At 57.9% G+C, this 115343-nt stretch carries 102 protein-coding genes (2 of these 102 only partly in view); 49 read left to right on the forward strand and 53 right to left on the reverse strand.

Annotated elements, in window-relative coordinates; genetic code table 11:
• The 3 genes from KIN_RS05955 to KIN_RS05965 form a co-directional block, all read left to right on the forward strand.
• Nucleotides 1-24, forward strand: the end of a protein-coding gene (locus KIN_RS05955) for an MFS transporter (protein ID WP_159805004.1). 1212 nt of this gene lie to the left of the window's left edge; only the last 24 of its 1236 coding nucleotides appear in the window; its start codon lies beyond the left edge, outside the window; its stop codon occupies nt 22-24.
• A 104-nt stretch (nt 25-128) separates the two neighbouring features.
• Nucleotides 129-338 (forward strand): hypothetical protein, encoded by a 210-nt coding sequence (locus KIN_RS05960; RefSeq protein WP_159805005.1) that lies wholly within the window; start codon nt 129-131, stop codon nt 336-338.
• A 154-nt stretch (nt 339-492) separates the two neighbouring features.
• Nucleotides 493-3339: an Rne/Rng family ribonuclease gene (locus KIN_RS05965; protein WP_159805006.1), complete on the forward strand. Its 2847-nt coding sequence runs from the start codon at nt 493-495 to the stop codon at nt 3337-3339.
• Nucleotides 3340-3393: 54 nt separating this feature from the next.
• Here KIN_RS05965 and KIN_RS05970 read toward each other — a convergent pair whose 3' ends face one another.
• Nucleotides 3394-4725 carry a M48 family metalloprotease gene (locus KIN_RS05970; RefSeq protein WP_159805007.1) on the reverse strand — a complete coding sequence of 444 codons (1332 nt, stop codon included), beginning with the start codon at nt 4723-4725 and terminating at the stop codon, nt 3394-3396.
• 92 nt (nt 4726-4817) lie between these two features.
• Between KIN_RS05970 and KIN_RS05975 the strand changes: the two genes are divergently transcribed.
• The 3 genes from KIN_RS05975 to prfB all read left to right on the forward strand — a co-directional run bounded on the left by KIN_RS05975 (nt 4818) and on the right by prfB (nt 9785).
• Nucleotides 4818-5957, forward strand: coding sequence for a pyridoxal phosphate-dependent aminotransferase (locus KIN_RS05975; protein ID WP_159805008.1), 1140 nt, complete (start codon nt 4818-4820; stop codon nt 5955-5957).
• A 90-nt stretch (nt 5958-6047) separates the two neighbouring features.
• Nucleotides 6048-8570, forward strand: coding sequence for a penicillin-binding protein 1A (locus KIN_RS05980; RefSeq protein WP_159805400.1), 2523 nt, complete (start codon nt 6048-6050; stop codon nt 8568-8570).
• A gap of 90 nt (nt 8571-8660) precedes the next feature.
• The gene (gene prfB / locus KIN_RS05985; RefSeq protein WP_159805009.1) at nt 8661-9785 is read left to right on the forward strand and encodes a peptide chain release factor 2; all 1125 of its coding nucleotides are present in this window, start codon (nt 8661-8663) and stop codon (nt 9783-9785) included.
• Here prfB and KIN_RS05990 read toward each other — a convergent pair.
• From KIN_RS05990 to bcp, 4 genes are all read right to left on the reverse strand, one after another.
• The gene (locus KIN_RS05990; protein WP_279285222.1) at nt 9782-11263 is read right to left on the reverse strand and encodes an MFS transporter; all 1482 of its coding nucleotides are present in this window, start codon (nt 11261-11263) and stop codon (nt 9782-9784) included. The two genes, prfB and KIN_RS05990, sit on opposite strands and share 4 nt — an antisense overlap.
• 6 nt (nt 11264-11269) lie before the next feature.
• Complete coding sequence (locus KIN_RS05995) at nt 11270-11773, reverse strand: bactofilin family protein (RefSeq protein WP_159805010.1); 504 nt, start codon at nt 11771-11773, stop codon at nt 11270-11272.
• Entirely contained in the window at nt 11763-13109 is a 1347-nt protein-coding gene (locus KIN_RS06000) for a M23 family metallopeptidase (protein ID WP_159805011.1), read from the reverse strand. The genes KIN_RS05995 and KIN_RS06000 overlap by 11 nt, the downstream gene beginning before the upstream one ends.
• Nucleotides 13110-13277: 168 nt before the next feature.
• Nucleotides 13278-13739 carry a thioredoxin-dependent thiol peroxidase gene (gene bcp, locus KIN_RS06005; protein WP_159805012.1) on the reverse strand — a complete coding sequence of 154 codons (462 nt, stop codon included), beginning with the start codon at nt 13737-13739 and terminating at the stop codon, nt 13278-13280.
• Between the two features lie 123 nt (nt 13740-13862).
• Between bcp and KIN_RS06010 the strand changes: the two genes are divergently transcribed.
• The 11 genes from KIN_RS06010 (at nt 13863) to KIN_RS06060 (ending at nt 28514) form a co-directional block, all read left to right on the forward strand.
• Nucleotides 13863-17243: a YhdP family protein gene (locus KIN_RS06010; protein ID WP_159805013.1), complete on the forward strand. Its 3381-nt coding sequence runs from the start codon at nt 13863-13865 to the stop codon at nt 17241-17243.
• 13 nt (nt 17244-17256) lie between these two features.
• Complete coding sequence (gene queA / locus KIN_RS06015) at nt 17257-18294, forward strand: tRNA preQ1(34) S-adenosylmethionine ribosyltransferase-isomerase QueA (RefSeq protein WP_159805014.1); 1038 nt, start codon at nt 17257-17259, stop codon at nt 18292-18294.
• A gap of 111 nt (nt 18295-18405) precedes the next feature.
• Nucleotides 18406-19704 carry an MFS transporter gene (locus KIN_RS06020; RefSeq protein ID WP_159805015.1) on the forward strand — a complete coding sequence of 433 codons (1299 nt, stop codon included), beginning with the start codon at nt 18406-18408 and terminating at the stop codon, nt 19702-19704.
• Nucleotides 19705-19815: 111 nt separating this feature from the next.
• Nucleotides 19816-20388, forward strand: coding sequence for a DUF924 family protein (locus tag KIN_RS06025; RefSeq protein ID WP_159805016.1), 573 nt, complete (start codon nt 19816-19818; stop codon nt 20386-20388).
• 122 nt (nt 20389-20510) lie between these two features.
• Entirely contained in the window at nt 20511-21908 is a 1398-nt protein-coding gene (gene lpdA / locus KIN_RS06030; RefSeq protein ID WP_159805017.1) for a dihydrolipoyl dehydrogenase, read from the forward strand.
• Between the two features lie 92 nt (nt 21909-22000).
• Nucleotides 22001-22621: a choice-of-anchor C family protein gene (locus KIN_RS06035; protein ID WP_159805018.1), complete on the forward strand. Its 621-nt coding sequence runs from the start codon at nt 22001-22003 to the stop codon at nt 22619-22621.
• Between the two features lie 154 nt (nt 22622-22775).
• Nucleotides 22776-23396, forward strand: coding sequence for a hypothetical protein (locus tag KIN_RS06040; RefSeq protein ID WP_159805019.1), 621 nt, complete (start codon nt 22776-22778; stop codon nt 23394-23396).
• A 52-nt stretch (nt 23397-23448) separates the two neighbouring features.
• Entirely contained in the window at nt 23449-24618 is a 1170-nt protein-coding gene (locus KIN_RS06045; RefSeq protein ID WP_159805020.1) for an MFS transporter, read from the forward strand.
• Nucleotides 24619-24714: 96 nt separating this feature from the next.
• Nucleotides 24715-27576, forward strand: a complete 2862-nt coding sequence (gene uvrA, locus KIN_RS06050) for an excinuclease ABC subunit UvrA (RefSeq protein ID WP_159805021.1) — start codon at nt 24715-24717, stop codon at nt 27574-27576.
• 15 nt (nt 27577-27591) lie between these two features.
• Nucleotides 27592-28077, forward strand: coding sequence for a GNAT family N-acetyltransferase (locus tag KIN_RS06055; protein WP_159805022.1), 486 nt, complete (start codon nt 27592-27594; stop codon nt 28075-28077).
• On the forward strand, nt 28074-28514 hold the full coding sequence (locus tag KIN_RS06060) for a GNAT family N-acetyltransferase (protein WP_159805023.1): 441 nt from the start codon (nt 28074-28076) through the stop codon (nt 28512-28514). The genes KIN_RS06055 and KIN_RS06060 overlap by 4 nt, the downstream gene beginning before the upstream one ends.
• Before the next feature lie 2 nt (nt 28515-28516).
• On the opposite strand, the gene KIN_RS06065 is transcribed toward KIN_RS06060, so the two are convergent.
• Nucleotides 28517-29725, reverse strand: coding sequence for a bifunctional alpha/beta hydrolase/OsmC family protein (locus KIN_RS06065; protein WP_159805024.1), 1209 nt, complete (start codon nt 29723-29725; stop codon nt 28517-28519).
• Between the two features lie 207 nt (nt 29726-29932).
• Between KIN_RS06065 and KIN_RS06070 the strand changes: the two genes are divergently transcribed.
• The gene (locus tag KIN_RS06070) at nt 29933-30817 is read left to right on the forward strand and encodes an MBL fold metallo-hydrolase (RefSeq protein ID WP_159805025.1); all 885 of its coding nucleotides are present in this window, start codon (nt 29933-29935) and stop codon (nt 30815-30817) included.
• On the opposite strand, the gene KIN_RS06075 is transcribed toward KIN_RS06070, so the two are convergent.
• Entirely contained in the window at nt 30818-31690 is an 873-nt protein-coding gene (locus KIN_RS06075) for a MurR/RpiR family transcriptional regulator (RefSeq protein ID WP_159805026.1), read from the reverse strand.
• 121 nt (nt 31691-31811) lie between these two features.
• Here KIN_RS06075 and KIN_RS06080 point away from each other — a divergent pair, with 121 nt between their 5' ends.
• The 8 genes from KIN_RS06080 (at nt 31812) to hemN (ending at nt 40982) form a co-directional block, all read left to right on the forward strand.
• Complete coding sequence (locus KIN_RS06080) at nt 31812-32597, forward strand: N-formylglutamate amidohydrolase (RefSeq protein WP_243144824.1); 786 nt, start codon at nt 31812-31814, stop codon at nt 32595-32597.
• Nucleotides 32591-33160: a TRAP transporter small permease subunit gene (locus tag KIN_RS06085; protein WP_159805027.1), complete on the forward strand. Its 570-nt coding sequence runs from the start codon at nt 32591-32593 to the stop codon at nt 33158-33160. Before KIN_RS06080 ends, KIN_RS06085 begins: the two co-directional genes overlap by 7 nt.
• Complete coding sequence (locus tag KIN_RS06090) at nt 33160-34485, forward strand: TRAP transporter large permease (protein ID WP_159805028.1); 1326 nt, start codon at nt 33160-33162, stop codon at nt 34483-34485. The genes KIN_RS06085 and KIN_RS06090 overlap by 1 nt, the downstream gene beginning before the upstream one ends.
• A gap of 57 nt (nt 34486-34542) precedes the next feature.
• On the forward strand, nt 34543-35574 hold the full coding sequence (locus tag KIN_RS06095; protein ID WP_159805029.1) for a TRAP transporter substrate-binding protein: 1032 nt from the start codon (nt 34543-34545) through the stop codon (nt 35572-35574).
• Between the two features lie 63 nt (nt 35575-35637).
• Nucleotides 35638-37002, forward strand: coding sequence for a glutamine synthetase family protein (locus tag KIN_RS06100; RefSeq protein WP_159805030.1), 1365 nt, complete (start codon nt 35638-35640; stop codon nt 37000-37002).
• A 3-nt stretch (nt 37003-37005) separates the two neighbouring features.
• Entirely contained in the window at nt 37006-38376 is a 1371-nt protein-coding gene (locus KIN_RS06105) for an aldehyde dehydrogenase family protein (protein ID WP_159805031.1), read from the forward strand.
• 4 nt (nt 38377-38380) lie between these two features.
• A complete protein-coding gene (locus KIN_RS06110) occupies nt 38381-39526 on the forward strand; it encodes an iron-containing alcohol dehydrogenase (protein WP_159805032.1) in 1146 nt (381 codons plus the stop codon).
• Nucleotides 39527-39626: 100 nt separating this feature from the next.
• A complete protein-coding gene (gene hemN / locus KIN_RS06115) occupies nt 39627-40982 on the forward strand; it encodes an oxygen-independent coproporphyrinogen III oxidase (protein ID WP_159805033.1) in 1356 nt (451 codons plus the stop codon).
• Here hemN and KIN_RS06120 read toward each other — a convergent pair.
• From KIN_RS06120 to KIN_RS06160, 9 genes are all read right to left on the reverse strand, one after another.
• On the reverse strand, nt 40964-41785 hold the full coding sequence (locus KIN_RS06120) for an ion transporter (RefSeq protein WP_159805034.1): 822 nt from the start codon (nt 41783-41785) through the stop codon (nt 40964-40966). The genes hemN and KIN_RS06120 overlap by 19 nt on opposite strands.
• The gene (gene mnhG, locus KIN_RS06125) at nt 41772-42146 is read right to left on the reverse strand and encodes a monovalent cation/H(+) antiporter subunit G (protein WP_159805035.1); all 375 of its coding nucleotides are present in this window, start codon (nt 42144-42146) and stop codon (nt 41772-41774) included. Before mnhG ends, KIN_RS06120 begins: the two co-directional genes overlap by 14 nt.
• Complete coding sequence (locus KIN_RS06130; RefSeq protein WP_159805036.1) at nt 42143-42448, reverse strand: MrpF/PhaF family protein; 306 nt, start codon at nt 42446-42448, stop codon at nt 42143-42145. Before KIN_RS06130 ends, mnhG begins: the two co-directional genes overlap by 4 nt.
• The gene (locus KIN_RS06135; RefSeq protein ID WP_159805037.1) at nt 42448-42927 is read right to left on the reverse strand and encodes a Na+/H+ antiporter subunit E; all 480 of its coding nucleotides are present in this window, start codon (nt 42925-42927) and stop codon (nt 42448-42450) included. Before KIN_RS06135 ends, KIN_RS06130 begins: the two co-directional genes overlap by 1 nt.
• The gene (locus KIN_RS06140) at nt 42924-44423 is read right to left on the reverse strand and encodes a Na+/H+ antiporter subunit D (protein WP_159805038.1); all 1500 of its coding nucleotides are present in this window, start codon (nt 44421-44423) and stop codon (nt 42924-42926) included. Before KIN_RS06140 ends, KIN_RS06135 begins: the two co-directional genes overlap by 4 nt.
• Complete coding sequence (locus tag KIN_RS06145) at nt 44420-44785, reverse strand: Na+/H+ antiporter subunit C (RefSeq protein ID WP_159805039.1); 366 nt, start codon at nt 44783-44785, stop codon at nt 44420-44422. The genes KIN_RS06140 and KIN_RS06145 overlap by 4 nt, the downstream gene beginning before the upstream one ends.
• Before the next feature lies 1 nt (nt 44786).
• Nucleotides 44787-45206 (reverse strand): Na+/H+ antiporter subunit B, encoded by a 420-nt coding sequence (locus KIN_RS06150; RefSeq protein ID WP_159805040.1) that lies wholly within the window; start codon nt 45204-45206, stop codon nt 44787-44789.
• Nucleotides 45203-47473: a putative monovalent cation/H+ antiporter subunit A gene (locus KIN_RS06155; protein ID WP_159805041.1), complete on the reverse strand. Its 2271-nt coding sequence runs from the start codon at nt 47471-47473 to the stop codon at nt 45203-45205. Before KIN_RS06155 ends, KIN_RS06150 begins: the two co-directional genes overlap by 4 nt.
• Before the next feature lie 178 nt (nt 47474-47651).
• Nucleotides 47652-48596, reverse strand: a complete 945-nt coding sequence (locus KIN_RS06160; protein WP_159805042.1) for a universal stress protein — start codon at nt 48594-48596, stop codon at nt 47652-47654.
• Nucleotides 48597-48706: 110 nt separating this feature from the next.
• Here KIN_RS06160 and KIN_RS06165 point away from each other — a divergent pair, with 110 nt between their 5' ends.
• Nucleotides 48707-49627 (forward strand): LysR substrate-binding domain-containing protein, encoded by a 921-nt coding sequence (locus KIN_RS06165; RefSeq protein ID WP_159805043.1) that lies wholly within the window; start codon nt 48707-48709, stop codon nt 49625-49627.
• Here the strand turns inward: KIN_RS06165 and KIN_RS06170 are convergent.
• A complete protein-coding gene (locus tag KIN_RS06170; RefSeq protein ID WP_243144825.1) occupies nt 49624-49884 on the reverse strand; it encodes a response regulator transcription factor in 261 nt (86 codons plus the stop codon). The genes KIN_RS06165 and KIN_RS06170 overlap by 4 nt on opposite strands.
• Before the next feature lie 211 nt (nt 49885-50095).
• Nucleotides 50096-53080: a PAS domain-containing sensor histidine kinase gene (locus KIN_RS06175; protein ID WP_159805045.1), complete on the reverse strand. Its 2985-nt coding sequence runs from the start codon at nt 53078-53080 to the stop codon at nt 50096-50098.
• A 148-nt stretch (nt 53081-53228) separates the two neighbouring features.
• On the opposite strand from KIN_RS06175, the gene KIN_RS06180 reads away from it, so the two are divergent.
• Together KIN_RS06180 and KIN_RS06185 are read left to right on the forward strand one after the other, a co-directional pair.
• Nucleotides 53229-53666: a MarR family winged helix-turn-helix transcriptional regulator gene (locus KIN_RS06180; protein ID WP_159805046.1), complete on the forward strand. Its 438-nt coding sequence runs from the start codon at nt 53229-53231 to the stop codon at nt 53664-53666.
• Nucleotides 53666-54040 carry a response regulator gene (locus tag KIN_RS06185; protein ID WP_159805047.1) on the forward strand — a complete coding sequence of 125 codons (375 nt, stop codon included), beginning with the start codon at nt 53666-53668 and terminating at the stop codon, nt 54038-54040. Before KIN_RS06180 ends, KIN_RS06185 begins: the two co-directional genes overlap by 1 nt.
• A 6-nt stretch (nt 54041-54046) precedes the next feature.
• Here the strand turns inward: KIN_RS06185 and KIN_RS06190 are convergent, their stop codons facing one another.
• The 10 genes from KIN_RS06190 to KIN_RS22295 all read right to left on the reverse strand — a co-directional run bounded on the left by KIN_RS06190 (nt 54047) and on the right by KIN_RS22295 (nt 61823).
• Nucleotides 54047-54262 (reverse strand): hypothetical protein, encoded by a 216-nt coding sequence (locus tag KIN_RS06190; protein ID WP_159805048.1) that lies wholly within the window; start codon nt 54260-54262, stop codon nt 54047-54049.
• The gene (locus tag KIN_RS06195; RefSeq protein WP_243144826.1) at nt 54262-55014 is read right to left on the reverse strand and encodes a hypothetical protein; all 753 of its coding nucleotides are present in this window, start codon (nt 55012-55014) and stop codon (nt 54262-54264) included. Before KIN_RS06195 ends, KIN_RS06190 begins: the two co-directional genes overlap by 1 nt.
• Nucleotides 55011-56051 (reverse strand): Rieske 2Fe-2S domain-containing protein, encoded by a 1041-nt coding sequence (locus KIN_RS06200; RefSeq protein WP_159805049.1) that lies wholly within the window; start codon nt 56049-56051, stop codon nt 55011-55013. Before KIN_RS06200 ends, KIN_RS06195 begins: the two co-directional genes overlap by 4 nt.
• Nucleotides 56048-56422 carry a hypothetical protein gene (locus KIN_RS22285; RefSeq protein WP_207710115.1) on the reverse strand — a complete coding sequence of 125 codons (375 nt, stop codon included), beginning with the start codon at nt 56420-56422 and terminating at the stop codon, nt 56048-56050. The genes KIN_RS06200 and KIN_RS22285 overlap by 4 nt, the downstream gene beginning before the upstream one ends.
• A 94-nt stretch (nt 56423-56516) precedes the next feature.
• On the reverse strand, nt 56517-57626 hold the full coding sequence (locus KIN_RS06210) for an MFS transporter (protein ID WP_207710116.1): 1110 nt from the start codon (nt 57624-57626) through the stop codon (nt 56517-56519).
• The gene (locus KIN_RS22290) at nt 57619-57771 is read right to left on the reverse strand and encodes a hypothetical protein (protein WP_207710117.1); all 153 of its coding nucleotides are present in this window, start codon (nt 57769-57771) and stop codon (nt 57619-57621) included. Before KIN_RS22290 ends, KIN_RS06210 begins: the two co-directional genes overlap by 8 nt.
• A gap of 37 nt (nt 57772-57808) precedes the next feature.
• Nucleotides 57809-58906: a patatin-like phospholipase family protein gene (locus KIN_RS06215; RefSeq protein WP_159805051.1), complete on the reverse strand. Its 1098-nt coding sequence runs from the start codon at nt 58904-58906 to the stop codon at nt 57809-57811.
• A 224-nt stretch (nt 58907-59130) separates the two neighbouring features.
• Complete coding sequence (locus KIN_RS06220) at nt 59131-60501, reverse strand: ATP-binding protein (RefSeq protein ID WP_159805052.1); 1371 nt, start codon at nt 60499-60501, stop codon at nt 59131-59133.
• A complete protein-coding gene (locus KIN_RS06225; RefSeq protein WP_159805053.1) occupies nt 60498-61157 on the reverse strand; it encodes a response regulator transcription factor in 660 nt (219 codons plus the stop codon). Before KIN_RS06225 ends, KIN_RS06220 begins: the two co-directional genes overlap by 4 nt.
• A 51-nt stretch (nt 61158-61208) precedes the next feature.
• A complete protein-coding gene (locus tag KIN_RS22295; protein ID WP_207710118.1) occupies nt 61209-61823 on the reverse strand; it encodes a hypothetical protein in 615 nt (204 codons plus the stop codon).
• Nucleotides 61824-61994: 171 nt separating this feature from the next.
• On the opposite strand from KIN_RS22295, the gene KIN_RS06235 reads away from it, so the two are divergent.
• The 3 genes from KIN_RS06235 (at nt 61995) to KIN_RS06245 (ending at nt 64030) form a co-directional block, all read left to right on the forward strand.
• Nucleotides 61995-62675 (forward strand): hypothetical protein, encoded by a 681-nt coding sequence (locus tag KIN_RS06235; RefSeq protein ID WP_159805054.1) that lies wholly within the window; start codon nt 61995-61997, stop codon nt 62673-62675.
• A 63-nt stretch (nt 62676-62738) separates the two neighbouring features.
• On the forward strand, nt 62739-62912 hold the full coding sequence (locus KIN_RS06240; protein WP_159805055.1) for a hypothetical protein: 174 nt from the start codon (nt 62739-62741) through the stop codon (nt 62910-62912).
• 188 nt (nt 62913-63100) lie between these two features.
• The gene (locus KIN_RS06245; RefSeq protein ID WP_159805056.1) at nt 63101-64030 is read left to right on the forward strand and encodes a calcium/sodium antiporter; all 930 of its coding nucleotides are present in this window, start codon (nt 63101-63103) and stop codon (nt 64028-64030) included.
• A 12-nt stretch (nt 64031-64042) separates the two neighbouring features.
• Here the strand turns inward: KIN_RS06245 and KIN_RS06250 are convergent, their stop codons facing one another.
• Nucleotides 64043-64810: an IclR family transcriptional regulator gene (locus KIN_RS06250; protein ID WP_159805057.1), complete on the reverse strand. Its 768-nt coding sequence runs from the start codon at nt 64808-64810 to the stop codon at nt 64043-64045.
• Nucleotides 64811-64929: 119 nt separating this feature from the next.
• Between KIN_RS06250 and KIN_RS06255 the strand changes: the two genes are divergently transcribed.
• The 4 genes from KIN_RS06255 to KIN_RS06270 all read left to right on the forward strand — a co-directional run bounded on the left by KIN_RS06255 (nt 64930) and on the right by KIN_RS06270 (nt 69796).
• Entirely contained in the window at nt 64930-66564 is a 1635-nt protein-coding gene (locus KIN_RS06255) for a GMC family oxidoreductase (RefSeq protein ID WP_159805058.1), read from the forward strand.
• An 84-nt stretch (nt 66565-66648) separates the two neighbouring features.
• Complete coding sequence (locus KIN_RS06260) at nt 66649-67761, forward strand: TRAP transporter substrate-binding protein (protein ID WP_159805059.1); 1113 nt, start codon at nt 66649-66651, stop codon at nt 67759-67761.
• Nucleotides 67762-67856: 95 nt separating this feature from the next.
• Complete coding sequence (locus KIN_RS06265; protein ID WP_159805060.1) at nt 67857-68465, forward strand: TRAP transporter small permease subunit; 609 nt, start codon at nt 67857-67859, stop codon at nt 68463-68465.
• Nucleotides 68462-69796 (forward strand): TRAP transporter large permease, encoded by a 1335-nt coding sequence (locus KIN_RS06270; RefSeq protein WP_159805061.1) that lies wholly within the window; start codon nt 68462-68464, stop codon nt 69794-69796. The genes KIN_RS06265 and KIN_RS06270 overlap by 4 nt, the downstream gene beginning before the upstream one ends.
• A 2-nt stretch (nt 69797-69798) precedes the next feature.
• Here KIN_RS06270 and KIN_RS06275 read toward each other — a convergent pair whose 3' ends face one another.
• Both KIN_RS06275 and KIN_RS06280 read right to left on the reverse strand, forming a co-directional pair.
• Nucleotides 69799-72336 carry an ABC transporter permease gene (locus KIN_RS06275; protein ID WP_159805062.1) on the reverse strand — a complete coding sequence of 846 codons (2538 nt, stop codon included), beginning with the start codon at nt 72334-72336 and terminating at the stop codon, nt 69799-69801.
• Nucleotides 72333-73028 (reverse strand): ABC transporter ATP-binding protein, encoded by a 696-nt coding sequence (locus KIN_RS06280; protein ID WP_159805063.1) that lies wholly within the window; start codon nt 73026-73028, stop codon nt 72333-72335. The genes KIN_RS06275 and KIN_RS06280 overlap by 4 nt, the downstream gene beginning before the upstream one ends.
• A gap of 79 nt (nt 73029-73107) precedes the next feature.
• Between KIN_RS06280 and KIN_RS06285 the strand changes: the two genes are divergently transcribed.
• Complete coding sequence (locus KIN_RS06285) at nt 73108-73707, forward strand: arylesterase (protein ID WP_243144827.1); 600 nt, start codon at nt 73108-73110, stop codon at nt 73705-73707.
• 42 nt (nt 73708-73749) lie between these two features.
• On the opposite strand, the gene KIN_RS06290 is transcribed toward KIN_RS06285, so the two are convergent.
• The 6 genes from KIN_RS06290 to putA all read right to left on the reverse strand — a co-directional run bounded on the left by KIN_RS06290 (nt 73750) and on the right by putA (nt 85418).
• A complete protein-coding gene (locus tag KIN_RS06290) occupies nt 73750-74373 on the reverse strand; it encodes an Isoquinoline 1-oxidoreductase subunit (protein WP_159805065.1) in 624 nt (207 codons plus the stop codon).
• A 13-nt stretch (nt 74374-74386) separates the two neighbouring features.
• Nucleotides 74387-76531: a xanthine dehydrogenase family protein molybdopterin-binding subunit gene (locus KIN_RS06295; protein ID WP_159805066.1), complete on the reverse strand. Its 2145-nt coding sequence runs from the start codon at nt 76529-76531 to the stop codon at nt 74387-74389.
• 2 nt (nt 76532-76533) lie between these two features.
• Nucleotides 76534-76995 (reverse strand): (2Fe-2S)-binding protein, encoded by a 462-nt coding sequence (locus KIN_RS06300; protein ID WP_159805067.1) that lies wholly within the window; start codon nt 76993-76995, stop codon nt 76534-76536.
• 250 nt (nt 76996-77245) lie between these two features.
• Nucleotides 77246-80437 (reverse strand): efflux RND transporter permease subunit, encoded by a 3192-nt coding sequence (locus tag KIN_RS06305; protein ID WP_159805068.1) that lies wholly within the window; start codon nt 80435-80437, stop codon nt 77246-77248.
• Between the two features lie 4 nt (nt 80438-80441).
• Nucleotides 80442-81608, reverse strand: a complete 1167-nt coding sequence (locus tag KIN_RS06310; protein ID WP_159805069.1) for an efflux RND transporter periplasmic adaptor subunit — start codon at nt 81606-81608, stop codon at nt 80442-80444.
• A 333-nt stretch (nt 81609-81941) separates the two neighbouring features.
• A complete protein-coding gene (gene putA / locus KIN_RS06315) occupies nt 81942-85418 on the reverse strand; it encodes a bifunctional proline dehydrogenase/L-glutamate gamma-semialdehyde dehydrogenase PutA (RefSeq protein WP_159805070.1) in 3477 nt (1158 codons plus the stop codon).
• Between the two features lie 115 nt (nt 85419-85533).
• Here putA and KIN_RS06320 point away from each other — a divergent pair, with 115 nt between their 5' ends.
• Complete coding sequence (locus KIN_RS06320; protein WP_243144828.1) at nt 85534-86007, forward strand: Lrp/AsnC family transcriptional regulator; 474 nt, start codon at nt 85534-85536, stop codon at nt 86005-86007.
• Nucleotides 86008-86014: 7 nt separating this feature from the next.
• Here KIN_RS06320 and KIN_RS06325 read toward each other — a convergent pair whose 3' ends face one another.
• The 6 genes from KIN_RS06325 to KIN_RS06350 form a co-directional block, all read right to left on the reverse strand.
• A complete protein-coding gene (locus KIN_RS06325; protein ID WP_159805071.1) occupies nt 86015-88591 on the reverse strand; it encodes an HWE histidine kinase domain-containing protein in 2577 nt (858 codons plus the stop codon).
• Complete coding sequence (locus KIN_RS06330) at nt 88578-89150, reverse strand: biliverdin-producing heme oxygenase (RefSeq protein ID WP_159805072.1); 573 nt, start codon at nt 89148-89150, stop codon at nt 88578-88580. The genes KIN_RS06325 and KIN_RS06330 overlap by 14 nt, the downstream gene beginning before the upstream one ends.
• A 167-nt stretch (nt 89151-89317) precedes the next feature.
• A complete protein-coding gene (locus tag KIN_RS06335) occupies nt 89318-91540 on the reverse strand; it encodes a hybrid sensor histidine kinase/response regulator (RefSeq protein WP_159805073.1) in 2223 nt (740 codons plus the stop codon).
• Nucleotides 91537-92724, reverse strand: a complete 1188-nt coding sequence (locus KIN_RS06340; protein WP_243144829.1) for an FIST N-terminal domain-containing protein — start codon at nt 92722-92724, stop codon at nt 91537-91539. Before KIN_RS06340 ends, KIN_RS06335 begins: the two co-directional genes overlap by 4 nt.
• A gap of 46 nt (nt 92725-92770) precedes the next feature.
• Nucleotides 92771-93475 carry a response regulator gene (locus KIN_RS06345; RefSeq protein WP_159805074.1) on the reverse strand — a complete coding sequence of 235 codons (705 nt, stop codon included), beginning with the start codon at nt 93473-93475 and terminating at the stop codon, nt 92771-92773.
• Nucleotides 93476-93642: 167 nt separating this feature from the next.
• Nucleotides 93643-95406, reverse strand: coding sequence for a PQQ-dependent methanol/ethanol family dehydrogenase (locus tag KIN_RS06350; protein WP_159805075.1), 1764 nt, complete (start codon nt 95404-95406; stop codon nt 93643-93645).
• Between the two features lie 321 nt (nt 95407-95727).
• On the opposite strand from KIN_RS06350, the gene KIN_RS06355 reads away from it, so the two are divergent.
• Both KIN_RS06355 and KIN_RS06360 read left to right on the forward strand, forming a co-directional pair.
• Nucleotides 95728-96702 (forward strand): ABC transporter substrate-binding protein, encoded by a 975-nt coding sequence (locus tag KIN_RS06355; protein ID WP_159805076.1) that lies wholly within the window; start codon nt 95728-95730, stop codon nt 96700-96702.
• Between the two features lie 6 nt (nt 96703-96708).
• Entirely contained in the window at nt 96709-97401 is a 693-nt protein-coding gene (locus KIN_RS06360; protein ID WP_243144830.1) for an ABC transporter ATP-binding protein, read from the forward strand.
• Here the strand turns inward: KIN_RS06360 and KIN_RS06365 are convergent.
• The 6 genes from KIN_RS06365 to pedA1 form a co-directional block, all read right to left on the reverse strand.
• Nucleotides 97341-97889 carry a tetratricopeptide repeat protein gene (locus KIN_RS06365; protein WP_373281641.1) on the reverse strand — a complete coding sequence of 183 codons (549 nt, stop codon included), beginning with the start codon at nt 97887-97889 and terminating at the stop codon, nt 97341-97343. The two genes, KIN_RS06360 and KIN_RS06365, sit on opposite strands and share 61 nt — an antisense overlap.
• A 76-nt stretch (nt 97890-97965) precedes the next feature.
• On the reverse strand, nt 97966-98757 hold the full coding sequence (gene pedC / locus KIN_RS06370) for a lanthanide ABC transporter permease protein PedC (protein WP_159805077.1): 792 nt from the start codon (nt 98755-98757) through the stop codon (nt 97966-97968).
• A complete protein-coding gene (gene pedB, locus KIN_RS06375; RefSeq protein ID WP_159805078.1) occupies nt 98754-99470 on the reverse strand; it encodes a lanthanide ABC transporter ATP-binding protein PedB/LutE in 717 nt (238 codons plus the stop codon). The genes pedC and pedB overlap by 4 nt, the downstream gene beginning before the upstream one ends.
• Nucleotides 99470-99901, reverse strand: a complete 432-nt coding sequence (locus KIN_RS06380) for a cupredoxin domain-containing protein (protein ID WP_159805079.1) — start codon at nt 99899-99901, stop codon at nt 99470-99472. Before KIN_RS06380 ends, pedB begins: the two co-directional genes overlap by 1 nt.
• Nucleotides 99902-99927: 26 nt before the next feature.
• On the reverse strand, nt 99928-100911 hold the full coding sequence (locus KIN_RS06385) for a YVTN family beta-propeller repeat protein (RefSeq protein WP_373281642.1): 984 nt from the start codon (nt 100909-100911) through the stop codon (nt 99928-99930).
• Nucleotide 100912: 1 nt separating this feature from the next.
• The gene (pedA1, locus tag KIN_RS06390) at nt 100913-102070 is read right to left on the reverse strand and encodes a lanthanide ABC transporter ABC transporter substrate-binding protein PedA1 (protein WP_306438994.1); all 1158 of its coding nucleotides are present in this window, start codon (nt 102068-102070) and stop codon (nt 100913-100915) included.
• 158 nt (nt 102071-102228) lie between these two features.
• On the opposite strand from pedA1, the gene pedF reads away from it, so the two are divergent.
• The 6 genes from pedF (at nt 102229) to KIN_RS06420 (ending at nt 108240) form a co-directional block, all read left to right on the forward strand.
• Complete coding sequence (pedF, locus tag KIN_RS06395) at nt 102229-102921, forward strand: cytochrome c-550 PedF (RefSeq protein WP_159805080.1); 693 nt, start codon at nt 102229-102231, stop codon at nt 102919-102921.
• Nucleotides 102922-102928: 7 nt separating this feature from the next.
• A complete protein-coding gene (locus KIN_RS06400) occupies nt 102929-103816 on the forward strand; it encodes a substrate-binding periplasmic protein (protein WP_174239093.1) in 888 nt (295 codons plus the stop codon).
• Between the two features lie 81 nt (nt 103817-103897).
• Nucleotides 103898-104428 (forward strand): SRPBCC family protein, encoded by a 531-nt coding sequence (locus tag KIN_RS06405; RefSeq protein WP_159805081.1) that lies wholly within the window; start codon nt 103898-103900, stop codon nt 104426-104428.
• 30 nt (nt 104429-104458) lie between these two features.
• Nucleotides 104459-104944, forward strand: coding sequence for a (2Fe-2S)-binding protein (locus tag KIN_RS06410; RefSeq protein ID WP_159805082.1), 486 nt, complete (start codon nt 104459-104461; stop codon nt 104942-104944).
• Between the two features lie 87 nt (nt 104945-105031).
• On the forward strand, nt 105032-107395 hold the full coding sequence (locus KIN_RS06415; RefSeq protein ID WP_159805083.1) for a xanthine dehydrogenase family protein molybdopterin-binding subunit: 2364 nt from the start codon (nt 105032-105034) through the stop codon (nt 107393-107395).
• A 59-nt stretch (nt 107396-107454) separates the two neighbouring features.
• Complete coding sequence (locus KIN_RS06420; RefSeq protein WP_159805084.1) at nt 107455-108240, forward strand: FAD binding domain-containing protein; 786 nt, start codon at nt 107455-107457, stop codon at nt 108238-108240.
• A 158-nt stretch (nt 108241-108398) separates the two neighbouring features.
• On the opposite strand, the gene KIN_RS06425 is transcribed toward KIN_RS06420, so the two are convergent.
• The 3 genes from KIN_RS06425 to KIN_RS06435 all read right to left on the reverse strand — a co-directional run bounded on the left by KIN_RS06425 (nt 108399) and on the right by KIN_RS06435 (nt 112282).
• Nucleotides 108399-109175, reverse strand: coding sequence for a hypothetical protein (locus KIN_RS06425; protein ID WP_159805085.1), 777 nt, complete (start codon nt 109173-109175; stop codon nt 108399-108401).
• Between the two features lie 120 nt (nt 109176-109295).
• On the reverse strand, nt 109296-110183 hold the full coding sequence (locus tag KIN_RS06430) for an FAD:protein FMN transferase (protein ID WP_159805086.1): 888 nt from the start codon (nt 110181-110183) through the stop codon (nt 109296-109298).
• The gene (locus tag KIN_RS06435) at nt 110180-112282 is read right to left on the reverse strand and encodes a 4Fe-4S binding protein (protein WP_159805087.1); all 2103 of its coding nucleotides are present in this window, start codon (nt 112280-112282) and stop codon (nt 110180-110182) included. Before KIN_RS06435 ends, KIN_RS06430 begins: the two co-directional genes overlap by 4 nt.
• Nucleotides 112283-112379: 97 nt before the next feature.
• Here KIN_RS06435 and KIN_RS06440 point away from each other — a divergent pair, with 97 nt between their 5' ends.
• Nucleotides 112380-113153: an ABC transporter permease gene (locus tag KIN_RS06440; protein ID WP_159805088.1), complete on the forward strand. Its 774-nt coding sequence runs from the start codon at nt 112380-112382 to the stop codon at nt 113151-113153.
• On the opposite strand, the gene KIN_RS06445 is transcribed toward KIN_RS06440, so the two are convergent.
• Nucleotides 113150-114316: a winged helix-turn-helix domain-containing protein gene (locus KIN_RS06445; protein ID WP_159805089.1), complete on the reverse strand. Its 1167-nt coding sequence runs from the start codon at nt 114314-114316 to the stop codon at nt 113150-113152. The two genes, KIN_RS06440 and KIN_RS06445, sit on opposite strands and share 4 nt — an antisense overlap.
• A gap of 78 nt (nt 114317-114394) precedes the next feature.
• On the opposite strand from KIN_RS06445, the gene KIN_RS06450 reads away from it, so the two are divergent.
• Both KIN_RS06450 and KIN_RS06455 read left to right on the forward strand, forming a co-directional pair.
• Nucleotides 114395-115156 carry an SDR family NAD(P)-dependent oxidoreductase gene (locus tag KIN_RS06450; protein ID WP_159805090.1) on the forward strand — a complete coding sequence of 254 codons (762 nt, stop codon included), beginning with the start codon at nt 114395-114397 and terminating at the stop codon, nt 115154-115156.
• Nucleotides 115153-115343 carry the 5' portion of an FAD-dependent monooxygenase gene (locus tag KIN_RS06455; RefSeq protein WP_159805091.1) on the forward strand. It continues 964 nt past the right edge of the window, so 191 of the gene's 1155 nt are visible here — the first part of the coding sequence; the start codon lies at nt 115153-115155; the stop codon falls past the right edge of the window. Before KIN_RS06450 ends, KIN_RS06455 begins: the two co-directional genes overlap by 4 nt.

Below are 115343 nucleotides of genomic sequence, written 5' to 3' on the forward strand. Positions count from 1 at the left end.
ACAAAAATTGACCATTCCCCGTAAGTTAACGCACGATCGGGGTGCGCACGATTGCCGTTGCTGCAGCGCGGCGACCATTGACCTTGTGTTCGCGCGCAAAAGGTCTCATTAAAGCATGACATGCCGTCGTGTTCGACGCGACACGGCATGGTGACAGTTTCACTGCGATCCTGCCCGAAGGACAAAACGGGCCGTTTGATCGCAGGATTATCGGCCAAAGCTATGGGATTATCCCAAGCGGCGGTCACCCGCTCGGCGCATGTCGCGCCGTGACATTTCTGAATTGGTCGGAGCCCTACGGTTTGGGGCATCATCGACCGGAGACAAGAACGCGATGAGACGCGAGGCAGATACAGGCAGTGTGTGGATCGGGGCGAATGTTCCGACACACCTAACGGCCATCTGCGCGTCCGAGCTCGCCCAAACAAGTCACCTTCCACGATCGATTGGCCCCCCTGGGGTCATGAAGCGTGCCCGGTGCAAACGGATTACATGGCTAAGAAAATGCTTATCGACGCCACCCACGCGGAAGAGACCCGCGTTGTTGTGGCAGACGGAAACAAGGTTGAGGAGTTCGACTTTGAGTCCGAGAACAAACGCCAGCTTGCTGGCAACATCTACCTCGCAAAAGTAACACGGGTTGAGCCGTCGCTTCAGGCGGCGTTTGTGGACTATGGCGGAAACCGGCACGGGTTTCTGGCCTATTCCGAAATTCATCCGGACTACTACCAGATTCCCGTCGCGGATCGGGAAGCCCTGATCGCCGAAGAGCTTGAATATGCACGGCAGCAGGATGAGGAAGACGAACAACCGAAAAAACCACGCCGTCGGTCGAGGTCGCGGTCTAAGGCGGCTGAAACCAAGTCAGATGACGCCGTCGTCACCGAGGAACTGTCCGCAGAGGACGCCGACGCAAAGATGCGCACGGCCGCTGTCATCGACGCGATCCCCGGAATGGACGTGGTCGATCTGGAAGTAACAGGCGCCGAAAACGAAGCAGCCTTCGCCGACAGCGCCGCGGCTGTTGTGTCAGCGCCCTCGGCGACGGATGATGAGACATCTGAAGACAAGCCAGAGTCCGAGGCGACTTCAGAGGACGCCGAACAGAATAACCAGCCTGCTGACGATGATGATGCATCAAGCGATGACACGTCTGACGATGATACCTCTGAGGCTGAAGAAGGCTCGCGCGATGATGTGGCGGAGCAGGACAGCGGTATCGAGTCCGTTGCTCAGGAAGACGTCAGCGAGGAGATCCGTACGACCCGGAAGCCGCGTCCAAAGCGGTACAAGATACAAGAAGTCATCAAGGTTCGTCAGATCCTTCTGGTTCAGGTCGTCAAAGAAGAGCGTGGCAACAAGGGTGCGGCTCTCACTACCTATCTGTCGCTGGCCGGACGGTATTGCGTTCTGATGCCCAACACAGCGCGCGGCGGCGGGATTTCCCGCAAGATCACCAACGCGGCGGACCGCAAGAAGCTCAAGGAAATCGCCAACGAGATTGATGTGCCGCAAGGAGCGGGGCTGATTGTGCGCACCGCTGGCGCACGGCGCACCAAATCGGAGATCAAGCGTGATTACGAATATCTCCAGCGCCAGTGGGAACAGGTCCGCGAACTGACCCTGAAATCCATCGCGCCTGCGCCGATCTATGAGGAAGGCGATCTGGTCAAGCGGTCGATCCGGGATCTCTACAATCGCGAGATCGACGAGGTGCTGATCGAGGGCGAAGCTGGCTACCGCGTTGCTAAAGACTTCATGAAAATGATCATGCCGTCCCACGCCAAGAAGGTGAAGCACTACGCTGACCCTATGCCGCTGTTCGCACGCTTTCAGGTCGAAAGCTACCTGTCCGGCATGTTCAATCCGACGGTTCAACTGAAGTCCGGCGGTTATATCGTGATCGGAATTACCGAGGCGCTCGTGGCGGTGGACGTGAACTCGGGCCGGGCCACAAAAGAAGGCTCTATTGAGCAGACAGCACTGAACACGAACCTTGAGGCCGCGGAAGAAGTTGCACGCCAGATGCGTCTGCGCGACTTGGCCGGGCTTATCGTGATCGATTTCATCGACATGGAAGAGCGGCGTAACAACAACGCGGTGGAAAAACGCCTCAAGGACAAGCTGAAAACCGACCGCGCCCGCATTCAGGTGGGCCGCATTTCCGGCTTCGGTCTGCTGGAAATGTCGCGCCAACGTCTGCGTCCCGGCATGTTGGAAGCCAGCACTCAGCCTTGCCCGTCCTGCCATGGCACAGGGCTTATCCGGTCTGATGACAGTCTTGCCCTGACCATTTTGCGTCAGTTGGAAGAAGAAGGCACGCGCAAGCGGTCCAAGGAAGTGCTGCTTAAAGCACCTGTCGCTGTCATCAACTACCTGATGAATTCGAAGCGCGAGCATATTGCGCAAATCGAACAGCGCTACGGTTTGTCCGTCCGGTTGGAGGCGGACCCTCATAAGGTCAGCCCTGACTTCGAAATCGAGAAGTTCAAGACCGCCACCCGTATTCTGCCTGTACCTAGTGCAGAGGTCGTGTCGATGGATAGCATCGATATGTCCGACTTCGAGGACGAGGTTGAAGAGGACGTGGCCGAGGATGAAGCGCCAGCCGAGGAAGCCGAGGCTGACGACCAACCGCGCAAGCGGAAGCGTCGGCGCCGTCGTGGCGGGCGGGGACGGTCCAGAAATGGCGAAGGAAACCCAGACGCCAATCAAAATGCGGATGGTGAGGGCAGCGCAGAGCAGCCCGCTGATGCAGTTGCCCAAGAGGCACCTGATGCGCCCGAGACAGAAGCAACGGATGCTGAAGCAGAGAAGCCCAAGCGCAGCAGATCGCGTACCCGGACGCGGAAGCCAAAAGCCGATGTAGACGTAGCACCGGAAGAGCAGGCGGAGGTCGCTCAAACCGCTGACGCTCAATCTGACGATGCTCAGGAAGTAGTGCCAGAAACGCCTGCCGAGGACGCGCCTGCCAAAGCGCCCCGCAAACGCCGGTCACGCGCCAAACCGAAAGCAGACGCCGCTGTGGACGTGGTTGCGGAGGCCGCCGAAGTGACAGAAGCCGCGCCAGAGGCTGAGGACGCGCCAAAGCCCAAGCGCCGCCGGACACGCGTCTCGAAGAAGGCAGTTGAAGAAGACGCGCCCGAAGCGGATGCCGAACCAACGGAAAAGCCTAAGCGCGCACCTAGAAAGAAGAAGGAAGCGGTCAAAGAGCCTGCCGAGGAAACCGCGGCTGAAGCGCCCGCAAAGGAACCCGAGGCTGTCGGGGCGGAACCTGCAGCGCCCGAAGAGGCTGGAAAGCCGAAACGGCGCGGATGGTGGTCCCTCGGGCGAGGCTGATCTTGTCTATCTCTTAAATAGAAACGCCGGGCAAATTGCCCGGCGTTTGCGTATTCAGCGCCGTCTGGTTTTTGCGGACTTGGCGGCGATCAGAACATCTTGTGCCCTCAACCAACCCGACGACCCACGGGGCAGGGCACCGGACGCCCGCTTGGCATGAAGCTCGGCGTCCTTGTAGCGACCGATGATGGCGTAGCGCTCTGCGGTCGCGACCGATGCCAACCCGTTTTGGCCGACCCGTGCGTGCGCCACGGCAAGGTCGCGCAACATGCCCGGGTCGCCGGAGTCGCGGGTTCGGGCTTTTTCCAACGTTGATAGGGCCGCGCGGTTTGCATCCGCGCTGTCTGCGGCTAGGTATGCACGGCCCAGCCCGCGCATGATCAGCGCTTCATTCGGAGCGAGGGCCAAAGCGTTGCGATAGGACTGGACGGCTGCACCGACGTTCCCGCTTTCCAGCAATACCTGTCCCCGTAACTCATGGTAAAATGGATCCCTAGGCCGCATTGCCAAAAGGCGCTCCAGTTCCGACAACGCCTTTTTGGGCTTCGGCGTTCTGTGATAGGCAATTGCGCGCCGCAGGATCGCGGTCTCGGAGTTACCTTTCGATTCCTTGCGGCGCAGCACATAATTGGCATTGCGCAGAAAACCTTTCAGTTTCGCGTCCATTCGGTTGAACCAGTAAACTGTCTCGGCGCTTGCTTCGCCCCCGGCGCTTCCCTGGCTTGCCGCAAAGCCTTTCACAGCCCGTAACCGATCACGGCTGAGCGGATGAGTTAGAGCATACGGATCCTGCCGTCCGGGCCGCAGTGCTTCCTGCCCTCGAAAAAGGTTCAGAACATCGGACATGGCATCCGGATCTAGACCTGCGCGTGCCATATACCTGAGCGCCGACTGATCCGCTGAGGCCTCCTCTGCACGGGTGTGGGAAAAGAATACCCGCTGCGCCGTGCTTGCTGTGCCTGCAGCAAGTCCACCGGCCGCCTGACCTTCGCCAGCCAAGGCCGCTGCGGCCGCGAGCGCAAGACCAATTGCGCCTTGCGTGCTCGCCGCTCTCAGATTGCTCGCCCGTAACGTCAGGTGACCGTTTGCGATATGGGCAAATTCGTGGGCCAGCACTGCCTGCAGGGCCTCAGGACGGCTCAATTTCATGATTAGACCGGAATGCACGAAGACATGCCTGCTGTCGGCGACAAATGCATTGAGCGACGGATCATTGATTACCAGGATACGGATTCGGTTCGATCCCATTCCAGCAGCCTGAAGGATAGGTTGCGCGATCTTGCGCAGCGCGTATTCAATCTCCGCATCACGGATCAGCGACGCCGCATAGGCGGGCACTGCGCAAAAGAGCATCAGGAAAAGAGAGAGCGTAAGCCGTTTCAGCATCAAGGGTGCCCCGGGGGTCGGGCGCCTGCCGTTGACGCAGCGGACGCGGACTGGTTCAAGCAAGGTCTTGGCACAAGTTTTGCGAGGAAGTCATGCGAAGTTCAACCCGTGGTGCGGTCGATCCCTTCATCGTGATGGACGTGATGGAGGCCGCCCGTAGGGCGGAGGCGGGCGGGCGGAGTATTATCCACATGGAAGTGGGGCAGCCTGGCACCCCCGCGCCGCAGGCCGCCCGCGATGCACTGAGCCGCGCAATGGCGGATGGCGCACTTGGCTATACGGTTGCCCTTGGTCTGCCGGAGTTGCGTGAGGGCATCGCGACGCTTTATCAGGATTGGTACGATGTTGACCTTGATCCCGGGCGTGTCGTTGTGACGGCCGGATCCTCCTCGGCCTTTCTTCTGGCGTTCACCGCGCTGTTTGATGCTGGCGAACGCGTTGGCGTGACGGAGCCGGGATATCCGTCCTATCGCCAGATCCTCCATGCATTGAGCCTTGATCCGATTGGTATTCCGACCCACGCAGATGCGCGTCATGTCCCTGATATATCTTCAGAAAACCTGGATGGATTAATTGTGGCATCGCCAGCAAACCCAACGGGGACGATGCTGTCGCGCGAGGATCTGGGCCAGTTGATAGACATCTGTCACGCCCAAGGGACCGCCTTTATCTCGGATGAGATTTACCACGGTGTACACTACGAGGCGCGCGCGGTCTCGGCCTTGGAATTGACCGATGACGTTTATGTCATCAATTCTTTCTCAAAGTATTTTTCCATGACGGGATGGCGCCTTGGCTGGATGGTTGTGCCCCCCGATCACGTACGACGCATCGAACGACTTGCGCAAAACATGTTTATCTGTGCCCCCCATGCAGCTCAGGTCGCAGGTCTTGGTGCGTTGACTGCGCGAGATGAAACAGAATCCCTGCGCAAAGTTTATGCGGAAAATCGCCGTCTGATGCTCGAAGAGTTGCCGAAGGCAGGCTTTGATCAGATCGCACCGCCGGATGGGGCCTTCTACATCTATGCCGATGTGGCAGCACTCACCGATGACAGCCGCGCCTTCGCCGCTGAAATTCTGGAAAAAGCGGGTGTTGCGGTGACACCTGGGCTGGATTTCGACCCTATACGCGGGCATCAGACCATGCGCTTTTCCTATGCGCGCGGAACTGACGACATTCGCGAAGGGTTGAAGCGACTGACGGCCTTCATGGAAAGCCGCAAAAAGTGATCACACAGCGGCCCTATGACGCGTCAGCCCTTTTGACGTGAGAGCCCGGTGGCCATATAACGACCTTGAGCTGTAAAGAGATATAAAATGATCCTGCGTCCTATACTCTCTCTCTTCGGGTCGATCTTCAGCACGCTGTGTATCGGTGTGTTTGGTGTGGCTGTGCTAATCGGTGCGATTTTCATCATGTACGGGCGAGATCTTCCGAACACTGACCAGCTTGCGCAATACTCTCCGCCGACGATCAGCCGGATCTATTCCGGACAAGGTGATCTGATCGACGAATTCGCTCAGGAACGCCGCTTGTTCGCGCCTGCCGATGACATTCCCGATCTGGTCAAGCAGGCCTTCATTTCTGCCGAAGACAAGAACTTCTACACGCACAAGGGCTATGACCCCGTCGGCATTCTGAAGGCCGGCATCGATGCGGCCCAAGGGGGTCGCGTGCGCGGTGCATCGACAATCACGCAGCAGGTCATGAAGAACTTCCTTCTGTCCGGCGACCGGTCTGCCGAGCGGAAGATCAAGGAGCTGATCCTTGCATCACGTATCGAGACGACGCTTAGCAAAGAAAAGATTCTTGAGCTTTACCTCAACGAGATTTTCTTGGGGCAGAACAGCTACGGTGTCGCGGCTGCTGCGCAGACTTATTTCAACAAGACCTTGGCCGATCTGACTGTCGAAGAAGCGGCTTACCTCGCTGTCCTCCCAAAGGCGCCGTCGAACTATCATCCCGTCCGTCACATGGAACGGGCCATAGATCGCAGGAATTTCGTGCTGCGCGAGATGTACGAGAACGGCTACATCGAAAACGAAGAATACCAGCGCGCTCGGCAGGCCGAATTGCAGACCGTGCAAAGCGGTCACTATGAGCCATTCAAAGGTCAGGTGCCGGACAGAGATTATTTCACAGATGAGATCCGCCGCCAGTTGTCACGCGATTTTGGTCAGGATGAATTCTTCGGCGGCGGTCTTGCGATCCGAGCAACCGTTGACCCTGAACTGCAAGAGGCGGCTGCCGACAGCCTGCGCGAGGCGCTTGAAAGCTACGACCGGGGTCGGGGTGTTTTCCACCGCGTTAGAACAACGGTCGATGCGGAAAAACTCAGCGACGACACGTGGCGCGAGGTACTGGACAACACGGTCTTCCCGCGGGACATCGCCGGGTGGAATGTTGCGGTTGTGCTTGGTTTTGAAGGCGACGATGCGCGGATCGGTGTGGAAGATGTCGACGGCGTCCAAATTCTGCCGGGCAGCGATGTCGCTTGGGCACGTCCCCGACAATCGGACGGCAAGCTCGGAAGCAAAGAAGCCAACGCGGACAATGTTCTGAACGTCGGTGACCTGATCCATGTGGCCAGCACCGATGAGGGCGGGTGGTCTTTGCGTCAGGTGCCGGAAGTTCAGGGCGGGTTTATGGCAATGGACGTGAACACCGGCCGTGTTCTTGCGATGCAAGGCGGGTTCTCGTACCAATCCTCCGTCTTTAATCGTGCGACACAGGCCGACCGTCAGCCGGGGTCTTCATTCAAACCGTTTGTTTACGCCGCAGCGCTGGACAGTGGGTTTTCCCCAAACACAGTAATCGTCGACGCCCCGATTGAGGTGAATACGCCGCAAGGGCTGTGGCGCCCGAAAAACTCGTCCAATAAATTCTATGGCCCGGCTCCTGTGCGCACTGGTATCGTACGGTCGCGGAACCTGATGACGATCCGTCTTGCGCAAGAGATCGGTATGGACACCGTCGCTCAGTATGCCGAGCGCTTCGGTGTCTACGATCGGATGACGCCGTTCCTGTCCAACGCGCTTGGCGCCCAGGAGACGACACTCTTCAAGATGGTGGCCGCCTACGCGATGTTTGCCAATGGCGGCGAGCGCGTGGAGCCGACCCTCGTAGACCGGGTTCAGGACCGCTGGGGGCGCACGATTTATCGTCATGACCAAAGGACCTGTGAAGACTGTCGCACAGCATCGCTTGATCCGAACCTGTCGCCGACCATCGTCGTGAACAGGGAACGTGTGATGGACGCGATCACAGCCTATCAGCTGACGTCTATGATGAAGGGCGTCGTGGAGCGGGGCACTGCGGCGCGTACGGTTAATCTTTCTGTGCCAACGGCTGGCAAAACGGGGACGACGAACGAGGCAAAGGATGTCTGGTTCGTGGGCTTTACCTCCAACATCGTTGCGGGTTGCTATATTGGCTATGACCGCCCCCGCTCCCTCGGGGAGAAGGCTGGTGGCGGAGGAATGTGTGGCCCCGTCTTCGATCGCTTCATGAAAAAAGCCACGGCGAAGTACGGTGGCGGTGAGTTCCGCGTGCCACCCGGCGGCTATTTCGTAAAAATCGACCGCCATACTGGCGCGGTTCTGCCCTATGAGGCATCCGGCGACCACGTAGTGTCCGAATACTTCCGCGAAGGCGAAGAGCCTGCCTATGGGCTTGGGGCAATTCTGGACGGGGGGTTCGCGATGGGATCGAATCTCAACCTCTTCTCACGCGGCGAAAGCGATTTGACGTCCGTGAAAGAGGTCACGACCTCGACGGGAAGACGCGCCTACGTGCCGAAGAATTCCAATTTTGGAACGCTCAGCGCGGGCGGGCTCTACTAGCATCCATATGTATCGTGCGATGCGTGGCTTGCGCCCGATTGGGTGCACCCGTATCTATGGAAAAACACTCCGAAACAGGACGGCATACCGATGCGGGCAGAGGCTCAAAACGCAGTTGACGCTATTGAAAAATCCTTGGCGCTCTTGCGTCAGCGCATGGATTGGGAAACGGCGCCGCATCGCTTGGAGGAGTTTAATGCCCGGGTCGAAGATCCGGACCTTTGGAACGATCCCGAAAAGGCCCAGAAGCTCATGCGCGACCGCCAATCGCTCGTGGACGCGATGGAAAACTACACTTCCATGAAGCAAGAGCTCGACGACAATGTCGAATTGATCGAGCTTGGCGAAATGGAAGATGACACGGATGTGGTGGACGAGGCAGAAGCGGCCTTGAAAGCACTTGTCGAGAAGGCGGCGCAGAAGGAACTTGAGGCGTTGTTGGACGGCGAAGCGGATGCCAACGACACCTTCCTTGAGATCAACTCGGGCGCGGGCGGCACGGAAAGCTGTGACTGGGCGTCGATGCTGGCCCGGATGTACGTCCGCTGGGCTGAGAAGCACGGATACAAGGTCGAGCTTCAGTCAGAGAGCCCCGGGGAAGAGGCTGGCATCAAATCGGCAGCCTATAAGATCAGCGGTCATAATGCTTACGGTTGGTTGAAATCGGAGTCGGGCGTTCATCGTCTGGTGCGGATATCGCCTTTTGATTCCGCTGCAAAACGGCACACCTCCTTCTGCTCTGTCTGGGTCTATCCAGTGGTAGACGATAATATCGAAATCGAGGTGAATCCGGCGGATATCCGGATCGATACCTACCGATCCTCCGGGGCGGGTGGACAGCACGTTAACACTACGGATTCCGCCGTTCGGATTACCCACGCACCGACAGGCATTGTGGTGACGAGTTCAGAGAAGTCACAGCACCAGAACCGCGATATCGCGATGAAGGCCTTGAAGTCCCGGCTCTATCAAATGGAACTGGACAAGCGAAACGCGGCGATTAGTGAAGCTCATGATAACAAGGGCGATGCAGGGTGGGGGAACCAGATCAGGTCCTATGTTCTGCAACCCTATCAGATGGTGAAAGACCTGAGGACGAACCACGAAACCTCGGACACCAAAGGCGTACTAGACGGTGATCTTGACGGGTTCATGGGGGCCACGCTTGCCATGGATGTGTCCGGCAAGAGCCGGGCTGAGGCACAGGCAGACTAGGCCGATCTTGATCTTCTTGGCACCCAAAGTGCCGATGCGATCGCCGACAGGATGCAAAGAACGCAAGCAATCCAAGCCACTTGGCTGAAGGCAGCGTTTGTCGCTATCGCATGCGCGGGATCAGCGACCATGGCCCCGAAGCTGTCTGGTCCATTGGCTGCCGTGTAAGTGATTGCAACAACACTGCCCATAGCGGCGACCGCGATCAGACCCGCCATACGCGTCACCGCATTGTTGATGCCGGAGGCGATCCCTGTTGCCTCACTTTCAACCGCACCCATGATTGCCGTCGAAAGCGGGGCCACCACAAGCCCCATACCGATGCCCTGAAAACACATAGCGGGCATTACCGCGCCCCAGAAATTCTGCGATGGAATGACAAGCGCAAGTGCCCCGTAGCCGATCGAAAGGACAAGTGAGCCACCGGCCAGAAGTGGTCCCGGTCCAAATTTGTCGGCCCACCGACCGGCTGCTCCGGACAGCGCAGCTATGAAAACGGATAATGGGGCGAAGGCGGCAGCGGTTTCTATCTCTGTCACACCCCACCCGCCGATCACGGTCATGGGCAGGTAAAACAGAATGGCAGAGAAGGCAAAGTAGATGAGGAAGCTGACCCCGTTTGCAGCCGAAAACCCTGAGTTTCGGAAAAGCCCTAGTGGCATCATCGGATGAGCGCTGCGCGCCTCGACCAGCAGAAATAGCGCACATGCGGCTATTGCGATCAGACCAAGCGTCAATGCTTGTCCGTCGACCGCCTGGCCGTGCTCGGCCCCCGTCAAAGCAAGGGCGAACAGTCCCAATCCGATTGTGGCAAGCAAGCCGCCAGCAACGTCGATCCCGCGCTGCGATTGCGCCTGATCACGCGCCACGCGGGTCCACAAAAGGTAGAGGGCAATCGCACCAAGGGGTAGGTTGATGCCAAAGATCCAGCGCCACGTTTCCGGGCCGCCGCTCGTCATTGCAAGCCCGCCAATGATGGGCCCAAGGGCAGAAGTCACCGCCGCTGCGGACGCCCAGATACCAATGGCGCGCCCTCGCTCGGCCTTTGGGTAGGCTCGGCTTATCAGGGCCAGCGAGCCAGGGACCATGAATGCGGCACCAACGCCTTGGATGCCCCGCGCGACGATGAGTATTTCGGCGGTTGGCGCCAATGCGCATGCAATAGACGCGATAACGAACAGCATGATGCCGTAGGAAAAAACGCGCGCCAGCCCGAAGCGATCCCCGGCCGCACCCCCAACAAGGATAAGGGCAGAGAGGCCGAGCATATAAGCATTGGAGATCCACTGGGCCTGAACCAAAGAGCCATCGAGTGAGGCACGCATGGCCGGAAGCGCTATCGCCACCATCGAGCCATCAATAAACCCAAGCGAGGATGCTAAAATAGCGGCAGCAAGAATAAATTTGCGCGCCTCAGGCGCGCATAAATTGGATGGTCCCGCCGAAACTGAGTGTGGCGGGACCGAAATAGCTCTCATGTAATATTAGCTTTTTGCTGGTTCCGGTTTATGGGTCGGCGCCGAACCGGCCTTTCCCGAATTCAGCGGATCATCCTGCCGTTGAACCGAACCCTCGAAATGAGCGCCTGACTCAATAGCAATCGTTTTATGTATGATATCACCCTCCACACGGGCGGTCGAGGTAAGGCGAACCTTAAGTCCGCGTACACAACCAACGATCCGGCCGTTGACGACCACATCATCTGCAATGATCTCACCCTTGACCACGGCGGTTTCGCCAACGGTCAGAAGATGCGCCCGAACATCACCTTCAACTGTGCCTTCAATCTGAATATCGCCGGCAGTTTTCAAGTTGCCCGTAATCGTCAGATCAGCTGACAGCTGAGAGGGGGGAGATTTTGGCTTAGGTGCCGAACTGGCGAAATCGTTCTTGGATGGTGTTGAAGATCCTGCGCTGGACTTACCGCCCTTGTCGGCGTCACCGCCTGTTTTTGCGTCGGGATCGTTGATCTTGCTTTTAGAAAACATCGCGTCCTGCCTTGATGTAGGTCATTGGGTTGACGGGATTGCCGTTCACCCGAACCTCGTAGTGAAGATGGGTGCCAGTTACCCGGCCAGTCGCTCCCATATCACCGATCCGGTCTCCGCGCGAGACCCTTTGGCCGACTTTGACACGAATTGCCGAATTGTGCGCGTATCTTGTCTCAACTCCAAAAGCGTGGCGAATTTTGACCAATTTACCGTAACCGGATTGCCACCCTGCGAAAATTACTTCACCGTCTGCGGCTGCATAAATGGGTGTTCCGCGCGCACCAGCGAAATCGACACCAGCATGCATCCGGCGGCCTGCGCCTTTAGGATCATTGCGGTAGCCAAAGGGGCTTGTGAACCGGAACGCGGATTTCACCGGCATGGCGACGGGCATTTTGTCCGCCGCGATCCTGAAAAGATTGATGCGGTCCAACTCCTTTAGCAGGTCGTTGGCGCGTTCGCTTGTTGGATCGACCCTAGCCTGCCCGCCACTTGTCGACATCGTAACCGGCAGAAGCGGTCCACCCTGACCGGAATAACCACGGCGCACCTCTTCAAGGATACGGTCCGTGGGCATCCCCGCAGCTCGGAACATTTTGTCCAGTGGCTCCAGTGAGACTGTGACGGCTTCTTCTAGACGGCTGAAGATCTGCTCGTTGCGATCCTCGTTGATTTCAAGGGTCAGGCGCAGATCGTCTGCCGCTGCTTTCTCTTCTGCGGCAAAGGCTTCCATCTCGTCGCGTTCGGCTGCGGTTTCTTCCAACGCATTGGCAAGGAACTCGACCGATCCGTCCATCGCCTTGGCACGCGCAACGGTTGGGCCGATCTCAGCTTCGGAATTTTCAAGTTCTGCCAACAGTTCGGATTGCTGGCGGCGGGCCCCGTCGCGTTCCTGCATCGTCTTGCGCAATGTGTTCTGAATGACCTCGATGCCTTTTTCGAGTTCAGCGCGTCCGTCCTCAGATGCAAGCAGAGCCGACTGCATCTTCGAGACTTGGGACAGTGCGATATTGAACCGTTCCTGTGCAGCAACGGCTTCGGCTGCACGCTCGTCCCGTTCGCGGCTCAATGCATTGAGGCGGTCTTCGTAGATCGCGCGTTCCCGCTGCGATTGCTCCCGTTGGTTGCCGCTGCCGATCGTGTCCATGAGGAAGATGGCAGTAACGCCAATGGTCCAGCTCATGACCAATGCGGCACCGCCAAGGCCTGCAGCGATCCCACTTGGTTTCAGGCGAATGAAACGCGTGCCAGCATCAGATTTCAGGAAGAGGCGTTGTTCAGGGAACGTTTTCGCCAAAGTCGCGTTGAAATAGTCCAATACCCGTGTCCGCAAAACAGTGCCTCGCTGTCATATGTCCCCAGCGCGTCGAGCCCCCATTAACCTTGACGCGTTAATTTGTGCTAAACAGCATCGCAAGGCACTGCAATGACTTTGAAAAACTGACGTAGCGGCTACGCCAGTTTCTGCTTGTTTCGGCGGGAATCTGCCTATTTTGAAAGACTACGCGTTTTGCGCCGCCTCCAATACGTCTTCGACATGACCGGGCACCCGCACCTTGTGCCAAGCCTTGAGAACCTTGCCTTCACCGTCGATCAGAAAGGTTGACCGTTCGATACCCATGTATGTCTTGCCATACATGCTCTTTTCTTTCCAGACGCCGTAGCGCTCACACACATCATCTTCTTCGTCGGACGCGAGGATGACCCCTAGGTTGTGTTTGTCCCGGAATTTATCGTGCTTTTTCACACTGTCTTTCGAAATTCCGATGATCGTTACGCCAGCCGCTTTGAACGCCTCCAGGTGATCCGTAAAGGCTATTGCCTCCTTGGTGCAGCCCGATGTGTCATCTTTGGGATAGAAGTAAACGACTGCTTTGCCGGGTCTTATCGAGGACAAAGATATCGTATCGCCGCCATCCCGCGGCAGTGAGAAATCGGGCGCCGTATCGCCAATGTCGATCATGTGTTCGTTCCTTTGAAGACGTGAATTGTGTGAAGAAGCCTAGTGCGGTCTAAGTAGAGTTAAAGGCAGCGCTTAACGCGCCGCCGGGCCGACAGTTTGTCGGCAGATGAAGTCAGGGGATCGATGGCCGAACCGGACCAGAAATCAGAGGTCAAAGAGCCGGGCGTGCGTGAGGATGTGCCGCCTGCCAAACCCGCGCGCGTAAGGGGGCGCAAACGGCGTGGCGCGCTGCACTTGGCGAAGGCACTTTGGGCCGGGATCTTTGGCTTTACCGTCGTTCTGCTTGTCTTGGTGGCGGTGGCGATCAGCGGGCGCAGCTATCCGCTTCCATCTTGGGCGGTCACTGATATTGAACGGCAACTGGCTGCACAGCTCGGCGAGGACAGCGTGAGTTTGGAGAGCGTCGCCGTCGGATTTCGCGATCGTGGCTACCGGCCAACAGTGGATATGACCGGCGTGGCGGTTCGTGACATCGACGGGACCACGTTGCTCGAATTGTCAAAGCTCAGGACCCGGTTCGACACGACTGAACTGCTGCAAGGCCGCATTGCACTGGAGACGCTTGATTTGAGTGAGGCCAAGCTGAACTTGTCGCGAGACGAAAATGGCCGCTTGGAACTGGCTTTTGCCGATGGCCTCAAAGGCGCGTCGACCGCTGGGCGATCCATTTCACAGATCATCGAAGGCATTGATGTGCTCTTCGAAGGTCCGCTTTTGCGGGAGCTTGAGACCATTAGTGCCGAGGGGCTGACGCTGGATCTTCGGGATGGTCGAACTGGACAGCAGATTGTCGTGGAGAACGGCGCGTTTGACCTGACAAATACGGAAACAGAGATTGCCGCAAACATTCGTTTCGGTGTCAGTGTTGCTGACGAAGAGATAACGCAAGTCGCGTTGCAAGATCCTGAGGAGGAAGACCGCACCTCGCTTGTCTTTGGTGTGAGCAAGATCAAGGGACGGAATGCCGTCAGTTTCAAAACGCGGTTTGAGCAGGTACCGACGATCGCCATTGCTGGGCAAGTCGCGGCATTGTCTTGGTTGGGCGCGCTGGACGCGCCTGTGTCTGGCGCGTTGACGACAGAGGTGAATGCGGACGGGTTGATCGACGACCTGGCCGGAACACTCGACATCGGGGCGGGGCAGGTGCGCCCCGGCGGGGAAGCGAAGCCGCTGCCGCTCAATGCCGCGCAGGTCTACGTTCGCTACAAGGATGAGGACAAGCGTCTTCAGCTTGATCAGATCACCCTTGATGCGCCGTCGCTTCGCGTCAGTGGTGCGGGCCATGCCGATCTCAAGGATTTCGAGGCTGGGCTGCCGCAGACGTTGCTTACCCAATTGCGTCTGGACAACATCCGTCTTGACCCTGCAGGTATTTTCGAAGCGCCGGTTCGCTTTGACACTGGCGTGGTGGATGTGCGGTACAATCCGACCAATTTCGGGTTGGAAATCGGTCAACTGGTTTTGGAGCAGAGCGATACGCGGATCGTCGCACGCGGTGAAATTTCTGCAGGCGCCGAAGGTTGGGTTGGCGGGCTTGATGCGACTGTAGATCAGATGACAGCCGAAGAACTTGTGCGCCTCTGGCCCAAAACAGCAGCGCCGCGCACCCGGAAGTGGTTGACCGAAAATATCCTGACCGGTGACATCACGGGCGCAGCAGCCGCATTGCGGTTCCAGCCAGGACAAAGGGCTGCGTCAGCGGTGACGCTCGATTTCAACGACGCAACGGTTCGCTATGTGAAAACCATGCCGCCCATCGAGAATGCGACGGGTTACATTTCCATCCTTGGAACAGTTTTTGATCTCAAGGTGCACGATGGACAAGTGCGCGCGGCCAATGGCGAGCTTCTGGATCTGGACGCGTCTCATATGCAAATCGCAAATCTGCGCTCTAAACCCGCCATTGCGGACGTGGATTTACAGATCACCGGCTCCGCTGATGCGGCACTTTCAGTTCTCGATGAAGAGCCGCTGAGAATCCTGTCGAAGGCAGGCTTGCCGCAAGATGTTGCGACAGGCACAGTTTCGGCACAGGCCAAGCTGCGCATCCCGCTGAAGAAACAGGAACCGGGGGACATCACCTATGAAGTGACCGCTGATCTGGGCGCCGTCTCGTCTGACAAGTTGATCCCGGGTCGAACCATACGCTCTGATGCGTTGACGCTGACCGCGCGGCCCAAAGAGTTGGAAATTGGCGGCGCGGGGACGTTGAATGGGGTTCCCATCAATGCGGTCTGGTCCCGCGGCCCGGACAGCTTGAACACATCCGTCGTTGAAGGAACGGTTGAAATCTCGCCGCAAACCTTGTCTGCGCTCCAGATTGACCTGCCGCCCGGGTCCGTGACGGGGCAGGGGACAGGACAGATCCGTGTCGTACTGGAAAAAGACAAGCCCCCCCAGCTGAAGCTGACCTCCACGCTTGAAGGCGTCGGTCTGTCCATTGACGCACTTGGGTGGTCGAAGCCCGTCAGGCAGTCCGGATCGCTGGAGGCCGACGTGACGCTCGGAGCCACACCGAAGGTTGATCGGATCGCAATCAGTGGTGCCGGGCTAGATGCTGTTGGCGAAGTCATCCCGGCGCCGGGCGGTGGGCTGGACCGTGCGGTTTTCAATTCGTTTCGCATTGCCGGACGCCTGAACTCGCGGGTCGAGGTCATCGGTCGCGGGCGGGGTCGGCCTGCGCAGCTTCGTGTGCGCGGCGGAACCGTTGATATCCGCAATTTCGGTGTTGGCGGTCAAGGCGGCGCACGCCGGGCCGGACCACCGCTGGATCTTGCGCTGGACAGGCTGGTCATCACCGACGCCATCGCCCTTGATGACTTTCGGGGGAAGTTCAAAAATGACCGCGGCATAGAGGGCGACTTTACGGCCAAGGTTAATGGAAAGGCCAAGGTCGCGGGCATTCTGGTCCCGACCGCCAATGGGATCGCCGCGCGGATCAACGCGGCTGACGGGGGCGCGGTGCTGGCCTCAAGCGGGATTATTCGCAATGCGCGCGGCGGCGCGATGGAACTGACGCTTAGGCCCAACGGCAAGCCCGGACAGTTTGACGGATCGCTCAAGATAGAAGACACGCGGATCAAGAAGGCACCTGCGCTGGCAGACTTGCTGTCGGCCCTGAGTGTGGTCGGTTTGCTGGAGCAGTTGAGCGGTGACGGTATTCTTTTCTCAAATGTTGAAGCGAATTTCAGACTGTCGCCCCAAGGTGTGACGCTGCGCAGTTCGTCAGCGGTTGGCCCGTCGATGGGCATCTCAATGGATGGGATTTACAACACGCAGACCAGACGCATGGACATGCGCGGCGTGATCTCCCCGATCTATCTGGTGAACGGAATCATCGGTGCTATGTTCTCACCCCGAAAGGGAGAGGGGCTGTTCGGCTTCAACTACACCCTCAAAGGGGGTGCGGACAGCCCGCGGGTCGGCGTCAATCCATTATCGGTGTTTACACCGGGCATCTTTCGCGAGATTTTCCGGCAGCCACCGCCCAAGCTTAGCAACTGACGCAAGACCCTCCATGAAACTTGAAGATTTCGACTTCGATCTGCCGGAGCAGTTGATCGCGACCCGCCCGGTGAGCCCGCGCAGCGCGGCACGTCTGATGGTGGTCGAGCAGGATCAGATCTCAGACCGGATGGTCACGGATCTGCCGGATATTCTGCGACCGGGCGACCTTCTCGTGCTCAACAACACCAAAGTCATTCCGGCGCGACTGTTTGGCACGCGGACCCGGGACGGCAATGTCGCAAAGATGGAAGTGACGCTTCTGTCGCCCACACCGGATGGCGGCTGGACGGCGCTCGTCAAACCATTACGGAAGCTAAAGGATGGGGAGCAGGTGGAGTTCTCCGGCGAATTGAACGCGGTTTGCGAAGGACGCGCCGATGGCCAGGCCCGGCTCAGGTTCAATCTGGAAGGGACCGCCTTTGACGAAGCGCTGCACCTTGCAGGGCAAATGCCGCTGCCCCCCTACATTGCCGCGAAACGAGCGGCGGATGCGCGGGACAAGACAGATTATCAAACTGTCTTCGCGAAAGAGACAGGGGCCGTTGCGGCGCCGACGGCATCTTTGCATTTCGACGACGCGCTCTTGGCGCAATTGGACGCGCGCGGCGTCACGCGGACGGAGGTCACATTGCACGTGGGTGCAGGGACGTTTTTGCCGGTAAAAGTGGATGACGTCAAAACCCACAAGATGCACGCGGAATGGGGGCGCGTTGGCGATGATGCCGTCGACGCGATAGAGCGTACGAAGGCGGCGGGTGGACGGGTCATTCCTGTCGGCACAACCGCGCTCAGGCTGATCGAGACCGCCGCGACCGGCCCCGGCAAGATCGCACCGTGGCAGGGCGACACGGATATATTCATCTACCCCGGCTACACATTTCAGCTGACCGACGCGCTTATGACGAATTTTCATCTGCCAAAATCAACACTGATGATGCTTGTCTCGGCGCTGATGGGGCAGGATCGAATGAGGCGAGCCTATGCGCACGCCATCGCCGAGAGATACCGTTTTTTCTCATACGGAGATGCCTCGCTTCTGGTCCCCTGAAACCTTGGGGCAGCCTTCGCTTCTGAACTTCGTTTTGTCGTTCATGTGCTGGTTTTCTTAATCCCGCTCTGACAAAGCGGGGTCAGGGAATGATTTGCGCAAGGTCGGACAATGTTGAAGGTGTTTCTCAGCTCTTGGGCGCTCTTGCTGGGCATTTTGTTGTTGATGATTGGCAACGGGTTGCAAGGCACCTTGATGGGGGTGCGCGGCAGCATCGAAGGGTTCTCGACGTTTGAGTTGTCTGTCGTGACCTCTGCCTATTTCCTTGGTTTTCTCGGCGGCTCTCAGCTGACGCCGGGCTTTATCCGGCGCGTCGGGCATGTGCGGGTCTTTGCGGCCCTTGCATCATTCATCTCTGCGGCCCTCATCCTGTACCCCGCCTTGACCTATCCATGGGCGTGGATCGCCTTGCGCGTACTTATCGGCTTCTGCTTCTCCGGTGTGTATGTGACCGCGGAAAGCTGGTTGAACAATGCGGCCTCGAACGACACGCGGGGTCAAACGCTGTCGCTTTACATGATCATGCAGATGGCCGGGATCGTGATTTCTCAGATGCTGCTCAACGTTGCGGATCCGGCAGGATTCATTCTGTTCATCATCCCGTCAGTGCTGGTTTCGATCTCCTTCGCGCCAATCCTGCTGTCGGTTGTACCAACGCCGGCCTTCGACAGCACCCGCTCGATGAGTCTGAAGCAACTCTACACACATTCGCCGCTGGGATTTACGGGGATGCTGGTGCTGGGCGGGGTCTTTGCGGCGCAGTTTGGTATGTCGTCAGTCTACGCGACCCAGATCGGGCTCAGCCTCCCGCAAATCTCACTCTTCATTTCTTTGATCTTCGTTGGCGCCATGGTGCTGCAGTATCCGATCGGTTGGTTGTCGGACAGGATGGACCGCCGGGTTCTGATCTTTTGGGTCGCTTCAATTGGCGGCGCCGCCAGTCTTCTGGCCTGGATGTTTGGGCCCAACTTCTATGTGCTTCTCGCCTCGGGGTTCGTCCTTGGGGGCATGACGAACCCGCTCTATTCCCTGTTGATCGCGTACACCAACGATTATCTGGACGTAGAGGATATGGCAGCTGCGTCCGGTGGCCTGATTTTCGTGAACGGCTTGGGTGCCATCGGCGGCCCTGTGATCACCGGGTGGTTGATGACGACGTATGGTGGATCGGGCTTCTGGCTTTTCATCTCCCTTTTGATGCTGATGATGGCGGCCTATGCGGCTTATCGGATGACCCGTCGGCCTTCTGCATATGCGGATGAAGATGATTACGATGCCGTGCCCTATGCTACGATCAGCCCGGCTTCGACGCTTGTCGCGGTCGAGGCAGCGCAGGAATATTATGTCGATGCCGCAGAAGAAATGGCAGAGGAAGAAGACAAGCCGCAAAATATGTCCGGTACATCGTAATCATACGTAACCTTCCGTGAGCGCCGTTAAGGCTGAAAACGCTTGCTTCCCCGGAGAACCGTTGTAACGATTTGATAACACTTGGGGGCATTGCGACAAGGAGGGTAACCCATGTCGACGCCTGAAGATGTGCTGGGGTTCTGGCTGGACGAAATCGGACCATCGGGATGGTATTCCGGTGATGATGATCTGGACGAAAAGATCCGAAAGAGGTTTCTGAAAACATGGGAAAACGCGGCCGAGGGGGCTTACTCCCTCTGGATGACCTATCCAAGCGGTGCTTTGGCTTATCTCATCCTGACCGATCAGTTTCCGCGTAACATGTTTCGCGGAACCGATAAGGCGTTTTCCACAGATAAAATCGCGCTGACCGTGGCGAAAAGTGCGATAAAAAAAGACTGGGATCTGCGTATAGATGAACCGGCGCGGCAATTCTTTTATCTGCCGCTGATGCATTCCGAATGTGTCAGTGACCAAGAGCGCTGCGTACGATTGCTTCTGACGCGAATGCCAGAGACCGGAGACGATAATCTGCTACACGCCAAGGCCCACCGCGAGGTTATCCGAAAGTTCGGCCGGTTCCCGCACCGCAACGAGGCGCTCGCTCGGCGGCACACGGTCCCTGAAGCTGAGTTCCTGAATGAGGGTGGCTACGGCGCCACCGTCGAGGCGTTGCGCGCCTGACCGGAACCTGACCCGCTCTTTCTGCATTCTGTCAGAGGCCGGTTCATTTGCAATGCGGTGGCGTTGCGGCACTTTTGGAATTGGTTTAACGTTAAACCAAATTTGATCTGGAGGGCTGCAGCATGGCGTCGAAATCCTATGATATGATCGTAATCGGGGCCGGACCCGGTGGCTACGTTGCCGCAATTCGCGGTGCTCAGTTGGGTCTCAGCGTCGCGGTGGTCGAGCGGGAGCATTTGGGCGGCATCTGTCTAAACTGGGGCTGCATTCCAACGAAGGCCATGCTGCGCTCGTCCGAAGTGTTCCACCTTATGCACCGCGCGAAGGATTTCGGCCTAAAGGCGACCGGCATCGACTACGATCTGGACGCTGTTGTGAAACGGTCCCGCAACGTGGCGGGCCAGCTGAATTCGGGCGTTGGGCACCTTTTGAAGAAGAACAAGGTAACGACGATCATGGGCGAGGCAACAATTCCCGCCAAGGGCAAGGTGACCGTCAAAACCGACAAAGGTACCGAGGAGCTTGCCGGAAAGAACATCATCCTCGCCACAGGTGCACGTGCGCGTGAGTTGCCGGGGCTCGAGGCGGACGGCGATCTGGTCTGGACCTACAAACATGCCCTGACGCCCAAGAAGATGCCTAAGAAGCTACTAGTGATCGGCTCCGGCGCCATCGGCATCGAATTCGCAAGCTTTTACAACACCTTGGGGTGTGAGACTACAGTGGTCGAGGTAATGGATCGGATCCTGCCTGTTGAAGACGCTGAAATTTCGGGCTTTGCGAAGAAGCAGTTCGAAAAGCAGGGTATGAAGATAATGGAAAAGGCCATGGTCAAGCAGCTTGACCGCGGCAAGGGCAAAGTGACCGCTCATATTGAGGTCGGTGGTAAAGTTGAAAAACAGGAATTTGACACCGTCATCTCTGCTGTTGGAATCGTCGGAAATACGGAGGGTCTTGGCCTCGAAGATTTGGGCGTGAAGATCGACCGAACCCATGTGGTTGTCGATGAATACGCGCGGACGGGCGTGGAAGGCATCTATGCCATCGGTGACATCGCGGGCGCGCCATGGCTCGCGCATAAGGCCAGCCACGAGGGCGTTATGGTGGCGGAACTGATCGCGGGGAAAAACACCGTGCATCCCGTGCGTCCCGAAAGCATTGCAGGCTGCACCTATTGCCACCCTCAGGTGGCAAGTGTCGGTTTCACGGAAGCCAAGGCGAAAGAGGCGGGCTACAAGATCAAGGTCGGTCGCTTCCCGTTTATTGGCAACGGCAAAGCCATTGCTCTGGGCGAACCCGAGGGCTTGGTCAAAACCATCTTCGACGAAAAGACCGGGGAGCTTCTGGGCGCACATATGATTGGCGCAGAAGTAACGGAGCTGATCCAAGGCTACGTCGTGGGTCGCACGCTGGAGACCACTGAAGAAGACCTGATGAACACCGTCTTCCCGCATCCCACACTCAGCGAAATGATGCATGAAAGCGTTCTTGACGCTTACGATCGTGCAATTCACTTCTAATCTGGGCGGAAAGGCGCCTTAGCGCTTTCACATTTTTGTCGAATGCCGTTAGTAATCTCTCATTAATTAAAATTATTTGAGAGAGAAATCTGATGAAGTATGTGATTGCGGCTGCGCTTATGTGTGTCGCTGGCAGCGCAGGCGCCGCGACGATCGCCAATGGTGATTTCGATCAACCCGGCACGTTCAACGGTGGCTTTCAAACACTTGGGGCCGGTTCGACAGGTTTGTCGGGCTGGACGATTGGCGGATCGGGCATTGATCTGATCAACACCTATTGGACACCCCAAGCGGACGACTACAGCATTGACCTGAATGCCGGGAACGCTGGCACGATTTCTCAGACAATCACAGATATGATCGTGGGGACTGCTTACGATCTGACCTTCTGGATGTCCGGCAATCCGGCCGGTGGGCCGGCTGAAAAGCAGATCGACGTCTCCGTTGGGTTCTCGGGGGAAACGTTTACATACGACGTAACAGGGAACTCCCGGTCGAACATGAACTGGGAAGAGATGACGTTCTCTTTCGTTGCGGACAGCACCGAGGCGCTTCTTGTGTTCTCCAGCGGAATAAGCGGTGCATTCGGTGGCGCGCTCGACAGCATTGCGATCTCCGAGACAGGGGTTTCCCCAATTCCTGTACCTGCAAGTTTGCCGCTTTTGGCTGGTGGCTTAGCCCTCTTGGGGCTGGCGCGTCGCCGCAAGGCTTGAAGCTCTGACACGGATTGTCCCGCTTTTTCGCGGGGCAATCGTTGGGCCAACCATATCAGGCGCTGTGCAGAAAATCGCGACAGGCTTTGCCTCGCGATGAATCGTCCTAGTTTTTGAATGTGTAAAAAATACACACTTCATTCAGGAGGACGTTATGAAGAACCTAATTCTAAGAACTGCCTTGGGGGCTGCACTGCTTGGGGCAGGTGCGGTCGCATCTGTCGCTGCGACCGTCGGCATCACTGGGGTAGAGACCTCGATCACAGTTACGGCCCCATTGGGAGACCTTGGCCTGAGTGCGACGAATTTCGGCGCGTCGAGTGTTGAGATCATAGATGAGACCCCGGTTTTCAGCTTTGCCATCACAGGCGGAAGCGTGGACCTTGATAGCAGTGCGGCAATGATTGCCCACAACGGCAGCGGCTTGACCCTGACCGCGGGCGATATCTCCGCGTCTGTTGGGGACTTTCTGATTGATACGGCCGCCGCCCTGGTCAGCGGCACCGTCAATGGTGGCGAAACGTTCGTACCGCTCTTCAATCTCGGCTCGGCAGAGGATGATCGCGGGATCGAGATCTTTGCGACCGAGACCTTGGCCTCCACGCTGACGGCCGTTTTCGACGCGCCAGATTTATCCGGCGCACTGTTCGGCTTTGCCTCACCCGAACTTGAGTTGGCTGACACGCCGGATATGGCCCCAATCCCGCTGCCCGCCGGGTTTCCCTTGCTGGCCGGTGGTCTGGTGCTGCTTGGTTTGATGCGTCGCAAGGCGTAGATTTTTAATGATCACTTGACCCCCGCGCGCTTCCCCTGCACGGGGGTCATTGATGACATCTTCTGCACATTCCCCAAATGGCTCTGGCGGTAGGACCGACTGGCCGCTCATTGCATTGCTTTTTGTCGCCGGATTGTTTGCGGCGGCGCAATTTGGCAAATATTCTCTCACCTTACGCGAATTGGCACTGATCTATCCGGACAGCCCGGCACTGGTGCCGTTCCTTGTGTCTATCGTAGGAACCGTTGGGGTGATTTTCGGGGCTGTGGCAGGCGCTTTGGTCGCAAAACTGGGCATGAGCCGTATGTTGCTTCTTGCGCTGGTTGTGGGTGCGCTGTTGGCTGGCGTTCAGGCGCTTTTGCTGCCGTTGTCCGTCATGCTTGGACTTCGGATCGCAGGGGGGTTCTGTCATCTCGTTATGGTGGTCGCGCTCCCGACGATCATGGCGAGCGAAAGCTCTGATCGGGATCGGCCGGTTGTAATGGCGATCTGGGCGATGTTCTTCGGTGTCAGCTTTGCGCTGACAGGGCTGGCGCTGCCGTTTGTTCTAGGGCTGGGCGGTGTGCCTCTGGTGTTTTTGTTGCATGGCGCCGGGCTCTTTCTTGTCGCGCTCGCCGTGTGGTGGCGGGTGACCCCTGTGCCGCCGACCGAGGGGCAATCAGTCAATTTCATCGAGGAACATCGAACCATCTACACCACACCCAGTCTGCTGATCAGCGGGTTGGGGTTTGTGTGGTACACGATGATGTATATCGCGCTTCTTGCGGTTTTGCCGGGCGTCATTGCTGCCTCTGTTCTACAGCTTGCACTGCTTCCAATCGGCAGTCTCGTCGGAACGTTTGGCGCAGGAATTCTGGCCCGACGGTTTCAGCCGGACAGTATCGCCATCGCAGGTTTTGTCGCGACCATCGTTGCGATGGCGCTGGTCTGGGTCAGTGGCGGTAATATCTGGCTGGCCATCGCAATGATGGTTGTGATGGGGGTCATCCCAGGTGCCAGTTTTGCCTCCATCCCGCATTTCAACGCCGCGTTGAAGGATCGGGCGCGCGCCACGGGCGGTCTTGCGCAGCTCGGAAACGTCGGGACCACACTTGGCACACCGATTTTTGTAATGGTTGCGGCGCAGTTCGGTTTGAACGGGATTTTTGGACTTGTCATAGTTCTGTCCGTCGCCGGGATTGCATGTCTGGTCCACATACGCGCGCGCATCTTGAGCGTTTGAAAAGAAAACTATTAATGTTCGCTTAATGTTCCAGTTTTCGATTGGAACACCGGCCGTGCTGTCTTATGTTGTGAGCATCCGTTTTTGGGGTGGATGATGGCAGAGCTGAAAAAGATCGAAGTGCGCGGCGCGCGCGAACACAATCTGAAGTCGATTGATGTGGATATTCCACGCGACGAGTTGGTTGTGATCACGGGGTTGTCCGGATCGGGCAAGTCGTCGCTTGCCTTTGACACGATCTATGCTGAAGGCCAACGCCGCTATGTCGAGTCGCTCAGCGCCTACGCGCGGCAGTTCCTCGATATGATGGAAAAACCGGACGTGGATCACATCTCCGGCCTCAGCCCTGCCATTTCCATTGAGCAGAAGACGACCTCCAAAAACCCGCGCTCCACGGTCGGCACGGTCACAGAGATCTACGACTATATGCGTCTTCTGTTTGCGCGGGTCGGCACCCCGTTCAGCCCAGCCACTGGCAAGCCCATCGAGGCTCAGCAGGTTCAGGACATGGTCGACCGGATCATGGCGATGGAGGAGGGGACGCGCGGCTACCTTCTGGCCCCGATCATTCGGGACCGGAAGGGCGAGTACCGCAAAGAGTTTGCTGAGCTGGCCAAGCAGGGATTCCAGCGGGTCAAGGTGAACGGGGAATTCTACGAGCTCGAGAGTCCCCCGACGCTGGACAAGAAATTCCGCCACGACATCGATGTGGTCGTCGACAGGATCGTCGTCCGTGAAGGTCTGGAAACCCGTCTCGCAGACAGTTTGCGCACGGCCCTTGATTTGGCCGATGGCATCGCAATTCTGGAAACTGCGCCGTCCGAGGGTGATCCAGAACGGTTCACCTTTTCCGAGAAGTTTGCTTGTCCTGTATCCGGTTTCACGATCCCCGAGATTGAACCGCGGCTCTTCTCGTTCAACGCCCCGTTCGGTGCATGTCCGCAATGTGATGGCCTTGGTGTTGAGCTGTTTTTTGACGAACGATTGGTCGTCCCGGACGCAGCATTGAAGCTATATGACGGCGCGCTGGCGCCATGGCGCAAGGGAAAATCGCCATATTTCCTGCAAACCATTGAGGCCATTGCCAAGCACTACGAGTTCGATAAGAACACGCCTTGGAAGGATCTCGACGCCCATGTAAAGCAAGTGTTCCTCTATGGCTCAGGCGACGATGAAATCCCGTTTCGATATGACGAGGGCGGTCGCGTTTATCAGGTGACGCGCAGCTTTGAAGGCGTCATTCCGAATATGGAGCGGCGGTATCGCGAAACGGACTCAAACTGGATCCGTGAAGAGTTTGAGCGCTACCAGAACAATCGACCATGTGGCGTGTGTGAGGGCTATCGTTTGAAGCCCGAAGCATTGGCGGTGAAAATGGCGGGGCTTCACGTGGGCCAGGTGGTTGAGATGTCGATCCGCGAAGCCTTCGCATGGTGTGAAACGGTGCCGGAGCATCTGACCAAGCAGAAAAACGAGATCGCGCGGGCCATTCTGAAGGAGATACGAGAGCGTCTTGGGTTCCTGAACAATGTCGGGCTTGAATATCTCACCCTTAGCCGTAACGCAGGAACGCTGTCGGGTGGGGAAAGCCAGCGGATTAGGCTGGCGTCCCAGATCGGTTCGGGTCTGACGGGGGTGCTCTACGTGCTTGATGAACCTTCTATCGGTCTTCATCAGCGGGACAATGATCGCCTGCTGACAACGTTGAAAAACCTTCGGGATCAAGGAAACACAGTGATCGTCGTCGAACATGACGAAGAAGCCATTCGCGAAGCAGATTACGTGTTCGACATTGGTCCGGGGGCCGGCGTCCACGGCGGCCAGGTTGTGGCCCACGGAACACCCGCGGAAATTGCCGCCAATGAAAGATCGATCACGGGGCAGTATCTGACCGGGGTGCGCGAAATTGCCGTGCCGACCAGCCGCCGCAAAGGCAACAAGAAGAAAGTCACAGTCAAGAAAGCCACTGGCAATAACCTTCAGAACGTGACGGTGGATTTCCCCTTGGGCAAGTTCGTGTGCGTGACCGGCGTATCGGGCGGAGGTAAGTCGACATTGACCATCGAAACGCTGTTCAAGACAGCTTCCATGCGCTTGAACGGGGCACGACAGACCCCTGCGCCTTGTGAGACGATCAAAGGTCTGGAACATCTCGACAAGGTGATTGATATCGACCAGCGCCCGATCGGGCGGACGCCGCGATCAAACCCCGCCACCTATACCGGGGCTTTCACGCCGATCCGCGACTGGTTTGCGGGGCTGCCGGAATCCAAGGCGCGCGGCTACAAGCCGGGCCGGTTCAGCTTTAACGTGAAGGGCGGTCGGTGCGAGGCGTGCCAAGGTGATGGTGTCATCAAGATCGAGATGCACTTCCTGCCGGATGTCTATGTGACCTGCGAAACCTGCAACGGCGCGCGGTACAATCGCGAAACGCTAGAGATCAAATTCAAGGGCAAAAGCATCGCTGATGTGCTCGACATGACAGTCGAGGATGCGCAGACGTTTTTCAAGGCGGTTCCGAGCATCCGTGAAAAAATGGATGCGCTAGTGCGCGTCGGTTTGGGCTACATCAAGGTGGGTCAGCAGGCGACAACTTTGTCTGGCGGCGAAGCGCAGCGGGTGAAATTATCGAAGGAGCTGGCGAAGCGCTCTACTGGGCGTACACTATATATATTGGACGAGCCGACGACGGGACTTCATTTTGAGGATGTTCGTAAGCTTTTGGAAGTACTGCATGAATTGGTCGATCAGGGCAATTCTGTCGTCGTGATTGAACATAATCTCGACGTCGTCAAAACCGCAGACCACATCATCGACATCGGTCCCGAGGGTGGTGATGGAGGTGGTCAGATTGTCGCCCAAGGCACGCCGGAAAAGGTGGCGACGGTCGAAGCATCGCACACAGGCCATTACCTCAAGGAGATGCTGGTGCCGAAAAAGAAGCTCGCCGCCGAGTGATCTAAGGTGAGCGAAGTGCAGATCAGACCCGCGCGCGACGCGGATCGCGCGGCCATATGGGCCATTCTTGAACCAGTGATCCGGGCGGGCGAAACCTACGCTTTGCCTCGCAATATGGCCGAAGAGGACGCGCTTTCGTATTGGTGCGGCTCGAAGGACCATGTGTTCGTAGCGGAGGACACAAACCGCATTCTTGGCACATATTTTCTTACACGCAATCACATGGGCGGCGGCAGCCATGTCTGCAATTGCGGGTATGTGACGGACCCACAGGCGCGTGGTCGCGGGATTGCCCGGCATATGTGCGAACATTCGCTGAGCGAGGCAACGGACCTCGGATTTCGCGCGATGCAGTTCAATCTTGTGGTCGCTACGAATGAGGGTGCCGTTCGTCTCTGGTACCGTTTGGGGTTTGAGACCGTTGGAACCCTTCCTAAGGCATTTGCGCACCCCAATCAGGGCGATGTCGATGCCTTTGTCATGTACAAATCCTTAACGTGACTTGCACGATCCGACGAGCCCGGGCGAAAGACGCGGCGGATTTCGCGCGGATCATTCACGGCTGGACCTCAGAGACGCCGTGGATGCCGAACCTCCACACGTTGGAAAGTACAGAGAACTTCTGGCGCAATCGCATTAACGAAGCCTACGGCATCGTCGCAGTCCGTGATCACACCATTGGCGTTCTGCTGCTGGATGGTGATGTGATCGCTGCACTGTATGTCGCCCAGAACAATCGACGACAAGGCATCGGTCGGGCGCTTCTCAGCCATGCCAAGTTAGGGCGGGATCTACTGAAGCTCTGGACGTTCGCTGCCAACACCGCCGCACAGGAGTTCTACGCGCGCGAAGGATTCCGCGAATGCGCAAGGACTTCGGGCGATAATGAAGAGGGCCTGCCCGATATCCAGTTTGCCTGGAGCAGACCTGCCAGCTAGACTTAGTCAGCCAGCGTTGTCTTAATTTCCGCCCCGCTTTCCAGCGTCTTGTGGACCGGGCACCTGTCGGCAATCTCCAGCAGTCTGGCCCGCTGCTCTGCGTCCAGATCACCGGTCAAATGAATTTCGCGATGGAACTCGTCGATCTTTGATGGCCCGCCCGCATCTTGCGCGTGCATTGCGTTATGGGTCACGTCCACATGAACGGAGGCCAGTGGCCATTTTTTACGCCGCGCATACATGCGGATCGTCATCGACGTGCACGCGCCGAGACCGGCAGCCAGCAAACCATAGGGCGTCATGCCTTTGTTGGTGCCGCCATAGGCGAGTGGTTCATCGGCGTAGATATGATGTTTTGGCCCTGCATTGACGTCCTGCAGATACCCGTCGGGATCCGCCTCTGAGACACGTACAACACCTTCGGGTGCGCCGATGGGCGGTGCAGGCTGACGCAGGTCCAGATACTTTGAGGCCCACGCACTGATGACATCAGCGGCGTATTCCGCATCTTCGGGGCGTGTCACCAGATGATCGGCGTCGCAAAGTGTCACGAAGCTCTTGGGATGTTTGGCATGCAGAAAAATCTGGGTCGCATTTTCGATGCCGACGGTTTCATCCTTGGGGGCATGGAGCACAAGAAGGGCTCGCTTCAGCCCCGCGATTTCGCCTTCAAGCTGTTCTGCCGCGACGTCCTCGACAAACCCTTTGCCGATCCGCATGGGACGTCCGCCCAGCATCACCTCACCCACGCCTCTCCTGGTGATTTCCGGAAGGGCATCCGCGAAATTATGGGTGACATGACCGGGGTCGAACGGAGCGCCAATCGTTACAACCGCCTTCGCCGATGGGATCTGCCGTGCGGCCTTCAAAATCGCGGCACCCCCAAGGGAGTGACCGATCAAAAGGGTCGGCGCTTTCCCTGCATCCGCCAAATGTTTTGCCGCCAGAACAAGATCCTCGACATTCGAGGTGAAGGTCGTGTTCTCAAACTCTCCGCCGGAATGACCCAATCCCGTAAAATCGAAACGCAGGACCGCAATCCCCATGCCTGCCAGTCTGGCCGAGATGCGCTTGGCTGCCGGGATGTCCTTTGAGCACGTGAAACAATGGGCAAAGAGCGCTGTGGCCAAATGCGGGCCGTCCGGCAGATCAAGCCGGGCCGCCAGTGCTTCGCCCGAATGTCCCGTAAACGTCAGTCGTTCCATGCCCATAGTGCAGGCCTTTCTATAATGTGATGCACACCATGCTCATCTGACGGCGCGCAAACAACCCGTGTGTCACAGCCGTAACGGGATGGTGAAAATTCATGACCGTCAAGCGGCGATATGTTGCAATCGATCAGACTTGAGATCGCGATCATGCTATTGTGTGATGGGCGCACAGAAGTTCGAAAATGCGCGATTGGACGGGAGAAGATGATGACGCAGTATCCGGTTGATATGAGTGTATCGCCCGAGGTGAAGGCCTTCTTCGACGAAGCGACCAACACGATCAGCTATATCGTAGCCGATCCTGAGACGAAGGCCTGCGCCGTCATTGATAGCGTTATGGACATTGACTACGCAGCCGGTCGCATCACTTACGACCACGCGAACGCAATGATCGCGCATATTCAGAACAACAACCTGACGTTGGAATGGCTGATCGAAACCCATGTCCACGCGGATCACCTGTCCGCCGCGCCTTACATTCAGGAAAAGCTGGGCGGCAAGATCGGCATCGGTCGCAAGATCACGGTGATTCAAGATGTGTTCGGCAAGATATTCAACGAGGGCACTGAGTTTCAGCGTGACGGCAGTCAATTCGACGCGCTCTTTGACGACGGCGACACGTATCAGATCGGCAAGATGACGGCATTTGCAATGCACACACCGGGACACACACCGGCCTGCATGGTTCATGTCATCGGGGATGCGGCCTTTGTCGGAGATACGCTGTTTATGCCGGATGGAGGGTCTGCCCGTGCCGATTTCCCGGGCGGCGACGCGGGCGAACTTTACGATTCCATTCAGAAGGTTCTGTCCCTGCCCGACGAGATGCGTCTCTTCATCTGTCACGATTACGGGCCCGGTGGACGTGATATCATGTGGCAAACCACGGTGGCAGAAGAGAAATCTAACAATATCCATGTGGGCGGCGGTAAGACTCGGGAAGAGTTCGTGAAATTCCGCACCGAGCGTGATGCGCAGCTTGCGGTGCCCAAGCTGATCATCCCGTCCTTGCAGGTAAACATGCGGGCGGGCGAGGTGCCGCGCGATGACCAGGGGAACCCTGTTCTGAAGGTTCCGCTTAACGGTCTTTGATCAGGTGAATTTTCGGAACAGCTTTGTCTGATCGAACATATCTTCCAAGCGCTCCATGCGGTCGAGGGTGCTGTCCCAGTTGATATCCTGAACCGCGGCAATCACGGTCTCGATCAACAGCAGCGTGGTCGCGGCAGAGTCCCACGCGGACGGCACGACAATCCGCGTACTAAAGCAAATATCCGCGTAAGCATGAACGGGGGAGCGCCACTGATCGGTGAACAAAATGATTTTCGCGCCTTTCTCGCGGGCCATTTCCGCCAGTTTCAGCGTGTTGCTCTCGTATCGCCGGACGTCGAAGATCACGAAGACATCCTCTGCCTTCACGTCGAGAAGATAGTGGGGCCATGTATTGGTGGTCGACTGAATGTAGCTTACGTCTTGCCGGATGACCTGCATGTGCAGGAACAGGTATTCGGCCATAGTGTGCGTGATCCGTCCGCCCACGATGTGAAGCCGCCTGTCTGTGTCGCCCAGTAATGCACAGGCGGCGTCGAACTCGGCTGGTTCAATTTGAGCAAGAGAGTGCCTTATGTTGTCGATCACAGCCTCGGTGAAGCGGTTCAAGACATGGCCGGACGGCGCGCCTTCGGCCCATGTGTCATGGCGCGCCATGGGCGTTTTGCCCTTCGCCTTTAATTCTTCCCGCAGTGCTGTCTGGAAGTCAGGATAACCCTTGAACCCCAGCTTCTGCACCATCCGTGCGACGGTTGGAGCGGACACATCCGCGTCTTTGGCAAGGACCGAAAGAGAGCCCAATCCGGAGGCCGGGTAGTTCTCAAGGATCGAGTGAGCGAGCTGCCGCTCGGCGCGGGTCAGTTGATCCAACTGGTTCTGAATGCGATCTGCGATGGTCAGCGCGTTATCGGGCACAAGCGTGGTTGCCTTATTTTTGGTTATTTTCTTTCAGATAAAATATGTCTGAATGAAATTTTACAGTATTTTGTTGACAGAATGTATTTCGCGCAAGACGTTTGTTCAGGAAGGGGACCTGATGACGGCGCGGACAACACCAGCGGATCATATGATGGACGGCCTGCCGGGTTTCGTTGTGAACCCATCCGCGTCCGGTCCAATTGTCTTGGTCTGTGAGCATGCCTCCCACTTCATTCCTGATGCTTATGACGGGCTTGGTCTGCCGGAAAACGCCCGCCAAAGCCATATCGCGTGGGATCCCGGCGCGTTCGAGGTCGCGGTTCTGCTGTCCCATCAGTTGGATGCCGTGCTCGTTGCGGGTGGCATCTCTCGGCTTGTCTACGATTGCAACCGCCCGCCGGAAGCGCCCGATGCCATGCCCGCGCGGAGCGAAATGTTTGACGTTCCGGGCAACATTGACCTTCCCGACACAGACAAGGCTGTGCGCGTCGCTGCCATCTACGCGCCATTCCGGACCGTTGTGGCAGAAGCCTTCAAGGCAGCCAGTCGGGATGTCTTGGTCACGATCCACAGCTTTACGCCGATCTACCGCGGGCAGCCGCGCGCAGTCGAGATCGGGGTGTTACATGACGCTGACGCACGTCTTGCGGACGCAATGCTGGACCGATGTACAGCGCATACAAAACTGACGGTGAAGCGCAATGCGCCCTACGGGCCGGAAGACGGCGTAACCCACACATTGCAAGTGGACGCTCTGCCAACCGGACGCCTGAACGTGATGATCGAGATCAGAAGCGATCTTATCGAAACGTCTGATATGCAGGCTTCCGTTGCCGATATGCTTGGGGGCTGGTTGAAGGACGCTGTTGGATCCATCAACGCCCATGCGGAGGCCAAATGCTGAGCATCGTAAGGGGGTTCATCGCCGTCATCGACGCGATCAACTATCGGATCGGACGGATCGTAATGTACGGCATCTTCGTTTTGATGGGCATTCTCTTGTGGTCTTCCGTGTCGAAGACCTTCTTCCTGCCGTCTCTCTGGACGCTCGAAATGGCCCAGTTCGCCATGGTCGCTTATTACATCCTCGGCGGACCATATTCGATCCAGATGGGGTCGAATGTGCGGATGGATCTGCTCTATGGCGGCTGGTCGTTGCTGCGGAAGGCGTGGTTTGACCTGCTGACGGTGCTGTTCCTGATGTTCTATCTGGCGGTTCTCTTGTTCGGCGCGCTCAGTTCCACCGCCTACTCCCTCGGCTATTGGGGCGGCGCACCCTTATCGTTTTTCGCGGGGCTTCTCACCGGCGCTGAAGAGGTCGGCCGAATGGAACAAAGTTCCTCCGCGTGGCGACCCTACCTTTGGCCGATCAAGGCAATCATGATCACAGGCATTTTCTTGATGCTCCTGCAGTGCCTGTCCGAGCTTCTGAAAGATGTGTTGCGATTAAAGGGCGAAACGGTCTGATGCCCTATGAGATGATCGCCACGCTGATGTTCGCATCCATGATGCTGATGCTGCTGACCGGGCAGCGGGTGTTTGGGGCGATTGGCTTTGTCGCTGTGGTTGCGGCACTTCTGCTTTGGGGCGATCGGGGTGGCTACGATCTTGGCTTCGCGGCGGCCATGAAGCTGATGAAATGGTATCCACTGCTGACGCTGCCGATGTTCATTTTCATGGGGTACGTGCTGTCTGAAAGCAAAATTGCCGACGATCTCTATAGGATGTTCCATGTCTGGATGGGCGGCCTGCGTGGCGGTCTGGCCATTGGAACGATCGGGCTGATGGTTCTGATCTCTGCGATGAATGGTTTGAGCGTGGCCGGCATGGCCATTGGTTCGACCATCGCGCTGCCTGAGTTGCTGAAGCGCGGTTATGACAAGCGGATGGTCACCGGCGTCGTGCAAGCGGGGTCTTCGCTGGGCATTCTTGTGCCGCCCTCCGTTGTTCTGGTCCTTTACGCGATGATCGCACGCCAGCCCGTCGGTCAGCTGTGGCTCGCAGGGGTCGTGCCGGGGCTGATGATGGCAGCGATGTTCATTGCCTATATCGTGATCCGATGCCGCGCCAACGCCGCGTTGGGACCGGTTCTGTCAGAGCAAGAGCGTAACATTCCGATGTCAGAAAAATTGCGACTCTTGCGAGCAGGGATCCTGCCCGTGGCGATCTTTGCGACGATGATGGTGCCATTTGTGAACGGCTGGACGTCGCTGGTCGAAAGCTCTGCCATTGGGGCGCTGGCGGCGTTTCTGGCCGCCATCCTGAAGGGACGGATGACGCGGGGCGTCTTTGAGAATTCAGTGCGCAAGACGCTGGGGATCACCTGTATGTTCATGTGGATCATTCTTGCCGCCTTGGCGTTCGGCGCAGTCTTTGACGGTCTCGGCGCCGTTAAGGCCATCGAAAGCCTATTCACCGAGCAACTGAACCTCAGCCCATGGGCCATCCTGATCCTGATGCAACTCAGCTTCATCCTGATGGGGACGTTTCTGGACGACACCGCGATGCTGGTGATCGTCGCACCGCTTTACGTGCCATTGGTGGGTGAGTTGGGGTTTGATCTGATCTGGTACGGGATCCTCTACACGATCACCACGCAGATCGCCTACATGACGCCGCCCTTTGGCTATAACCTTTTTCTCATGCGGGCTATGGCACCGCCCGAGATCACGTTGCGCGACATTTATTCTTCCATCACGCCGTTTGTTCTGGTGATGGTTCTGGCCCTTGCCTTGGTGATGATCTTTCCGGGCATCGCCACATGGCTGCCGGGGTATGTCTATGGAACTTAACAAGAAAGAGAGCCCGAGCAGACGGGCCGAACCTCATCCAACATAAGGAGCGTAAAGATGACCACAAGACGTAAGTTTATTCAGGGGGCGGCCGTTGCGCCCGCCGCGGGACTTGCCGCGCCAGCCCTCGCGCAGGGCACCATCACCTGGCGCCTTCAGACCTATGCCGGTGCGGCGTTGGCCGAACATGTAATCAAGCCTGCGATTGACAGCTTCAACAAGATCGCGGGCGATCAGATGCAGATCGAGCTCTACTTTGCCGACCAGCTTGTCCCCACGGGCGAGTTGTTTCAGGCCATGCAGCGCGGCACGATTGACGCCGTTCAATCCGACGATGACAGCATGGCATCGCCCACGGATGTAACAGTGTTCGGCGGCTACTTTCCGTTCGCTTCCCGCTATTCGCTGGATGTGCCGGTGTTGTTCAACCAATACGGACTGAACGAGATCTGGGACGAGCAGTACTCAGCCCTCGGTGTAAAGCACATCAGCGCGGGCGCTTGGGATCCGTGCCATTTTGCGACAAAAGATCCCATTCGCAGCTTGGCTGATCTGGAAGGCAAACGGGTCTTCACCTTCCCAACGGCGGGTCGCTTCATGAGCCAGTTCGGTGTCGTCCCGGTCAACCTGCCTTGGGAGGATATCGAGGTCGCGGTTCAGACCGGCGAGTTGGACGGCATCGCGTGGTCCGGGATCACCGAGGACTACACCGTCGGCTGGGCAGATGTGACAAACTACTTCCTGACCAACAATATTTCAGGCGCATGGGCCGGGTCGTTCTTTGCGAACATGGAACGCTGGAACGAACTGCCCGAGAACCTGCAGGAACTTCTGCGCATGTGCATGGATCAGTCGCACTACTATCGCCAGTGGTGGTATTGGGGCGGCGAGGCAAGCTTGCGGGTGGAAGGTACGAAGATGGAACTGACCACCATTCCCGATGATGAATGGGCGACCGTCGAGACCGCAGCGCTTGAGTTCTGGGAAGAGATCGCTGCCGAAAGCGATGTGAAACGGCGGGTCGTGGACATCCTGAAGCAGTACAATGCGACAATGGAAAAGGCGGGGCGGCCCTACCGCTACAGCTAAGATACTTTTGATCGGGGGCTGTTTCTGCGGCCCTCGATCCACCCAAAGTGAAAGACCTCTGACATGCCCGGCACTCTGAGCTTTGACGATCTAAAATCCCGTGTCTCTGATGGCAGCATCGACACGGTGCTTGTTTGTCTGGTGGACATGCAGGGGCGGCTGATGGGCAAGCGGTTCCACGCCGCGAATTTCATCGAAATCTCTTACGATGAAACCCATTGCTGCAATTATCTGCTGGCCACGGATCTGGAGATGGCTACGCCGGATGGCTACGCCTCGACCAGCTGGCAATCGGGCTATGGCGACTACGTGATGAAGCCTGATCGGGAAACGATCCGACCCGTGCCGTGGCTTGAAGGCACGGCGATGGTCCTCTGTGATGTCTTGGACCATCACACGCATGACCCGGTGCCGCATGCGCCTCGGGCGGTTCTTAAAAAGCAGATCGCTCGGCTGGAGGCTCTTGGGTTCACCGCCATGATGGCGACTGAGCTGGAGTTTTTCCTGTTTGAGCGCAGCTTTGATGCCTTGCGCAAAGACGGCTACCGAAACCTTGATCCGATCAGCGGATACAACGAAGATTACCACATTCTCCAGACCACTAAGGAAGAGGTCGTGATGCGCCCGTTGCGCAATCACCTCTACGCCGCTGGCCTGCCCGTCGAAAATACGAAGGGCGAGGCCGAAGCCGGGCAGGAAGAGTTGAACATCCGCTACGCCCCGGCGCTGGATTGCGCCGACCATCATACAATTGCGAAACACGCTGTTAAGGAGATCGCTTGGCAGGCTGGGCATGCAGCAACGTTCCTGCCAAAGTGGTCCGCCGACCGGGTCGGCAGTTCCAGCCATGTCCATCAGTCGCTTTGGAAGGACAAAATCGCGCTGTTTCAGGACAGCGAGGATCCTTTGGGGATGTCTGATTTGATGAAGCACTATATGGCAGGGCTGATCGCCTATGCGCCGGAGTACATGGTTTTCCTGGCTCCCTATGTGAACAGCTACAAGCGCTTCGCCAAAGGGACATTTGCACCCACTAAAACCGTCTGGTCCGTGGACAATCGCACCGCGGGGTTCCGGCTGTGCGGTGTGGGAACCAAGGGCGTGCGGGTAGAATGCAGGATCGGTGGATCCGACCTGAATCCCTACCTTGCGCAGGCTGGGATGCTGGCTGCGGGTATAAAAGGCATTGAAGACAAGATGGAATTGGCGCCCGCAACCAAGGGGGACGTGTATGAGGATGCCGACGCACAGGAAATTCCGCGCACCCTGCGTGCGGCAACGGAAACACTGCAAGGCTCTGCGATGTTGCGGGCGGCGATGGGGGATGACGTGATCGACCACTACACCCGTGCAGCAGAGTGGGAACAGGAAGAATACGACCGCGCCGTGACCGATTGGGAAATCGCACGCGGCTTTGAGAGGGCTTGAGCCATGATCCGTTGTATCTCGCCAATTGACGGCTCCGTTTATGCGGAGCGTGAAACGTTGTCTTTCGGTGACGCGCAATCTGCCGTGACCCGCGCGCGCGCGGCGCAATCCGAATGGGCGGCGCAGTCCCTCGCGGACCGTATTGCCCGTGTCCGGGAAGGCGTCGCGAATGTTGGCGCGATGAACGACGAGATCGTGGAGGAACTGGCGTGGCAGATGGGACGTCCGATCCGATACGGCGGCGAGTTTGGCGGCTTCGAGGAGCGCGCCACCCATATGGCCGATATCGCCGCCGAAGCACTGGCGCCTATTCAGATCGAGAACAGCGCTGCGTTTCGCCGGATTATCAAGCGGGTCCCGCATGGGATTGTTCTGGTCGTGGCCCCTTGGAACTATCCCTACATGACGGCCATCAATACGGTGGCCCCCGCGCTGATTGCGGGGAATGCTGTGATGCTCAAGCACGCCTCCCAAACCCCGCTGGTGGGCGAACGGATGGCGCAGGCGTTTCATGACGCGGGTATACCTGAAGAAGTTTTCCAGAACGTTTTTCTGGATCACCAGACCACTTCGGATCTGATCGCGCGCAGATCATTCGACTTTGTCAATTTTACCGGGTCTGTTGAGGGCGGCAAAGCGATGGAACAGGCCGCAGCTGGCACGTTTGCGAGCATGGGGTTGGAGCTCGGCGGAAAAGATCCAGGCTACGTTATGGATGACGCGGATCTGGATGTCGCGGTCGATACGCTCATAGACGGGGCCATGTTCAACTCGGGCCAATGCTGCTGCGGCATCGAGCGCATCTATGTGGTTGAGAGCCTGTTTGATGCGTTCGTTGAGAAGGCCGTCGCGCTGGTCAATACGTATAAGCTGGGCAACCCACTCGACCCCGAAACAACCCTTGGTCCTATGGCACAGGCGCGCTTTGCCGACCATGTTCGCGCACAAACGGCCGAGGCCATTGCGGCGGGGGCGACGGCTCATATCGACACCACGCTGTTCCCGCAGGACGGAGGTGCGTACCTGATGCCGCAGATCCTGACAAATGTGGATCACTCCATGCGTGTTATGCAGGAAGAAAGTTTTGGACCGGTCGTGGGGGTAATGCCCGTCAAGGGCGACGCTGAGGCAGTTCAGCTGATGAACGACAGTAGCTACGGCCTGACCGCATCCCTTTGGACAAAGGACGTCGCGCGGGCGGAGCGGATTGCAGATCAGATCGAGACGGGGACCGTCTTCATGAACCGCGCGGATTACCTTGATCCGGGCCTGTGCTGGACCGGTTGCAAGGACACGGGCCGCGGCGGTGGGTTGTCCATGATCGGTTACCACACCCTGACACGCCCGAAATCCTACCACCTGAAGAAAGCCTGAGCCCATGTCCCTGATTGCTAACTGGTCTTACCCAACCGCCATTCGCTTTGGGGCAGGGCGGATATCGGAGATCGCCGACGCGTGCGCGACTGCCGGGATGAAGAAGCCATTGCTGGTGACCGATAAGGGGTTGGCCGACATGGCAATCACCCGGCAGACTTTGGATCTGATGGAGGCGGCAGGACTGGGCCGCGCGATGTTCTCTGATGTTGATCCCAATCCAACCGAGCTCAACGCTGACGCCGGGATCGGCGCTTTCAAGGATGGCGTCCACGACGGAGTGATAGCATTCGGCGGGGGCTCCGGGCTTGATCTGGGCAAGCTGGTTGCGTTCATGGCGGGCCAAACGCGGCCGATTTGGGATTTTGAGGATATTGGCGATTGGTGGACCCGCGCGGATGCGGACGCCATTGCGCCCATCGTGGCTGTTCCCACTACGGCTGGCACCGGGTCCGAGGTCGGGCGGGCCAGTGTTATCACCAACAGCCAAACTCACGAGAAGAAGATCATCTTCCATCCCAAATTTTTGCCGAGCGTTGTGATTTGCGATCCCGAACTGACCGTCGGAATGCCCAAGATGATTACGGCAGGCACGGGCATGGACGCTTTCGCCCATTGTCTGGAGGCGTATTGCTCGCCGCACTATCATCCCATGTCCCAAGGCATTGCGTTGGAGGGGATGCGGCTCGTGAAAGAAAACCTTCTTGTGGCGTATCACGAGGGCGGCAACCTCGAGGCGCGCGGGCATATGATGTCAGCGGCTGCGATGGGTGCGACCGCGTTTCAAAAGGGTCTGGGCGCGATCCACGCGTTGTCCCATCCTGTTGGCGCTGTCCATCACACGCACCACGGCACGACCAACGCGGTCGTTATGCAAAATGTGTTGTCCTTCAACAGGCCTGCCATTGACGCGCGGATCGAACAGGCTGCGCATTATCTTGGGATCGAGGGCGGGTTTGACGGGTTTTATACCTATGTCGGCGATTTAATTGCGGAACTCGGCATTCCGAAGACGTTGACCGGTCTTGGCGTCCGGGATCCCGACGTTGAAGCGCTGGTGGCCTCAGCCCTGCGGGATCCAAGTTGCGGCGGCAATCCAATTGAGATGACCGAGACAAACACGCGAGAGCTTTTGCTGGCCTGTCTTTAGGACACATAACATCAGCAAAGATCTGCGCGTCAGGAAAAAGAGTTCTGTCAGTTTGTCTTGGCTCAAATCGGATGCCTCCGGGGATCTGTTAAAATGGGGCATGGACACACTCACCCACCTCCGCAAGCTTGGCCTTTTTAGCGCGCGCGTGCCGCGCTACACGAGCTATCCCACCGCACCCGTGTTCTCGACCGCAACAGGTGCCTCTTTCCAAACGAAATGCATGGAACGGCTGGATCCGTCAGAACCCGTTTCCGTCTATGTTCATATCCCGTTTTGCGAAAGGCTCTGCTGGTTTTGCGCATGTCGCACGCAGGGGACGACATCGCTTGCACCGGTTGAGCGGTATGTGGATGCGTCGATCGCCGAACTCGACTTGTGGCGCGATGCGCTGCCGGAGGATCTGCGAATGGGGCGGCTGCATTGGGGGGGTGGCACGCCCACGATTATGACGCCCGCGATGATCCATAAGCTCGGTGCGGCACTCAGGGCGGCGTTGCCAGCGGCGGCGCCGTTCGAGTTTTCTGTCGAGATCGATCCGACCGCTGTGGATGCCGCAAAGATCGCTGCGCTGACGGCGGAGGGAATGACACGTGCGAGCATAGGCATTCAGGATTTCGCGCCAGAAGTCCAAGGAGCCATTGGCAGGGAGCAGTCTTTTGAAGCCACGCAGCGCTGTGTTGATATGCTGCGCGATGCCGGGATTACCTCACTCAACACGGATCTGGTTTACGGCCTTCCGCATCAGACCGAAGAAAGGCTCGCCGAAACCATTGAACAGGTGCTGGCGCTGAATGCTGACCGGATCGCGCTTTTTGGCTATGCGCATGTGCCAACGATGGCAAAACGCCAGACGCTGGTGGATGAAACCGCACTGCCTGACGACGAAGCACGGTTTCATTTGGCGAATTTTGCGGCCCTTCGGTTACGCAAAGTCGGGTTTGAGCAGATCGGCATTGACCATTTTGCACGACCTGACGACAGCTTGTCCGTTGCCAAGCGGGCCAAGAAACTCAAGCGTAATTTCCAAGGCTATACGGACGACACGTGCCCGACGCTTTTGGGTCTTGGGGCCTCTTCGATCTCACGCTTCAGGCAAGGGTATGTCCAGAATGCATCCGCGACAGCTGCGTATCTCAAGCGGATTGACGCAGGGCAACTGGCCGGCCACCGTGGACATTTCCACACCGCCGAGGACCGGTTGCGCGGTCGCGCGATTGAGATGCTGATGTGCGAGTTTCACATTGATCTGGACATCCTCGAAGAGGAGTTTGGCGCAATGGTCTCGATCCTCGGTCCGATCCATGACGCCGTCTTGCGAAAGTTTCCAGGCTTGGTCAGCTTACGCGAACCTGTGTTGGCAATCGCGCCGCAAGGTCGTCCGTTGGTGCGCATGATCGCTCATTGCTATGACGCCTACACGCCCTATGGGGTAAACTATTCCAAAGCGTCCTGACGCTTGGCGGCGCTTGGCTCAGCGCCGTCCCTAGAAAGGCCTGCCAACTGGGTTTCTATGCGGTCCAGCCGGGACAAAAGTTCGGTCCGGTGATGGGCGGTTTCGTCCACCGCCTCACGGCCGCCGACCTCTTGCATCGAATTGACGATCAGACCGACAAGCAAGTTCACGATCGAGAACGTCGTAACCAGGATAAAAGGGACGAAGAACATCCAGGCTTGCGGATGGACCTCCATGACCGGACGTACAATGCCCATGGACCAGCTTTCCAGCGTCATGATCTGAAACAACGAATAGGCCGATGCTCCAAGCGAGCCGAAGAACTCTGGATGGGAGCCCCCGAAGAGCTTCGTTGCGATGACCGAGGCCACGTAGAAAATGATGCTCATCAGGATGACGACTGATCCCATGCCCGGTAAGGCAGAGACGAGACCTTCCACCACTTTCCGCAAGCTCGGAGACACCGAGATAACCCGCAGCAGACGCAAGATGCGCAGCGCTCGTAGCACCGAGAGACCCTGACCGGTTGGCAGCAGCGCAATCGCGACGATCGTAAAATCGAAGAGGTTCCAGCCATTTCTGAAGAACCGTGTGCCACGCGCAAACAGCTTCAGACCGATCTCTGCCACAAAGATCGCGAGGCAGAGATTGTCTAGTAAAATCAGGAGACTGCCGAACTGATCCATCAGGGTTGCAGATGTCTCCATCCCCAAAATGATCGAATTGAACAGGATTACACCCAGAATAAACCGGGTGACAAACGGCGTATCAAGCCACTGGTCTACCTTGTCACGAAATGTCATGACCGTCTTTGCTTGTGGCCTCTTGCGGGGTGGATCTCACCGTTTCAGGCTCTGCCACCATGTCGTCGGGCCGACGCCACATGGGTACGCCAGTGCGCAAGGCTGCACGTCCGATCATATGGCCTGCAATGGGGGCTGTCAGAAGAAGAAAAACGACGATTGCCACGACGCGCAGAATGATGGGACCTTCAGCGAAATGAATCGCGACGCCCAACATGATCAATCCCGTGCTCAACGTACCGACCTTTGTGGAGGCATGCATACGGATCAGGATGTCCGGTAACCGCAAAAGACCGACTGATGCAATGATCGCGAAGAGTCCGCCGAGAAGAAGGAAGAGGCCAACAATGACGTCTATCATGACGCTTCCTCTTTCGCCGACAGCCGCTTCTTGCGGCGCTCAGCAAACCGGGCCAGTGCGGCCGTCGCAAGAAAGCCCACAAGCGCCAGAACCAATGCGACGTCCAGAAAGGCCTTGTCGTTTGATTTGATCGCCGCCAGCCCGCAGAACGCGATAATCGCGACGGTCATCATGTCCAAAGCCACCACGCGGTCTGGCAGACTTGGTCCGCGCGCCAACCGGATAAACGCGAGGGCGACCGCAAGGATCACCATTCCGAAGCTGAGATCGACGGCGAGTGTCAAAAATTCGGTGCCTGTCATCAGTCCTCTATTGCCTCCCGCACCCAGCGTTCCATTCCGTTCTTCAACTGCTGACGGATCTCGTCAGGGTCATCGGCAAACATTGCATGGACAAGCAACGTTTTCTTATCGTCTGACACGTCAATGCTGAGCGTTCCTGGTGTCAGCGAGATCAGGTTGGTGACCAGCAGGATGCCCGCATCGGTCTTCACATCAAGCGGTACGTCGATCAGCATCGGTGTCGCCAGATGGCGGGGCGTTAGCACGTCCCAGATCACCTGAACGCTCGAGACGACAAGTTCGTAATGAAACATTACAACCAGCCGCACCCAATAATAGACCCGTAAGAAATAACGATCTGTTCCGCCGATCAGCGGCTGCAGAACCCATAGGATGACGTAGCCCAACACGAAGCCAGTGAAGAGCGTGAATAGGCTGAGACTACCCGCCAATGCGGCCCAGCAGGCGGCCAAGAGGATATTGGTCGTGAACGTGTTCATTCGGACCCTCCCAAAACGGCGGTGACGTAGGCGGTGGGATCGAGAAGCTGAGCCGCCGAGGCCTCGGCAAGCGCAACGAACGGTTGCGGGAAGAACCCGATGATGATCGTCAGCGTCGCAAGAAATCCAACGGGCAGCAAGAGCGCTGCGCGCGTGGGCCCGTCCAGCTTGTCCGGTGTCGGATCGATGCCCTCTGGATGTTTCTTCCAGAACGCCTCTGCCCAGATTTTCGTCATCGAATAGATCGTAAGCAGGCCCACAGCCAACGCAACGCCAGCAAGGATCCACGCTTCAACCTCAAGCGTCGCTTGCACCAGAACGTATTTCGCCCAGAACCCCGACAGGGGCGGGAAGCCCGCGAGTGAGAAGGCCGGGATCAAAAACAGAACCGCCAGCAGCGGCGCGGATTTATAAAGTCCACCTATGCGGGACAACTCGGTTGACCCCGTGAGCCTTTGGGCGATGCCCGCGATCAGGAAGAGGTTGGCTTTCACGACGATGTGGTGAACCAGATAGAACACAGCACCGACCAGTGCGAGCGGGGTATAGAGCGCGAGGCCAAGGATCATGTAGCCGATTTGGCTCACGATGTGGAACGATAGGATCTTGCGGAAATCACTTTGAGCCGCCGCGCCCAAGACACCTGTGATCATGGTGAGGGCCGCAACCCAAAGCAGGATCTCATGGGTGAAACCGATGTCATGATCAAAGACCAGCGTGAACATGCGGATCAAGGCGTAGACGCCAACTTTTGTCAGCAAACCAGCAAAGACTGCGGATACCGAAAACGCCGGGGTGTGGTAGGCCGCAGGCAGCCAGAAGAACAAGGGGAACAGCGCCGCCTTCACGCCAAATGCGATCATGAACATGACCGCCACAACGGTCAGCAACCCCTTGTTCTCAACCTCTTCGACGGCGAGTGAAAGATCGGCCAGGTTGAGCGTCCCCGTCATCCCGTAAAGCAATCCAATCCCGCTGAGAAACAGGATGGTCGAGACAAGATTGAGGGTGACGTATTTGATGCCCCCGTCGATTTGCTCCTTCCGCCCGCCAAGGATCAACAGACCAAAGGACGAGATCAGCATGACCTCGAACCAGACATAAAGATTGAACAGGTCACCGGTCAGGAACGCGCCGACGACCCCAGCGATCAGGACATTGAACAGCGCGTGATAGCCCAACATCTCCATCCGGCGGTCAATATCTGCGAGCGCATAGACCGATACCGCAAGCGCGGTGATTGCTGTGATAACGACCATGATCGCGCTGAGCAGGTCGGCCACTAATGTGATCCCAAAGGGCGCAGGCCAGTTTCCCATCTGTCCGACGACGACGCCTGCGCGCAATGTCTCCAGCATCAACGAGCCTGCCGCAATCAGCAGGAGCGCTGAGCCGACGACACTGACCCACCGTCCCGCTGGGTTGGCGCGCAACAAAAACGCGGCGACAGCCGTCAGGAAAGGCAGAACAAGTGGAAGCGTTAAGGTCCAGCTCACAGCAGCGGATCCCCTTTCGGTTCTGCGACGCGCATCTCTTCGGAATTTAGGGTGCCGAGAGTTGTGTAGGCGCGGAAGATCAAAACGAGCGCGAATGCAAAAAGACCGAAGCCAATCACAATTGCCGTCAGCACCAGCGCTTGAGGTAGGGCATTTGCCGCGTCGGCTGCTGGTAGGTTGGCGCCTTCTGGGATCAGGGGAGGAACGCCCTCAGTCAAGCGGCCCCCGGTAAAGATGATTAGGTTGGCGGCGTTAGAGATCAGAACCAGCCCAAAGATGAAACGCAGCACGTTTCGCGCCAGCATCAAGTAGACGGCGGCGGCAACAAGCGCGCCGATGGCGATCGCAAGTAGAGCTTCCACCTTAGATTTCCTCTTCCATGGCAAACACGAGGGTCAGGATTGCCCCGAAGACAACCAGGTAGACCCCGATGTCAAAGACCAGCACCGTCGACAGAGGCAGGCCCTTGTCATCGCCTTCAGCACCGATGAAGAGCCATTGGCCCGTGAACAGCGCATCACCGAAGGCCGCCGCGGCAAGGCCCGCAACAAGTGCGATGCCCAGACCGGCCATTGCGATGGTTTGTGGCATGATCCGAAGGGCCGCGCGCGCATCTGCCGTGCCACATCCGATCGCATAAAGCACAAAGCCGGTTGCGCCGATCAGACCGCCGATAAAGCCGCCCCCCGGCTCGTTGTGACCGCGTAGAAGCATATAGATGGAAAATAGCAGCAGGATGCCAACAACATAGCGACTGCCGATCCGCAGGATAATGGAGTTCATTCGGATTTCTCCTTCGCGGTCGTCCGCAGCAGCGCGTAGGCCGAGAGTGAGGCGATGACGACCACCGCGATCTCGCCAAAGGTGTCGAGTGCCCGGAAGTCCACGAGGATAACATTTACAATGTTGCGCCCGAAAGCCTCCGGCCAGCTTGTGACTTCGAAATACTCGGTGAGGCGTAGATCAAGTGGTGTTGCCAGAACAGCAAGCAAAGTCAGCGTCACAACACCACCCACACCTATGGCAAGGACAGCGTCCCATGGCCTGTGGTCGCTTTCTCCTTGGGCATCCAAGAACGGCAGCCGCAGCATGGCAACGGCGACCAGCACAACGATAAGCGTCTCCACAAGCAACTGGGTGATAGCGACATCCGGTGCGCTGAAAATGATGAAGATCAGCGCCACGCCAATTCCAACCACGCCAAGGGCCGCAACAGCCGCGATGCGCGATCTGGTGGTGGCGGCGATCAGGGTGCCAACCGTGATCAGTGCCACAACAGCCCAGTTGCGCAAGGCAATCCCTGTGAGATCAGGCAGGACGTTCCCTATGCCACGGACCAGCATCGTGCCGCCCAGACCAACCAGCACAGTGGCAAAGGTGATGAAGATATACTGACGCAGGACCCCCGATTGCAGATATTTCGTCTGCCACCACGCAAAGGCTTTAAGCCCGGAAAGAAATGCGTCCCACCCCCGGTCGAAATTCGGGGCCGCGTTGTCGGCGCGGATCAGGAGGTTTCTTAACGGGCGGTGAATTACATAGATCAGAAGACCCAAAACGAACGTCGCGATGCTGAGGAAGAGCGGAAGGTTCACGCCTGCCCAAAGTTTTAGCTCCTTGGCATCTGTCGGATCCCCCAGGAAGGTCGCAACCGTCGGATTTACCAGTGGAACCTGTAGCAAATCAGGGTTGATGCCGAAGATCGCCCCGGCAGCGGCCAGAAGAACAGGACCGGCCAGCATTTGCCAGGGCGCTTCGCGTGGTGTGCGTGGCAGCTCGCTGTCGGTTTTGCGCCAGAAGGGACGAAATGCCACGACGCCCGCGACCGCCAGCATCAGAGCGTTGGCAAGAAGGACTGCGCCCGCCACGAAAACCGGCTCTGATGCGACGGCAAGAGCTCCTGCGTATTTCAGTTCTTTGCCGATGAAGCCCAGAAACGGCGGAAAGCCTGCCATCGACAAAGCTGCGATGGCTGCTGCGATGGCTGTGACCGGCATGACCCGCCCCAGACCACCCAGAATCTCGGCCTCTCGCGTGCCGGTTGCATGGTCGATACACCCCACGACAAGGAACAGCGCCGCTTTGTAAAGCGAATGGACGATCAAGAAAGTCACAAATGCGGTGATCGCGTAGCTCGAGGTTTGGCCCAGGAAGAGAGTAAGCGTGCCAAGCGCCATCAGCGTTGTATAGGCCAGCGCTTGTTTCAGATCGGTTTGACGCAAGGCCAGAAAGCTTGCGAAGACGGCGGTCACAGCACCAAAGATTGTCAGCGTCCAAAGCCACACATCTGTGCCGGAAAACGCGGGATGCATACGGGCCAGAAGATAAACGCCCGCTTTGACCATCGTCGCAGAATGAAGGAACGCGCTGACCGGCGTGGGCGCCGCCATCGCATTTGGCAGCCAGAAATGAAACGGAAACTGTGCGGATTTGGTGAATGCACCTGCCAGAAGAAGGATCAGGATTGGTAGGTACATTTCATGGGCCCGGATCTCGTCACCTTTGGCAAGAATCTCGGATATCTCGAAGGTGCCCGCGGATATACCCAGCAAAATGAGCCCGGCCAGAAGGGCCAAGGCACCGGCGCCGGTCACAAAGAGCGCCTGTAGGGCGGAGCGGCGGCCTTTCGTGGTCTCATGCCCAAAACCGATCAGCAGATAGGACGTGATTGTCGTGAGTTCCCAGAACACGAACAGCCCGATCAGGTTGTCGGCAAGCACAAGACCCAACATTGCCAGCATAAAGGATGTCAGGAACAACGCGAACCGCGCGTATTGAACGTGACCGGCCAGATATGTGTTCGAGTAGAGAAGGACCAACGTGCCGATGCCGCTGATCAAAAGTGAGAAGGTCAGGCTGAGACCGTCAACAAGAAAGGACAGCTTGATGCCCAGCGATGGCACCCAGTCATAGGACCACCGCAGCACATCGCCCGCTGAGATTTGAGGCACGAGGGTGAGGAAAAAAACGAAGATCGCGCCCGAGATCAAAACGGGCACCACGCCTGCAAACCCGTTTCCGGAGCGGCGTGATGGTTCGTCGTTGGTCATCTTGTCCCTTTGCCCTGTTGAGGGTCGCATTTTTTACACAACGAGATCCTGAGAGGTCGAAAAGACCTGTCAAATATCATCACACATGTACCTATTGTTTTAGAGCGCTTTTCTGGGTTTCCAGTCTATCGGCAGTGTTTCTGCAATCTCACGTTCCTCAGACCTGCACAATGGCATGTTATTCTACGGGCGAGGTAAAGTTCGGGGGCTTCACCGCAACCACAGAGCAGGCCACTCTGTTCAGAATCGTCTCTGCTGTATTGCCAATGAACACCCCTGCAACGCCTGTTCTGCCAACCGTGCCCATGACGACGGTATCGATGTTTTTGCCGCGCACAAACTCCGGGATTATCTCCCCAGCAATACCTTTCAGGTGGAGGACCCGAATGTCGATGCCCTCATCCGCGAAGCCGGACATAAGCTGCGATAGCTTTTCCGCGCTGTCTTCCTTCTCGCGTTCGATGATTGAGGTGATCTCGCTTTCCTGCATCTTGATCAAACCGTGGCGCAGGGTGCTTTCTTCCTGAACGCGCCATGTGTTTATGACCGTGACCTTTGCGTCATCCTCGCGGGCAAGCGATGTCGCCAGTTCCATCACCATCTGGCTCAGACGATGGCGCTGTGTTTCATCCGGGTTCGGGTCGACGGCCGCGAGGATATGTTTTGACCGGGGCGTCTCCTGTGATTTGACGATCCACACGGGGCAGGGGCATTTGCGCAGAAGATGCATGTCTGCCCCCTTGAATAACAATCCGTCGGCATCGAGCTGGGCACCCTTGATTACCAAATCATGGTTTTCACGCAGCACGCGACGGATAACCTGAACAAAAGGAATGCCTTGCTGCACAGTCTTTCGCACGACAATGCCGTCGGCGCGCAGGGGCTCTGCCAAACGTTCCAAGCGCGCCCGGTGAACTTCAAGAACCTGATCTTCGATCTCATGCACGCGTGCGCCGGGAAGCGCCGCAAACATCCGCGCCAGCGTTCCGGGTTCCGCGTCAACGATATCCATCAACGTGACCATGGCGCCATTTGCTTTCGCCAACCAGCGCACCCGTTCAAACGCGTCCTCAGTTGCACTGAGATCGCCGCATACCATCAGAATATTCTTGAAACGCTTCATTGAGACCCGCTGATTTTTCGATGTGAGACACCCGATATGGGAAGGCTTTCTAATCGCTCAACTCTAAAATAAGGTGATATTTGATAGAATTTAACTATTAGAGCTGGCCAATGCCGACATTGCAGCAACTGAAATATCTCGTGGCCGTCGCCGATCACCTTCATTTTCGGCGGGCCGCGGAAGCGTGCAAAGTGACTCAACCGACCCTGAGTGCGCAGTTAAAAGAGCTTGAGGGCGAGCTGGGTGTCCAACTGGTCGAACGCAGCAGATCCCGGGTCGTCATCACGCCTTTGGGGCGGCGCGTGATCGACAAGGCCCGAGATGTGTTGCGGAACATCGCCGAGATTGAAGCACTGGCAAAGACCAGCGAAGCCATGTTGGAAGACATGATCAAGATCGGTGTAGTGCAATCGCTAGGATCCTACTTTCTGCCGTTGATTGTGCCGGATCTGCACAAAAGCCATCCCAAGCTGAGGCTTTACATGCGTGAAGGGCTGCCCGACATGCTGCTCCGGGGGCTAGAGGAGGGGGCGCTCGACCTTCTTTTCTTCCCATTGCCGCTGGGTCGGGCTGACCTGTCCAGCATTCCGGTCTTTCGCGAACCGCTCTTGGTGGTGGCACCTCACGATCATCCGGTGGCGAAGATGGACAGGTTCGACCCCGCTCTTATGAAAGATGAAAATATCCTGACTTTGGAGCCCGGGCATAAGCTCTACGAGCAGGTTCGCGCGCTGTGTGATGATTTCGGTGCGAGGCTGTCGCGGGATTATGAGGGAACCAGCCTCGATACGCTCCGACAGATGGTTGCAATGGGGATGGGCTTATCCCTCTTGCCAGCGCTTTACGTCAAATCAGAAGTGGCTCATCAGGACATCGTTGTTGCAAGACGGTTCAGAGGCAAAGAGCCGTCTCGCACGATTGGAATGGTCTGGCGCAAAGGAACCGCGCGGGAAGACGAATATATGGCCTTGGCCGCATTGATCCGCGGGATTTTGAGACGACGCGCATCGGAAGTGACCGTGGTCACCTAAACCGCGGGGAGCAGGCCCCATTGTGCCGCGCGTACGGCCGCAGTTGTCCGGCTGGTTGCATCAAATTTCTGCATCAAGCGACGACAGAACGTATCAACAGTGTGGGGAGAGATTGAGAGGATCGTGCTGATGTCCTGATTGCTTTTACCGCGCGCGATCCACAAAAGAACCTCGGTTTCCCGGCGGCTCAGCTTTTGGCGCAATGTTGTCCCTTGTTCTTCATACAAGTGATTTTTCAGCGCGACGACTGTGCCCATTGATATTCTCCTGCCCATAATGTGGACGCTTCCGTGATCCGTTATGCGAAACCAATTTTAAGTTCGACGGCTTATGAATCGTCATCAATTTTTCACATATATTAACGAAGGAAGTTGCTGCTAGCAATAAAATTTAGCATAAACTCCGGTTTCGCCGCAGGTGTCCGGAGATTTCGACATGAGGTCAAAGGCTTACAAATAAGGGCTCGGGCTAGGGTCTCGTGATTTCTCCTAGTGTAGCGAGGGGAATCGCAAACCTGAAACGTGCACCACGTCCTTGGACCTCTGACGACACGAAGTGCAGACGCCCACCCCACCGTTCGACGACACCACGTGCCACAGCTAGGCCAAGACCGGTGCCCTGTTGCTTCGCACGTGTCGTATAAAGCGGGTCGAAGATCTTGTCTTGGATATCCGGTGAAATACCGGGGCCGTCATCGGTCACATCAATCAGAAGTGCCAAGCTTTCCTGTTGGATGCCGATGGTCACCCGGGCGTCCTGACCGCCGGCCTCAAACGCGTTCCGCACAAGATTGAGCAGAACCTGAAGCAACCCGGTCACATCGCAATGAAGAAGCGGGTTGCAGACACTTTCGGCGATGTCCCATTCGATTGCGTTTGGTGTCGCCGCGTCAATGACGTTTCGAACCTGGGCAATCGCTTCGTCAAATGCCACAGGCTTGGCCGCATCGTCAGTTTGCCTGACATACGCCAGCGCGCTGTGGGTGATGTCTCTGGCGCGATTGATGGCCTCTAATGCCTTATCGAGCGTATCATCGGCTTTTTTCGTTTCACCACGTTCGATCATGGTTTTCGCCAAGGCGCCAAAGGACAAAGCTGGCTGCAGCATGTTGGACAATTCATGGGCCATACCGCTCGCGAAGTAATTCAGAGCTTCCGTTCGCTGAGCTTCTTCAAGTGCGCGGGACATCGTGCGCCGGTCCCTCTCGGCGGTTTCCCTATCGGTCACATCCTGTGCGATACCAAAAATCGCGGCGAGACGCCCATCGTCGCCATATTCGATAGACGCATCGATGGAGACGGTGCGGGCAGCACCATCGGTCGGTCGGACGACGTTCAGGACACAAGCAAAGCCTGGCGCGTTGGAGGCAACAGCCGCCCGTGCACTGGTTTCAAACCGTTCCAGATCTGCCGGGGGCAGGGCAGGTGCGGCGCGATCCGTTCCCAGCTTGTCAAGGGAGGGGTCGTCAATGCCAAAGATCTCGTACATTTGATCCGACCAGTCCAGACGGCGCGAGATATAGTCGTTGTAGAAATATCCAAGATTTCCCATGCGCTGCGCTCGATTAAGCTGCAGGTTCCGCGCATCGTCGGCGCGCTGCTGTGCTTGCTGCCGCGTGATGTCCTGAATGATTCCGAATTCAGACATCAATCGCCCGTCAGATCGGTAGTCGAATATATGATGACTGCGAATAGTTCGGCGCGTGCCGTCAGCGCGGCGGATTATCTCAGTGGTGTGAATCAATTCAGCGGCGGTTTCCAAAATCGAGTCGGTCTTCCGCCGTTGGTAGACCGCAAAGTCATCTGCATCATAGCTGTCTTTCCAGTGCTCCATTCCGAACCAGGGCGAGCTTGAGGAAGGTACACCGAAGATCTCGTAGACCTCATCGGACCAGAAGCTTTCCCGCATCAGATAATCGTGGCGAAAGTGCCCGAACTCGCCCACTTGTTGCGCGCGCTGAAAAAGCGCTTCGCGTTCGGCAGCCTCTATACGCGCATTCTCGCTTTCCGTGATGTCCTGCGCGATCCCGTATTCAAGTTTGACGTTACCGTTCTGATCATACTCGAAAATGCGTTCGCTGAAGAGGCCGCGCACCTCATCGTCGGATCTTCGGCGGAGCCAGAAGGTGTCCGTCAGAAGGCGACCCTGACGCGCGATGACCTCTGCACGTTGGATCTCGTAGCGCTCAAATTCCCCTTCGAGAAACAGGTCTGCCCAATGCGCAACGCCAAACCATTTTTTCGTTGGTTTTTCAATGCCCAGGAGTTCATAAATCATGTCGGAATAATCACTTTCCTGATTGACATGATCATGTCTGAAATGGCCCATGCGGCCGATCCGTTCCGCCCGCTTGAATTCCCGCTCGCTGTCGATCACCGCGCGCAGTGCATCCTCATATTCCGTGACATCCTGCGCGACGCCGAAAAGGCGCGTGACGACGCCATGTTCATCCTTATCTGGAATGATCTCGCCCCGAAAACACCGACGCTCGCCCGTATCCAGCCGCTTGGCTGTAATGGTCTGCTTGATCGACTGGCCAGTATTGATCGCTTGGGAAATGCGTTTGAGGGCCGCATCGGCATCGGAGGGCGTGTAGATCTTCTCGAGCAGACTTTCGAGCGGTGCTGTCTGGCCCTTTGGCAATCCGATCAGCCTTGCAAGACCCGTCGACAGCGTGACGTCCTTTGTTTCGACATCCAACGCATAGTAGCCAATGCGTCCCACAAGTTGGGCGCGTTCAAGAAGGCCACGCTCGGTTGTCAGATCGCGTTCCAAGCGGTCTTGTTCGGTGACGTCTGCAATCACGCTGAACATGGCGCCGACCTTTCCATTAGCAGTCCGCTGAGGGTGGTTTTCGAACAGAAACACCCGTCGTTCGCCGGTATCTGCCCTGAGGATGGGAAGGCGGGCGCTATAGCTCTCGCCGGTCTGGATGGCCTCTGCGCGTCTGGCTGTGCTTGCGGCATGTGCGCGGGGGCTGAGCACCTTCGCGGCAATTATGTCGTATGACACCGGTTGCTCCGGCTTTGGCAGGCCAATCATGGTCCATATCATGTCGGAAGCTTCAAAGACGTCATTGATCATATCTTCGATCGCATAACCGATGCGCGCCAGCCTTTGACCTTGGGCAAACAGGTCCATTTCCATCGGGCTGACCGCTGCTTTTTCAGGTGTAAGCTCTGTCCCGATCACAAGGACCCAGTCTGGATAGGCTGCCAAGGGACGGCCGACCCGGAACTCTATCGAGGTTTGTCCGTCAATCAGCTCGTGGGTGAATGCAGATCCTGTGCGCTCTGCAAAATCTTCAACAAACTGCTCTGGAAGTTTGCCGCTGGACACTAAGGTATTTTGAAACTGCTGATTTCCTACGAACTCTCCATGCTCAAGGTGGATAGCCACGGCAAAACCGGGCAGCGCATCAACGATATCACGCAGGTCGGACTTTATCGCCATATGCACCCCAGAGCTTACAGAAAGCCAAAGAATGACCTGAAACCATCTAGCCAACAACAGGCAAGGTTCCTCTGATCCTCAAGGTTGACGCTTGCGTCAACTTGCCTTGGCGGTTTATTGCTCTCAGCATCAAAGTTGTGGGAAATCAATGGCCCGACGTTCAGAGCGACACCTTTTGGGACTCGCAGCGCTGCATGAGCGCGTTGCCCGTGCCATCTATGAAGAGCGGGGGCCGAAGGTTTTGCAGCCGGGCCAATGGTCCGCCCTGAGGTTCTTTGAGCGCGCCGGGGGCGAGGCCCGGACGGTGACTGCGTTGTCAAAATATCTCGGTGTGACGCTAGGGCCCGCAAGCAGGGCTGCCGCCGCGCTGGAGCGGCGCGGCCTGATCTCCCCAAGTCCGAACCCAAAGGACAGGCGCGGTCTTATTTTTGAATTGACGGAGCAGGGTCGTGCGCAACTGGCGAAGGATCCTTTGAAACGTTTCGCCTCAGCCCTTGGCGCGGCGGACGACACGGATCGGGAGGCGTTCTCGAGAGTGCTTTTCCATCTCTTTGATGAGCTGGACACCACAAAGGGGAGGGTGTGATGGCCCATGTTCTTGTCGTCGACGACGATACTCACGTTCGCGCTGCATTGCGCGCAGTTTTGGATGAGAACGGATATACCGTATCCGAGGCCGAGACGACCGGTGTGGCCAAAGATATGCTGTCGGATGAGGCGCACGCGGTGTCCGCGATACTTTTGGACATCTGGTTGCCCGAAGAGGGCGGCGTTGCTTTTCTGAGAGAGCTTCGATCCAATGGATCAGACTTACCCATTGTGATGATGTCGGGTGGCGGACCGGGTCGCTCTCTGGAAGACGCGATCGCTTTGGCGGATGCATCGGGCGCGGACGCGGTCTTGATTAAACCATTTCAGAACAAAGAATTGCTGGACGCACTTGATGGCGCTTTGAACTGATACGGCTTAGTGCGTCTCGGGCTCTTCCGGTTTTGAGATGAGACCCGTTATCTTCGCAAAAATCCACTCGGCGAATGTCAGGAGCAGAAAACCCGCGACCAGCAAGACGACAAAGCGCAACTCCCAAAGCCAAGTTCTTCTTAAAATGCTAATCTGGTCATAGGCGAACCATGCGGCGCCCGAGGCGGCCAGCATGCAGATGATCGATAGAATGCGCGACATCAACGTATCACCTTCACGGTATCTTCCTCGATGAAGAAAATATTCAAATTTCCACGTTTTTCGACGCGGCCTTCCGCTTCGATGAAGATCGCCGTGTAATCCATCATCGTGTCACCAAGGGATTGACCGTCCGCGTTTGCAAGTAGAAAAAATTCCGATCCGTCGACCTTATCTGTTGCGACAAATACCGGGGGAACATCACCCGCGAGGCATAGATTGGCGCAGGCCTTATGGGCCAAGCCGCGCCCGGGACGCATCGCGCCGATCAGGCACTTGCCGTCACAAATCTCGCCGGTCAGACGCCAGCGGCCAAGATCGTCGGTTTCTATCTGGGGTATGGCACCGTCCGCGGGACGCAGACCGTTCATACCGTTCGCAAGTTGCAATCCGCTCAGGTCGCCCCGTTCCAATTTGGTGCCTGCAGCGCGCACATATTGGCCGTCGACTTTGGATGCCCGGTCGCGAACGCCGATCTTGCCGTTGCCCGACAGGATCAGCGGTGTGCCGGGCTCATAACGCTCGCTCTCGACCACATGCAGTACCGGGTAGGGATCCGTTTGCAGCACACCATGGGCGACTGCGCGGCCCATGAACGCGCCATCGCCGGGATCATCCTGCGTGGCAGATACAAGATAAGCGAACACACCTGCCAGCAGCAACAAGCCCAACGCGACACCCGCCAGGAACGGGCGCAGTAAATCGGGCGGGGCGGCCCATCCTATGAAAAACGGCTCGTCTTGGCTCTGGTTCATTGCGACCCCTCCGACAGTCTAAGCGGATCGACATAAGTGCCTGGAAGATTGGCATTCCGGTTCAACTCGACCCGATCACCGTTCCAGCGCAGCGCGTAGGTGGGGATCGTTTCGGTAAACGGCTCGGGCGAACGCCCATCAGCCATACGATACTGGAACCCGTGCCACGGACAAGTGATGCAACCGTCGATGATGCGCCCTTCGCCCAACGGTCCGTTTTGATGCGCACAGGCGTTCGAGACTGCGGACAGCTTGCCATCATATCGAAAGATGGCGGCACGCTCATTACCGCGTAATTGTATGATGCGTGCGCGATTTTCCGGAATTTCCGACGGCGGGCCAAGATCGATCCATTCGCTGTCAGCGGATCGCAATCGATCCTGTCGCCAAGCCGCAACGTGAAGGATTGCAACCAGCAGAGCGCCACTTGCAAACAGAATGGCGAAGGTCGGGTTCTTGGTGTCCTGCAAGTACCCAAGCGCCACATGCAGCACCAAGGCAATGTAGGCGGGATAGATCAGCAAATGAAGGCGCTTCCATACGGGCGCCGTCAGGAACGATAGCCAGAAATCGTGGCTGGTTGCGGCGAGAACGGCAAGAACGAAAAGCGCGAAAATACCGAAAGGTTCAATGGGAAAGCCCAAGATTTGCCCGAAGCTTGTGTTGGACGCGATCATCGCCTCGTAGCGTGCCATTGGCGTGAAATTGTAGTACCAGCCGTAGACATATGTCGCGTGGGTAAAGGCAACAATTGTCGTCAAAACACCGAAATGGCGCCTGTTGTACAGGAGCGGCAGGAACCGGCGATCAAGCCGCGCCAGCGGACCGATGCACAGGATCACTGTCAGCATCAGGAATGCGCAGGATCCAAACGCCCGCATTCGCACAATCTGACCGTCCGTCGGTCGCGTGAAGTCCGCCTGTGGGGCGCCGAGCCTGAGAAAAACGATGATGTATATAACAACGAATGCAATCAGAACAGCATCATACAGCCATTTGTTCATGTTCCATTGAACGGGGACATATTTGACGCTCATAAGCCGTCCTCCAACTGAACGGCCGGACGCTCGAACGGGCCATCTTGCCGAATAACCAGAGCAGCAAAAATCAAAAACGGCAGCAGAACGGCCAGCGTGAGAGTCAGGCGGGGCTGCCATGTCAGCGGCGGTCTGTGACGCGCGGGCTCATCTGCGCGGCCCGTTTCCAGCACGATCCATCGCCACAACACCAGCGGCCAGATCAACAGGACACCGGGGATCAACATTGGTCGAAACACCCATGTGTTCTGCGCGTTCTCGTCAATCCGCCCAAGCCCCACAACGAGAAAAGGCAATGCAACCAACGCACCCACGGCGAGATAGATCTGTCCTGTGAGCAGTATCATTGCCGCCATGCTATTGTCCCTCATTCGTGCGTCCGTTGAGTCAGCAGCATTCTCCATGACCTGGCGTCAAAGCAAGTCTCGATCACTTGTTATGGGGTATAAGAGCGCAAATGCGCGCTCATTCGGGCGCGTCTTCATGGAATTTGAGGCCAAGCAGCGCCGCTATCACGATCAAACCCGAGAGAACGGCGACCGCTGCAGTCCATCCAAACGCGACAAAGATCTGACCCAATATCAAAGCACCGGCAATCCCGCCGATGTAGTAGCTGGCCAAATAGAGCCCGTTCGCCGCTGCGTGATCGTGCTGCGCGCTGCGTCCGACGAACGCCGTCGCGACGGATTGGCCAAAGAAAAGCGCCGCACCGACCAAAGTGAGCCCTAATAGCATCAATGCCAGACTGGATGTGGCCAATAACATCAACCCGACCAATGTCACCGCCATCGTTGCCAGAAAGGTCGGGCGCGCACCATGGCGTCTTGTAACGGCTGACGCCACAGGGGTTGTCAGGATAGCTGGAACAAAGACCAGATAGACCAAGCCTATATACATTTGCGGCAGCGCGAAGGGCGGTTCCGCAATGACGAAGTTGACGTAGCTGAAGACCCCCACAAAGACGAAAAGCATGATGAAACCGATCCCGAATGCGGCACGGAGGCGAGGGTTGCCCAGATGGGTGCGCCACGCAGCAAAGACGGACGAAGCCGCAGGTGTGCTGGAGGACAGCGGCGGGCCATCCTTGAAATACAAAAAAGCGATCAGCGCACCTGCGAGATTCAGCACCGAGAAGGCGTAAAAGCTCTCTGCCAATCCGAAATTGTCCGCCAGTCCTGAGGCCAAGAGCCGTCCAAAGAGGTTCGAGGCGACGTTGCCCGTGATATAGGCGGCCATGGCCCCGCCGATGGCGGTCAATGTGCAGCGCTCGGACAAGTGGGTCAGAGTCAAGGTAAAGGCCGTGGACATAAAGACCCCTTGGAGAACCCGCAGGATCGTGAAGGTGGTCAGGTCCTGCGTGACGCCGAGCAGGGCTGTGGGGATGGACAACAGCGCGAGGCTGATCCAGATGCCCGCCGCCCGCTTGATCCGGTTCGCAAATGCGGCGACCAACAGGCTGGCTGCGGCCATGCCGATGGTGCTGGCGTTGACCGCAAAGCCCATCACTGACGCGCTAACGCTATAGACCTCCGTCAAGGTCGGCAGCAATGCCTGACTGCCGAACAGGTCAACCAAGGTCAGAAATGCAATGATCGCGATGAGGGCGCTGCGCCTGAGAACTGCGGTTTTGCTTTTCCTCCGGCAGACCTGCAAGCTCCGGCCCCATACCGTTGGCATTGAGCGGATCAAGCATATCGATTTGAGTGTCGCTGGCCGTCATCTTGCCGATCCCGGATGCCTGACTGATTTAGGTAAGCTTAGTCGTTCAACATGCTGTTTATGGGGGGGGTTCCGGCCATGTGCTGGACGCCTACATCTCGGAACATATCCTGTAGATCTATCGTTGATCGATTTTCGATGTCATCGAAATGCGTCTTGAGCCATCGGTCCGCAGCGTTCCGGCCGATATCGCGGAGATGGACCAGAAACTCCCACTCGGAGTTCAGCTTGGAAGACGCGCCGAGGTCGCTCATCTCGTTTCCTCCTTCGATCATATGAACGTACATTTTTCGAAAGTCATCGGTTGAAACTTTGCCCTGACATAAGAGGCGATCAATCAGGTCAATGGACCGCAACTCCTTGAGCAAGGAGCTGTTGAAGGTGATCTCGTTGACACGGTTTAGAATATCCTGGGCCGAGCGCGGCGTGCCCTTCCGTTCCATCGGGTTGATCTGCACGATCAGGATATCACTTGCGGGGCTGTGGTCGATGAACGGATAGAGCACCGGATTGCCCATATAGCCGCCATCCCAATAAGGCGTTCCGTCGATTTCAACTGCCTTAAACATAAAAGGCAGGCAGGCGGATGCCATAATAACGTCGATCGTAATTTCGTTGCGGCGAAACACGCGCACGGTCCCGGTTTCCACATTTGTGGCCGACAGAAAAATCTCCATATCGGTTTCGCCAGCAACCTTGTCGAAGTCTATGAAGTCGCACAGCAAATCGCGAAGGGGATTAAATCCGAAAGGGTTGATGTCATAAGGCGACGTCAGGCGGTTCATGATGTCCATCATCATGTAGCCAGGCGAGAAATCGAGTGACCAATTCCCCATCACCTTGTCTAATGGTGTCCGGCGGATCGGGCTCATGCGACCTGCGACGGAAACCTGATGCCAGAACTCGGCCAACGCTTCGCGCGCGCCAGCGGCACCATTGTCATACATGCCTTGCGCCGCGACGACGGCGTTCATCGCGCCGGCGCTTGTTCCGGAAATGGCTTCGACCCACAGAGGATCTTCCTCGAACATCCGGTCGAGAACGCCCCATGTGAACGCGCCGTGTGCGCCGCCGCCTTGCAACGCAAGATTTATGGATTTGGTATGGTGCGCCTGTCGGCCTGTGCCCTTGGCCATCTAGAATGAATTTCCGGTGAACGTCGCGGGTTGTCTGGAATACATTATCTGCCCTCTTGTCATTTAAGGGGGCGGATATCGCCACGCTGTCACCAGCCCCGGCCCACTACTGGCAGATCGTCGACCGGCACCCAAATCAACTTTTCAGAACAAGCCCAATTACAGCAAATTCTCGCGTCGCCGTGTTCGGCGGGGGGTATGTGCCTGTTTTTTGGGCGAATGGCCTATTCCGGGATTTGCGCTTGCCGGAGCGGGGCGGATCGATGCGGCAAAGACACAAGGACTGTAAGTCCGCCTAGCTGGTCCGAGGCGTCGAGCGACAACGAGGCGCCGTAGGCCGCCAAAAGGTCAGTTGCAATCGCCAAGCCAAGTCCGGTTCCCGGTTCCGACGTATCAAGGCGTCCGCCGGATCTCAGCGCGGTGCGGCGGTCTTCCTGAGGAATACCCGGACCGTCATCATCCACGCGAATGAACGTGCCGCCTTCCGCTGACCATGCGTCCACTGTTACGGTCGTCGCGCACCATTTCAAGGCGTTGTCGATGACATTTCCCAGAACCTCTTCAATGTCTTGCGCGTCAATCCTCGCCTGTAGACCGTCCGCAACGTTGATCCGAATTTCCTTGTCGCGTTTGGCGGCCATCGACCGAAAAAGTTTACCCATCCGCTCAATCGTGCGTGTCATATCCGTTGCCGCTGTCGGTGCCGACGCGGCGTTGGATGCACGGATCCGCGCGAGCGACCGGCCCAGTTGGGCATCAATCCGATCAAGCGCGTCCATGGCAGACCCGACATCCATGTCTGCAGCCGCTAAGGAAGACAGTTCGTTCCGGGCGATGGCGGAAGGGGTCTTGAGCGCATGTGCCAGATCAGCAGCTTGCCTGCGTGATCGTTCGATAATGTCGCGGTTTCGCGTCATGAGTGCGTTTATGTCTTCGACCAAAGGCGCCACTTCTTCGGGGTATTCCTGCGGGTCCAGTGCCTTGCCGCTGTCCCACCGATGGGCCACATCATAGCGTAAGGCACTGAGTGGCCGCAGGATCATCGACATCTGAAGAAGCGCACCGATGAACCCGAGAACACCTACAAAGCCGAAAGCGATGAGAACGTTTTGTCTGATCTTCGCACGCTCGATGAGCAGATCAGTCATCGATTCCGCGACAATCACGGTCCAGACACTGTCATCTTCGAATATGATCTTCTGTGTGACCGCCCTGATTCTTTCGTTTTCGGGCCCAAGTCCCGTTCGCAATGCTGGCTCGCTGGGGGCGTCAGCCGTGTGGTCCTTCAGCAAGCTGTCAAAGAGCGATCGCGAGGTCAGTAGGACGCCATCATCTGATTCCGCCTGCCAATACCGCCCGGAATAAGGCCGCTCATATGCGGGATCTGTCAGGTAGGCGCCCAGCAACTCAGGATCCCCACCCGTGTTGTTCAAGGCCACCACGATCTGCAACTGCCGTTCAAGCAGCAATTCGTCGAAGCGGTTCAGCGTGACTGTGTTGATAAAACTTGAAAGTGTGACGATGGCCGTCACGATAGCGGCGCTCAGCCAAAGGCCGCCACCGATCATCGCACGCCGCCGAAGCGATGTTTTCACGCGGTGTCGATCATATATCCGCGTCCGCGTACGGTCTGAATGAAGTCCGGCCGTAACTTCTTGCGCAGGCGGGTGATGAACACAGCGATGGTGTTGGAGTCCCTGTCACCGTCATACTGATAGATATGCTCTGACAATTCGGTGCGCGACACAAGCCGTCCGGAATTGTGAAAGAGGTAGGAAAGCACAGCAATTTCTTGCGATGTAAGATCCACATGATCGCCGTCCAGCGTAACCCGGGCATTTCGTGTGTCGAAGGTAATGCCGTCTTTCTCAAAAACCGGGCTTGCGTGGCCGGATTTCCGGCGCAGCATTGCACGCACACGGGCGGAAAGCTCAGGCATATGGAAGGGTTTGGTGATGTAGTCATCCGCGCCGGCATCAAGGCCATCGACCCGCTCGGACCATCCATCCCGGGCCGTCAGAAGCAGGACGGGGGTTTCAACCTTGTCCGCACGCCATTCCTTGAGAACAGACAGACCGTCCCGCGTGGGCAGGCCGATGTCTAGAATGATAAGATCGTAAGGTTCAGTACTGCCGCGAAAGGCTGCCTCTTCTCCGTCGTGGACAACATCAACGACGCGACCCTCAGCAGCCAGGTTACGGGCGATCTGATTGCTCAGGACAACTTCATCTTCGGCAAGGAGTAATCTCATGGAGAAATGAGCTATTCATGAAATCAGGCTCATTTTGGACCCTTTCAAGGCCTATTTATTCTTTCCGCCTCCGTTGCCACCACCGTTACCGCCGCCATTGCCGCCGCCGTTGCCACCACCGTTACCGCCGCCATTGCCGCCGCCGTTACCGCCGCCATTGCCGCCGCCGTTACCGCCGCCATTGCCGCCGCCGTTACCGCCGCCATTGCCGCCGCCGTTACCGCCGCCATTGCCGCCGCCATTGCCGCCGCCGTTGCCACCACCGTTACCGCCGCCAGTTTCGCGATTTCTACTTTTTTTTCCTGATGTTGACACCGTCTTGACCTTGCCGTCCTTAGCGGCCCGATCAATCTGTTTTGATACGCTGGATCTGCTGGAAACGAGACGTCCGGATCTCGCATCTATGACGACGGCGTCCACTTTGCCATGCGGTTTTGCAACCAGAACCCGGTAATAGAGGCCATCGGCGTCGAACGCCCGGACATCCACAGGATTTGCCTTAAGGTTTTTTCGAACGCCATCGAGAACCCGCTTCACGCTGATCGTTCGGCCCGTCTGCACAAGCTGGCGAAGCTCATCCCGTTCCACCTCACGCACGTCTCCAGCATGGCTGAAATTGGATGTGGCTAACAGAACGAGACTGGCAATGATGGTAAACCGTTTCATACCGCTGCCTAGCAAAAGCCGGATGAACCCAAGATGAACGGGTCATTTCACTGCAGTTCAACACAGATGTGTTTGTCTGATGAGGCGAGGAATCGGTCGCAGGGCTGACGTCGAACGTCAGGAACAGATCGCACCCTCAAGCACGTAGAGTTTAGGGAGAGGGAGGTGAAGATGGGATACGCTGTAGAACGCTTGCTGAAAGCGCACGTCCTGTCCGCCGCTCTGTTTGTCGCAATGACCACAGGTGGCGCACTCGTGATGGCACAGATCGGGTATGCGGACGAGCTTCAACCACAAGACAGCGCGGTTCTCGGTGGGCGAAAATCTGTCAAGGTCGCGCTCCGCGTTCAGCCGGGCTTTGAGGCACGACCCGCAGCATCGCTTTTCGCCAAGGGCGTTGATCGGAGGCTGCATCATCTGACGGCTGCGCGTCCGGCGCATAAAAGCCTGAAGGTTGCGCGATCAATACAAGCATCGCCACCCAAGATTGAGGCGCGCCGCAGCATCCAGGCCATCGATCTTGACCGTGCGCGTGTGTTCACGTCGCAGACCCAAACATCGGCGCGACTGGCAGATCTTGAAGGCACCTTGGCCGCGATGGATGCTGGGTCCGATACCGCCACGCTTACATCCGAGATTGCATCCGAGCGCATACGTCTTGCCGCGTTCAAATCGGAACTTTTGGAACTGCAAATCGAGCGTGACTTGGTCGCTGCGGTGCCGAATGCCATCGGCGAGATCGGTGATTTGAAGATACAGGGAGCGGCTCAGAACAAAACTCATCCGCCGTCTTTAAAATCGAAGGGCGGCGCCAAGGTGATCAACATGATCGAACAACATTCGGTCAACTAGAAGATTAAGAACGCGCACGGGCCTCCCGGCCTGACGCATATAACGACTGGGGAAGGTCTAACTATGTCTACAACTATTCTTGAGGTATTTTTGCCAACACTTCTGGGCATTTACGTAATGTTGTTGTCACTAGGTGTTGATCTGGTGCCGCGGTCTCCGCGCATGGTGAACGTCGTCAGACTGTCTGCGGCTGGCGTATTGATCTACTGTGGCGTCGCCTTCGCCGCGCCATTCTGAAAACGGGCCTGGGCGGGGTCCGATCGGGGGCGTCTCCGGCCCCCGGTCGAAGCTGACATCTACGTAACTTCATTGACGACGCCGCAGTTTGCGACAAGTGTCCGGCACAATGCTATCGGATCAGAAGCAATCAGCAGGGCGTCCCAAATGACAAAATCCGACAAATTTCCTGCTGGCGGATTTGCCCGATGATCCTTGATCTGATCTATGTCGCAGGTGGTCTGATTGCGCTGACACTTGGGGCTGATTATCTGGTGCAATCCGTGGTCACGGTTGCGCAAAAGTTCAACGTTTCGACCCTATTCATCGGCCTGACTGTTGTTGCACTCGGCACCTCACTGCCGGAGTTTTTCGTCGTCGTGGAATCGGTGATTGAAGACGCGCCCGGAATTGGGATGGGCAACATCGTTGGATCGAATATAGCAAATCTTTTGCTGATTCTCGGTATTGCTGCCGTCTGCCGACCGATTGACACGCCCAAGGGCATGTTGGGCCGCGACGGTCTCGCGATGCTGCTGGGCACTGCGGTTTTTGTCACGGCGGCCAGCACGGGCTTGATCGGGTTCTGGACCGGGCTGCTTTTTGTCGGACTGCTCGCCGGATATCTAATCTATTGCAGCATGGATGACGGCGAGGATGACGAAGACATAGACGCGCTTGAGGCAAGCGGGCTCAAATTAACACTTGTTCTGCTGGTGAGTGCTGCCGCTCTCATTGGCGGCAGTGAGTTATTGGTACTCGGGTCAATTTCTTTGGCGCGCGAATGGGGCGTTTCCGAAAGCGTAATTGGCCTGACCCTTGTCGCGGTGGGGACATCGCTGCCGGAACTCGCGGCAACCTTGGCCGCCGTGCGCCGCAAGCAATCCGCGATCATTCTCGGCAATGTTTTGGGATCGAACCTGTTCAATATCCTTGGCGTTATCGGCGGCGTCGCGTTGTTCACGCCGGTGCTCGTGCCGCCAGCAATCCGTGAGATGGACCTCTGGCTGATGGCGTTGGCAACTCTCGTCACGCTGGTTTTGTTGCGGACCGGTTGGCGGCTGGACCGTCGTGAGGGATCCGCCATGCTTTTGTGCTACGGGGTCTACGTCGTGTTCCAATTTGGATTTGCAGGCTAATCGGCGACCAGATCAGCCACTGTCGAACAGCGTTCCCGTGAGCCGTTCCGAAGCAGCGCGCAGTTTTGGTGCCATCGCCAGCGCGTCTTCTGCACTTACCCTCTGCAGAGGCCCGTGAAAGGCCAGTGAGGCGCAATAGCGACCGTTTCGATCCAGTACAGGGACGGCCAGCGCAATCATACCGTCCACAAACTCTTCATTGTCGAGCGCATGGCCCTGTTTGCTGATTCTCTGAAGTTCCGACATCAGCGCATCAGGGTCGGTGATCGTGTTCTGTGTCACTTGCTCCAGCGCCATCACTTGTACCAGACGGCGCCGTTCGGCTTTGGGCAGGGAAGCGAGAAATGTCTTACCGCTGGCTGTGCAATGGAACGGCACATGCGATCCCACGGGCAACTGGATCCGGAAAGCCCAGTTTGTCTCAACCCGGTCGTGATAGGCCATGCCGCGGTCCTCGGGCACGACAAAATTGATCGTCTCGCCGATATCCTCGGCCAATTGCATCAGAACCTGACGGCGCGCGATGTAGGACGTCGATGCATGCAAGACGCCCGATGACATCATGCGGGCGCGGCGCCCGGGCCGCAGACCAGTGTTGCGTTCGTCTCGAACCAGAAAGCCCTCTGCCACAAGCGTATTACACAACCGATGAACGGTCTGCTTTGGCAATCCGATAAGCCGACCAATGTCAGAGGGGGACATGGGGTCGCTCTGCTGGCCAAGGGCTTCAAGGATCAGAAGCGTTCTGAGATTTGTCGGGATGCGGTCTTCGGTGGCCATGGGCTCGGGATCATCAAATTGAAAATACTGCTTGTACGACTCGGAGTTCCATGTTGCGCTATAAAAACGAGACCACAAGTCTCATTTTTTATTATTTCCGCGCTTTTGGGAGGAAGTGAGTGGAATTTGATTTCGTCATTGTTGGTGCCGGGTCTGCGGGATGTGTGTTGGCAAACCGCCTGTCGGCGAATGGCAAACACTCTGTTGCTGTGCTGGAGGCGGGGGGCAAGGACACCTATCCGTGGATTCACATCCCTGTCGGGTACTTCAAGACCATGGGAAATCCGAAGACCGACTGGAGCTATGAGACGGCCCCCGATCCTGGCTTGAACGGACGGTCGATCAAATGGCCCCGAGGCAAGGTGCTGGGGGGATCAAGCTCGATCAACGGGCTGCTCTACGTTCGGGGACAGGCGCAGGATTACGACGGCTGGCGGCAATTGGGAAATACCGGCTGGTCGTGGGAAGATATTCTTCCCTTGTTCAAACGCTCCGAAAGCTACGACGCCGGCGAGGATGAGGTCAGGGGACGCAATGGGCCCCTGTCTGTCTCAGACTCGACAGTGACGCGGACGATCGTTGATGAGTGGCTAGAGGCAGCCGTCAACGCAGGCTACCGCGCAAACCCCGACTACAACGGCGCGGTTCAGGAAGGGGTCGGCTTGTTCCAGCTGACCACGCGAAACGGACGGCGGTGTTCGGCGGCCGTGGCCTATCTGAACCCGGCGAAATCCCGTCAAAACCTGACTGTCCTGACCCATTGCCCGGTGAAGAAACTGACCATTGAAGGCAAGCGCGTCACCGGGCTGATTGCACAGTACGAGGGCAAACAGGTGACCATCACCGCACGGCGGGAGGTGATCTTGTCAGCGGGTGCTTTGGCCTCGCCGCAGATTTTGATGGTGTCAGGCATCGGGGAGGCGGATGCCTTGCAACCGCATGGGATCGAGGTTCGTCACGAACTCAAGGGCGTCGGTCGCAATCTTCAGGATCACCTGCAAGCCCGACCGGTCTTCAAATGCACGCGGTCCACGATCAATACCGAAGTGTCAAACCTGTTCAAGCAAGCGCTGATCGGCCTGCAATATATCACAACACGGGGCGGTCCGATGGCGATGGCCGCGAGCCTGGGAACGGGTTTTCTCAAGACGCGCGAGGATCTGGCTGTGCCGGACATTCAATTCCACATACAGCCGTTCAGCACCGACAAGATGGGGACGGAGCCGCATACTTTCGACGCATTCACCGCCAGCGTCTTGCAGCTCAGACCCGAAAGCGCGGGGCATCTTGAACTGACCTCTTCTGACATGCGGGATTATCCGATCATCCACCCGAATTATCTCTCGACGAAAACTGACTGCGATACGCTTGTAGAGGGCATTCGCATCGCCCGGCGCATCGCGCGCCATGAACCCGTGGCCGACGCGATCACCGAAGAATACCAGCCCGGTGCACAGATCGCGAATGACGATTACGACGGGTTGCTCAACTGGGCCCGCGAAACATCGACGACGATCTATCACCCGACAGGAACATGCAAGATGGGTGTCGATCCGATGGCCGTGGTTGATCCACGTCTCAAGGTACACGGAATAGATGGGCTGCGCGTCGCCGACGCTTCGATCATGCCGATCATCGTTTCAGGAAACACCAATGCGCCGTCTATCATGATCGGTGAAAAAGCATCTGATCTCATCCTCGAGGATGCAGAGCAGGCATCGCAGACGCGTCAAAGGGAAGTGGAGGCCGTTTAGCGCGTTGATCTGAAAAGGGTGCAGCGGTTGCCTTCATCGCAGCACTCGAAACAAACAGAAGGCAAGGACCTTAGGGAGGACCATATGTTTGACTTGAAAACCATCGCGGCTGGTGTCGCGTCCACGGCCGTTGGCCTTGCCATGTGCGCCCAGGCGGCCATGGCAGAAACAACGATACGCGTGCAATCCGTGATCCCGGCTACAGCCGATGAGATTGTCATGCTGAAAGACTTCGCCAACGATGTGCGCGAACTGACGGATGGCGAAGTGAACATCGAAGTGCTGCCGGCCGGCAGCGTTGTCGGCGTCCAGGAAACGCTGGATGCGGTTGATGCAGGCCTGATCGAAGGTGGTTTTGCCTGGACGCATTACTGGTCCGGCAAACATCCGGCCGCGATGCTCTTTGGTTCGCCAGTAGCCGGTGGCGGTGTTGGCATGGACAATATTGCCTTCATGTCGTGGTTCCTGTCGGCTGGCGGCAAAGAGCTTTATGAGCAGCTCTGGGACGAGATGGACATGAACGTCGTGGGCTTCATGCTTCAGCCCGTGGGTCCAGAGGCACTTGGGTGGTTCAAAGAACCAATCGAAAGCATGGCCGATTTCCGCAAATACCGCTTCCGGACACCTCCGGGCATTCCGGGCCAGACCTACAAGGACATCGGAGTGGCCTCCGTTGCGATGGGCGGCGGTGATATCCTGCCCGCGTTGGAAAAGGGTACGATTGACGCGGCTGAATGGTGCTGCCCGAAGCCTGACAGCGTCTTTGGGTTTCAGAAGGTGCTCAAGCACTACTACCTGCAGGGTCTGCATCAGGTTGTCGTTAACGCGGATCTTTATCTGAACAAAGACGTGTTCAACGGCCTGACACCGTTGCAGCAAAAAGCGATTGAGGTCGCGGCCAACGCATCCCTGATGAAATCCATGGCCTACCGCATTCATGAAAACGGCAAGGCGCTGGACAAGCTGGTCAACGAGGACGGCGTTATCCTGCACGACACGCCTGCCGATTATTTCACCGAGTACATGAATGCAGCCAACAAGGCGCTTGAGAAGAACGCGGAAGAAAACGAGTTCTTCGCCAAGGTCTGGCAGTCGCAAAAAGACTTCGCGAAAACCGCGGTTCCGTTCTGGGCAGGGGCGCAGACCTCGAATGCCAATCTCGGCCGCGCCTATGCGGATCAGCTGAAGAACGAATGAGCCAAGGTCAAAACGAAAAGAGCCGCCTGCAGGGGACTGCAGGCGGCTCTGCACTCTGATCACGAACTCAGATGCAGCAGGCACAGGGGACGGCCGTGAGCAACGAAGACGACTATCTGGACATCGGTGATGAGCTTCTCGCGGGCGCCCATGGCGGCCCGAACGCGCCGCTGCCCGATGACATGCATCCACTGGCGAAGCGCACAATCCGCGCCATCGACACATTCTCGGACTGGCAGGGCAAGGTCGTGTGTCTGATGGTCGTGCCGATCATCTTCGCGATGGTCTACGAGGTGATCGCGCGAAAGTTTTTCATCGCTCCGACGCTCTGGTCCTTCGACATTTCCCGCATGCTCTACGGCATGTCGTTTATGCTGGGGGCCGCCTACGTCCTGATGCGCGGGTTGCATATTCGCGCGGACTTCATCTATCGCAGCTTTCCGGTTCGCCTGCAGGGCTGGGTCGACCTTCTGCTTTACATCTTCCTCTTTATGCCCGGCATGTTGTTCCTGCTTTGGGCCGGATACGAGTTCGCGCTCAAGTCCTACCTTCAGAACGAGACAGCGGGCGACAGCACATGGGCCCCGATCGTCTGGCCCGTAAAAATCGCTTTGGCCTTGGGCGTGTTTTTTCTTGTCCTGCAAGGCATCTCTGAAATCTTGAAGTCGTGGTACGCCGCCACACGGGGGCGGTGGCCGAAATGATGTTTGAGTTTTCTAACGAGATCATCGGTCTTCTGATGATTGGCGCGATGTTATTCGCGATCTTCATCGGTTTCCCGATTTCCTTCACCCTGATTTTTCTGGGCATCATCTTTGGTGCGTGGGGCTTTGGCATCAAGCTGACCATCTTCCTGATGACCCTGCAATTCTACGGATCCATGATGGAGCAGACCCTTGCGGCTGTCCCGTTATTCGTCTTCATGGGCTTCATGATGGAGCAAGCAGGCCTGATGGAGCGCCTGTTCAGCGCGGTGCAATTGATGCTGGCACGCATGAAGGGCTCGCTGTTTGTTGCGGTCCTCTTCGTCTCGGTGATCTTCGGCGCGGCCACGGGCATCGTTGGGGCGTCGGTGACGATCTTGGGCATTATGGCCGCCAAGACGATGAACAAGTCGGGCTACGATGTGCGGCTGGCCAGCGGAACGATAACGGCTGGCGGAACTCTGGGTATCCTGATCCCGCCGTCGATCATGCTGGTGGTTATGGGGCCTGTGCTGGAGATCCCGGTCACGGACCTGTTTGCCGCGGCAATCATTCCCGGCGTGATGATGGCGGTCCTGTATCTGGTCTACTCGGTCGGACGTTGCTGGATAAATCCAAGCCTCGGTCCGCCCCTGCCAGAAGATATGATCCCCACTGATCGCTCCGTCATCTGGCGAGAGTTCTTCTTGGGTCTCGTACCACCCACAATCCTGATTGCGTTTGCGTTGGGCTCGATCCTTTCCGGTTGGGCGACACCGACCGAAGGGGCGGGTATGGGGGCATTCGGGTCGATCATTCTGACGCTCATGTACGGCAAATTCTCGACGAAGAAGACCTATGATGCGCTGATCAAGACGCTGGAGATCTCGGTCCTGATCCTGTTCCTTGTTGCCGCCTCGAACTTTTTCGGTGCTGTCTTCTCGCGTTTGGGTACGCCCACCATGATCACGGAAATCCTGTTGAGCATGGATTTGTCCGCGGGGGCCGTCGTCCTTTTGATCCTTGCGCTGATCTTCCTGCTGGGGTGGCCTTTGGAGTGGGTGCCGATTGTCCTGATCATCCTGCCGATCCTTCAGCCGGTTCTCATCGAGTTGCAGGTCGATATGGTATGGTTCGCCATTCTGGTGGCCGTATGCTTACAGACCGCGTGGCTCAGTCCGCCGGTGGCGCTGTCTGCATATTTCCTAAAGGGCGTCGTACCGGAATGGGACCTCAAGGATATCTACCTGGGCATGATGCAATTCATGGTGATCCAGCTCATCGGCCTTGGCCTTGTCTTCATGATCCCCGCGCTTGCCACGTGGCTGCCGCGCTACATCTACGGCAATTGAGGTCACTCACGCGCACGCAAGACCTGTGCCGGCCGTGCTGACAGCGGCCGCCATGCAAACAACAATCCGGTCAGCACCGTCACCAGTATCCCGCCTGCCACAATACCAAAGGCCGAGACGGGCTCGACCCGGAAATCAGTGTCCATAACGAACGTCGTGACGGCCCAGCCCGCCAGAACACCTGCAAAGATCGCGATGATACCCGCAGTCAGCCCCAGAAATGCAGAACGCAGCGCGAAATTAATCAGAATGGCGCGACGTGGGGCCCCAAGTGTTTTCAAGATGGCGCCTTCATAAATTCGGGCACGCTCCCCCGCGGCGGCGGTACCGATCAGAACGATGCCGCCGGTTATCAAAGTTGCCAGTGCGCCGTAGGTTACCGCCGCTGCGATCCCGGCCAGAACCTCCGATACCCGCGCGATGGCGTCCCGCACGCGAATGGCTGTGATGTTCGGATAGGCTGACGCGATGTCGCGCAGGATCTGACCCTCTGCCGCTTCGTCGGCGTAAATCGTAGCGATATGGGTGTGGGGGGCGCCCTGCAATGCGGCGGGGTTCATGGACAGGATGAAGCCAATGCCCGCCGTGGAGAAGTCAACTTCGCGGAAGCTGGTAATCTCGGCGGTGATGTCGCGACCCAAAACGTTGATGGTCAACGTATCGCCGAGCGCCAGCCCCATTTCCATCGCCTCTTCGGTTGCGAAACTGATCTGCGGCGGGCCTGTGTAATCGGCCTCCCACCATGCCCCTGATGTGATCTTCGTATTCTCGTTGGGCAACGCGGAATAGGTGATCCCGCGGTCACCCTGCAAAACCCAGTGATCGCCTGCGACCTCTTCTGCCGGGGTGTCGTTGATCATCGTAATGACCCCGCGCAGCATCGGTGCACTTTGGACATCGGTCACAGCGGGGTTCGCGGCCAGAAGTCCCCTAATGCCATCAAGCTGATCGTTCTGGATGTCGACAACGAAGTAAGACGGCGCGACCTCGGGAAGATCCTGCGCAATCGCGTTTCGCAGGTTCCAGTCGATCTGACCCACAGCTGCGAGAACCGAAAGGCCGAGACCCAGCGAGATAATGACAGATTTAGTCTCACCCGCCTGACCGCCAATGGCACCAACAGCGGACCGGACAGTCGGTGCGCCGCGCAATGTCTTTGTTTGTGACAGCCGTTTCGACAGACGCCGGATCAGATCCGCCGCAACGAGTAAAACGATGAACGCGCCAAGGATTGCCCCAGCCGCCCAGAGCGTGAGCGTAATCAAACCTGACAAGATTGCGGCCAGCCCAACGAGCGCGATCAGCAAAGCACCAGTCGTCAAAATCCAAATCGGTCTGATACTTCCGTCAGCGCCGCCAGTTGTGTCACGGAAAAGTGCAGAGGGTCGGACATTTTCTGTGCGCGCCAGCGGCCAGATCGTAAAGATCGCAGCGGCCAGAAGGCCGTAGAGACCGGCCTCTAACAGCGGGCCTGGGCGGATGGCAATGGCGGCGGGAACGGGCAGGCGGGCTTCGATGGTGGGCGTCAAAAGGATCGGAATAAGCGCGCCCAAAACCAGACCGATAGCGATCCCAAAAAGGGCAAGCGCGCCAATCTGTAGAATGTAGGTCAGAAAAATTGTGCGCGCGTCGGCGCCAAGACTGCGCAGGGTGGCAATTACGGTTGTTTTTTCGTCCAGATAGGACCGAACGGCTGCGGCAACGCCGACCCCGCCGACGGCCAGACCCGTCAAGCCGACAAGCACCAGAAAAGCAGAGAGCCGGTCAACGAACTCACTAACCCCGGGTGCGCCATTGCGCCGGTCGCGCCACCGAATACCAGCATCCGAGAACCGCTCCTCAACGGCGGTGCGCAGCGCAGTTAAATCCTGATCCTCCGAAACCTTCAGGCGGTACTCCGTTTCGAACAATGTTCCCGCGCCAAGCAGTCCCGAAGCCTCCAGCGCCTCCGTTGCAACAATCGTGCGGGGTCCAAGACCGAAACCCCCAGCGGCCTCATCCGGAGCGCTGTCGATCAAGGCCGTTAAGACAAATTCCTGCAATCCCAATCTGACCGCATCGCCGATGGACAATCCCAGTCTGTCGACCAGCACCGGGTCGATCACAACACCCGGTATCCCATCTTGGTTGGCCAACGCGTCCTGAAGCGTCATGTCAGGGGTCAGGCGCACGGTCCCATAGATGGGGTAGGCATCATCGACGGCTTTCACCTGTGTCAATCCACGTTCCGTCTGCCCGTCGCGATCCACAACCAGCATTGACCGGAAGTCAGCGATTTCGCTGACCTGAACCGCAGTATCTTCCAGCCATTGACGCTCGTCGGGTTCCGCGAAGCGATAAGTCAGCTGAACCGCAGCGTCGCCCCCTAAAATAGCCGCGCCTTCGCGCTCTAGTCCGGCCTCGATCCCGGCCCTGACGATCCCGATTGCCGCGATTGCCGCCACGCCCAAAGCCAGACAGGCCAGAAAGACCCGAAAGCCTTTCAAGCCCCCGGTTAGCTCTCGCCGCGCGATCTTCGCGGCCATACGCAGCGTGCTCATTCGGCAGCCTCTGCCGCAGCCTCTGGTGCGATCATGCCATCCCGCAGTCGAATAACCCGGTCACAGCGCTCTGCCAGATTGCGCGCGTGCGTCACCAGTACCAGTGTTGCCCCGTGCCGATCCCGGAGATCGAACAGGAGATCCATGATCAAAGCACCTGTTGTCTCATCAAGATTGCCGGTCGGTTCATCGGCCAGAAGCAAGGCAGGGCGAACAACTGCAGCACGGGCCAACGCAACACGCTGCTGTTCCCCACCTGACATTTGTGATGGGTAATGACCGGTTCGGTGGTCAAGCCCAACAGCGGCCAATTCGGCCTCGGCGCGCTCAAAGGCGTCTGACTGTCCCGACAGTTCCAAAGGCAGGGCCACATTTTCCAGCGCGCTCATCGTCGGAATGAGGTGGAAGGATTGGAAAACGATGCCCATATACTGTCTTCGAAAGCGGGCGAGCGCGTCCTCATCCATCTTTGTCAGGTCGTGGTCCAAAACGCGGACCTGACCGGCGGTGGCGCGCTCCAAACCGCCCAAAAGCATCAGGAGAGATGATTTGCCCGACCCCGATGGCCCGATCAGCCCGACCGTTTCGCCCGCGGTCACATCCAGCGCGATGTGCTTGAGAATGTCGATCCGACCGGCGTTCCCATCCAGCGACAGGTTTACATCTGTCAGGGACACTATGGGTGCGGTCATAATCGGGCTCCTTAGGCGAACTGTTCGGTTTAGAAATAGGCTGACACTGGCATCCTGCAATCTTGCAGCCGTATTCTTTTTGAGTACGCCTAGCATTGCCCAAGAGATCACTATTGCTGCCCTCGGTGACAGCCTGACCCAAGGTTACGGTCTCAAGGCGGAAGATGGCTTCGTCCCTCAACTAGATGCATGGCTCAACGCACAAGGGCGTGATGTTGATCTTTTGAACGCAGGTGTGTCTGGCGACACCACCGCGGGCGGCAAATCCCGGATCGACTGGACACTGACCGAGGATGTTGATGCGCTGATCGTAGCGCTTGGGGGCAATGATCTTTTGCGGGGAATCGACCCCGACGTATCGAGGGATAACCTGACTGCGATCTTGGAGGCTGCGGAAAGCAAGGGTGTCCCGGTCCTGCTGGCCGGGATCGAAGCGCCGGGCAACTATGGTCCGGAATACAAGGCCGCGTTCGACGGTATCTTCGTCGAATTGGCGGCGCGCTATAACGCGGTGTTTTACGAGAATTTTCTGGCTGGACTTACGATTAACGAAGACCGCGTCACTGCCGTGCGGAAATATATGCAGGCGGACGGGATACATCCCAACCCTGACGGCGTTTCTCAAATCGTCGCCGATATCGGACCGAAGGTGCTGGAGCTTCTGGATCGCGTCGAATAACTGAAACAGCCGCCCCGCTCGTGGGGGCGGCCGCTCGAATGGTCAGGACGTCGGGCAGGCTGCGCCGTTGTCGATCCAAGCCTGTGTAAGCTCGCCGAACAAAGCCTGACTGCCCGGTGCGGGCTCACGACCTTCGCCCGGCTCCCACGCCCAGCCAACCAGACCGTCCTCGGCATTGTGCTCATGCAGTTCCGCCAAGGTCCGGTTGCCGTTGCGGTCCGGGTCTTTGACCTGCTCGCAAATCTCTCCACTGGTTTTGCCGATCCAACCCATCGACACGGGCGCCAGATGCCAGGGCTCGTGCCCGGGAACAGACCCCGCTTCACCTGAGTAGGAGACATTTTCAGCACCATGGCAGGTAGAGCATCGCATGCCCACTGCGCCGAAATCATCCTCGCCCCGCACGACAGGTGGTTGATGCATTGCAAGCTGTTCTCCCTGTCGGGGTGAATTGTCGACCGGGTGGCAATTCAGACAGCGAGGGTGAACGAAAACCTTCGTCATCTCCTCAAAGATCGCAGCCGCCCGCTCGTCGCCCTCGGCATAGCTGTCGAATGCGGAGACGGGTTGCAGATCGGAATGGCCGTCCGATTGCACCATGGACGCTGTCGCGAAGAAGCTGCCTGCCACTACGAGAGTGGCAAGCTTGAATTTAGTGAACGTCATTGGGTGTGTCTCCTTAGGACAGCGCAACAGTGAAAGGCTGGCGACGGGGCGTGCTGCCCGTCAAACTGCGCCACGCATTTGCAATGGCAGGTGCAACCGGCGGCACACCGGGTTCACCAACGCCTGTCGGCTCATTGCCGGTGTTGAGAATGGACACCTCGATCTCCGGCATCTCGTTGAGGCGCAGCATCCGATACGTATCATAGTTGGACTGCTGGACCCGGCCGCCTTCACCAAGTGTGATTTCGTTGAACATGGCCGTACCGATACCAAATCCAATGCCGCCCTCCATCTGAGCGATCACAACGTCCGGATTGACTGCGTAACCGCAATCTACCGCGCACCAGATTTTTGATACGTGGGGCATGCCACCTTGATTCGAGACTTCAGCGACCATTGCAACATAGCTGTTGAAGCTTTCATGCAGGGCGACGCCGTAGCGCTTGTCACCTGTGCCGGCGCCAGACCATGCAGCCATATCGGCGACGCGCTCCAGCACACCGCGATCGCGTGGCGCGTCCTTTATCAGCTCAAGGCGACCTGCGACAGGATCCTTTCCACCGGCTTCCAACAGCTCATCGAGGAAGGTTTCCGTCGCATAGGCTGTATGAGTGTGTCCGACGGACCGCCACCACAGCACGGAGACCGGGCTTTCCATCCGCGCCCACGACACGCGGTGGTTCGGCCACGCATAAGGCATCCGGGTGGAGCCTTCATAAGCGGTCGCATCGAGTCCGTTTTGCATCAAAGCCTCTTCGAAGGGCGATCCTGCAATAATTGACTGGTTTGCAATCGTATCATCCCAAGCGATGATATTGCCGTCGGCATCAAGGCCGCCGCGCAGGCGATGCACCGTCAGCGGGCGATAATAACCACCATGGATATCATCTTCGCGGGTCCAGAGCAGTTTGTATGCCCCGTTGCCCGCCGCTTTGCCGACCTCTGCAAGTTGGGCCATAAATTCTGACCCGGGCTGTGCGCGCCGTCCAAAGCTGCCACCGGCAAGCGTTGTGTTCAGCTTGATATTGCCCTGATCCATACCAAGGGTCTGAGCTGCAACGCCGTGATCGACGGTCTGCAATTGAGAGCCCATCCAGATCTCGGCCTCACCATCGCGCAGCTCGATTACACCGTCGAGCGGTTCCAGTGGCGCATGGGCGAGAAATGGGAACACATATTCGGCTTCGAGGGTCGTCGCGGCTTCGCTGAGCGCTGTGTCCAGATCACCGCTTTCCTCTGCCACTGCGGCGGGTTTTCGGGCGGCTTCTGTCCAAACGCGAACCATTTCCTCGCTGGAGCGGGTTTCGGCCCCGCGGTCGTCCCATTCAATTTCGACCGCTTCTCGACCTTTGAGCGCAGCAAAGGTGTTTTGGCCATAAATTGCTATGCCCGATGAGATTTGCTCGACCCGCTCGACGCCGGGAATGGCCAAGGCGGGTTCAGGGTTAAAGCTGGCAACCTTACCGCCAAATTTCGGCGAGTGGCGCATGGCCACCGTCAGCATACCATCGCGGTAGATATCAATGGTAAAGTCGCTGGCCCCTGTCGACTTTGCCATCGAGTCAAGGCGCTCGACCTTCTGGCCGATCAGCGTGAACTCTTCTTCATTTTTCAAAGGAGGTTCGACTGGCACAGCGCTTTCGGTGGCCGCTTCTGCCAAATCGCCAAAACTGGCAGAGTTGCCGCTGGCATCGTGACGCACGACGCCTTTTTCAACGGTGATTTCGCTTTCCGGAACATCCCAGTTTCGCGCGGCGGCGGAAACAAGCATGCCACGCGCGGCGGCTCCGGCTTGGCGCATCTGGATATAGCTGCTGGCCAATCCGGTAGAGCCGCCCACGCCCTGAAGCCCGAAGGCTGCGTTGGTATAAAGCGACGCATCGGCAGGTGCGTTTTCAGCCCGGACCTGAGACCAGTCGGCGTCCATTTCTTCGGCAACGCAGCTTGCAAGACCAGTGTAGGCGCCTTGGCCCATCTCAAGGTGCTTGATGATGACGGTAATCGTGTTGTCGGTTCCGACGCGCACGAATGCATTTGGTGTAAAGCTACCGGTTGCCGCAGCGGATTGTGCGCGGGCCGCAAGGGGCAGTTGAGTTGCAATCACAAGGCCCGCTGCACCGGTCAGGAAGCCACGACGTGTTGGGGTAAGCTGTGTCATGATCAGGCCTCCAGCGTGTCTGACGCTTGGCGGATCGCCTTGCGTATGCGGGTATACGTGGCGCAGCGGCATAAGTTGCCAGCCATCGCGTTGTCGATATCTTCATCGGTGGGTTTCGGCATTTCGCGCAGCAGCGCAGTTGCGGCGACGACCTGGCCCGACTGGCAGTAGCCGCACTGCGGGACGTTCAGATCAACCCATGCGGCCTGCACTGCTTCCGCTTCGGGCCCTTCGACGGCCTCGATTGTTTCGACATCATAGCCGTCGATTGCGCCGATGGGCGTCACGCAGGATCTCCGGGTCTGGCCGTTCAGAAGAACGGTGCATGCGCCGCATTGCGCAATCCCACAGCCAAATTTCGTTCCGGTCAGGCGCAATTCGTCGCGCAGGACCCACAAAAGCGGCGTGTCCGGATCGACATCAAGCGTTCGGTCTTCGCCGTTGATTTTCAATGAAATGGTCATTTTCGTATCCCTTATCGCATAGCCACCTTCGCCAACGCAGGATGCGCAGCAAGGTTCAGAGAAATTTTTCAGGAAAGCGCACCGATCTGAAATCGGGATGAGGGTGCTGGGTATCTGCGAGCGGACGCCTTGCCTTACCTGCGATAAAGTAGCGCAGGTAAGGCGTCAGGCAATGTGAATTTTTTACGATAATGCTGGATCAGGACGGCGCGAGATGCGCCGTCCCTAAACGCTCTGAACGGGTGGTGTTTTAGCCCGTCCAGGGTTCTGGTTTCTTCTTCGTCGGGTCCATTCCGAACAGATTGGCAAGCCACTGGAACGCGACATAAAAAACCGGCGTGAAGAGCAAGCCGAAGAACGTCACCCCTAGCATGCCCGAGAACACGGCGGTTCCAAGGGCCTGACGCATCTCGGCGCCGGGTCCTTCGGCAATCACCAGCGGGATCACACCCAGGATGAAGGCAAATGACGTCATCAAAATCGGACGCAGACGCAGGCGGGCAGCTTCGATGGCGGCGTCGACGCGGCTCATCCCGTTTTCCTCCGCTTGTTTTGCAAATTCGACGATGAGAATGGCGTTTTTGGACGCCAATCCCACAAGGACAACGAAGCCGATCTGCACCAGAATGTTGTTATCGATCCCTCGGAACAGCACCCCCGATATCCCTGCAAGCAGACACATGGGCACGATCAGAATGACCGAGAACGGCATAAACCAACTCTCGTACTGGGCGGCCAACATCAGGTAGACGAAGACCACAGCCATGGCGAACGCGAAGATCGCCGTGTTGCCCGCCAGCTTTTCCTGCAAGGCCAGTTCCGTCCATTCGTAGCCAAAGCCGTCCGGCAAAGTCTCATCAAGCATCGCTTCCATCTCGGCGATGGCCTCACCGGTGGACAGACCCGGTGTGGTCGCGCCTTGCACCGCTGCGGCTGGGAACAGGTTATACCGCGGCACGCGGTAGGGCCCTGTAATTTGCTCCAGCTCAGCGACAGAGCCTATGGGCACCATCCCGCCATTCGTGGACCGTGTCCGAAGGTCAAGCACGTCCTGTGGGTCATCGCGGAATTCCCCATCGGCCTGGGCAGTCACACGGTAAGTCCGGCCAATGAAGTTAAAGTCGTTCACAAAGGCCGAGCCGAGGTAGACCTGCAACGTCTCGAAGACCCGCTCGGGTGGCACGCCAAGCTCTTCAGATTTGACCCGGTCGATGTCGGCATAGATCTTGGGTGTTGACGTGTTGAAGAGCGTGAAGACATTGGTCAGCCCCTCAGTCTGGTTTGCATTCGCCACGACCTCGCCCAAAGTCTCTTCAAGCGCATTCAAGCCACGTCCACGTTCATCCTGAAGATAAAGCTTCCAGCCGCCCGAATTGCCGATCCCCTGAATGGGCGGTGGTGCGATGACGAACGCGTTTGCCTCAGTGATCTGACCCAGTTGGCCAAAGGCTTCACCGATAATCGCTTGGTTGGTTTGTCCCTTTGCCAACCGTTCCTCGAACGGTGTGGTTACCATAAAGATTGCGCCTGCGTTTGGCGCTTGCGTGAAGGTCGCCCCGTCGAGGCCAGCGAAGGCCACCGTGTGCTCGACGGAATCCATCTCGAGCAACAGGTCGGTCGCCTTCTGTATCACCGCATCCGTTCGGGACAGCGAAGCACCCGGAGGCAGTTGGACAACGGCAATCAGATATCCCTGATCTTGTTCGGGAATGAACCCGGCCGGCGCCCGGTTGAACTGGTAGAACGCCAAAACCATCAAGCCGGCATAGACAGCAAGCACGATGACCGTGGCGCTGAGAAACAGCTTCATCAGTTTCGCGTAGCCTCGGGCCAGCTTGTCGAACGCCCAGTTGAACCCGTCCGCAAATTTCCGGAAGGGCCACATCAGTTTATGCACAACCTTGCCGATGCCTTTCGGCTCTTTCTCCTTATCCGCCTGGGATTTGAGAAGAACAGCAGACAGGGCAGGGGACAGTGTCAAGGATACGATAACCGAAATGACCGTCGCAGCCGCGATTGTCACCGCGAACTGGCGGAAGAATTGTCCGGTAATGCCCTCGATAAACGCCGCCGGGATGAAGACCGCACACAACACCAGACTGATAGAGACCAGCGCGCCCGCAACCTCGTCCATTGTCTTATGCGTAGCCTCCCGCGGGCTCATACCTTCTTCGATATATCGCTCCACATTCTCGACCACGACAATGGCGTCATCGACCACGATCCCGATCGCCAGCACCAGACCGAAGAGCGACAGGTTGTTCAACGAAAAGCCGAAGGCCTGCATGACGAAGAACGTCCCGATAAGCGAGACCGGGATGGCCAGAATGGGAATGATCGACGCCCGGAGCGATTGAAGAAAGACCACAACAACGAGAACCACCAACAAAACGGCTTCCTCGATGGTTACGTAGACCGCCTCCACCGATTGCTCGATGAATTCCGTGGGGTTGTAGACGATGTCATAGGCGACGCCAGGCGGGAAGGATCCCTCGAGATCTTCCATCAGATGCTTGATTTGTTCGGCAGTTTCTAACGCGTTACTGCCTGGGCGCTGGAACACACCGATCGGCAACGCCGTTTTGTCGTCGAGATAACCGTTGGTGGTGTAATCCTGCGCGCCCAGCTCGACGCGCGCCACGTCACGCACCCTGATTTTCCGTCCGCTGGAGTCAGCACCGATAACGATATTTTCAAACTGATCAGGCTCGACCAGCCGACCTTGTGTCTCGACGTTAAGCTGGAAAGCACCGGGATCTGGCGTTGGCAGCTGATTGATTGTGCCCGAGGCAACCTGCACATTATTTTCCTGCAGGGCTGCGACGACCTCACCGGCGGTCAATCCCCGCGCAGCGACCCTGTCAGGGTCCAACCAGATGCGCATGGAGTAGGCACGTTCACCAAAGACGGTCGCCTGACCAACCCCGTCGATCCGCAACAAGCGGTCGACAATCTGGGTCCGGGCATAGTTCGATATATAGAGCTGATCCCGGCTGTCATCCGGCGAGATCATGTGAACGACCATAAGGAAGTTTGGTGAGTTCTGCTGGGTCTGTACCCCGAGCCGTCTGACGGCCTCAGGCAGTCGTGGCTCCGCGATGGCCACGCGGTTTTGAACAAGCACCTGCGCTTCGTCGAGATCGGTGCCCAATTCGAAGGTTATTGTCAGCGTCAGGCGACCATCGGACGTGGCCTGACTGAGCATGTAAAGCATGCCCTCTACGCCATTGATCTCTTGCTCCAGGGGGGTCGCAACGGTGTCAGAGACCACTTCTGCCGACGCACCGGGGTAGGACGCGGTGATCTGAATGGTGGGTGGCACGACATCTGGATAAGCCGCGACGGGCAGGCGGAAGTAAGAAACCAGACCGACGAGAACGATCAAGACTGAGATGACCGTCGCGAAGATCGGACGGTCTACAAAAAAGTGCGTGAATTTCATCGGTTTACTCCGCTTCGCTGAGCGTAATTTCTTCTGGCTCAGGCGTTACCGGAGAACCGGGGCGCGCACGCTGGATGCCGGAGATTATCACACGGTCACCGGCTTCGAGCCCGGTCTGAATAACCCGCATCCCGCGCCACATCGGTCCGCGGGTCACACCTTTCTGCTCGACGATATCATCAGCCCCCACCACATAGACGATGGATCGGGCCTGATCGGCGACGATGGCCTCATCGGGAATTAGCAAAGCATCGTATTCCCCGGAACCGGGCAGGCGCAGGCGACCAAAAACGCCTGGCTGCAGGAACCCATCCGGGTTGTCCAAGGTCGCGCGGCCCAAAAGCGTGCCGGAATTAGGATCAAGCTGGTTATCGACAAAAGTCATGGACCCGCCACGGTTCCACGTGTCTTCATCCATAAGCTGGACGTACACTTGGTTTGCAGAACTGCGGGACGAAGGGCGCTCGCCGTTTTCGAACAGCCGCGCGTATTTCAGAAAATCGGCCTCAGACACGGTGAAGACAAATTCGATCGGATCGACTGAAACGATATTTGACAGGACCGTGGCGCCGGATGGACCGCCAATTACAAGGTTTCCGACATCAACATCGTTTGACGAGATGCGCCCGGTCAGGGGTGAAGTGATCTGCGTAAACTCAAGGTCCAGTTCGGCGGTCGCAAGTTGCGCTTCTGCGATTGCAACGCTCGCGGTGGCTTCGCGAAACTGCGCACGGGCGCTGTCGGCTTCGCTCTGGGCGCCCACATTTCGGGCCACAAGCTCAGTCGCACGGTCAAATTCGATCTCGGCCAATTCCACGGCGGCGCGGGCGGAATCAAGGCTGGCCTGCGCTTGCCGAACGGCAAGCGTGAATGGACGGTCATCGATTTCATAGAGCAGCTGACCCTGTTCGACGATGCCGCCCTCCTCGAAATGAATGGCTGATAGGTACCCTGAGACGCGAGCCTGAAGCACAACGCGGTTTTCTGCCTGAAACCGGCCAGTGTATACGTCCCAGTCCATCACTGTGTCTTGCAGAGGCTCGGCTACTTTCACGACCGGCGGCTGCTGAGATTGGGCGTGCCCCGCGCCAGCAAAAGCGGCGATGGCCAAGGCCGTGATTGGGCCTGCAATACGGCTGATCGAGTTTAATGTCAGGGCAGGAAAGTTCATTTGCGTCGTCCCAAATCTAAGAATTCCAGTGCCGGTCTCGCGCATGGCCTGCGACAATCTGGCAGCGGGTGACCAAATGGCGCGGTTATGGCATAAGACAAGCGCCCATTCCCCGTGTCTCTGCATTTTTGGTGATCTCAACAGAGCTGAAATGCGCAGCCGTTGCTGGCTAAGAATGTTTCGTCACCAAGAAAGCTAGCCGCCGAGGTTCAGGCGAACAACGCAAAACTGTCAGATAAATTTGGCTGTTCTACGAATTTGAAGCAGAGGCCCAAATTTTCATCAAATCGTTTTCGGGTGCGAGCAAATTCCCGCCCTGACAGCAGATCGGCCTTATCCGCTTGACGCCGCAAGCAGTGTTACGTTCCCACCTGCAGCGGTGGTGTCGACACAGACATGCCGTTCCAAAACGCATCCCTCCGCCAAGTCACCTTGGGCAAGCAGCGGCAAGATCGGGCCATCACGCGCCGCGAGCGCTTTGCGAACATCTCTCATTTGATGGGTGTCCGCCCAAAATGTCACAGCGTGGAATTCTGCGAGATCCGTCAAGTCAGAGGGGTCTATCATCCCGTCAAAAGACATATCGCCGGACAGGCCGGGCGCGATGCAAATAGGATGGCAGCCGCGCTCTCGCACGATCTCGGCTTGACGTTTGGCCGCGTCGGCGCTCGGCCCAAGACACAGCACTATTCCTCTGCCATAGGTCGCGTAGCGGTTCGATTCACCGGTGGGACCGGGCAGGGTGGTCTCTGACAGACGCGCTTGCGAAACATTAACGCGATCAATCGCGACCTGAACGTCAGATGCCGCGACCCGCTGTCCTGACGAATTCGATGATACCGGTTCAGCTTCAGATCGGGTGAATTTCGCGACATACCGTGGCCCGCCCGCCTTCGGGCCAGTGCCGGACAGGCCTTCCCCCCCGAATGGTTGGGAGCCGACGACGGCCCCGATCTGGTTGCGGTTGACGTAGATGTTCCCGACGGTCAGTTGTCGCGTCACGGCTTCGATCCGGTCGTCGATGCGGGAGTGTATGCCGAAGGTCAGCCCGTAACCGGTTGCATTGATGTCAGCGACCACGTCGTCCAACTCTTCTGCCTCGAACATGGCGATGTGTAGGACGGGGCCGAAAACCTCGCGGGTCAGATCCGCGATGCCCGAAACCTCGATCACTGTTGGCTTGACATAGGTTCCCGTACTTGGGGCTGCGACGTCCTTGAGGACGCGACCGGCACGGTCTGCGTCAGTGATGTAGTCAAGAATCTGGGATTGCGCGCTTTGATCAATCACCGGTCCCACATCCGTCGCATGCCTCCACGGGTCGCCAACGGTTAATTCGTCCATCGCGCCGTAGAGCATCTTTAAAAAAGTGTCTGCTACGTCCCGCTGAAGGTATAGCATCCGCAAGGCAGAGCATCGCTGGCCTGCCGACTGAAAAGCCGAGGCAATCACGTCTGCCACGGCTTGTTCGGGCAGGGCAGTGCTGTCCACGATCATCGCATTCAAACCGCCGGTTTCGGCAATGAGCGGGGCTGTCGGGTCTGCGTTGTCAGCCATGGCCTTGTTGATGCTAAGCGCGGTGGCCGTCGATCCGGTGAAGCACACACCACTGATGCGGGGGTCGGACACAAGCGCCGCGCCGACAGTCTTTCCAAGCCCGGGCAACAGTTGCAATGCGGAGGTCGGGACTCCGGCCTCGTGAAGCAGACGGACCGCCACACATGCCGTAAGCGGCGTTTGTTCTGCGGGCTTTGCGACGACTGCGTTTCCTGCGGCCAAAGCGGCGGCGATCTGCCCGGTAAAAATGGCCAATGGGAAATTCCAAGGCGAGATGCAGGCAAAGATGCCGCGTGCCTCGCGTTCAAGCTCCAAGCCCCGGTTCGCATAATAACGCAGGAAATCCACCGCTTCGCGCAATTCAGCCACCCCATCAAGCGGCGTTTTCCCTGCTTCGCGCGCGAGAACAGCAAAAAGTTCGCCGAAGTTTTCCTCATAGAGGTTGGAAGCCCGACGCAGGATCTGGGCCCGTTCCTCAGCAGTTGCTTGCCAAGGCTTTGCGTCAGATACGGCTTGCGACACGTCACGACTGGTGGCCCAGACAACGTCCCCAACCTGATCTTCTGGGAGGGCAGGGTTCTTGATTGCTTTTGGTTGCCCGCCCTCGGCCTTGGCAACCATCAGCGCTTCTGCCGTCCAGCGACGGGATCGAAATTTCCCACGCTGCGTATCGATGAGATCGAGATCGGTTTGCGCGTGAAGGTCCCACCCTTTGGCATTCTCCCGCGCAGGTGCGTAAATGTCGGCTGGTCTGCAGACCGCAATGTTTTGGCCATTGGTTTCCAGCGCCTCGAACGGGTCCGCCGCGACAACCTCGGCTGGTACTGACTTATCAACGATCTGGTTCACGAAGCTGCTGTTTGCCCCGTTCTCCAGCAAACGACGGACGAGGTAGGCCAGCAAATCACGGTGCGGCCCCACAGGCGCGTAGATGCGACAGGCCGCTTGATTTCCAGAGATCAGCCGATTGTGCAACGCCTCGCCCATTCCGTGCAGACGTTGAAATTCAAAGGAGGTCGGGTCGTCCGCAACTTCAAGAATTGCAGCGACGGAATGCGCGTTGTGCGTTGCAAACTGCGGGTAGATCCGGTCAGTCATCCCCAGAAGCATACGTGCGCAGCGCAGAAAGCTCGCATCCGTGGCGACCTTGCGCGTAAACACCGGGAAGCCGTCAATACCCTCGACCTGCGCCCGTTTGATTTCAGTGTCCCAATAGGCGCCTTTGACGAGGCGCACCATGATTTTGCGGTCCAGCCGCTCGGCCAAGGCGTGAAGCCAGCGGATGACGTGACCTGCCCGCTTTCCGTAAGCTTGGACGACGACACCGAACCCGTCCCATCCGGCCAGTGCCGGATCGCTCAAAACCGCTTCGATCACGTCCAGCGAAAGGTCCAGTCTATCCGCTTCCTCGGCATCGATATTAAGTCCCATCTGCGCATTGCAGGCCTTCTTTGCGAGCGCTTTCACGCGTGGAACAAGTTCGTTCATGACCCGGGCGCTGTTGGGCACGTCATATCGCGGATGCAGCGCCGACAGCTTGATGGAGATGCTGGGATTGCGCCGGATTTCGTCTGACGTGCAGTGGGGTGTCAGCTTGGTGATCGCGTCCTCGTAAGCTGCATAGAACTCCTGCGCGTCCTCCGCGGTCAGGGCCGCTTCGCCTAGCATATCGTAGGAATAGGTGTAGCCCCGTGCCGCATTCGACTTGCCGCGCACCAAGGCCTCTTCGATGGTCTGGCCAAGAACAAATTGTCCACCTAACTCCTTCATTGCCCGACTGACGGCGGCCCGGATCACGGGCTCCCCGACGCGTTTGACGGCAGCCTTCAGGGTCGAGGCCACACCTTCGCCGTCCCGCAAGACATTGCCGGTCAGCATCAAGGCCCATGTGGACGCGTTGACCAAAGGTGAGCTTGATTTTCCAAGATGCGAGGACCATGCCGATGGCGCGATCTTGTCTTCGATCAATGCATCGATGGTTTGGGTGTCCGGCACGCGCAGCAACGCCTCGGCCAGACACATGAGCGCGATGCCCTCATCCGTTGACAGGCCATATTCGGCGAGAAAAACCTCCATCAGGCCGGGGTTTTTGTCCGCACGGATGCTGGTCACCAGCTCAGCCGCCCGTTTTGACGCTGCATTCCGTTCCTCGGGCGAGTACGGCGCATGACGTTCCAGCATGGACAAGACGTGATCTTCGTCGGCGCGCTCAATGTCCCTGATGTCGGCTCTCAATGTGTTCAGACTGTCCAACGATGTACCTTTCCTGACGTTCAATGCATCATAGCAGCACAAAGACAGTTGATGTGACTGAAGTAGATCGCTATCTCCGGACTTCTGTTTCTATCTTTGATCAGAAAAGGGCAATGTGATCGATAACGATAATCTCAACGGGCAAATCGACCGGTATGATGCGGAGATTCTTGATATCCTGGCACAGGACGGGCGGCTTCCAGTGACGGAACTTGCGAAGCGTGTCGGCTTGTCTACGAGCCCCTGTCAGGTCCGCCTGAAGCGGCTTCAATCTTCTGGATACATTTTAGGATTTAAAGCGGTTCTCGATCCGGCCAAGTTAAACCGCGATCATGTCGCGTTCGTCGAGGTTAAGTTGATGGACACCACAGAGCGCGCATTGTCCGCCTTCAATGGCGCCGTTCGCGATATTCCGGAGGTCGAGCAATGCCACATGATTGCGGGCGCCTTTGACTATCTGTTGAAGGTGCGAACCAAGAACATCACCCAGTACAGAGCGGTTCTGGGCGAGCAGATTTCGGCGTTGCCTCACGTCGCAAACACATCAACCCATGTATCCATGCAATCCGTCAAAGAGCATGATTTTTGATCTGATGTCAGCTCTGCCCCGTCTTTAACACCCGAAGTATACCGGCTTGCAGTTCGGCCTCTTCATAGGGTTTGTTCAAGATCGGTACCGGGGGATAGTTTTCTGTCACATAGGACGCGTCGCCGTATCCCGTTGTCAGAACAAAGGGAATGTTTTGCTCCACCAGGGCTTCGGCCACGGGTAAGGACGTTTCTGTCCCAAGATTGACGTCGAGCAGGGCAAAACGGATGTCCTCGGTCTCTATCATCTTGAGCGCACGGGCGACGGTGTTGGCCATGAACGTCTCTGTTACGCCCATCTCCGAAAGCATGTCGGAAGCATCTAGGCCAATAATCATGTTGTCTTCGACCAACAGGCAGTTGCCCTCGATCGCAGAGACGTCGGTCAGGCCCTTAATCTCGGCATCAGCGATCACAGTTTCGTCGTCTGATCCCTTTTCCAAGTGGTAGGACGGTATCCAGAACGTCGCTTCGAGGCCCGTCACCTTATGCCTGACGTCAGCTGTTCCCCTGAGTTCGAAGGGAATGGATTTCTGAATGATGGTTGATCCGAAGCCGCGACGGTCCGGGGCTTTTACAGGTGGGCCACTTCGCTCGGTCCACTGTATCGTTATGCCATCGTTTTCCCGAAAGAGGCTGACGCTGACTTCACCCTGCGCAATGCTGAGCGCACCATATTTTACGGCATTGGTGACCAGCTCATGAACCACCAGCGCCACTGTTGTATACGCCTCGGGATTCAGTCTGACGTCTTCGCCGGTTATGTGGATCCGATCTGACTGGTCATCCAGAAATCCCGCAACCTCGACCTCGACGATGCTGCGGAAGGACGCAGCGGTCCAGTTTTTTGCGGTCAACTGTTCATGGGCGCGCGCAAGCGATAAAACCCGACCGCCCAGAACGCGGGTATATTCCTCGATATCCTCGACGTTTGCGCGGCTTTGAGAGACCAGACCCCTGATCAGGTTCAGGATATTTCGGACCCGGTGATTGAGCTCGGCGATCAGAAGTTCCTGTTGCTCATTGGCCCGCTTGCGCGCCAAGTTCATCTCGTCCGTCAGCTTGAGCACGACCTCAAGCAGGGTGACGCGCATGCTCTCGGCGGTCCGGAATTCCCGCGCGGTCCAGGGATTGCAGCGACCGTGCACGATCTCTTGCCATGCCTTGAAGCTTTGCCGCGGTGTCAGCCGTGTCCCATTCGGCCCGACGTTGACGGGCTTCTGCGGGTTGCCCGCCCATTTGACGGATTGCGCGATTTCACGACGGAAGAGCACGATGTAGTCGCGCGGTGTTCTCGACACCGGAAGCGCCAGCACACCGGCGACCCGGTCGGAAAAATTCTGTGCCTTCGGATAGACCTGTGCCAGCGCGTCCGTTGCAAAGATATTTCCCGTCGATGCGGTGTTCAAAAAACGCGCGAGCCCCAGAAACTCTTCCTCCGTTGGGATCGCGCCTCTTCCTTTGTAGATACCGCCCGAAAAAATGACGATCCCATCAAATTGCAGCCCGCTTTCAATCTCGTCGGCAATCAGATCGAAGTTGGCCATGATATCGTGATCGGTCGAGAACCGGGATAGCAATTTTTCCTGCATGAGCGCGGCGCGTTCAGACTGCTCTTGCAGCGCGTCCTGCTCTTTCTGCATCAACTCATAGGCAAGCATTTGTGCCATAAGTTCCACGGCAGATCGCCGCTCGTAATCCACGTGGTGAGGCGTTTGGTGATGGCACGCAATAAGCCCCCAAAGCTCACCCTTGACGATAATCGACACGGACATTGAGGCCGCGACGCCCATGTTGCGCAGATACTCCAGATGGATTGGGGACACCGCCCGGGTGATGGACAGGGACAGATCCAGCGGTTTGCCTTCGGGATTAAACTGCGGAACAATCGCATGCGTCGGATCATCGACATCAGCGATCAGGCGCACCAGGCTTTTCTTGTAGAGTGCGCGTGCCTGTTTGGGGATATCGCTTGCCGGAAAGCGCAAGTTGAGAAACGGCTCCATCCCATGTTCAAGCGCCTCCGCGATGACAGTCCCGCTGTCATCTTGTTCAAAGCGGTACATCATCACCCGGTCAAATCCGGTCAGCGCCTTGAAGGCTCGCGCGCCCTCAGAGGCCAGATCCACTGTCGTTGTATGGCGCCGGATCCGCGACAGGAGGGGCTGGATCATCGCCATGTCATCCCGGAGCGATTGCTTCGATTTCGGCTCAAGCTCGAAGATGACACTGCGATCCACACTGTGGACGGATACGTCAAACAACCGTCCGTTCTGAAACAAATCCACAGCAAAGATGCGCGCGACGGAAGATGCGATGGTAAGGGTCTGCATCTCTGTGCGCAGAATACGGATAACATCCGCAGCGAAATGCGCGGAGAATGCTGTGCCGATCAGATCGTCGGGTGTGGCATCAATATAGTCTCCCACGTTGGCGGACGCGTGGGAAATGATCCAGTCGTGGGTGATCGCGATAAGACAGCCATAACTTTGCACATGGCCTAGAACGTGGATGGGTTCCCTGTCGCAATTCGTCAGATCCATGTTGTCTGTGTTCAGGTCAAAATCCGTGTCAGTGGGTGCCATAGGACAGATTTTCCGTCTGTGTCGCCTGCTGTGACAGCGCTGCTGTCTCGAAGAGTTGAAAGAGCTTTTTGGTGTCGTCCACGATCTCGTCTGCTTGCGCCCCGGTAGCCGGGTGTTGATCCAGCACCTCGCACAAATCCCGCCAGGCTTGTGGATCAAAGGATGCAGAAAAATAATTGGCTGCCGCGCGTGCCGTGTCGTCCGTACTCTTGGCCCATTGTTTGCGAAGCACATTTGTACCAAGCCGTGAGCCGAGAAGAACATAGTCCGAGGCCAATGGCACCACGGATCGCACGGAAAGCGGCGCGGGCAGGGGGCTGCCTAATATCTCAAGATCCGCGCCGAGCCTGTCAGACAGATCTGAAAATACCGCCGCCCGTGACGCGTCATCTGCCTCTCTCTGCATCAGGGCCATCGCGGAAAAGGCCATGTAATGAGCGCGGAAGAACGGTCTGAGCCCTTCAGGGTTCTGCAAAGACATTACAGCGAAAAGGGCATCAACGCGGTCGTGATCAGGTCGGGTTTCGGTGTAAAGCCGATGTCGAAGAGAGGCTGTCAAGATATGCGATCCGTTAGAAGAGTGCAGGTGAGAGAAATGGATGGCCCTGCGAAAGTAAAGTAAAGTTGGTATTCTAAAATTTGTTGTGTGTGGGCAATGAGAAATTCTTGTAATGGCGCTGACCTTAGATGGTCTACGCGCTCCCGTCAGGTATCAATGCATTAAATCTATGTTGTTTCGCTCAAAATGGCGAATGTTCGTTTTGACACATCCTCAAGCAGACGGGCAAGGCGCATGGTGTCAATGGGTTTTGTCAGCAAGTCAATCTCATGGCGACGGCATTCCTTGCGGAGCGCTTTGCTGCGATCAGCCGAAATGATACAGCCCGGAACAAAGCCCTCCTGCAGAGATATCTCGTTATACAGCTCCAGCCCGGTCATGCCTTGCCCCAAATGCTGATCCATCAGTAGCATATCCGGCACAAGATCGATCTCGCGCATCAACTCAAGTGCTTCCTCGGCGGTTCTGGCCCATAGCACATCACTGCCCCAGCCTTCGATCATCATCAGCAATGCGCGGCCCAGTTGTTCGTCGTTTTCGACCAACATGATGATGAGACCAGCTGCATTTGCGGTCGGCTCCCCGTTGACCGGGCCAGCCGCGCTTTCGGATCCGGCGTCCGCGAGCTTTAGATTGACGGAAAAACAGCTGCCCGCGCCGGGCTCTGACCAGAGCTCAAGCGGGTGGTCCAACGTCTTGCAGGCACGTTCCACAATCGCGAGGCCCAGTCCCAAACCATCATTCGCACTGCGCGCCGGGTCTCCGCGCTTGAATTCCTGAAAGACAAGCCGCTGATCCTCAGGCGCAATGCCGGGGCCCGTGTCCCACACCTCAACTCTTGCCGTGAGCGCCGTGCGCCGGACACCAACAACGATCTTTCCGCTGTCGGTATAGCGGATCGCGTTTGTGACAAGGTTCTGGATAATCCGCCGCAAATAGCCAGCGTCGCTTTTCACGGTCAGGCCGCTGGGCACAATGCTGAGGCTCAGGCCCTTCGCTTCGGCCACTGGGCTCAGTTCGTCGCGAAGAGGGGTGAGTATCGCGTTCAGCGCAACGGGCTGGATGTCGAACACGGCCTTGCCCGCGTCAAGGCGCGAGATGTCCAGAAGCGCTTCGATGATATGTTCGACACTTCCAAGTGCCGTTTCGGCTTTGTCGATCACGTCAAGCGAGGCAGGATCGGATACGGTTTCCGATAGAGACGACATGAAGAGCTTCGCGGCGGAAAGCGGCTGCAGAAGGTCATGACTGGCCGCCGCAACGAAACGCGATTTGGACGAGTTTGCGCGCTCTGCCTCGGCCAAGGCATCGCCAAGCTCTAAGGTACGCGCTTCAACGCGGCGTTCCAGCCGTTCGTTCATCTCGAAAAGCGCGCGCGCCGCTTCCCGTTCAGAGGTTACATCGGTAAAACTGATCACAAAGCCCTTGTCGGGCAGTTCTTGGGCGAACACGCTCAGGATACTTTCCGTGCCGGATCTGATCTCGAACGCAATGGGTCTGCGTCCCGATCTGTTCGCGGCCCAATTTCGCAAGCGGCCCATATCAAACGTATCGGAAAAGGTTACCTCGTAGGACAGCTTGTCCAGCAGCCGCGAGAACGTTCCGCCGATGACACCGTCCTGAATAGGCAGATCCAGCACGGTGCTCATGCGCTGGTTCCAGAAGACCAGACGTTCGTTTGCGTCGAAAATGCACACCCCCTGATTGAGGTGTTCCAGTGTAGCGCTGACCATCTCGGCCTGATGATCGCGCAGCTTGTCGCGTTCGCGCCGTTCCAAACGAATGATGTCGGTGACATCGGTCTGCAAAATGACCGTACCTCCTTGGGAGGTGCGATGTTCGCTGACCTGCAACCATCGGTCCCAGATCAGACTGACATTGAAGATAACGTGGTTATCCCCGTGCCGCAGCATGCGCCGTTCGGCCCAGTGCTCCGACGTTTCGCTCTCTGGCAAGGACAGAAACCGGCTGTGGGAGATGAGATCGACGTAATCCGAGAAACTCAGGCCAGGGATCAGCGCGTTCTTGATGTCGGTCAGATCCTTGCAAAACCGGCTGTTGGACAGCACCAATTTGTCATCCGGATCAAAGAGCGCAAAGCCCTCGCTGACAGTTTCGATAGCATCCGTCAGCGTTTGCCGTGCCGTTTCGGTCTGACGGTTGGCGACGCCCAACTGCGCATTGGCTTCGTGCAAAAGGTCGAGTGTGCGTTCCAGATCGAGTGTCCGCTGCCTGACTTCGGCCTCGAGCAACGCGGCGCGCTCAAATTGCGCATAGGCCACACCCGACTGTTCTGTCTTCTGCTCAACCCGGCGCATCAGCGCTTCGGTGATCTGTACCAGCTTCTCGTTCTGGCGTTCCAGAGTATCTGCCGGGTTCAACAACGTCATCGGGGCGCGCCTCGATCTGTCTTCGGCGGGAACAGCACGACGCCGGTCATGGTATGGTTTACGTGAAGCGGTCCGATCTGCTCGCCATAGGTCGAGAACCCGACCACCTTGTGACGCGACAGTGTTTCAGAGACCTGCCGGGTGATTTGCATCTGTTCCGCCTCAATCCGGCGCAGCAGGCAGTCGCAGGCGACGATAGCCAGCGGCTGCTTGTCGTCGCACAGAAGGCTGAGCTCACGGTCCAGATGGTCCACCAGATCAAGCCTGTCTGCGACGGTCAGGACCATGCCTTCGTCGATTGCAGAGAAAAAGACCAGCTCGCCCTTTTCGTTCACGTTGCGAATGGCGCGTACGTGATGGATGTCGCCCATGCGCACGACGACGGGGTGCGATGCGAAGGTGAATGTGTCCAGTTGGTCGGGGTCCATCCCCATGATCCGTGCGTATTCCCGGCCTGCGGGTTCGGCGTTGATGGTTTTGACGATCCGGCGCCTCGGGTCCGCCTCCGTTACGACCATCCGGTCGGTGCCGGGCACCAGATGGTCCAGGGAAAACACCCGTGTCTGACAGGTCGTGCGGACCATAGAAAGCACGGCGGCTTCTGAATACACAGCGCCGTTCAACGCAATCTCGGTCGTTCCGAACTCATAACCATCGCCCGCCGATCCGCCAAAGAGCGGCATATCCCCCAACGCGGGCGACAAGGCTGCGGTTAGAATATCTTCGCTCTGGGACAGCCCGTCGATCAGCAGGAATGCAAAGCAGTTCGGCTTATCTGCGGCTCGATCCGCCAGACCAAGCCGCTGGTGAATGACTTTGTCCAGAAGGCTTTGCGCATCGAAGGCAGCGATATCCCGGATCAGCAATGTCTCTGCCGCAAAATGACTGGCCGGATAGCCAATCGCCACGACCTGATCACTTTGATACCCCGTCGGTCCGATCTCGCCCGCAGTTGTGCACCCGATGATCTGGGTGTCCGGAAGTGCTTCGCTGGCCTCACGCATCAGATCAGCAAAGCGATCCGTGGGCGACACAAACAATTTGATCAGGGCGAAGGGGCCGGCTCCAAGAGTAACGAGAAGAGAAGAAATTGCCTCAGCTTCGTCCAGCCCGGCCTGAGCAACCCGAAGTATGTCGGAGTCGATGCTGTACTCCCGTACAGGCAGCTGTTCGCTTCCATCCACGCGCCAAATATCCTGATAATCTCTCCCTGATTAAAAGATATTGGCCTTAATCGCCGAATGGCAAGACATTTGCGAACTTGGCCTCTTGTGCGACCAGAACGGCTTGGGTGCGCGATTGCACGCCCAGCTTGCGCATAATGGCTGTCACATGGGCCTTCACGGTGGTCTCCGCGATGGAGAGGTCATAGGCGATTTGCTTGTTCAGCTTACCGTCGCAGATCAGTTGCAGAATACGCCCCTGCTGGTTCGTCAACGTGGCCAGGCGCGCCATGGCATCTGGCGTTTGGGACGAGGTGTCCGTCTCTACAAAGCCAGCGGGCGTATATATACCGCCGCCGGAAATCACAGCGAGGGCATCTTTGAACACTGACCTGTTGGAATGCTTTGGCACAAAACCCATCGCACCGGCTTTAAGCGCGCCGGTTATGATCGTGTTCTCTGCCATGGAGGAGACGACGATGATGGGTGTGTCACCGGCCTTGGTCTTGAGCCGGATCAAACCATCGAGGCCAGAGACATCCGGAAGGTTGAGATCCAGCACGATCAGCGATGGTGTGGTTTCTTCGGTGTCGATCCGCGCAAGTGCGGCTTCGAGCCTGTCAGCGGTTGCGACATCGGCAAAGTCGCCGACCGATCTGAGCGTCAATTCCAACGCGTCACAGAAGAGCGGGTGATCATCCACCACCATGGCCCAGCCATCGAATGAAGAACGTGTGGAGGGCGACGCATGGGGTGTTGGTGCAACTGTCATGAGGTGAGCGTAAATCGCAAGCGGACGGGCGTCACCTGTCAATAAGTCGAAGAACGGCGAATAATGTTGGTTAACAGATTGGTATTGGAAACGGGCCGGTTCGCAAAAAAAAACGCGCCCGAAGGCGCGTTTCTCATGTCTCTAGGGCTGTTGCAAGATCAGGCGGACTACTGCCCGGCCAGCTGCTCAGGCAGACGGAATGTCCAGAGCATACCACCTTGGTTCAGGTAGTTGACCTTTTTGGCAACTTCACCACCCCAGAGCGGAACAGCACCGCCCCAGCCAGAGATGACCGTGACGTATTGCTCACCGTCCTGCTCCCATGTGATGGGCTGACCCACAATGCCGGAGCCGGTCTGGAAGGACCAAAGCTCTTCACCGCTCTCGTCGTCAAGCGCGAGGAACTTGCCCTCAGGTGTGCCGAAGAAAACAAGGCCGCCCGCCGTTGTCATCACACCGGACCAAAGCGGGGCGTCGTTCTTGTACTCCCACTTCAGCTCACCAGTGTCGGGATCAATCGCCTTCAGGCTGCCGATATGGTCCTCGTAGTTCGGCTTGATGGTGAAGCCCGACCCAAGATAGGCAGCACCTTTCTTGTAGGTGATCGGCTCGTTCCAGATATCCATCCCCCATTCGTTGGACGGCACATAGAAGTCGCCGGTCCGCTGGCTGAAGGCCATTGGCATCCAGTTCTTGCCACCTAGAAAGCCGGGGGACGAAAAGACAACTTCGCCTTTCTTCCCGTCTGCTGAGGCTGCTGGATCACCGGGACGATTGTCTTCGATGAAAATCGGACGGCCGGTTTCGTCAATCCCGCTGGCCCACGTGATGTCCTTGACGAAAGGCACCGCGCTGACGAAAGCACCGTCTTCGCGGTTGAGCACGTAGAAGAACCCGTTCCGGTCCGCTGTGGCGTATCGCATGTTGCCGTCGCGGTCGGTGTAGGACACGACTTCGTTTACGCCGTCATAGTCCCAGCCTTCGCGTGGCGTGGTCTGGTAGTGCCACTTGATCTCGCCGTTGGCCGGATCGATCCCGATGCGCGATGCGGCATAAAGGTTGTCACCTGCATTGCCCTCGGTTGGTTCGCCCGCGTTGCGCAGGTGGCTGTTCCAGGGCGCGGGGTTACCGGTGCCGAAAACCAGCGTGTCGGTGTCCGCATCGTAGGACCCACCAAGCCAAGTTGCGCCGCCGCCGGTCTTCCACATATCGCCCGGCCATGTGGCATTGAGCGTGCCGGTCATGGTGCTTTCTTCGCCGTTCAGCGTGCCCATGTGGCCTTCAATCACAGGACGGGTCCAGACCAGATCACCGGTCTCGGCGTCGCGCGCCTGAACTTCGCCGACAATCCCGAACTCACCGCCCGAGTTGCCGGTGATCACGAGCCCCTTCACGATCAGCGGCGCCGCCGTATAGCTGTAGCCCGCTTTGTAATCGGCGATCTTCTTGCGCCAGACCACATCGCCCGTGTCCTTGTTCAGCGCGACGATACGGGCGTCGAGTGTGCCGAAATAGATGTTGTCGCCATAGATGGCCGCACCGCGGTTCACCACGTCACAGCAGGGCAGAATACCTTCCGGCAGACGCGCGTCATATTGCCAGATTTCCTCGCCGGTCTTCACGTCAATCGCATAGAGGCGCGAGTAAGATCCGGTGATGTACATCACGCCATCATGAACAATCGGTTGGGTTTCCTGACCACGTTGCTTTTCACCGCCAAGGCTGAAGGCCCAGGCCGGGACCAGATTGTCCACATTCTCTTTGTTCAAGGTGTCCAATGGCGAATAGCGCTGCAGGTGGCGCCCCATGCCGTTGGTCAGAACGTCACCGGTTGATGCGGCGTCGTTCAGCAAATCTTCTTCAGTAACTTCGGCGTAGGCAGCCGTGCTGGCGATCAGCGCAGCGGACACAGCCAATACGAAACGGTTCATGAAAGTCCTCCCAATGACTTTATCTGTCGTGACGGACGCAAAACAGCATGTAAACCGGCGTTGCCCGACCCGTTTTCAGTATTTGCCCAAAGGTCAAGCACAGGTATTGAACATTGGTCGTAAGACCCTGAGCCCTCTTGACAGCTTTGTTTGGCGTATCAAGCAACAGCGGGCTCAGGTGCGGCGCGGCGCGATGACTGCGTTCAGAGGACCGGGCCTTAAATTGCAAGAACTTGGAACCGGCAAAAACGCGCGCCTTTGGTCGTATTTCGGCGGCTGCTCGGGCTGGTACGGTTCAGCGGGAAGATTTGGGAGGATCTGATGACAGTTTTCAAAGCTCTGGGCGCAGCCGCGATATCGCTTTGCCTGACGGCCGTCTCTGCCTTTGCGGACACGCCGACACTCCGGGCAGCCGTTTTAAAGTTTGGCACGGTGAATTGGGAACTCGACACGATCCAGCACCACGGCTTGGATACGAGCGAAGGCTTCAAGCTAGAGGTCATGGGCATGGCAGGCGGGCAGGCCGCCAAGGTTGCGTTCCAAGGGGGCGAAGCCGACGTCATCGTCTCGGATTGGTTGTGGGTCGCGCGTCAGCGCGCGGCTGGAAAGGATTTCGTGTTCATCCCGTATTCCAAGGCAGTGGGCGGCGTGATGGTGCCTGCCGACAGCCCAGCGAAAACGCTCTCAGATCTAGCGGGCGGCAAAATTGGGATCGCAGGCGGGCCGCTCGACAAATCGTGGCTGATCGTTCAGGCCTATGCCGATCAGGCGGATGGCATCGACATAAAGACCGTGACCGAGCAGGTGTTCGGTGCACCGCCTCTGATCTTCAAGACCGCCCTCGGGGGTGAGTTGGACGGCGCCATAAACTACTGGCACTTCATGGCAAAGATGGAGGCGTCGGGCATGCGCAAGCTGATCGACGTCGCGGATGCCGCCACAGCCTTGGGGCTTGATCCGGAAACGCCTTTGCTGGGCTATGTCGTGCGTGGGGAGATGCTAAAGGAAAATCCCGACCTTGTGCACGGTCTGGCTGCCGCGTCGCGGGCGGCAAAGGACATCCTCGCCACCAATGACAGCGAATGGGACCGGCTGCGCGACCGCATGAACGCCAAGACCGACGCTCAGTTCGAAGCGCTGAAGGCTGGGTTTCGCGCGGGCATCCCGGCACCTGGTCCGGTGAATGAAGAGGCTGCAGGCAAGATGCTGGAACTGATGGCGAAGCTTGGGGGCGAAGACCTTATCGGAAACGCGACGGAACTGCCGGACGGTGTTTTTCTGCAACCCGGCAGTTAGGCCGCAGTGTCACAGCAAAGCGCCAAGACACCAGCGTCGCCTTCCGTTCTTCGGCTTGATCTCACTCAGATGTCTTACGACGGCGCGCCCATCCTCGGGCCGCTCTCGCTTCATATATCCGGCGGGGAGACTGTCGCGCTGGTGGGGCCGTCCGGCATTGGCAAAACGACACTCCTGCGGATCATGGCCGGGCTAGAGACCGGCTTTGACGGCACGCTCCACGCGGCTTCACCGGTGGGTCTGATCTTCCAGGAACCGACCCTTCTGCCATGGCGCACGGTCTGTGAGAACCTGCACGTGACAACCCGCATCACAAAGGACGAGGCTGAGGGGTGGCTGTCCCAAGTGGGCCTTGCCGGGCGAGGTGCGGATTTTCCGGGGCAGCTGTCTCTTGGTCAGCAACGACGCCTGTCCATCGCCCGTGCGTTCGCCGTCCGGCCTGCGCTGTTGCTAATGGATGAACCGTTCGTGTCCCTCGATCCCGAGCTTGTTGAGGACATGATGCACTTGTTCGCCCAATTGCGGGACGCACATCACGTCGCCACAGTTCTCGTCACCCATGTGGAGGCTGAGGCCGAGAGGCTCGCAGACAGAATACTCGCGCTGGGCGGGTCCCCCGCCACGCTCACCGCTGAACGTCAGAACAAGGGGGCATATTTCCAGTCATCCGCATCCGGCGTGACCTCGTCCAGATCGTAATCTGCCCCCTGAAGCCTGCGTGCGACGGCCAGCCCGTCGGCCGCGGCCTCATCTACGTATTGTCGGCCCAAAACCTCATCCCGCGCGACACCGTGGCCGCGCATCAGATCGATACCGTAGTTGAATTTGCCGACCGGATCGCCCAGCTCGGCCGCGCGTCTGTCCCAGTTTGCGGCTGCATCAGGATCATAGTCGCCGCCTAAACCATTGTTATCCAACTGGCTCATCCAAGTCATCGCGCCGGTGTAGCCGTCGCGCGCGCAATTCTCGAACAGGGTGCGTGCTGCGTCGTGATCACCAGACTTGGTCAAGGCATAGCCTGTCGAACAGATGACCATGCCCGTCTCGCCATTCTCGGCACGACCCAGAATAGATTGCCACGTCATCTCGTCGGGGTTTAGCGTGCCGCCTTCGTCCTCTACAGTCACTTGGCCGAACGCGCCCAGGGGCAGGGCGCATATCAGAGCGGTAAACAGGGCAGCTCGCATTCTCAGTCTCCTCCGGTTTGAGACGTCATACATCAAATGCTGATCAGTTTCATCGCTGACATGGTCGTAGGGTAGGTCAGGCTCGTTTCCGTATCTGACGGCGGCCAGGATCATAGCCCCACGCCGCAGCGAGACCGAACGCGATTGTGGTGATCAATGTCCAGAACAGCGCGCTGCCGTTCCATTGAACATAGAGCGCGAAGCGGATCAGTTCTACCGCGTGGGTGAACGGGTTGAGCGCGCAGATGTCGTGCAGCAGCTCCGAGGACTCAGCCATTTTCCAAAGCGGATAGAGCGCGGAGGACAGAAAAAACATCGGGAAGATCACGAAGTTCATGACGCCGGCAAAGTTCTCAAGCTGCTTGATGAAACTCGACAGCAGCAGCCCTAGACAGCCCAGCATCAGTCCGGCGAGGATCAGGGCCGGGAAGACTGTGACGTATCCCAACGCAGGCATCGCAACGCCGAACGCCGCCGCAATGGCCAGAAAGACATAGACTTGAAGGATGGAGATCGCAGTTGAGCCCAGAAGCTTGCAGAACAACAGCCACCAGCGGGGCAACGGCGCGGTGAGAAGCAGCTTCATGGACCCCATCTCGCGATCATAAACAAGACTAAGAGAGGACTGCATCCCATTGAAAAGAAGGATCATTCCGCAAAGGCCCGGCACAATGTAGGTCTCATAAGTGATATAGGTCTGGTAGGGTGGAATGATGCTGAGACCCAAGGCGGCCCGGAACCCCGCCGCGAACACCAAAAGCCACACCAGCGGGCGTACGAGGGCGGCGATGAACCGTTCCCGCTGGTGGATAAACCGCAGGGCTTCACGCGTAACGATTGCCACCAACGCTGTGAGATAGGCGGTCACGCCGCCGCGCCCGTCATCTCAAGAAAGCGATCGGCCAAGGGCAGGTCGCCCGCGATGGTCTTGGCTCGTCCGTCGGCAAGGACAGCGCCTTCATGCAAGATCAGAAGACGGTCCTCCGGTTTCACTTCATCGGTCAGATGGGTCGCCCAGAGAACAGTGATACTTTGTTCCGTGCATAGGGCATGAACGTGTTCGGTGATTGACGCCCGGGCTGCGGCATCCAGACCGACGGTCGGCTCATCCAGCAGCAAGACGGTCGGCTGGTGTATCAGCGCCCGGGCAATTTCAGCCCTGCGGCGGTGCCCGCCGTTCAGCGCGCGTACTTTTTCGTCCGCCCGTTCGAGCATATTCAGGCGGGCGAGCGCGCCATCTATCCGGGTCCGGGCCGGTTTGCCGGATAGCCCGTGGAGTGCCGCGAAGTAGCTGAGGTTTTGACGAACACTCAGGTCCAAATCCAACGTCGTCTGCTGAAAGACAATCCCAAGCGATTTCAATGCTATAAGGGGCGATGCTCGCAGGCTGTCGCCCGCGATTTCGATCTCGCCATTAGGAACTGTAAAAAGTCGTGTCAAGAGCCCAAAGAGCGTGGATTTACCCGCACCATTCGGACCAAGCAACGCGCAGAAGTCGCCTGTTTCTATCTCAAAGCTGACGTGGCGCAGAGCCTGTTTCGTACCGTAGGAAAAGGACAGATCCCGGACGCGAAGGGACATTACTCGATCGTAATCTCAAGCCGCTGAGTCTCACCGGTTGAGCCCGGAACCTTTAGGTAATAGCTGCCGGGCTTAATCGCGATGAACCCGATTTCCATCTCGCCTGCCTCATCAAACTCTATACTGTCGACCCCAAGGGGCCGGATTTCGAGGCCTTCGACCACGATCTCATCGACCCAGATGGCGCGAAAGAACTCCGGACCGATCAAGGCAAGCTCCTGTGAGCCATCACCTTGTATCTCGAATTCGTAATAGGTGCCCGACTTCAGCACCCACGGCGCGTCTGCAAGCGGCGCGCCTGCGCTGAGGATGACCGGCGGAAGATCCTCCTTGTTTTTTCCAGACAGAAGACCGGCGGCACCGAACCCTTCGGCCAGTGCGGGTGACACGCAGGTCAGTGTCAGACATATAACGGGGGACAGGATGTTCATGGCGGATGCCTTTCTGTTGGATCGCATCATTCAGGTTTCGGGCGGAATGCAGCGCCCCAAGGGAACCGACCAACCTTGATCGACTTCTCCGGTGTGCGGCTTGCGACGTCAATCACAGTAACATCACCAGAAACCCCATTGGTTGTGAAGAGCCGGGACCGATCCGCGTTGAAGGCCATGTGCCAGACCCGACGACCCACGAGGATGTACTCCTCGACCTCAAAGGTTTCAGCATTGACGACGGCCACGTGGTTTGATGGTCCCAAAGCGACGAACGCATGTGTGTCGCCGTTTGTGAATTCGAACCCCACAGGTTGCACGCGGTCCGGGTGAACGCCGTCGACCTCAAAGGAAATCTTTGCAATTTCAGCCTGAGTTGCCACGTCAAAGACCGTTATCGTGCCGCCGATCTCGGAGCTGACCCACATCTGGGTGCCGTCCTTCACGAATTCCGCGTGGCGTGGGCGACTGTCGACCAGAGTATTTGCAAACAGTTCCTTCGTGTCTGTGTCGATCCAATGGGCCATGTTGGTTGTCTCGGACGTGGTGATGGCGATCTTGCCATCTGGCGAAACCGCCATGCCTTCGGGTTCGATCCCCACATCAATCTGGGCCACGACCTGGCGCGTCTCGGTGTCGACAACGGTCGTGATCGCGTCATCTTCGTTCGCGATATAGAGATGCCTGTCGTCCGGGTGCAGAACGAATTGCTCGGGGTCTTCCCCCGAGGGCAGGTCGTGAAGGATCCTGCCGGTGTTGGGATCCATCACCTGCACGGTGTCGCTGTCAGAGGCGCAGATGTAAAGCCGACTGAAATCCTTCGAGAACGTGATCCCGCGCGGGCGCTCGCCGGTTTCGTATGTCTCGATCACCTCCAGCGTGTCGGCATCGATCACTGAAACGGTATCGTCTTTCTCATTAGTCACCCAGATCTCACCCGCCTGGACGTCCGTCGCGATGAAAACCGCCATCGAGAGAAGAAGCGGGCAGGCAAAGCGGCGCAATGGCATATCAATCCTCAAATGCAGTGCAGTTCGAATTGGGCTTGTCGAGGCCCAGCGTATCAAGCTCGTTGCGTTGATGCAGAAACCCTTCCAGCGGAGCCGACGCGACAAGGGCGCGGCTGTGGACCAGCGGAATGGGCTGACGCAACTGACCGTTCCAGCCGCGATAGGTGAGCGGGCGTCCTTTGAAACCCGCAAGTTCAAATGCGTCAGACAGGATGAAGGCACGCAGGGTCGGCGCGTCCGCAGCGGTTGTACGGGTGACGGCCTCGCCCAGCGTACGGACCGCCGCCCAAGCAGCGTAATCTTTGGACGCCATATCGCGGCCATGAGCTTCGGTAAACCGGCTCTGTAACTGGGCTGCACCCCATTGCTCAACAACCGGCGCCCAAACCTTGGGAGTTAACCCCTCTGTGCCGGCGACCGGACGGGCCTGCCATGTGTTGAACGGAATGTAGCGCCCGAAATCATCAACCTCATCGGCCACGATCAAAGCGTCGTAGTCGCCCAGGTCCTGCGTGAACAGCGGCACTTCCTGCGCTGCGTTGCGCCGCATGTCGGCGTCGAAGGCCCATTCCTTCTCAGCAGGCTCTGAGATGCCAAATTTTTGCAGCGACACGCGCATGGCATCTGCGAAGAGCCGGTCGTCCTCATAGGTCCCGAAGATCATCGCCAGATCGGTCCAGCGGCGGGTCACAAAGAACTGCGCCAACGCATCCGTCCGCATGGAAACCGACGGCGCCGTGTGCAGCATGTTGCCCCGGCACGCATCGGAGCGCAGATCAGGGGTTTCCGCAGATACATTGAAGAGCAGGGCGTCTTGCGCCTCGGGCAGATCAGCTATCGCCAACTGCACATCCGACGGCGCATCGAGGATTAGAAATGGGGTCTCGGCCAAGGCCGCGCGTGCAGCGCCAAGCACATCGTCCTGCGGCGACAGTTCGGTGATGTCCAAAGCATAGGTTTGGCCCAGAAACTTGCCGGTCGTGTTGTTGTCATCAAGCGCGGTCTGGGCGCCCGCAAGGCCCAAATCGTCAGGGATTGGATCAAGGTTTGACAGTGTGGGCGGCGTAGGTGTCTCGACCCGGATGTAATGAACGGACAGATCGACGGCCCAGGCGGGACCGCAGATCAAAATCATCCAAAGAGCCGTGATAACCCGCACTGTCTTCCTCCCCGTGAGCAAGGTAGCGGGCAGGCTGGCAGGCGGTAGTAAGACTTTCGTCTGAAGCTTCAGCGAAAACATCGCCAAACCCGCCGACCTTGGTCCCATAGAAGGCGCGCTTTTGCTGCGCTATCCCCAAACGAAATGGGAGAACCGACATGAAAACCAAGACGCTTTTGATCGCGGGCCTCGCCTTTGGTGCGGCGGCCACCCTCGTAAACGCCCATGGTGATGTTGCGCCGCAGGCTGTCGACACGAGCGGCCTTCCCGAAGTGGGTGAAGAGTGGCTGACGGAAAATCCCTACCGCGCCGAGGCGGTTGGCGAAGAGGTCTGGAAGACGGCTGTTGAGATTGGCGCATCCGGTTACAATCAGAACTGCGCCCGATGCCATGGTCTTGAGGGGGTTTCGGGTGGTCTTGCCCCTGATCTGCGGTATCTGGAGGCTGAAGAATACGGCGACGAGTGGTACGTCGAGCGCTTCCGGGAAGGCTACACCCAGAATGGCACCACGAAGATGCCTGCCTTCGGTGATTTGTTGGGGCAAGAGGCTGCATGGGCGATCCGGACCTATATCGAAACCCGACCAGACGGGGACACCATGGAAGATGTCGCTGGTGAACTGAAAGAGATCCGGGATCAACTGGCCGGCTGGGCCTCAGATGATGCGGGTGCCGACAGCGAAGCCGCCAAAGCGCGACTGGCCGAGATCGCGGGCGCAATCGAGACACTGTCAGGCGCGCCAGTGGCAGACTCGGTGGCCTTCCGCGCGGCCAACGTCATCGATGGCACGAAGGCGTCCTACAAAACAGCAGCCGAGACATTGACCATCGGGTTGTCTGCCGCGCAATAATCCATCCATGAAGTTTTCAATCTTTGCCGTCGCAATGGTGATTGCTGTCCCCGCATGGGGCAGTGATCCTTGCGCTGATTTTGTCCCCCAACCGAAACCTCAAAACGCCGGTCGCGATATAGTCGGTCAGGAGTTGGACCAGATTGTCGAGCAGGGGCACATGCTCTTTGCTGTCTACGAGGACTATCCTCCGTATTCCTGGGAAGAGGGCGGCGCGGCCAAGGGTATCGACATCGAGATCGCTCGGATCATCGCCGAGGATCTGGGTGTCGAGGCGCGGTTCAACTTCATTGGATCGGCCGAGAACCTTGAGGCGGATCTGCGCAACAACATCTGGAAAGGCGCCTTGATCGGCGGCCGGATTTCCAACGTGATGATGCGTGTCCCTTACGATTCAGCTTTTGCCTGCCGGGTCGAACAGGTCGTCTTTACCGGCCAGTATGCCAAGGAGCGGATCGCGATCGCCTATGCCGACGCGGAATACCCCGATGAAAAACCGGTGCCTGCCTATTTTCGCTATGACACCGTCGCCGTGGAGAACGACTCGATTTCCGATTTCTACCTCAGCGGCTTTGTTGGCGGGCAATTGGCGGACAACATGCGCCGCTACCCGGACATGATCAAAGCGATGGACGCACTTGCGGCAGGCGAGACCAAGGCCGCCATGGGCCCGCGCGCGCAGATGGAACATCGGCTGGCGGATGGCCTGTCGGTGCACGCGCCGCCTCTGGCCGGGTTCGCTGTATCATCCTGGGATTTGGGGGTTGCCGTCAATTTCAGATATCGGCCATTGTCCTACGCGGTGGACGACGCGATCCGCTATGCACTGGACGACGGGCGCATCGCGGGAATCTTCGAAAGCTACGGGCTGACCTACGAAGCGCCGGACCGCTGAGCGGCCATGAACTACACCTTTGTCGCATATGCCATTTGGCGCTCTGCGGCTTAGCATCCACCAAGGAAAGGGATTTACCCGATGGAACTGAGTGACAGCCGTACAATCGACGCCCCGCGCGAGATGGTCTGGCAGGCCCTGCTGGACAAGGATGTCCTGAAGAACGCCGTGCCCGGATGTCAGGAGATGTCCGGCTCCCCCGAAGAGGGGTTCGAGGCGGTCGTCGTCCAGAAGGTCGGCCCGGTCAAAGCGACCTTCAAAGGCGCCGTGACCCTTGAGGACATGAACGAGCCTGAAAGCCTGACAATCTCGGGCTCCGGCAAGGGTGGGGCTGCGGGCTTTGCCAAGGGCGGCGCCAAGGTGCGTCTGGAAGACGACAACGGCCAGACGGTTCTGCATTACGATGTGGAGGCCAAAGTCGGCGGCAAGTTGGCTCAGTTGGGCAGCCGCATTATTGATGGCTTTGCCAAGAAGATGGCCGATCAGTTTTTCACCAATTTTCAGGAAGCACTTGAAGGTCCGGCCGAACAAGAGCCAGACGCCGAGGTCGCTGATGGTGCGGAAACCGGGGAAAAGAAAAAAGGCTGGTTCCGCCGCATGGTATCCAGCTGAGCAAGACAAGAGACTTTTGGGAGGACTAGAATGACCAACGTAACGATGACTGTGAACGGAAAATCCGTTTCAGGGAACGTGGAAGGGCGCACGCTCCTGTCGAGCTTTCTGCGCGACGACCTGCGGTTGACCGGCACCCATGTGGGCTGTGACACATCCCAGTGCGGCGCGTGCGTCGTGCATGTGGATGGGCTTTCGGTGAAAGCTTGCACCATGCTGGCGGCAGAGGCGGACGGCGCTGAGGTGAAAACGATTGAAGGGATGGCCAATGCCGATGGCTCGCTCTCCGTGATCCAGCAGGCGTTTCAGGACCACCACGGTCTGCAGTGCGGCTTTTGCACACCGGGCATGGTGATGACGGCCGCTGCATTGCTGAAAGAAAATCCAAAGCCCAGCGAGACAGAGGTGCGCGATTACCTCGAAGGCAATATCTGCCGCTGCACGGGCTACCACAACATCGTCAAGGCGATCATGGCCGCGTCCGGACAGGACGTCTCTGCCATCGCCGCAGAATAACGAAACGCGCCGTCCCAGAGACACGCGCTGAAATTTGAGAAACGATGATGCAGGGCACATCCCCTGCGAATTCAAGGGAGGACGAACATGCCAAAAGATGGAGGCATTGGGTCGCCGACACTGCGACGCGAAGATATCCGATTTCTGACCGGAAACGGAAAGTACACGGACGACATCAACATTCACGGACAAGCCTACGCCTACTTTGTGCGCTCCGATGTGGCCCATGGGACGATCAATTCGATTGACGCCTCTGCCGCCGAAGGAATGCCCGGGGTCGCAAAGGTCTTCACGGCGAAGGATTTCGAAGGCGTCGGTGGTGTACCCTGCGGCTGGCAGGTGACGGACCGCTTCGGCGAGGCCATGCAGGAGCCAAAGCACCCGGTTCTGGCCGAGGGCAAGGTGCGCCATGTGGGCGATCCGATTGCTGTGGTCGTGGCCGATACGCTGGAACAGGCCCGCGACGCCGCCGAGGCGCTCGATATTGACATCACAGAGCTTGAGCCGGTGCTCAATATGAAGGATGCGCTGAAGGACGGTGCCACGAAGGTTCACGACGATCTGACCTCGAACCTCTGCTACGACTGGGGCTTCGTCGAGGAGAATCGCGAGGCGGTCGATGAGGCGATCAAAGGCGCGCATCACGTCACCACGCTGGAACTGACGAACAACCGGCTGGTGGCCAACCCGATGGAACCACGTGTGGCCGTTGGCGACTACGACAGTTCCAACGATGAACACACGCTCTACACCACGTCCCAGAACCCCCATGTGATCCGTCTTTTGATGGGCGCATTCGTTCTGGGCATCCCGGAGCATAAGCTGCGGGTCGTAGCCCCCGACGTGGGCGGCGGATTTGGCGCAAAAATCTATCACTACGCGGAAGAGGCGTTCTGCACCTTCGCCGCCAAGGCCTTGAAGCGCCCGGTCAAATGGACCTCGTCCCGCTCCGAAGCATTTATGTCCGACGCCCATGGACGCGATCATGTGACCAAGATCGAACTGGCGATGGACAAGGACGGCAAGTTCCTGGCGCTTCGCACAGACACCCACGCAAATATGGGCGCCTACCTGTCTACGTTTGCGCCGTCCATCCCCACATGGCTGCATGGTACATTGATGGCGGGCAATTACACGACACCGCTGATCTACGTGAACGTGAAGGCCGTGTTCACCAACACGGTACCCGTCGATGCGTATCGCGGGGCAGGTCGGCCCGAAGCGACGTTCCAGCTGGAACGCGTTGTGGACAAGGCCGCGCGCGAAATGGGGATCGATCCGGTGGAACTGCGCCGTCGCAATTTTATCACCGAGTTTCCCTATGCGACGCCCGTCGCCGTGGAATACGATACCGGCGATTACCACGCGACGATGGACAAGTTGCTGGAGCTGTCCGATCACGCGGGTTTTGACGCCCGTGCGGCCGAAAGCAAGAAGAACGGCAAGCTGCGCGGTTTTGGCATCGCGCACTACATCGAGGCTTGCGGCATCGCGCCGTCAAACCTTGTGGGTCAACTTGGCGCGCGCGCCGGGCTCTACGAAAGCGCGACAGTACGGGTGAACGCCACCGGTTCGATCAGCGTCATGACGGGCTCTCACAGCCACGGGCAGGGGCATGAAACCTCTTTTGCTCAAGTGGTCAGTGAGATGATCGGCATTGACGCAAGTCAGATCGATATCGTCCACGGCGACACGGCGAAGTCTCCGATGGGGATGGGCACCTACGGCTCTCGCTCGTTGGCAGTTGGCGGCTCCGCCATGGTGCGAGCAACCGAGAAGATCATAAATAAGGCCAAGAAGATCGCGGCCCACCTGCTTGAAGCCGCCGAAGGCGACATTGAGCTGAAGGACGGCGCCTTCACCGTTGCGGGCACCGACAAATCCGTGGCGTGGGGTGATGTGACACTCGCGGCTTATGTGCCCCACAACTATCCTCTCGAGGACATCGAACCGGGGCTGGAAGAGACCGCTTTCTACGATCCGGCCAACTTCACCTATCCTTCCGGTGCATATGGGTGTGAGGTTGAGGTCGATCCGGAAACGGGCAAGGTCACTGTTTTGGGTTTCACCGCGGCGGATGACTTCGGCAACATCGTCAATCCGATGATCGTTGAGGGTCAGGTTCATGGTGGTCTGGCGCAAGGTATCGGCCAGGCAATGATCGAGAACTGCGCCTATGATGATCAGGGTCAGCTTCTGTCGGGGTCCTATATGGACTACGCCATGCCCCGCGCGGATGATCTGCCGATGTTCACGGTCGATCATTCCAGCGTCACACCCTGCACGCACAATCCGCTGGGGGTGAAAGGCTGCGGCGAGGCGGGGGCCATCGGATCGCCCCCGGCGCTGGTCAACGCTGTGATTGATGCCTTGCAACGGGGCGGCCATGATGTGACGCATATCGATATGCCGTTGTCGTCCGATCGCGTCTGGGCCGCAATGAACAGCTAAATCCAAACGGGGCGACGTTTCGGCGTTGCCCCGCCACGGATCTGAGAAGGAATGGAAGAATGCATAATTTCGAGTTTGTGAAGCCCGGCACGGTGGCCGACGCGGTCGCTGCCCTCAAGGGCGACGAGGCCCAGGCGCTTGGTGGCGGTCAGACACTGCTGCCTACAATGAAACAACGGCTTGCCGCCCCCGAAACCCTTGTCGCCCTTTCGGGCGTCGATGAGATGAAGGGCATCTGTAAGGACGACGAAGGTCGGCTGTGCATCGGTGGGGGCACAACCCACGCGGCGGTGGCTGCGGACGGCAGCTACCCGGCACTCAGTGCGATGGCCTCCCATATCGGGGATCCGGCCGTGCGCAACCGTGGCACGATTGGCGGATCGCTGGCAAACAATGACCCGGCAGCCTGTTACCCGTCGGCCGTTCTGGCCTCTGGTGCGACCGTGACAACCAACACACGCGAGATCGCGGCGGATGACTATTTTCAAGGTATGTTCTCGACCGCGCTGGAGGAGGGCGAGATCATCACAGAAGTGAAGTTCCCGATCCCCGAAAAAGCGAACTACCAGAAGTTCGTTCAACCAGCGTCCCGCTTCGCCTTGGTCGGTGTCTTCGTCGCGAAGTTCGCAGACGGCGTCCGGGTTGCGATCACGGGCGCGTCCGAAGAAGGCGTGTTCCGCTGGACCGAGGCTGAAGAGGCGCTGAGCGCCAACTTCTCCCCCGCAGCGCTCGACAGCCTGAGTGTCTCTGGCGAAGGCATGATCAGCGACCTCCACGGCACAGGCGCCTACCGCGCCCATCTGATAAAGGTCATGACCGGCCGCGCAGTCTCTGCTGCGGCCTAATGTCCCCACCTTTGAATTTTGAAAGCCCCTGCATCTGCGGGGGCTTTTTTCTGGTCTGCTCGCTGCCGTTTTCAGCCTAAGACGGCTATGGAAATAGTTTCTGCATCCTTGAAATTGCCGGCATCACAAAGGCTTACTGTGCGTTGGCTGAGAGTTCGCTAGCTTATTCCAGTATCATCCACGCTGTATTCAGTTCTGAGGCGTGGCCCGGTTGGCGTTTTGGAAAGTAGATTTTTGGGAACCGCGTAAATAGGGGTCTTCCCCAAGGCCAGTTGGGCATGGGCGGCCGCTTCACATTGTTCCAACAAGGCTTTGCGATCTAGCCTTTCGAAGTTGAAAAAGAAGCCGGGCTCCCCCGGCTCCGGGTCACGCATTGTATCTGAAGGGAAACCGTCTGCCATATCCCTGCGGGACACAATTTCAGCGGCCCGGTAGATGTGGTTGCTATGGCTTGGCCTGCTAGTCAGTCCATATAGATCTGCGCCGCCGACCGCGTCAATGAAGGCCGCTGCGACCGCGTTGGGGCAATCGGGTTGTGAGACAATCCACTCGTGAACCCCGCCTGCGAAGTCGTGACGAACGACTTGATACCAAAGAGCATAGTCCCTGTGTTTCTCGAGAAAGGGAATAAGCTCATCCACAGGAATATGGGTTGAGCCTCCGTCCGCGGCGCTCTTGCGGTACCAGCGCACTTCTACCCCGTTTTCAAAGCCATTTTCTTGGATCTTCAGTCGCTCCGGGGTTGGATCTGGAGCAGTATTTTCAACAATACCTGCATTAAGCGCCATCTCATCAACTTTGCGTGGCGGATGTCGCTTGCGCCACCGATTCAACTTATCCCCGACTTCTCGTACAATCAGAAGCGCGATCGCGAGCCATATGATGGGGTGTATATCCAATATGCTGCGCCCTTCGCCTGTGAATGCATCGATCAATCGAAAGAGTTGGAGCCGTCGGTTTTATAGGAAATCTTCATGAATCGTGAAAATCTGGTCGTTTTGTGACAGGTCAGAGGCACCTTGGCGAACGACGACCGAATGCACGCAATTCTTACCTCAGATCGTCGATACATCCCCATCAAAACCAACCAATGTTACCCGCGATATTCCTCTGACATTTCGCAACTCCGCGATGATATCGGCAGACGCAAGGGTTAGGGCCGTGGACAGGGCGTCGGCGGTTGTGGCTGTGTCGGCCTCTACGGTGACCGTGGACCAGTGAGGTGCCAAGCCCGTTGGACTCAAGATGTGATGCGCCGGTCCCAGATGCAGGGCTGTCGGGCTGGAGGTGGCGATAGCGTGGTCGGTTACGGTCCGTGTGCCGATATGACCCGCCGCCGGATCGCTGAAACCCAGCTGGAAGGGACCGCCGATCGCGCGATACTCACCGATATTTACCAGACAGCTTTCGAACCCCTGACCGCGCAGAATGGCTGTGGCCGCATCCGTGGCGTAGCCTTGCGCGATGCCATTGAAGGTCAGGGCCTGTCCTGCATCCAAGTTCACCTGCGCTGCGGTGTGGCGGACCCGGTCCCAGCCGACCAAGATGCGCGCAGCATCTGCGTCCCCGCCCGTGGCCAAGGCGCGCCATAAGGGCTGGACCGTGGGGTCGAACAGGCCATTGGTCTGGCGATAGGCGATGTCTGTGGCGGCGAGGATGGCCCGCATATGTCTGGAAGGTGCGTCCAACAATCCTGTGGCGTTCAAACGTGTCAATTCCGAGGGTTGATAGAGCGACAAAGCGCCCTCGACCTCCCCCAGAAGCGTCTGAATTTCAGCGAAGGCCCGCTCGACACGCTCGCTTGGGCCACTCAGCGTAATCTGGGCTTCGGCGCCAAACGCGCGCCCGGTCCAGGTGTGCGGTCGCGACGGCGTCCGGGCGGCCAGTGGCGTTGACGCAAAGGCGGCGGCAATCATCAGGGCGCGGCGACGGGTGACAGTCATTCTGCAGCGATGCTCCGTTTTTCGCGGCGCGCGGCTAGGATCAGTGGCACGCATTGGTCGGGATCGTCATGAATGGTCACGCAGTCAAGGCACTGGAAACATTCGGAATAGTCGATCTGTCCGGATTTCTTGATCGCCCCGTAGGCGCATTTGACCTTGCACAGCTGGCACGGGCTTCCACAGGCGTCGCGCCGGTCGATCCAGTCCCGCCCGCGCACCAGCCCACCGACGGCCATCACGGCCCCCAAGGGACAGACATAGCGACAGAACCCTTTGAACAGCACCATTGACAGCAGCAGCAGCCCCGCAGCGTAGGCGACGTAATACCATTCGCGAAGGAAGAACGTGGTGATCGCGGTCTTGAAAGGCTCCACCTCGACGGCCTTGTCTACCCTACCGGGGGCAATGAACACCGTGGCGATCAAGGCTACGAGGACGGCGTACTTGATCCATTTCAGGCGATCATCCCATGCCGCCGACGGCTCGATCTGAGGGATGCGCAGCACGCGTGCAATATGGTGGGCGAACTCCTGCAACGCGCCGAAGGGGCAGAGCCACCCACAGAAGAGGCCACGGCCCCAGGCGACAAAGCCGATGATGGTCACGGCCCAGACCAGAAGCGAAAATGGATCGTACAGCAGGAACGCGTAGCTGCCGCCCTCCCATGCGGTGCGGATCACGGCCAGCGGCGTCACGATGGACAATTGCCCCTGACCCCACCAACCCACGAAAACGGTCATGAAGGCGAGGATCGACAGACGGATTGGCGTGAAATGCCGGTGGCCTGCAAGCCGGTTCAGGTTCCCGCCCAAAAGGAGAAGCAGCGCCACCAAGAAGAGCGACAGGACGATGAGATCGGGCGCACGTCCGCGTAAGGCCTCCAGCCAGGCCGGAACGGGGGTGTGCACCTCGGGGCGGGTGAAGAACCGCTCGTCCGTCTTATGGGTCGCCGCAAGTGTGACCGAGCCGATCTCGGGCTGAAACACGCCATGTTCCCGAATGGCCTTCACGTTTAACGTCCAGTCCGCGGTCGGATCAAAGCCCAACCGCCGATCCGTGCGCAGGATCATGGCCGCGCCGAAATCGACCGCATCGTGCAGGGCGTCGGGCAGAGCCTCGTGCAGTTCCACAAAGATATCCGCATCACGCAGGGCCACGGGAAACCCGCCTTGCTCGGCGCTCAACCAGTCAGGCGAGGTGTTGCGCACGAACTCCTCCGAGACCAGACCGTGCCGCCCGGCATCTATCACGAGGATCGGCTCATCGCTGGTTGAGATCGACATGAACTCTTGCAGCTCGTCATAGCTGTCCTCGGACAACACGGCCCGCGCGATGGAGGATGGGCCCAGGTCGATGATCCAGAGATCAAGATAGGGTGCATCCGGATCATCCTGCGCCTCGGGGTCGTCATCTTCCCACAAAGTGCCCTCAAACTCGGCGTCGACCGCGCCGTTCGTGAAGACTTTGTTCTTGGCCAGGCCCGTCTCCACGATCTCGTCCCATGTCAGATCTTCCACATACTCGCGGTTTGGAAACGCTGGCGGCCCGGTCGAGATTCCGTTCATCTTTTCGCGCGCGACCTGAAGGGCGGCGGCCAGCAAGCTTTCATGGGCGATCCGCACGGACGCCGTGGCCTTGGTCACGCCATCCAGATACACCAGCGCGGACCCATCTGAGCCCGAGCCATAGGGGGACCCCACCACAAGGCTGTCGCTGATCGAATGTCCGCGATACTGCTCGAAGAACTTATGAAAAGGCGCCTGACCCAGACCTGACACAAAGATCGGCTCGTTATGGGACAAAAGCTGCACGTCCAGAAACCGCCCGTCCAAGTCAAGGACCACCAGAATATTGATCGGCGCGCCCGAAAAACCGGGCAGGGGGGCCATGGGTTCGGTCTCGAAGACATAGCCCGCTTCGGCACCGCCAGAGTTCAGAAGTTGCCAGACACCCTTGTCATTTACAGGCTCCCCAAGGGACATCGGCGGAACGATCAGGGGGGCAAGGTCCTCACGCCCAAGCGGCTCGGCCGGGACGAGCGTGGCCCATACCGAACAACACAGCGCGACGAGTGCGCGAATGATCCAGTGTCCTCCCATTGGAGTGAGGTTAGGGATGGTACGAGACCGACCCTATTGGACAAAGGTCGAAGGGATTTTGCCTCGCGCACCGCCTTGCAGGATGTATTGTCAGGCAATGGGGAACACAGCGACAGACAGGCTTTCGGGACTCACCATCCTGATCTCTCTTGCAGGGCTGGTTTTGGTGTGGATTTGTGCCGCGTGGCTGACATCAGACCCAAGCGTTCTGCCCACCCCGTGGGCTGTCCTTCAGATCATGGTTCGTGAGGCGGCATCGGGCGATCTGTGGCTCCACATCTCCGCAACGCTCAGCCGGGTCATTTTGGCTTTCGCCATTGCGATGGGGCTGGGCCTTGCGTTGGGCGTTGCCCTCGGGCGATCACCCGCAGCGAACCGGTGGCTCGGCCCATGGGTGGTCGTGTTTCTGAACATCCCCGCACTGGTCGTGATCGTGCTCTGCTATCTCTGGATCGGACTGAATGAGGTCGCAGCCATCACCGCGGTGGCAGTCAACAAGACCGCCATGGTTGCCGTCACCATTCGGGAGGGCGTCTGGGCCATGGACCGCGCGATCAGCGACATGGCCCGCAGCTACAGGATGACGGCAGTGGCCCGGCTGCGCCATATCATCTTACCCCAGCTTTGGCCCTATATCGCATCCAGCACCCGCAACGGCCTCGCCATCATCTGGAAGATTGTTCTGGTCGTGGAATTTCTTGGTCGAGGCAACGGTGTTGGCTTCCAGATCCACCTCTATTTCCAGCTGTTCGAGACCGGATATGTTCTGGCCTACGCCCTAAGCTTCGTGGCGATCATGCTGCTGATCGAATACATGCTGGTCCAGACTTGGGAGGCGCGTGTGACCCGTTGGCGCCGCGTGGGTGGCTAATCGGCATCCCAGCCGGGCGTGAAGTCTATCTTCGTGGACCCTGCAAACCTGGCGGTGTTCTCAAGCGCGGTCACGACTTTTGCGCGTCGGGTTCGCGTCAGCGGGCGCTTGGCCTCCGCCCAGTATTTACGGACTACCATCGTACCAGATTTGCGGTCACATTTCATATCGATCCGTCCGATCAGGTTGTCCCCTTCAAGCAGAGGAAAGACATAGTAGCCATAGCGGCGCTTGGCTTCGGGGACGAACACCTCAATGCGGTAGTGAAAGCCAAACAGCCGCTCCGCCCGTTTGCGATCGCGCAGTGCGGGATCAAAGGGCGACAACACCCGCACCCGGTCTGAGGGCGGCGCGGCGGGCGTCAAACCCGGTGTCGCGTAGGACATCCGTGTGCTGCCGTCCGCGGTCTCAACGGCGATTTCTGCGATCTGGCCGCTGCGCTTGGCCGCGTCGCACCAAGCCTTTGCCTCTGCGGGCGTGACAAGATCCCAGAACGCCGCGATCTCGCCCGATGTGGCAAAGCCCAACCGGTCCAAGGCGGCGGCGCAGGCCCACTCGATCGTTTCCTCTTCGTGGGGTCGGGCGTTGAGATACTCCGGCGGGATCACGTTTTCGGTCAGATCATAAATCTTTCGAAATCCTTCGCGCCGCGTGACCGTCAGTTCTCCTGCGCGCCAGAGATATTCCAGCGCCGTCTTGGACGGATGCCAATCCCACCAACCACCCGAACCTTTGACCTCATCCTGACCGACATCGCTGGAACCGCAGGGACCTGTCTTGGCAATTTGCTCCAGTACCGTATCAAAGAGCGCTTCGAACCCCGCGCGGCGATCCTTGGCCCATCGGGACCTCAGGCTTTCGGCATCCCGCGCAAACTTTAGCCGCCAATAGGGGAAATGCGCCATCGGCAGAATGCTGGCATCGTGGGTCCAATGCTCAAACAACATCCTGTCCCGCTCTGCCAACCGCGCCAGATGCGACGCGCGATACGTCTGCTGACGGGCATGCAGGATCATATGGTGGGCACGGGCAACGGTGTTGATGCTGTCGACCTGCACAAAGCCGATCTGGTCGATCACGCCCTTCAGGTCATCCGGTCGGGTCCGTCCCAACCCGTGGCGATCCAGAAAGATATGTCGAGCTTGTCTGTTGCTGAGATCCATGGCCAAATTCTGCACCACGCTGCACTGGTGCGCCACCCGGAACGTGCTAGAACCTGACCCGAAAGCGGGAGGTGCGGTATGGATCTGAATGACACAGTGGCTTTGGTGACCGGTGCGGCCTCGGGGCTGGGGGCGGCAAGTGCCGAAGCGATCATCGCAGGCGGCGGAAAGGTGGCACTTCTGGATCTCGATGGGGACCGTGGGCGTGAAACAGTGGCAAATCTGGGCGACGCTGCCATTTTTGTCGAAACCAACGTCACCGATGAGGCCTCTGTCACCGCGGCGCGGGATGCAGCGCTGTCAAAGTTCGGCAAGATCACAGCCGTGGTGAATTGCGCTGGCATTGCGCTGGCCTCCAAGACCGTCGGCAAGGACGGTGCGCACGATCTGGGCATGTTCCAGCGCACCATCGACATCAATCTGGTGGGCAGCTTCAACGTGGCCCGTTTGGCGGCAGAGGCGATTGCCTCGAACACACCCAACGATGAGGGCGAGCGGGGCGTGATCATCCACACCGCCTCCATCGCTGCGTTCGAAGGTCAGCGGGGGCAGCCTGCCTATGCGGCGTCAAAAGGCGGCGTCGCGGCCCTGACGCTGCCCATGGCCCGTGACATGGGGGATCTGGGCATCCGGGTCATGGCCATTGCACCGGGGCTCTTCATGACACCGATGCTCGCGGGTTTGCCGGACGCCGCGCAAGAGGCGTTGGCCTCCCAACCGCTGTTCCCAAAACGTCTTGGCCGGCCGGAGGAGTTTGGCAAGATGGTCCGCTTCATCATCGAAAGCCCATACCTCAACGGAACATCGATCCGCATCGACGGCGGCATCCGCCTGCCATGAAGGCCATTGTTGTTGGCGCGGGGATCGGCGGTCTGGCCGCTGCGCTCGCCCTGGCGCAGGACGGCTGGCAGGTTGATGTTCTCGAAAGGGCACCCAGTCTGGGCGAGGTGGGCGCGGGGCTGCAGATCAGCCCCAATGGTATGCGTGTTCTTGACTGGCTTGGTGTGACAGACAGTTTGCGTCCCGC

The organism is Litoreibacter roseus (assembly GCF_009811795.1).
Taxonomy (GTDB): domain Bacteria; phylum Pseudomonadota; class Alphaproteobacteria; order Rhodobacterales; family Rhodobacteraceae; genus Litoreibacter; species Litoreibacter roseus.

Excerpts from the sequence above, each read along its gene's own strand:
- KIN_RS05965 (WP_159805006.1), top strand. The coding sequence starts at position 493 with ATGGCTAAGAAAATGCTTATCGACGCCACCCACGCGGAAGAGACCCGC.
- KIN_RS05970 (WP_159805007.1), bottom strand. The coding sequence starts at position 4,725 with ATGCTGAAACGGCTTACGCTCTCTCTTTTCCTGATGCTCTTTTGCGCA.
- KIN_RS05975 (WP_159805008.1), top strand. The coding sequence starts at position 4,818 with ATGCGAAGTTCAACCCGTGGTGCGGTCGATCCCTTCATCGTGATGGAC.
- prfB (WP_159805009.1), top strand. The coding sequence starts at position 8,661 with ATGCGGGCAGAGGCTCAAAACGCAGTTGACGCTATTGAAAAATCCTTG.
- KIN_RS05990 (WP_279285222.1), bottom strand. The coding sequence starts at position 11,263 with ATGAGAGCTATTTCGGTCCCGCCACACTCAGTTTCGGCGGGACCATCC.
- KIN_RS05995 (WP_159805010.1), bottom strand. The coding sequence starts at position 11,773 with ATGTTTTCTAAAAGCAAGATCAACGATCCCGACGCAAAAACAGGCGGT.
- bcp (WP_159805012.1), bottom strand. The coding sequence starts at position 13,739 with ATGATCGACATTGGCGATACGGCGCCCGATTTCTCACTGCCGCGGGAT.
- KIN_RS06010 (WP_159805013.1), top strand. The coding sequence starts at position 13,863 with ATGGCCGAACCGGACCAGAAATCAGAGGTCAAAGAGCCGGGCGTGCGT.
- queA (WP_159805014.1), top strand. The coding sequence starts at position 17,257 with ATGAAACTTGAAGATTTCGACTTCGATCTGCCGGAGCAGTTGATCGCG.
- KIN_RS06020 (WP_159805015.1), top strand. The coding sequence starts at position 18,406 with ATGTTGAAGGTGTTTCTCAGCTCTTGGGCGCTCTTGCTGGGCATTTTG.
- KIN_RS06025 (WP_159805016.1), top strand. The coding sequence starts at position 19,816 with ATGTCGACGCCTGAAGATGTGCTGGGGTTCTGGCTGGACGAAATCGGA.
- lpdA (WP_159805017.1), top strand. The coding sequence starts at position 20,511 with ATGGCGTCGAAATCCTATGATATGATCGTAATCGGGGCCGGACCCGGT.
- KIN_RS06035 (WP_159805018.1), top strand. The coding sequence starts at position 22,001 with ATGAAGTATGTGATTGCGGCTGCGCTTATGTGTGTCGCTGGCAGCGCA.
- KIN_RS06040 (WP_159805019.1), top strand. The coding sequence starts at position 22,776 with ATGAAGAACCTAATTCTAAGAACTGCCTTGGGGGCTGCACTGCTTGGG.
- KIN_RS06045 (WP_159805020.1), top strand. The coding sequence starts at position 23,449 with ATGACATCTTCTGCACATTCCCCAAATGGCTCTGGCGGTAGGACCGAC.
- uvrA (WP_159805021.1), top strand. The coding sequence starts at position 24,715 with ATGGCAGAGCTGAAAAAGATCGAAGTGCGCGGCGCGCGCGAACACAAT.
- KIN_RS06065 (WP_159805024.1), bottom strand. The coding sequence starts at position 29,725 with ATGGGCATGGAACGACTGACGTTTACGGGACATTCGGGCGAAGCACTG.
- KIN_RS06070 (WP_159805025.1), top strand. The coding sequence starts at position 29,933 with ATGACGCAGTATCCGGTTGATATGAGTGTATCGCCCGAGGTGAAGGCC.
- KIN_RS06080 (WP_243144824.1), top strand. The coding sequence starts at position 31,812 with ATGACGGCGCGGACAACACCAGCGGATCATATGATGGACGGCCTGCCG.
- KIN_RS06085 (WP_159805027.1), top strand. The coding sequence starts at position 32,591 with ATGCTGAGCATCGTAAGGGGGTTCATCGCCGTCATCGACGCGATCAAC.
- KIN_RS06090 (WP_159805028.1), top strand. The coding sequence starts at position 33,160 with ATGCCCTATGAGATGATCGCCACGCTGATGTTCGCATCCATGATGCTG.
- KIN_RS06095 (WP_159805029.1), top strand. The coding sequence starts at position 34,543 with ATGACCACAAGACGTAAGTTTATTCAGGGGGCGGCCGTTGCGCCCGCC.
- KIN_RS06100 (WP_159805030.1), top strand. The coding sequence starts at position 35,638 with ATGCCCGGCACTCTGAGCTTTGACGATCTAAAATCCCGTGTCTCTGAT.
- KIN_RS06105 (WP_159805031.1), top strand. The coding sequence starts at position 37,006 with ATGATCCGTTGTATCTCGCCAATTGACGGCTCCGTTTATGCGGAGCGT.
- KIN_RS06110 (WP_159805032.1), top strand. The coding sequence starts at position 38,381 with ATGTCCCTGATTGCTAACTGGTCTTACCCAACCGCCATTCGCTTTGGG.
- hemN (WP_159805033.1), top strand. The coding sequence starts at position 39,627 with ATGGACACACTCACCCACCTCCGCAAGCTTGGCCTTTTTAGCGCGCGC.
- KIN_RS06120 (WP_159805034.1), bottom strand. The coding sequence starts at position 41,785 with ATGACATTTCGTGACAAGGTAGACCAGTGGCTTGATACGCCGTTTGTC.
- mnhG (WP_159805035.1), bottom strand. The coding sequence starts at position 42,146 with ATGATAGACGTCATTGTTGGCCTCTTCCTTCTTCTCGGCGGACTCTTC.
- KIN_RS06130 (WP_159805036.1), bottom strand. The coding sequence starts at position 42,448 with ATGACAGGCACCGAATTTTTGACACTCGCCGTCGATCTCAGCTTCGGA.
- KIN_RS06135 (WP_159805037.1), bottom strand. The coding sequence starts at position 42,927 with ATGAACACGTTCACGACCAATATCCTCTTGGCCGCCTGCTGGGCCGCA.
- KIN_RS06150 (WP_159805040.1), bottom strand. The coding sequence starts at position 45,206 with ATGAACTCCATTATCCTGCGGATCGGCAGTCGCTATGTTGTTGGCATC.
- KIN_RS06155 (WP_159805041.1), bottom strand. The coding sequence starts at position 47,473 with ATGACCAACGACGAACCATCACGCCGCTCCGGAAACGGGTTTGCAGGC.
- KIN_RS06160 (WP_159805042.1), bottom strand. The coding sequence starts at position 48,596 with ATGAAGCGTTTCAAGAATATTCTGATGGTATGCGGCGATCTCAGTGCA.
- KIN_RS06165 (WP_159805043.1), top strand. The coding sequence starts at position 48,707 with ATGCCGACATTGCAGCAACTGAAATATCTCGTGGCCGTCGCCGATCAC.
- KIN_RS06170 (WP_243144825.1), bottom strand. The coding sequence starts at position 49,884 with ATGGGCACAGTCGTCGCGCTGAAAAATCACTTGTATGAAGAACAAGGG.
- KIN_RS06175 (WP_159805045.1), bottom strand. The coding sequence starts at position 53,080 with ATGGCGATAAAGTCCGACCTGCGTGATATCGTTGATGCGCTGCCCGGT.
- KIN_RS06180 (WP_159805046.1), top strand. The coding sequence starts at position 53,229 with ATGGCCCGACGTTCAGAGCGACACCTTTTGGGACTCGCAGCGCTGCAT.
- KIN_RS06185 (WP_159805047.1), top strand. The coding sequence starts at position 53,666 with ATGGCCCATGTTCTTGTCGTCGACGACGATACTCACGTTCGCGCTGCA.
- KIN_RS06190 (WP_159805048.1), bottom strand. The coding sequence starts at position 54,262 with ATGTCGCGCATTCTATCGATCATCTGCATGCTGGCCGCCTCGGGCGCC.
- KIN_RS06195 (WP_243144826.1), bottom strand. The coding sequence starts at position 55,014 with ATGAACCAGAGCCAAGACGAGCCGTTTTTCATAGGATGGGCCGCCCCG.
- KIN_RS06200 (WP_159805049.1), bottom strand. The coding sequence starts at position 56,051 with ATGAGCGTCAAATATGTCCCCGTTCAATGGAACATGAACAAATGGCTG.
- KIN_RS22285 (WP_207710115.1), bottom strand. The coding sequence starts at position 56,422 with ATGAGGGACAATAGCATGGCGGCAATGATACTGCTCACAGGACAGATC.
- KIN_RS22290 (WP_207710117.1), bottom strand. The coding sequence starts at position 57,771 with ATGACGGCCAGCGACACTCAAATCGATATGCTTGATCCGCTCAATGCC.
- KIN_RS06215 (WP_159805051.1), bottom strand. The coding sequence starts at position 58,906 with ATGGCCAAGGGCACAGGCCGACAGGCGCACCATACCAAATCCATAAAT.
- KIN_RS06225 (WP_159805053.1), bottom strand. The coding sequence starts at position 61,157 with ATGAGATTACTCCTTGCCGAAGATGAAGTTGTCCTGAGCAATCAGATC.
- KIN_RS22295 (WP_207710118.1), bottom strand. The coding sequence starts at position 61,823 with ATGAAACGGTTTACCATCATTGCCAGTCTCGTTCTGTTAGCCACATCC.
- KIN_RS06235 (WP_159805054.1), top strand. The coding sequence starts at position 61,995 with ATGGGATACGCTGTAGAACGCTTGCTGAAAGCGCACGTCCTGTCCGCC.
- KIN_RS06240 (WP_159805055.1), top strand. The coding sequence starts at position 62,739 with ATGTCTACAACTATTCTTGAGGTATTTTTGCCAACACTTCTGGGCATT.
- KIN_RS06245 (WP_159805056.1), top strand. The coding sequence starts at position 63,101 with ATGATCCTTGATCTGATCTATGTCGCAGGTGGTCTGATTGCGCTGACA.
- KIN_RS06250 (WP_159805057.1), bottom strand. The coding sequence starts at position 64,810 with ATGGCCACCGAAGACCGCATCCCGACAAATCTCAGAACGCTTCTGATC.
- KIN_RS06260 (WP_159805059.1), top strand. The coding sequence starts at position 66,649 with ATGTTTGACTTGAAAACCATCGCGGCTGGTGTCGCGTCCACGGCCGTT.
- KIN_RS06270 (WP_159805061.1), top strand. The coding sequence starts at position 68,462 with ATGATGTTTGAGTTTTCTAACGAGATCATCGGTCTTCTGATGATTGGC.
- KIN_RS06275 (WP_159805062.1), bottom strand. The coding sequence starts at position 72,336 with ATGAGCACGCTGCGTATGGCCGCGAAGATCGCGCGGCGAGAGCTAACC.
- KIN_RS06280 (WP_159805063.1), bottom strand. The coding sequence starts at position 73,028 with ATGACCGCACCCATAGTGTCCCTGACAGATGTAAACCTGTCGCTGGAT.
- KIN_RS06290 (WP_159805065.1), bottom strand. The coding sequence starts at position 74,373 with ATGACGTTCACTAAATTCAAGCTTGCCACTCTCGTAGTGGCAGGCAGC.
- KIN_RS06295 (WP_159805066.1), bottom strand. The coding sequence starts at position 76,531 with ATGACACAGCTTACCCCAACACGTCGTGGCTTCCTGACCGGTGCAGCG.
- KIN_RS06300 (WP_159805067.1), bottom strand. The coding sequence starts at position 76,995 with ATGACCATTTCATTGAAAATCAACGGCGAAGACCGAACGCTTGATGTC.
- KIN_RS06305 (WP_159805068.1), bottom strand. The coding sequence starts at position 80,437 with ATGAAATTCACGCACTTTTTTGTAGACCGTCCGATCTTCGCGACGGTC.
- KIN_RS06310 (WP_159805069.1), bottom strand. The coding sequence starts at position 81,608 with ATGAACTTTCCTGCCCTGACATTAAACTCGATCAGCCGTATTGCAGGC.
- KIN_RS06325 (WP_159805071.1), bottom strand. The coding sequence starts at position 88,591 with ATGGCACCCACTGACACGGATTTTGACCTGAACACAGACAACATGGAT.
- KIN_RS06335 (WP_159805073.1), bottom strand. The coding sequence starts at position 91,540 with ATGACGTTGTTGAACCCGGCAGATACTCTGGAACGCCAGAACGAGAAG.
- KIN_RS06345 (WP_159805074.1), bottom strand. The coding sequence starts at position 93,475 with ATGACAGTTGCACCAACACCCCATGCGTCGCCCTCCACACGTTCTTCA.
- KIN_RS06350 (WP_159805075.1), bottom strand. The coding sequence starts at position 95,406 with ATGAACCGTTTCGTATTGGCTGTGTCCGCTGCGCTGATCGCCAGCACG.
- KIN_RS06355 (WP_159805076.1), top strand. The coding sequence starts at position 95,728 with ATGACAGTTTTCAAAGCTCTGGGCGCAGCCGCGATATCGCTTTGCCTG.
- KIN_RS06365 (WP_373281641.1), bottom strand. The coding sequence starts at position 97,889 with ATGCGAGCTGCCCTGTTTACCGCTCTGATATGCGCCCTGCCCCTGGGC.
- pedB (WP_159805078.1), bottom strand. The coding sequence starts at position 99,470 with ATGTCCCTTCGCGTCCGGGATCTGTCCTTTTCCTACGGTACGAAACAG.
- KIN_RS06380 (WP_159805079.1), bottom strand. The coding sequence starts at position 99,901 with ATGAACATCCTGTCCCCCGTTATATGTCTGACACTGACCTGCGTGTCA.
- KIN_RS06385 (WP_373281642.1), bottom strand. The coding sequence starts at position 100,911 with ATGCCATTGCGCCGCTTTGCCTGCCCGCTTCTTCTCTCGATGGCGGTT.
- pedF (WP_159805080.1), top strand. The coding sequence starts at position 102,229 with ATGAAAACCAAGACGCTTTTGATCGCGGGCCTCGCCTTTGGTGCGGCG.
- KIN_RS06400 (WP_174239093.1), top strand. The coding sequence starts at position 102,929 with ATGAAGTTTTCAATCTTTGCCGTCGCAATGGTGATTGCTGTCCCCGCA.
- KIN_RS06405 (WP_159805081.1), top strand. The coding sequence starts at position 103,898 with ATGGAACTGAGTGACAGCCGTACAATCGACGCCCCGCGCGAGATGGTC.
- KIN_RS06410 (WP_159805082.1), top strand. The coding sequence starts at position 104,459 with ATGACCAACGTAACGATGACTGTGAACGGAAAATCCGTTTCAGGGAAC.
- KIN_RS06415 (WP_159805083.1), top strand. The coding sequence starts at position 105,032 with ATGCCAAAAGATGGAGGCATTGGGTCGCCGACACTGCGACGCGAAGAT.
- KIN_RS06420 (WP_159805084.1), top strand. The coding sequence starts at position 107,455 with ATGCATAATTTCGAGTTTGTGAAGCCCGGCACGGTGGCCGACGCGGTC.
- KIN_RS06430 (WP_159805086.1), bottom strand. The coding sequence starts at position 110,183 with ATGACTGTCACCCGTCGCCGCGCCCTGATGATTGCCGCCGCCTTTGCG.
- KIN_RS06435 (WP_159805087.1), bottom strand. The coding sequence starts at position 112,282 with ATGGGAGGACACTGGATCATTCGCGCACTCGTCGCGCTGTGTTGTTCG.
- KIN_RS06440 (WP_159805088.1), top strand. The coding sequence starts at position 112,380 with ATGGGGAACACAGCGACAGACAGGCTTTCGGGACTCACCATCCTGATC.
- KIN_RS06445 (WP_159805089.1), bottom strand. The coding sequence starts at position 114,316 with ATGGATCTCAGCAACAGACAAGCTCGACATATCTTTCTGGATCGCCAC.
- KIN_RS06450 (WP_159805090.1), top strand. The coding sequence starts at position 114,395 with ATGGATCTGAATGACACAGTGGCTTTGGTGACCGGTGCGGCCTCGGGG.